84 protein-coding genes, 3 tRNA genes and 1 pseudogene (2 of these 88 running past the window's edge) are annotated in these 115,343 nt (G+C 45.3%); 60 read left to right on the top strand and 28 right to left on the bottom strand.

Annotated elements, in window-relative coordinates; genetic code table 11:
* The 4 genes from BEL05_RS01240 to BEL05_RS01225 all read right to left on the bottom strand — a co-directional run.
* Positions 1–2,917, bottom strand: the 5' portion of a protein-coding gene (locus BEL05_RS01240; protein WP_069670021.1) for an efflux RND transporter permease subunit. 131 nt of this gene lie to the left of the window's left edge; only the first 2,917 of its 3,048 coding nucleotides appear in the window; its start codon is at positions 2,915–2,917; the stop codon falls past the left edge of the window.
* The gene (locus BEL05_RS01235; protein ID WP_069670020.1) at positions 2,914–6,174 is read right to left on the bottom strand and encodes an efflux RND transporter permease subunit; all 3,261 of its coding nucleotides are present in this window, start codon (positions 6,172–6,174) and stop codon (positions 2,914–2,916) included. The genes BEL05_RS01240 and BEL05_RS01235 overlap by 4 nt, the downstream gene beginning before the upstream one ends.
* Before the next feature lie 14 nt (positions 6,175–6,188).
* Complete coding sequence (locus tag BEL05_RS01230) at positions 6,189–7,253, bottom strand: efflux RND transporter periplasmic adaptor subunit (RefSeq protein ID WP_028764879.1); 1,065 nt, start codon at positions 7,251–7,253, stop codon at positions 6,189–6,191.
* 363 nt (positions 7,254–7,616) lie between these two features.
* Positions 7,617–8,903: a citrate synthase gene (locus BEL05_RS01225; protein ID WP_028764880.1), complete on the bottom strand. Its 1,287-nt coding sequence runs from the start codon at positions 8,901–8,903 to the stop codon at positions 7,617–7,619.
* Between the two features lie 413 nt (positions 8,904–9,316).
* Here BEL05_RS01225 and sdhC point away from each other — a divergent pair, with 413 nt between their 5' ends.
* The 9 genes from sdhC (at position 9,317) to BEL05_RS01180 (ending at position 20,352) form a co-directional block, all read left to right on the top strand.
* The gene (gene sdhC / locus BEL05_RS01220) at positions 9,317–9,712 is read left to right on the top strand and encodes a succinate dehydrogenase cytochrome b556 subunit (protein WP_028764881.1); all 396 of its coding nucleotides are present in this window, start codon (positions 9,317–9,319) and stop codon (positions 9,710–9,712) included.
* Positions 9,706–10,053 carry a succinate dehydrogenase, hydrophobic membrane anchor protein gene (gene sdhD / locus BEL05_RS01215; RefSeq protein ID WP_028764882.1) on the top strand — a complete coding sequence of 116 codons (348 nt, stop codon included), beginning with the start codon at positions 9,706–9,708 and terminating at the stop codon, positions 10,051–10,053. The genes sdhC and sdhD overlap by 7 nt, the downstream gene beginning before the upstream one ends.
* Positions 10,054–11,820 carry a succinate dehydrogenase flavoprotein subunit gene (gene sdhA / locus BEL05_RS01210; RefSeq protein WP_028764883.1) on the top strand — a complete coding sequence of 589 codons (1,767 nt, stop codon included), beginning with the start codon at positions 10,054–10,056 and terminating at the stop codon, positions 11,818–11,820.
* Between the two features lie 10 nt (positions 11,821–11,830).
* Complete coding sequence (locus tag BEL05_RS01205) at positions 11,831–12,538, top strand: succinate dehydrogenase iron-sulfur subunit (RefSeq protein ID WP_028764884.1); 708 nt, start codon at positions 11,831–11,833, stop codon at positions 12,536–12,538.
* A gap of 214 nt (positions 12,539–12,752) precedes the next feature.
* Positions 12,753–15,575, top strand: a complete 2,823-nt coding sequence (gene sucA, locus BEL05_RS01200) for a 2-oxoglutarate dehydrogenase E1 component (protein WP_069670019.1) — start codon at positions 12,753–12,755, stop codon at positions 15,573–15,575.
* A 32-nt stretch (positions 15,576–15,607) separates the two neighbouring features.
* Entirely contained in the window at positions 15,608–16,798 is a 1,191-nt protein-coding gene (gene odhB / locus BEL05_RS01195; protein WP_028764886.1) for a 2-oxoglutarate dehydrogenase complex dihydrolipoyllysine-residue succinyltransferase, read from the top strand.
* Between the two features lie 101 nt (positions 16,799–16,899).
* A complete protein-coding gene (sucC, locus tag BEL05_RS01190) occupies positions 16,900–18,066 on the top strand; it encodes an ADP-forming succinate--CoA ligase subunit beta (protein ID WP_028764887.1) in 1,167 nt (388 codons plus the stop codon).
* A complete protein-coding gene (gene sucD / locus BEL05_RS01185; RefSeq protein WP_028764888.1) occupies positions 18,066–18,938 on the top strand; it encodes a succinate--CoA ligase subunit alpha in 873 nt (290 codons plus the stop codon). The genes sucC and sucD overlap by 1 nt, the downstream gene beginning before the upstream one ends.
* A 259-nt stretch (positions 18,939–19,197) precedes the next feature.
* Positions 19,198–20,352, top strand: a complete 1,155-nt coding sequence (locus BEL05_RS01180) for an OmpP1/FadL family transporter (protein ID WP_069670018.1) — start codon at positions 19,198–19,200, stop codon at positions 20,350–20,352.
* Positions 20,353–20,404: 52 nt separating this feature from the next.
* Here BEL05_RS01180 and BEL05_RS01175 read toward each other — a convergent pair whose 3' ends face one another.
* Together BEL05_RS01175 and fur are read right to left on the bottom strand one after the other, a co-directional pair.
* Positions 20,405–22,054, bottom strand: coding sequence for an FMN-binding glutamate synthase family protein (locus BEL05_RS01175; RefSeq protein ID WP_069670017.1), 1,650 nt, complete (start codon positions 22,052–22,054; stop codon positions 20,405–20,407).
* Between the two features lie 408 nt (positions 22,055–22,462).
* Positions 22,463–22,894 carry a ferric iron uptake transcriptional regulator gene (fur, locus tag BEL05_RS01170; RefSeq protein WP_028764891.1) on the bottom strand — a complete coding sequence of 144 codons (432 nt, stop codon included), beginning with the start codon at positions 22,892–22,894 and terminating at the stop codon, positions 22,463–22,465.
* 323 nt (positions 22,895–23,217) lie between these two features.
* Between fur and cobB the strand changes: the two genes are divergently transcribed.
* From cobB to BEL05_RS01150, 4 genes are read left to right on the top strand one after another with little or no spacing between them, the layout of a single operon-like run.
* The gene (gene cobB / locus BEL05_RS01165; protein WP_028764892.1) at positions 23,218–23,961 is read left to right on the top strand and encodes a Sir2 family NAD+-dependent deacetylase; all 744 of its coding nucleotides are present in this window, start codon (positions 23,218–23,220) and stop codon (positions 23,959–23,961) included.
* 10 nt (positions 23,962–23,971) lie between these two features.
* Complete coding sequence (locus tag BEL05_RS01160) at positions 23,972–24,436, top strand: ATP-binding protein (protein WP_069670016.1); 465 nt, start codon at positions 23,972–23,974, stop codon at positions 24,434–24,436.
* Between the two features lie 17 nt (positions 24,437–24,453).
* Entirely contained in the window at positions 24,454–24,747 is a 294-nt protein-coding gene (locus BEL05_RS01155; RefSeq protein ID WP_069670015.1) for an antibiotic biosynthesis monooxygenase family protein, read from the top strand.
* Positions 24,748–24,792: 45 nt separating this feature from the next.
* Positions 24,793–25,464, top strand: coding sequence for a Type 1 glutamine amidotransferase-like domain-containing protein (locus BEL05_RS01150; RefSeq protein ID WP_069670014.1), 672 nt, complete (start codon positions 24,793–24,795; stop codon positions 25,462–25,464).
* A gap of 55 nt (positions 25,465–25,519) precedes the next feature.
* Here BEL05_RS01150 and BEL05_RS01145 read toward each other — a convergent pair whose 3' ends face one another.
* Positions 25,520–26,521 (bottom strand): hypothetical protein, encoded by a 1,002-nt coding sequence (locus BEL05_RS01145; protein ID WP_069670013.1) that lies wholly within the window; start codon positions 26,519–26,521, stop codon positions 25,520–25,522.
* 202 nt (positions 26,522–26,723) lie between these two features.
* Positions 26,724–27,968, bottom strand: a complete 1,245-nt coding sequence (locus tag BEL05_RS01140) for an alpha/beta hydrolase (protein WP_069670044.1) — start codon at positions 27,966–27,968, stop codon at positions 26,724–26,726.
* Positions 27,969–28,379: 411 nt separating this feature from the next.
* On the opposite strand from BEL05_RS01140, the gene BEL05_RS01135 reads away from it, so the two are divergent.
* The 10 genes from BEL05_RS01135 to BEL05_RS01090 all read left to right on the top strand — a co-directional run bounded on the left by BEL05_RS01135 (position 28,380) and on the right by BEL05_RS01090 (position 40,668).
* The gene (locus tag BEL05_RS01135; protein ID WP_028764897.1) at positions 28,380–29,570 is read left to right on the top strand and encodes a thiolase family protein; all 1,191 of its coding nucleotides are present in this window, start codon (positions 28,380–28,382) and stop codon (positions 29,568–29,570) included.
* 160 nt (positions 29,571–29,730) lie between these two features.
* On the top strand, positions 29,731–31,236 hold the full coding sequence (locus BEL05_RS01130; RefSeq protein ID WP_028764898.1) for a CoA-acylating methylmalonate-semialdehyde dehydrogenase: 1,506 nt from the start codon (positions 29,731–29,733) through the stop codon (positions 31,234–31,236).
* 168 nt (positions 31,237–31,404) lie between these two features.
* The gene (locus BEL05_RS01125) at positions 31,405–32,562 is read left to right on the top strand and encodes an acyl-CoA dehydrogenase family protein (protein WP_028764899.1); all 1,158 of its coding nucleotides are present in this window, start codon (positions 31,405–31,407) and stop codon (positions 32,560–32,562) included.
* A 21-nt stretch (positions 32,563–32,583) separates the two neighbouring features.
* The gene (locus BEL05_RS01120) at positions 32,584–33,357 is read left to right on the top strand and encodes an enoyl-CoA hydratase (protein ID WP_028764900.1); all 774 of its coding nucleotides are present in this window, start codon (positions 32,584–32,586) and stop codon (positions 33,355–33,357) included.
* The gene (locus BEL05_RS01115; protein WP_069670012.1) at positions 33,357–34,490 is read left to right on the top strand and encodes an enoyl-CoA hydratase/isomerase family protein; all 1,134 of its coding nucleotides are present in this window, start codon (positions 33,357–33,359) and stop codon (positions 34,488–34,490) included. The genes BEL05_RS01120 and BEL05_RS01115 overlap by 1 nt, the downstream gene beginning before the upstream one ends.
* Before the next feature lie 36 nt (positions 34,491–34,526).
* Positions 34,527–35,441 (top strand): 3-hydroxyisobutyrate dehydrogenase, encoded by a 915-nt coding sequence (gene mmsB, locus BEL05_RS01110; RefSeq protein WP_500690797.1) that lies wholly within the window; start codon positions 34,527–34,529, stop codon positions 35,439–35,441.
* Between the two features lie 4 nt (positions 35,442–35,445).
* Positions 35,446–36,204 carry an SDR family oxidoreductase gene (locus tag BEL05_RS01105; RefSeq protein WP_028764903.1) on the top strand — a complete coding sequence of 253 codons (759 nt, stop codon included), beginning with the start codon at positions 35,446–35,448 and terminating at the stop codon, positions 36,202–36,204.
* A 136-nt stretch (positions 36,205–36,340) separates the two neighbouring features.
* A complete protein-coding gene (locus tag BEL05_RS01100) occupies positions 36,341–36,571 on the top strand; it encodes a hypothetical protein (protein WP_037429135.1) in 231 nt (76 codons plus the stop codon).
* Positions 36,572–36,790: 219 nt separating this feature from the next.
* Positions 36,791–38,800: a S9 family peptidase gene (locus BEL05_RS01095; protein WP_245686914.1), complete on the top strand. Its 2,010-nt coding sequence runs from the start codon at positions 36,791–36,793 to the stop codon at positions 38,798–38,800.
* A gap of 272 nt (positions 38,801–39,072) precedes the next feature.
* The gene (locus tag BEL05_RS01090) at positions 39,073–40,668 is read left to right on the top strand and encodes an ABC-F family ATPase (protein WP_028764905.1); all 1,596 of its coding nucleotides are present in this window, start codon (positions 39,073–39,075) and stop codon (positions 40,666–40,668) included.
* 108 nt (positions 40,669–40,776) lie between these two features.
* On the opposite strand, the gene BEL05_RS01085 is transcribed toward BEL05_RS01090, so the two are convergent.
* Together BEL05_RS01085 and BEL05_RS01080 are read right to left on the bottom strand one after the other, a co-directional pair.
* Entirely contained in the window at positions 40,777–42,138 is a 1,362-nt protein-coding gene (locus BEL05_RS01085) for a leucyl aminopeptidase family protein (protein ID WP_069670010.1), read from the bottom strand.
* A gap of 73 nt (positions 42,139–42,211) precedes the next feature.
* Positions 42,212–42,631, bottom strand: a complete 420-nt coding sequence (locus tag BEL05_RS01080) for a hypothetical protein (protein ID WP_028764907.1) — start codon at positions 42,629–42,631, stop codon at positions 42,212–42,214.
* A 234-nt stretch (positions 42,632–42,865) separates the two neighbouring features.
* Here BEL05_RS01080 and BEL05_RS01075 point away from each other — a divergent pair, with 234 nt between their 5' ends.
* Positions 42,866–43,303 carry a hypothetical protein gene (locus BEL05_RS01075; RefSeq protein WP_028764908.1) on the top strand — a complete coding sequence of 146 codons (438 nt, stop codon included), beginning with the start codon at positions 42,866–42,868 and terminating at the stop codon, positions 43,301–43,303.
* Positions 43,304–43,410: 107 nt separating this feature from the next.
* On the opposite strand, the gene ilvN is transcribed toward BEL05_RS01075, so the two are convergent.
* The 3 genes from ilvN to BEL05_RS01060 all read right to left on the bottom strand — a co-directional run bounded on the left by ilvN (position 43,411) and on the right by BEL05_RS01060 (position 47,254).
* Entirely contained in the window at positions 43,411–43,905 is a 495-nt protein-coding gene (ilvN, locus tag BEL05_RS01070) for an acetolactate synthase small subunit (protein WP_028764909.1), read from the bottom strand.
* Positions 43,905–45,626 (bottom strand): acetolactate synthase 3 large subunit, encoded by a 1,722-nt coding sequence (locus BEL05_RS01065; protein ID WP_028764910.1) that lies wholly within the window; start codon positions 45,624–45,626, stop codon positions 43,905–43,907. The genes ilvN and BEL05_RS01065 overlap by 1 nt, the downstream gene beginning before the upstream one ends.
* Positions 45,627–46,042: 416 nt before the next feature.
* Positions 46,043–47,254, bottom strand: coding sequence for a multidrug effflux MFS transporter (locus tag BEL05_RS01060; RefSeq protein ID WP_037429136.1), 1,212 nt, complete (start codon positions 47,252–47,254; stop codon positions 46,043–46,045).
* 406 nt (positions 47,255–47,660) lie between these two features.
* On the opposite strand from BEL05_RS01060, the pseudogene BEL05_RS01055 reads away from it, so the two are divergent.
* Together BEL05_RS01055 and BEL05_RS01050 are read left to right on the top strand one after the other, a co-directional pair.
* Positions 47,661–49,521: pseudogene (locus tag BEL05_RS01055) on the top strand (choice-of-anchor I family protein).
* 393 nt (positions 49,522–49,914) lie between these two features.
* Complete coding sequence (locus tag BEL05_RS01050; RefSeq protein ID WP_028764912.1) at positions 49,915–50,616, top strand: aspartate/glutamate racemase family protein; 702 nt, start codon at positions 49,915–49,917, stop codon at positions 50,614–50,616.
* A gap of 115 nt (positions 50,617–50,731) precedes the next feature.
* On the opposite strand, the gene BEL05_RS01045 is transcribed toward BEL05_RS01050, so the two are convergent.
* On the bottom strand, positions 50,732–52,096 hold the full coding sequence (locus BEL05_RS01045) for an aminotransferase-like domain-containing protein (protein ID WP_028764913.1): 1,365 nt from the start codon (positions 52,094–52,096) through the stop codon (positions 50,732–50,734).
* 114 nt (positions 52,097–52,210) lie between these two features.
* Between BEL05_RS01045 and BEL05_RS01040 the strand changes: the two genes are divergently transcribed.
* Positions 52,211–52,822 carry a LysE family translocator gene (locus BEL05_RS01040; RefSeq protein WP_069670009.1) on the top strand — a complete coding sequence of 204 codons (612 nt, stop codon included), beginning with the start codon at positions 52,211–52,213 and terminating at the stop codon, positions 52,820–52,822.
* Positions 52,823–52,876: 54 nt separating this feature from the next.
* Here BEL05_RS01040 and BEL05_RS01035 read toward each other — a convergent pair whose 3' ends face one another.
* Positions 52,877–53,578 (bottom strand): glutathione S-transferase, encoded by a 702-nt coding sequence (locus BEL05_RS01035; RefSeq protein WP_069670008.1) that lies wholly within the window; start codon positions 53,576–53,578, stop codon positions 52,877–52,879.
* A gap of 221 nt (positions 53,579–53,799) precedes the next feature.
* Between BEL05_RS01035 and trhO the strand changes: the two genes are divergently transcribed.
* The gene (gene trhO, locus BEL05_RS01030) at positions 53,800–54,786 is read left to right on the top strand and encodes an oxygen-dependent tRNA uridine(34) hydroxylase TrhO (RefSeq protein WP_069670007.1); all 987 of its coding nucleotides are present in this window, start codon (positions 53,800–53,802) and stop codon (positions 54,784–54,786) included.
* Positions 54,787–55,185: 399 nt separating this feature from the next.
* Positions 55,186–56,109, top strand: coding sequence for a 23S rRNA pseudouridine(2604) synthase RluF (gene rluF / locus BEL05_RS01025; protein WP_028764917.1), 924 nt, complete (start codon positions 55,186–55,188; stop codon positions 56,107–56,109).
* Between the two features lie 70 nt (positions 56,110–56,179).
* Here the strand turns inward: rluF and BEL05_RS01020 are convergent, their stop codons facing one another.
* Together BEL05_RS01020 and BEL05_RS01015 are read right to left on the bottom strand one after the other, a co-directional pair.
* Positions 56,180–56,977 carry a slipin family protein gene (locus tag BEL05_RS01020; RefSeq protein ID WP_069670006.1) on the bottom strand — a complete coding sequence of 266 codons (798 nt, stop codon included), beginning with the start codon at positions 56,975–56,977 and terminating at the stop codon, positions 56,180–56,182.
* Positions 56,958–58,352 (bottom strand): NfeD family protein, encoded by a 1,395-nt coding sequence (locus BEL05_RS01015; RefSeq protein WP_069670005.1) that lies wholly within the window; start codon positions 58,350–58,352, stop codon positions 56,958–56,960. The genes BEL05_RS01020 and BEL05_RS01015 overlap by 20 nt, the downstream gene beginning before the upstream one ends.
* A gap of 195 nt (positions 58,353–58,547) precedes the next feature.
* Here BEL05_RS01015 and yegD point away from each other — a divergent pair, with 195 nt between their 5' ends.
* From yegD to BEL05_RS01000, 3 genes are all read left to right on the top strand, one after another.
* Positions 58,548–59,912 (top strand): molecular chaperone, encoded by a 1,365-nt coding sequence (yegD, locus tag BEL05_RS01010; RefSeq protein ID WP_069670004.1) that lies wholly within the window; start codon positions 58,548–58,550, stop codon positions 59,910–59,912.
* Positions 59,913–59,929: 17 nt separating this feature from the next.
* Entirely contained in the window at positions 59,930–60,406 is a 477-nt protein-coding gene (locus BEL05_RS01005) for a CreA family protein (protein ID WP_069670003.1), read from the top strand.
* A 132-nt stretch (positions 60,407–60,538) separates the two neighbouring features.
* A complete protein-coding gene (locus tag BEL05_RS01000) occupies positions 60,539–61,648 on the top strand; it encodes a PilT/PilU family type 4a pilus ATPase (protein WP_028764922.1) in 1,110 nt (369 codons plus the stop codon).
* A 44-nt stretch (positions 61,649–61,692) separates the two neighbouring features.
* Here the strand turns inward: BEL05_RS01000 and BEL05_RS00995 are convergent, their stop codons facing one another.
* The 3 genes from BEL05_RS00995 to pdsR all read right to left on the bottom strand — a co-directional run bounded on the left by BEL05_RS00995 (position 61,693) and on the right by pdsR (position 65,847).
* Complete coding sequence (locus BEL05_RS00995) at positions 61,693–62,871, bottom strand: cystathionine beta-lyase (RefSeq protein WP_028764923.1); 1,179 nt, start codon at positions 62,869–62,871, stop codon at positions 61,693–61,695.
* 105 nt (positions 62,872–62,976) lie between these two features.
* Positions 62,977–65,151: a proteobacterial dedicated sortase system histidine kinase gene (gene pdsS, locus BEL05_RS00990; RefSeq protein WP_028764924.1), complete on the bottom strand. Its 2,175-nt coding sequence runs from the start codon at positions 65,149–65,151 to the stop codon at positions 62,977–62,979.
* Between the two features lie 3 nt (positions 65,152–65,154).
* Positions 65,155–65,847, bottom strand: a complete 693-nt coding sequence (pdsR, locus tag BEL05_RS00985; RefSeq protein ID WP_028764925.1) for a proteobacterial dedicated sortase system response regulator — start codon at positions 65,845–65,847, stop codon at positions 65,155–65,157.
* Positions 65,848–66,072: 225 nt separating this feature from the next.
* Between pdsR and pdsO the strand changes: the two genes are divergently transcribed.
* Genes pdsO through BEL05_RS00970 form a run of 3 tightly spaced genes read left to right on the top strand, consistent with a single transcriptional unit; the run spans position 66,073 to position 69,775 of the window.
* The gene (pdsO, locus tag BEL05_RS00980) at positions 66,073–66,819 is read left to right on the top strand and encodes a sortase-associated OmpA-like protein PdsO (protein WP_069670002.1); all 747 of its coding nucleotides are present in this window, start codon (positions 66,073–66,075) and stop codon (positions 66,817–66,819) included.
* 26 nt (positions 66,820–66,845) lie between these two features.
* Complete coding sequence (locus BEL05_RS00975) at positions 66,846–69,119, top strand: marine proteobacterial sortase target protein (RefSeq protein WP_069670001.1); 2,274 nt, start codon at positions 66,846–66,848, stop codon at positions 69,117–69,119.
* Complete coding sequence (locus tag BEL05_RS00970) at positions 69,119–69,775, top strand: class GN sortase (protein WP_069670000.1); 657 nt, start codon at positions 69,119–69,121, stop codon at positions 69,773–69,775. The genes BEL05_RS00975 and BEL05_RS00970 overlap by 1 nt, the downstream gene beginning before the upstream one ends.
* Here the strand turns inward: BEL05_RS00970 and BEL05_RS00965 are convergent.
* From BEL05_RS00965 to BEL05_RS00950, 4 genes are all read right to left on the bottom strand, one after another.
* Entirely contained in the window at positions 69,746–70,765 is a 1,020-nt protein-coding gene (locus BEL05_RS00965; RefSeq protein ID WP_028764928.1) for a GGDEF domain-containing protein, read from the bottom strand. The genes BEL05_RS00970 and BEL05_RS00965 overlap by 30 nt on opposite strands.
* A 118-nt stretch (positions 70,766–70,883) precedes the next feature.
* Positions 70,884–73,508 (bottom strand): MlaD family protein, encoded by a 2,625-nt coding sequence (locus BEL05_RS00960; RefSeq protein ID WP_069669999.1) that lies wholly within the window; start codon positions 73,506–73,508, stop codon positions 70,884–70,886.
* On the bottom strand, positions 73,495–74,127 hold the full coding sequence (locus BEL05_RS00955; protein WP_069669998.1) for a paraquat-inducible protein A: 633 nt from the start codon (positions 74,125–74,127) through the stop codon (positions 73,495–73,497). The genes BEL05_RS00960 and BEL05_RS00955 overlap by 14 nt, the downstream gene beginning before the upstream one ends.
* A complete protein-coding gene (locus BEL05_RS00950) occupies positions 74,117–74,746 on the bottom strand; it encodes a paraquat-inducible protein A (RefSeq protein ID WP_028764931.1) in 630 nt (209 codons plus the stop codon). The genes BEL05_RS00955 and BEL05_RS00950 overlap by 11 nt, the downstream gene beginning before the upstream one ends.
* A gap of 292 nt (positions 74,747–75,038) precedes the next feature.
* Between BEL05_RS00950 and BEL05_RS00945 the strand changes: the two genes are divergently transcribed.
* From BEL05_RS00945 to BEL05_RS00885, 13 genes are all read left to right on the top strand, one after another.
* On the top strand, positions 75,039–75,254 hold the full coding sequence (locus tag BEL05_RS00945; protein ID WP_439332360.1) for a YebG family protein: 216 nt from the start codon (positions 75,039–75,041) through the stop codon (positions 75,252–75,254).
* 38 nt (positions 75,255–75,292) lie between these two features.
* Complete coding sequence (locus BEL05_RS00940; protein WP_069669996.1) at positions 75,293–75,751, top strand: free L-methionine (R)-S-oxide reductase MsrC; 459 nt, start codon at positions 75,293–75,295, stop codon at positions 75,749–75,751.
* Positions 75,752–76,033: 282 nt separating this feature from the next.
* Positions 76,034–76,678 carry an RNA chaperone ProQ gene (proQ, locus tag BEL05_RS00935; protein ID WP_028764934.1) on the top strand — a complete coding sequence of 215 codons (645 nt, stop codon included), beginning with the start codon at positions 76,034–76,036 and terminating at the stop codon, positions 76,676–76,678.
* Positions 76,679–76,708: 30 nt separating this feature from the next.
* A complete protein-coding gene (gene prc / locus BEL05_RS00930) occupies positions 76,709–78,754 on the top strand; it encodes a carboxy terminal-processing peptidase (RefSeq protein WP_028764935.1) in 2,046 nt (681 codons plus the stop codon).
* Positions 78,755–78,828: 74 nt separating this feature from the next.
* Positions 78,829–81,390 (top strand): aminopeptidase N, encoded by a 2,562-nt coding sequence (gene pepN, locus BEL05_RS00925; RefSeq protein WP_069669995.1) that lies wholly within the window; start codon positions 78,829–78,831, stop codon positions 81,388–81,390.
* 61 nt (positions 81,391–81,451) lie between these two features.
* Positions 81,452–81,667 (top strand): DUF2835 domain-containing protein, encoded by a 216-nt coding sequence (locus BEL05_RS00920; protein WP_028764937.1) that lies wholly within the window; start codon positions 81,452–81,454, stop codon positions 81,665–81,667.
* Positions 81,668–81,990: 323 nt separating this feature from the next.
* On the top strand, positions 81,991–84,039 hold the full coding sequence (locus BEL05_RS00915; RefSeq protein WP_069669994.1) for a DUF1302 domain-containing protein: 2,049 nt from the start codon (positions 81,991–81,993) through the stop codon (positions 84,037–84,039).
* Positions 84,040–84,057: 18 nt separating this feature from the next.
* Entirely contained in the window at positions 84,058–85,422 is a 1,365-nt protein-coding gene (locus tag BEL05_RS00910) for a DUF1329 domain-containing protein (RefSeq protein ID WP_069669993.1), read from the top strand.
* A gap of 52 nt (positions 85,423–85,474) precedes the next feature.
* The gene (locus tag BEL05_RS00905; RefSeq protein WP_028764940.1) at positions 85,475–86,485 is read left to right on the top strand and encodes a WD40/YVTN/BNR-like repeat-containing protein; all 1,011 of its coding nucleotides are present in this window, start codon (positions 85,475–85,477) and stop codon (positions 86,483–86,485) included.
* A gap of 13 nt (positions 86,486–86,498) precedes the next feature.
* A complete protein-coding gene (locus BEL05_RS00900) occupies positions 86,499–88,802 on the top strand; it encodes an efflux RND transporter permease subunit (RefSeq protein ID WP_069669992.1) in 2,304 nt (767 codons plus the stop codon).
* A 259-nt stretch (positions 88,803–89,061) separates the two neighbouring features.
* Positions 89,062–93,906, top strand: a complete 4,845-nt coding sequence (locus BEL05_RS00895; protein WP_069669991.1) for an NAD-glutamate dehydrogenase — start codon at positions 89,062–89,064, stop codon at positions 93,904–93,906.
* Positions 93,907–93,967: 61 nt separating this feature from the next.
* Positions 93,968–94,987, top strand: coding sequence for a quinone-dependent dihydroorotate dehydrogenase (gene pyrD, locus BEL05_RS00890; protein WP_069669990.1), 1,020 nt, complete (start codon positions 93,968–93,970; stop codon positions 94,985–94,987).
* A 165-nt stretch (positions 94,988–95,152) separates the two neighbouring features.
* On the top strand, positions 95,153–95,689 hold the full coding sequence (locus BEL05_RS00885; protein WP_028764944.1) for a cell division protein ZapC: 537 nt from the start codon (positions 95,153–95,155) through the stop codon (positions 95,687–95,689).
* Positions 95,690–96,487: 798 nt separating this feature from the next.
* Here BEL05_RS00885 and BEL05_RS00880 read toward each other — a convergent pair.
* Both BEL05_RS00880 and BEL05_RS00875 read right to left on the bottom strand, forming a co-directional pair.
* Positions 96,488–96,564 (bottom strand) — tRNA-Met (locus tag BEL05_RS00880).
* A 58-nt stretch (positions 96,565–96,622) separates the two neighbouring features.
* Positions 96,623–96,699 (bottom strand) — tRNA-Met (locus BEL05_RS00875).
* Between the two features lie 276 nt (positions 96,700–96,975).
* Here BEL05_RS00875 and rlmKL point away from each other — a divergent pair.
* From rlmKL to rmf, 5 genes are all read left to right on the top strand, one after another.
* On the top strand, positions 96,976–99,111 hold the full coding sequence (gene rlmKL, locus BEL05_RS00870; RefSeq protein WP_028764945.1) for a bifunctional 23S rRNA (guanine(2069)-N(7))-methyltransferase RlmK/23S rRNA (guanine(2445)-N(2))-methyltransferase RlmL: 2,136 nt from the start codon (positions 96,976–96,978) through the stop codon (positions 99,109–99,111).
* Complete coding sequence (locus BEL05_RS00865; RefSeq protein ID WP_028764946.1) at positions 99,104–99,340, top strand: glutaredoxin family protein; 237 nt, start codon at positions 99,104–99,106, stop codon at positions 99,338–99,340. Before rlmKL ends, BEL05_RS00865 begins: the two co-directional genes overlap by 8 nt.
* A gap of 1 nt (position 99,341) precedes the next feature.
* Positions 99,342–101,252: an ABC transporter ATP-binding protein gene (locus BEL05_RS00860; protein WP_028764947.1), complete on the top strand. Its 1,911-nt coding sequence runs from the start codon at positions 99,342–99,344 to the stop codon at positions 101,250–101,252.
* 26 nt (positions 101,253–101,278) lie between these two features.
* Positions 101,279–103,132, top strand: a complete 1,854-nt coding sequence (locus BEL05_RS00855) for a DUF3466 family protein (RefSeq protein WP_069669989.1) — start codon at positions 101,279–101,281, stop codon at positions 103,130–103,132.
* Between the two features lie 185 nt (positions 103,133–103,317).
* Complete coding sequence (gene rmf / locus BEL05_RS00850) at positions 103,318–103,494, top strand: ribosome modulation factor (protein WP_028764949.1); 177 nt, start codon at positions 103,318–103,320, stop codon at positions 103,492–103,494.
* A 75-nt stretch (positions 103,495–103,569) separates the two neighbouring features.
* On the opposite strand, the gene fabA is transcribed toward rmf, so the two are convergent.
* Together fabA and BEL05_RS00840 are read right to left on the bottom strand one after the other, a co-directional pair.
* Entirely contained in the window at positions 103,570–104,085 is a 516-nt protein-coding gene (gene fabA, locus BEL05_RS00845) for a bifunctional 3-hydroxydecanoyl-ACP dehydratase/trans-2-decenoyl-ACP isomerase (protein WP_028764950.1), read from the bottom strand.
* A 68-nt stretch (positions 104,086–104,153) separates the two neighbouring features.
* Complete coding sequence (locus tag BEL05_RS00840) at positions 104,154–105,869, bottom strand: S16 family serine protease (RefSeq protein WP_069669988.1); 1,716 nt, start codon at positions 105,867–105,869, stop codon at positions 104,154–104,156.
* 211 nt (positions 105,870–106,080) lie between these two features.
* On the opposite strand from BEL05_RS00840, the gene BEL05_RS00835 reads away from it, so the two are divergent.
* The 7 genes from BEL05_RS00835 to ushA all read left to right on the top strand — a co-directional run.
* Positions 106,081–106,171 (top strand) — tRNA-Ser (locus BEL05_RS00835).
* Positions 106,172–106,548: 377 nt separating this feature from the next.
* The gene (locus BEL05_RS00830; protein WP_028764952.1) at positions 106,549–107,205 is read left to right on the top strand and encodes a GntR family transcriptional regulator; all 657 of its coding nucleotides are present in this window, start codon (positions 106,549–106,551) and stop codon (positions 107,203–107,205) included.
* Between the two features lie 24 nt (positions 107,206–107,229).
* Positions 107,230–108,108, top strand: coding sequence for a methylisocitrate lyase (gene prpB / locus BEL05_RS00825; protein WP_069669987.1), 879 nt, complete (start codon positions 107,230–107,232; stop codon positions 108,106–108,108).
* A gap of 73 nt (positions 108,109–108,181) precedes the next feature.
* Entirely contained in the window at positions 108,182–109,306 is a 1,125-nt protein-coding gene (gene prpC, locus BEL05_RS00820) for a bifunctional 2-methylcitrate synthase/citrate synthase (protein WP_069669986.1), read from the top strand.
* Positions 109,307–109,382: 76 nt separating this feature from the next.
* A complete protein-coding gene (gene acnD / locus BEL05_RS00815) occupies positions 109,383–111,986 on the top strand; it encodes a Fe/S-dependent 2-methylisocitrate dehydratase AcnD (RefSeq protein WP_037429147.1) in 2,604 nt (867 codons plus the stop codon).
* A 64-nt stretch (positions 111,987–112,050) separates the two neighbouring features.
* A complete protein-coding gene (gene prpF / locus BEL05_RS00810; protein WP_069669985.1) occupies positions 112,051–113,220 on the top strand; it encodes a 2-methylaconitate cis-trans isomerase PrpF in 1,170 nt (389 codons plus the stop codon).
* Positions 113,221–113,773: 553 nt separating this feature from the next.
* Positions 113,774–115,343 carry the 5' portion of a bifunctional UDP-sugar hydrolase/5'-nucleotidase UshA gene (gene ushA, locus BEL05_RS00805; RefSeq protein WP_069670042.1) on the top strand. It continues 131 nt past the right edge of the window, so 1,570 of the gene's 1,701 nt are visible here — the first part of the coding sequence; its start codon is at positions 113,774–113,776; the stop codon falls past the right edge of the window.

The following is a 115,343-nucleotide window of genomic DNA, read 5'->3' as shown; positions in this document are numbered from 1 at the left end:
AGCTCAAGCCGCCAATAATAGCGATAGCCATCGGTGAGTATGGTGGGCCACCGCCACCAATTTGGGTATCGCCCATTGCCAATGGAATAAGCCCCAGTACCGTTGTGCCCACTGTCATTAGCACCGGGCGTAGACGGGTGACACAGACGTCATGAATCGTCTTTGATAGTTCATCGAGTTCAGGGGTCTTCTGATTAATCTGATCGACTAATACAATCCCGTTGTTCACCACAATACCCATCAAAATAAGAATCCCTATCATCGCCATAATTGACATAGAAGTACCTGTCAGTAACAGCGCCCAAAACACTCCTGTGATAGAAAACAGGATGGAAGTGATAATGGCTGTTGGTAGTAACAGCGACTCAAATAATGCTGCCATAACAATATAGATCATAGCGATAGCCAAAATCATGTTAGTCGCCATAATGGCTTGGTCTTCATCCTGACGCTGAAACCCACCACGCAGTGAATAGTTATACCCAGGCGGGAAGTCGACCGCTTGCATCACCTTATTAATCGCCTTTTGCGCTTCTTCAGTGGTCAGCTCGTCTAAGTTAGCACCAATTGAGAGTGCTGTTTGGCGATCATAGTGACGAATTGTGTCAAATCTTGGTTGTATCTTTATTTCCGCTAAACTTTGCAGGGTGTAGACCCGGTTGTCGATACGCAAAATCGGTAGTTGTTTTAATTTCTCTAACGATTCTCGCCACTGATTTTCGAACGCTAGTTCAATACGCAGTTCGCCATTTGGATCGTGACGGAAAGAGCGCAGTGGGGCACCGCGTAGTGCCATCGATACGCTTGACGCCAGCTCGGTTAAACTTAAATCTAACCTTGCCGCCATTAAGCGGTCGAGCTGAATAATAACTTCTTGCTGAGTACTATTTAATTCAGAACGCACATCCGTTAATCCCTTTATCCCAGCAAGAAGCGGCACAACTTGTTCACTGAGGCCGATGAGTTCTGAGGTTGAACGACCCGTTAAGGTTACGCGAATACCATTATTTTCATTGCCCCATCCGAACTGTGGTTTAGCAATTGAAAACTTAGGGAATCCCTCTCTGATTTTGCGTTTGAGTGCTTTCATATCAACATCGGTATCCTCTTTTAGGATTAATGTTGATTGGCCGCGGTCTGCAGAGAAGTAACTATAGACGGAGTCAATGTAAAACTCCTCCTTATTCGCATAGAGGTAATTTTCCATGCGATTAATCATCGCTTCGGTTACATCTAGGCTGTGGCGACCCTCTACTTGATAGTTAATATAGAGGCGGTTGTTGCCTTCACCGTCAGATTGATCTTGATTGACCATGCTTAATGGCAGTGCCGTTGAGGCCAGCATGACAACTGCAATGACGCCTGAAATTTTAGGGTGAAGTAAAATCCAGTTAAGGCTGCGCTCATAAAGGTGCTGCAGTTTGCTCTCTTTGGGGTTCTGTTCAACCTTAAAATCTAGTTTGGACAGCATTAGCGGTATCAATGTTTTAGCCACAAGTAGTGACGCAGCAAGCGAGATACAGATAGCGATTGCCACATGTTCAAGGAAGATGGTTAGCTCTACTTTTACACCAAAAATATTGGGTAAAAATACAATAGCAGTCGTTAATGTCCCCGCCAGTACTGCTAAGGCGACTTTATTGACCCCTGTAAGCACAGCTTGATTTGTTGAGGTGTCGCCTTGATGTTGTTTCTCTTGCAGTACGCTTTCACTTACCACTACCGCATTATCGATGAGCATACCTACGGCCAGTAGCAAACCCATCATAGAGAGAATGTTAAGGCTGTAGCCAAGAAAGTACATACCAGCTAGTGTCATACATAATGAAATCGGTACAGATGAGACCACGACCAAGGTCATTTTCAAATTACGTAAAAATAGGTAAAGTACGGCAAAAGAGAGCAGGGCGCCGATCAACCCAGCTGTCAGTAGGTCTGATAAGGAAGATTTTACCCCAAAGGCTTGATCTTCCATGATAAACAGTTTTATCCCTTGAAATTGCTGATCTTGTTTAGCCGCCTCAATGACTTTAAGGACTCGGTCGGATACTTCCACTAAGTTGGCACCAGACTCTTTAAATACGTCCAAGCCCACCGCATAATTTTGATCAAGATGACGGCCATCCAAGCGCTCTGGTAGTGAAAAGTTGACTGTTGCCAAGTCGCCTAACCGGATACCAGGTGCTAAGACTAGCGCGCGGATCTGCGCTAGATCTAAGAACTCACCCTTAGGTGAAACCTGATACACCTTAGCGTTGGTGCGCAGTGTACCTGCACTAACGATAAAGTTTTCTTGTTGCAGACGCGCTTGCAGAGCCTGTGTACTGATCCCACTGGCGGATAGTTTGTCAGCATTTATTCGTATCTCAATCTGCTTTTGCTCTACACCGTACAGGGTTACTTGTGACACGCCCTCTACACGCTCAAGTGGTCGCTTAAGTTGTTTGTCGAGCAGATCAAATGCGCCAGACAGCTCCCTGTCACTGGAGATGCGTATGGTCAACACTGGCATATCAGCCGTTGAGAACTGCCTGATAAACACTCGTTCCACATCTTTTGGCAATAGATGACGTACTGCATCTATTTTTTCTCTTGCTTCGAGACTCTTAGTGGCGACGTTTTCGCCCCATTTCATCCTGAGTTCGATCTCGGCACCATTTTGCGAAGAACGCGATCTTAATTCCTCAATACCGCCCATGGTCGCCAATGATTCTTCGAGCACATTAGTGATATCACGTTCAACCTCCGCTGGAGTTGAGCCTTTATAGGGCACCTCAATCAGTACTTGTGGCATCTCGATGCCCGGAAACATCTCCAGTGGCAGTAAACGACTCGATGCCAAGCCAAACAGCAAGATGGCGACGAAAAACATCGAAGTGGTGACAGGACGTTTAATCGCTAAGCGGGTGATATTCATAGCGCGTCCCCTGTTGCAGCATTGGTCGTTGTTGAGCCCGTCTTCGCTTGAAAATCTTTACGATCAAATAGCGAATAAAGCGCTGGAATAACCACCAGTGTTAGTAGTGTCGCCAGGGATAAGCCAAATATCACTGTGATGGCCATTGGTGCCCTGACTTCGCTGCCATCGCCCAGTCCAAGTGCCATCGGCGCAAGACCGAGTGCCGTTGTCATGGTCGTCATAATTATGGGGCGTAGTCGTGATTTGGCAGCATCTTCAATCGCTTGTGCTTTCTCAATGCCTTGCTGGCGTAGCTGGTTAATACGATCGACCAAGACAATTGCGTTATTGACCACAATACCCGCCAGCATAATGAGTCCGATAAACACCACCACACTTAAATGAGTTTGGGTAACGTAGAGACCTAAAATACTGCCACCGACCGCCATCGGAACGGCAATCAAAATCAGCAACGGGTGGATAAGCGATTCAAATTGACTCGCCATGACCAAGTACACTAAGAAAACGGCTAAGACCAACGCAATTTGCAGTGATTGGAATGAATGTTCCATCTCCTCATTTTGACCACCGAAACGCACTTGAATCGCGCTAGGTAATGTCTGCTGATCAATAATGGCTCGTGCTGCCAATACCGCTTCATTAAGGTCACCGTGGGCAAGGTTTGCTGACACAATCGCTACACGTTGCTGACTAATTCGGTTAATGGCAGACGGTCCTAAGTTAAGAGAAACTTGAGCCACTGCACTCAATGGAATTGGCTGATTACTATTGGGGTTAATAATCATTGAATCGATATCGCTGATCTGATCGCGCTCTTCGATTTCACTACGAACCAAGATATCAATCTTTCTGTCTCTAACCGTATATTGGCTAGCGACTGTGCCACCGATACGCTGTGCGATACGGTTAGCAACAGTCGGTGCATCCATGCCCAATGCGGCTAAACGAGCGTGGTCAAAACGAATACTCAGCTCTGGTTGTCCGTCTCTGAGACTTGTGTTGAGGTCAGCGAAACGATCTGAATCTGATAGTGCATCGACTAAACCGTCAGCCGTTTGCTTTAACTGGGTCAAATCATAACCAATCACTTCGATTTCAAGTGGGGTTTTGAAGCTAAATAGTTCAGGGTGCTGAATTTTAGCTTCTAACTCGGGTATACGCATCGCTGTGGTTCGCAGCACTTGGGTCACCGCATCAAATGCTTGATGATCGGCTAATACCACTTGTAGTCGGCCCCAGTTTTCGCCGCCGCGAGATGTATCTGAAGTCATTAGCCCGCCACTACCCGCTTGGCTATAGGCATGTTTAACATCGCTACGATCTTTAATAGATAGCGCAAGCTTCTGTAACACCCTGTCGGTTTCGCTGACTTCGGTCCCTGGTGGCAATAATACTTCAACGTAAAATTCACCTTGATTCATGGGAGGGATCAGCTCCATACCAAGACGTGGGATCAGGCTCATGGTGCCTGCGGTCACTATGAGTGCAATACTGAGCGTGACCCAAGTGAATCGAAGCGCTTGCTTAAGTAACTTATGGTAGATTTTTTCTAGTTGATTATAAAACCAGTTAAATATACGACTGATCGGGCGCATAACCACACCACCAAGCCAAGATAGTGCACGGCCAAGCATTAAACCTATTGTCATGAGAAATGACGGAAGGTAACTAAACAAGAGTACGAACGGGAAAGAGAAAACCGTTGCACTATAGTGCTTTAACTTGGCCATTTTAGTGTCCAGTACTGGCTTTTCACTTTTTCCCACAATGTGAGGTAGGGCTTTAAAGCCTTCGCGAGAGGCAAGCATTGGGATAGTTGTCAGCGCGACAAGCAGTGAAGCCAGTAGGGCAAAGGTCACCGTTAATGCTTGGTCAGAGAACAGTGCACCAGCAACGCCGTCGACAAAAACTAGCGGCACAAACACGGCTAGCGTCGTTAAAGTCGATGCAAAAATAGCGCCCGCAACCTCTTTGGTACCAGTCACCGCCGCATCGAGTTTATTCATGCCAAGCTTTTTACAGCGATCGATGTTTTCAAGCACCACAATGGCATTATCGACCAATAGGCCCACCGCCAGTGCTATTCCGCCTAGTGACATGATATTTAAGCTGATATTGGCAAAATACATCATGTTAAAGGTGGCGATGACCGAAAATGGGATAGAGATAGAGATGATCAGCGTAGGTACGATGTCACGTAAGAAAAGGTAGATCACTAACATAGAGAGTAAACTACCGAGCAAGGCGGCAGAGGTGACCTCACTGACGGCGCTCTCAATAAACTCAGATTGATCGTAAATGACTTGCAGTTCCGCTTTTTCATTGAGTTTGTTTAGCTTTTCAAGCTCGGCGGCCACTTTTCTGGCTACGGCCACGGTATTGGCGTCGCCCTCTTTATAAATGGCTAATTCAATCGATTCTGCCGACCCGATGCGGGTGACATCGTTACGTTCTTTATGACTATCGACAATCTCAGCCACTTCAAATAGACGCACCAACGTTTGATTATCGCGGTAGACGATGATCTGGCCTAGCTCTTCTAACGAGTTGAATTGGTTGAGTGTTCTAACTAAATACTCTTTCTCACCTTGAACTACTTTACCCGCTGATAAGTTGATGTTTTCAGCTGCAATACGTGCTCTGATCTTGTCGGCATTAAGGTTAAGTTGAGTCAGTTTTTGTTGATTCAGTTGAATATGGACTTCTTGTTCCAGACCACCGGAAAGACGCACGGCAGCCACACCGGTTAGGGATTCTAGCTGGCGCTTGAGATCTTCTTCTGCAAACGTTCGCATCTGTTTGAGTTGTGCAGGTGTCGCATCGGGCACAGACAGCGCCATGCGAATGATTGGATCCAAGTTAGGGTTAAAGCGCAGCAATAATGGCTTTTTTACGTCGAGGGGGAGCTCAATGGTGTCGAGTTTTTCTCGCACATCTAAGCTCGCCATATCCATATCTGTGCCCCATTCGAACTCTAGGACAACATCGGACATACCCGAACGAGAGATTGAACTGATTTTCCTTAGGCCTTTTACGATACCGGCCGCTTCTTCGATAGGCTTTGATACTAACTGTTCTACTTCAACAGGGGCTGCGCCCTCATATTGTGTACGAATAGTAATGGTTGGATAACTAAGATCTGGCAAAAGCTTTACGGCAAGGCGGGAGAATCCCACCATACCAAATAGCATGACAGCCAGCATAAACATCCATACTGTTACGGGACGTTTGACTGAGGTGTTAATTATAGACATATGAAAATTCCCGTTTACTGTTGTGCGCTAGCAACATCAAGTTCACTGATCACTTCTACTAAAGATTGATCTTTTAGGTTTTGATGACCGCGGATAACTATCTGCTCACCAGGTGTGATACCTGATACAACCTCTACAGTGTCAGCTTCGCGATAACCTAAGGTCACAGCTCGACGGGATGCATTTTCGCCATCAATCACATATAGCGCGTACTCATTGTCTTGATTGATAACAGCGTTGTACGGCACAGTGATGACATCGCTGTGAGTGTCATATCTAAGCTCAACTCGAGTAAACATGCCGGCTTTTAATGTCGCATTCTTGTTAGGAACTGATAGAGTGACTTTGAATGTACCACTTTGAGCATCAACGATTGGACTGATGCGCAGCACCTTTGCATGCACCGTATCTTGGGTATGTTTATTGGCAAAAAGTTGGGCTTCTTGACCTAGACGTAGGCTGTGTAGCTGTGCTTCAGGAAGGTGAACGATGCCATATAACTCGTCTTGATTAACAATATAGAAAAGTTCATCAAACTCTTTGGCCATATTACCCGCTTTAACGAAGCGCTTAGCGACGATTCCATCAATAGGTGAGCGAACCATGCTCTCCTCTACTTGCAGGGCGGCAAGATCGCGTTTCGCCATTGCTGCTTGGAGGTTGTATTCGAGTTTGGCCATGGAATCGGCGCTGATGAACTCTTTATTACCCATTTTCTTTAAACGGTTGAGTTCTTGTTCAATGATCTCTACCTCTGCCTGCGAGCGTGCTAAATCATAGCGTTGGCGTTTAGCATCTAAAACGGCGAGTAGTTGGCCCTTGGTCACACGATCCCCTTCTTCCACACTCAAAGATTCGATAAGCCCCGAAATACGGGTGACGACATTGGCTTCTAATGGAGCTTCAAGTGTGGCGGTTGTACTATAAAAAGAGGAGACATCGCCTTGAATGACGGTTGTGGTTTCAACTGGGATGGCGTACTTCTCTTCCTCTTTCGCTTGTTCTTCATTTCCACAGGCACTGAGGACGGCAACAAAAAGTAACGGAAGGGCGATTTTAAATTTTGATAGAGATTCCATGTGAGCATACCTATTTTATTTATCCAATTGAAACATAGTAAGCATTTACCATGCCAATATGCTATTTCCTTTAATTACAGTTGCTTATGTTTTTTGTTCGTTGAGTGAGAAACAAAAGCCGCAGTTTTGTAGTGATTTTATTTAACACTTGGTTAAATTTGCTAACACTAGTAATAGGGATAATGCAGCAGGGTGCAAATTGGATTTGCTACAAAATGTGACTCAGTAGGATGGTGAGCAGGTTTTGCTCAATTGAGGAGGGTGAAATCCTGATTGGTATTACTGGATGGCTTCGTTAATGCCTCGTTCTACAGACAATAAAAAAGGCACTTAAAAAGTGCCTTTTTTTAGCCAACTGTGATTTTAGCGTTTGTCTATTTCGACAAAGCTACGCTCTTCAGCACCAGTATATAACTGGCGAGGGCGGCTAATCTTATGACCAGGTTGGTCTAACATCTCTTTCCAATGAGCAATCCAACCGACTGTGCGTGCCAGTGCAAATAGCACGGTAAACATACTCGTTGGAATACCGATGGCCTTCATGATGATACCTGAGTAGAAATCTACATTTGGATAGAGTTTCTTAGATACAAAATATTCATCTTCAAGGGCGATGCGCTCAAGTTCCATTGCAACATCCAGTAACGGATCGTTGACCTTAAGCTCTGCTAAAACTTCATGACACGTTTCACGCATGACTTTAGCGCGAGGGTCGAAGTTTTTGTAAACGCGATGACCAAAGCCCATTAGACGGAAAGGATCATCTTTATCCTTAGCGCGTGCAATAAATTCTGGGATGCGGTCTACAGTACCAATCTCTTCTAGCATGTTTAGACACGCTTCATTTGCTCCACCATGTGCAGGGCCCCAAAGAGAGGCGATACCTGCAGCGATACAAGCAAATGGGTTAGCCCCTGATGAACCTGCAAGACGCACGGTAGAGGTTGAAGCGTTCTGCTCGTGATCCGCATGAAGGATAAAGATACGATCCATCGCACGTTCGACGATTGGATTCACTTTATACTCTTCACAAGGCACGGCAAACATCATGCTTAAGAAGTTACCGGCATAGCTTAAATCGTTACGTGGGTAAACAAATGGCTGTCCAATTGAATACTTGTAACACATCGCTGCAATGGTTGGCATTTTAGACACTAAACGGAACGCTGCTATTTCGCGGTGGCGCTCGTCATTGACGTCTAAAGAGTCTTGATAGAATGCAGATAGAGCACCTGTCACACCACATAGCATTGCCATTGGGTGTGCATCACGGCGGAAACCACGGAAAAACGATGCGAGTTGCTCGTTAACCATAGTGTGTGTTTTAACCGTGTGAACAAACTTTTCATACTGGGCCTTGTTAGGTAACTCACCGTAAAGGAGCAAATAACAAAGATCTAAATAATCAGAATCGACGGCAAGTTCGTCGATCGCGTAACCACGGTGTAAAAGTATACCTTGGGCGCCATCAATATAGGTGATAGCTGATTCGCAGGATGCTGTTGCTAAAAATCCTGGGTCAAATGTGAAATGACCTTTGCTACCTAGTTTGCTGATGTCGATAACATCAAATCCTGCCGTTCCTTTTTTGATAGGCAGATCAATCGAATCGTTCCCTGGTAGTTCCAATTTGGCTATATTATCAGCCATACCCCGTTCTCCTTACTTCATTCTTATGTGAGTGCGGCTTGTCAAACGCCAATACTTTACAGTGAATGTAGATCACATTTCAATTTAAATAACCGTTTAAATTCGTTAGACCATGGTCTTAATAGCGGTTAAGTGCCCGTCAATACAGCAACTTGGCAGATTTTTTTACCAAAAAAACAAAATTTGCATAATGTGATGTTTGTATTTGACATTTGCGCAGCGTATACTTGCTTCGGCTCGAAAGAGCTACAAACAAACCAACTCATAAACCATTTATTTACATGCTTAATTAGTGATTTTTGAATTAGTTAACTGTTTGTTTAAACTTTTCTTTTGTAACGAGATTAGGAGGTAAGTTTGCTTGCTGTACAAATTTCGTTCGAAAGAGGTTCAAATAACAAAAATAATGCTCAATGGAGCAGAGTGAGCAGAACGTGAAAAAGCAAAGACCTGTCCATCTAGATCTGCAGACCATTCGCTTTCCTGCAACAGCGATTGCGTCAATCCTTCACCGTGTATCCGGTGTCATCATGCTGTTTGCCGTCGGCATTCTTATCTGGTTGTTGAGTGAATCACTCGCATCTGCTGAGAGTTTCGCGGGCATCCAATCTCTTTTTGATAACTTTATCGTTAAGTTTGTCGTCTGGGGAATTCTTACCGCGCTTGGTTACCATTTAGTAGTTGGCTTACGTCATCTCGTTATGGATACAGGCCGCTGGGAAGAGTTAGACTCAGGTAACGCTTCAGCGAAAGTCGCTTTTGTAATTGCAGCGGCATTATCAATCATTGCGGGGATTTGGGTATGGTAACAAATGCAGCAAGTCTTGGACGCAGTGGCGTTCATGATTTTATTCTTATTCGTGCTAGTGCCGTAATTCTTACTTGTTACACCATTTTCTTAGTAGGATTCATTGCCGCTAGTTCTCCTCTCACTTATGACGTTTGGCATGGCTTATTTAGCACCTTGCCAATGAAAGTGTTTACGTTGCTAGCCCTAGTGGCAATATTGGTCCACGCATGGATCGGTATCTGGCAAGTGCTTACTGATTACGTGAAATGCGTCAGTTTGCGCGGCGTACTCCAATTCGTCTTCGTCGTGGCTGCCTTCAGTTATATGGCCGCTGGCATTGTTATTGTGTGGGGTGTTTAAGTGAGTATTCCAGTACGTGAGTTTGATGCGGTCGTTATTGGCGCCGGTGGCGCAGGTATGCGAGCTGCACTACAGATTTCTAAAGAAGGTAAGAGCTGCGCGCTCTTATCTAAAGTATTTCCTACTCGTTCTCATACCGTATCGGCACAGGGTGGTATTACCGTTGCACTAGGTAACGCCCATGAAGATCATTGGGAACAGCACATGTACGATACCGTTAAAGGTTCTGATTTCATCGGTGACCAAGACGCTATCGAATTTATGTGCCAAACCGGTCCAGAAGCGATTATTGAACTTGAGCATATGGGTCTCCCATTCTCTCGCTTTGAAAACGGTAAGATTTACCAACGTCCTTTTGGTGGCCAGTCAAAGAATTTTGGTGGCGAACAAGCGGCGCGTACAGCTGCTGCGGCTGACCGTACCGGTCATGCGCTACTGCATTGTCTTTATCAGCAAAACGTTAAGCACAAGACGGAAGTCTTTTCTGAATGGTATGCACTTGATTTAGTTAAGAACGAAGACGGCGCAATTGTCGGTTGTACTGCAATCGAAATTGAAACTGGCGAAATCGTTTATTTCAAAGCCAAGGCAACGATTCTGGCGACCGGTGGTGCAGGGCGTATTTATGCTTCGACCACTAACGCTCATATCAATACTGGTGACGGTGTCGGTATGGCAATGCGTGCTGGCGTGCAGATGCAAGACATGGAAATGTGGCAGTTCCACCCAACAGGTATTGCTGGCGCCGGTGTTTTGGTGACTGAAGGCTGTCGTGGTGAAGGTGGATACCTACTCAATAAAGATGGCGAGCGCTTCATGGAGCGTTATGCGCCAAACGCGAAAGATTTAGCATCACGTGACGTGGTTGCACGTTCAATGATGACTGAAATTCGTGAAGGTCGCGGTTTAGATGGTCCATTAGGTCCACACTGCCTGCTAAAACTTGACCACTTAGGTAAAGAAACCTTAGAAGCGCGTCTTCCTGGCGTTTGTGAATTGTCTCGTACCTTCGCTCATATCGATCCGGCAGATGGTCCAATTCCAGTGCTGCCTACTTGTCACTACATGATGGGCGGTTTGCCAGCAAAAGTGAGCGGTCAGGTTATTCGTAAGAATGAAGATGGCAGCGAGCAAGATGTTGTTGGTCTGTTTGCGGTCGGTGAAATTGCTTGTGTATCTGTTCACGGTGCTAACCGCCTCGGTGGTAACTCTCTACTTGATTTGGTGGTATTTGGTCGTGCAGCGGGTCAACACTTAGGTAAAGCGCTTGACGCAACAGCCGATCCTAAAGATGCCTCTGACGCGGATATCGCTAAGTCACTTGAACGCCTTAACCGTTGGGAAAGCAATAAAGACGGTGAAGACCCAGCTAAAATCCGTAAAGATCTGCAGCTATGTATGCAGCTTAACTTCTCGGTATTCCGTAGCGGCGACGCGATGGCTGAAGGCCTGGCTGAACTTAAGTCAATTCGTGAGCGTCTAGCGAATGCTAAGTTGTCTGACAACTCAAGTGAATTCAATACCCAGCGTATCGAATGTCTTGAATTGGATAACTTAATGGCGACCGCGATTGCGACGGCTTATGCAGCAAATTTCCGTACTGAGAGTCGTGGTGCACATTCACGTGAAGATTTCCTCGACCGTGATGACGAGAACTGGTTATGTCACAGTGTTTTTGACCCAGTCACTGAACAGATGACTAAGCGTGATGTCAACATGGAGCCTAAGCTTCGTGCCGCCTTCCCGCCGATTAAGCGTACCTACTAAGGAATTTGAGATGAATTTGAAGATTGCTATTTATCGCTATAATCCTGATGTAGACACTAAGCCTTACATGAAGGATTATACGTTGGAAGTTGCTGAAGGTACCGATATGATGGTGCTGGACGTATTGATGCTGCTAAAAGAGCAAGATCCAACGTTGGCTTTCCGCCGTTCATGCCGTGAAGGTGTGTGTGGTAGTGATGGCGTCAACATGAATGGTAAAAACGGTTTGGCGTGTATCACCCCAATTTCGACCTTTAAAGGTAAGAAAATGGAGATCCGCCCGCTACCTGGCATGCCTGTTGTGCGCGACTTGATTGTAGATTTAACGCAATTCTACAAGCAGTACGAAAAAATTAAGCCTTTCTTGATTAATGATGAAAAAACGCCAGCGCGTGAGCATCTGCAATCACCAGAAGAGCGTGCACACTTAGATGGACTCTATGAGTGTATTATGTGTGCTTGTTGTTCAACGGCTTGCCCATCATTTTGGTGGAACCCTGATAAGTTCGTTGGTCCAAGTGGTTTATTACATGCTTATCGATTCCTTATCGATAGCCGTGATACCGCAACGGAAGAGCGTTTATCTGAGCTAGATGATGCCTATAGCGTATTTCGCTGTCACGGTATCATGAACTGTGTGGATGTATGTCCTAAGGGACTTAACCCAACTAAAGCGATTGGACACATTAAGTCTATGTTGCTGAAGAGAGCAGTTTAAATGCAACAAAATGAGCTGATTTTAATAATTATATAGCTCAGTGAGAGTCACTTCTTCTGTAAGAGAAGTGGCTCTTTTGTGTAATGGAACTACAATGTGCCGTGAAATCTGGACTCTAGGGGCGGCAGATATTTTGCAATTGCAGTGCGTTTAACTGGGATTGCATTTTTAAGACTTTGGCTAAACACGTGTATAAAGTTTGAAAGGAATAGAAATGCACCAAGGCATCATGAAAGCCTGGCTCGACTCGTCTCACCTAAGTGGTGCGAATTCGACCTATGTAGAAGAGATGTATGAAGCCTATCAAGAGGACCCTCAGTCAGTTTCTGATGACTGGCGAGCGGTGTTTGATAACCTCCCACATGCCAACGGTGCAACAGCAGATGTGCCCGAAGCTGCCCACTCTAAAGTACGTGAATATTTTCGTAGTTTAGCGTTAGAAGGCCGTCATAAGAGTGCAACTCGAATGACCGACCCTGACGTAGATGCTAAGCAAGTTAAAGTTCTTCAGATGATTAACGCCCACCGTTTCCGTGGTCACCAGAATGCTAATCTGGATCCCCTCGGTTTATGGAAGCGTGAAGCTGTCTCTGAATTGGACCCTGCCTTCCACGGCTTAACTAGCGAAGATATGGAGCGTGAATTCAATACGGGTTCCTTTGCGCACGGTGGTGACACCATGCAGCTAAGAGATCTCGTAAAAGCACTTAAGGCCACTTATTGTGGTTCAATTGGTGCCGAATACATGCATATTACCGATACCGAAGAGAAACGTTGGATTCAGCAACGTTTGGAGCCATCCTTAGGTAGAGCCAATTACGATAAATCCGCTAAAACCCGTATTTTAGAAGGCCTTAACGCCGCAGAAGGTATGGAAAAATACCTCGGTGCTAAGTTCCCTGGCGCGAAGCGTTTCTCACTGGAAGGTGGTGATGCGTTAGTCCCTATGATGCGTGAAATTATCTATCGCGGTGGCGAAGCCGGGACTAAAGAGATTGTTGTGGGCATGGCTCACCGTGGTCGTCTTAACCTACTGGTCAACGTATTAGGTAAAAAACCATCAGAGTTATTTGATGAGTTTGCTGGTAAGCACAGCGACGTATTAAATGGTTCTGGTGACGTAAAGTATCATCAAGGTTTCTCCTCTGATTTTGAAACGCCAGGCGGCAATGTTCATCTAGCGCTTGCGTTTAATCCATCTCACCTTGAAATTGTAAACCCTGTGGTCATGGGCTCTGTTCGCGCTCGCCTTGACCGTCGTGGTTGTGATACTGGCTTGCAAGTGATGCCAATTACCATTCATGGTGATAGTGCAATTGCGGGTCAAGGTATTGTGCAAGAGACATTTAACATGTCTCAAACCCGAGCCTTTAAAGTTGGCGGTAGTATCCGAATCGTGGTTAACAACCAGGTTGGTTTTACGACCAACTTGACCGAAGATACTCGTTCAACTGAATACTGTACCGATATTGCTAAAATGGTACAGGCACCCATCTTCCACGTTAATGCTGATGACCCAGAAGCCGTCGCTTTTGTGGCGCAGGTGGCTGTTGATTACCGTAACGCCTTTAAGCGTGATGTAGTCATTGATCTCGTTTGTTATCGCCGCCACGGCCATAACGAAGCTGATGAGCCAAGTGCAACACAGCCATTAATGTATGCAAAAATCAAGAAACACCCAACGCCGCGTAAGATCTATGCTGACCGTCTAATTGAAGAAAGCACCCTTGGTGCTGATGAAGTGACCTCGATGATCAATGATTATCGTGATGCACTCGATCAAGGAGATTGTGTCGTGAAAGAGTGGCGTCCAATGACACTGCATTCTGTAGACTGGACGCCTTATATCAATCGCGAATGGGATGAAGATTATCCGGCGGCAATGTCGCTTGAGCGTTTAGAAAACCTTGCGCAAAAGATCAGTTATGTGCCAGAAAATCATAAGTTGCAGTCTCGTGTTGCTAAGATCTACAAAGATCGTGTGTCAATGGCTAATGGCGAGAAACTGCTCGACTGGGGCTTTGCTGAAACCTTAGCTTATGCATCGATTCTTGAAGATAAGAAACGCGTGCGTATTACTGGGCAAGATTCTGGTCGTGGTACTTTCTTTCATCGTCATGCCGTGCTGCATAATCAAAATGATGCGACCGCTTATTTGCCTTTACGTCAGGTAACGGACGATCAAGGCCCTATCGATATCTCTGACTCAGTGCTATCTGAAGCGTCGGTCTTGGCATTTGAATACGGTTACGCGACAGCTGAACCCGGTGGTTTGACTATCTGGGAAGCGCAGTTTGGTGATTTTGCTAACTGTGCTCAGGTGGTTATTGATCAGTTCTTATCGTCAGGTGAGCAGAAGTGGGGCAGATTGTGTGGCCTGACCATGCTGTTACCTCATGGTTACGAGGGCCAAGGTCCTGAGCATTCAAGTGCGCGTCTAGAACGTTTCTTGCAACTGTGTGCAAACCACAATATGCAAGTTTGTGTGCCATCGACGCCAGCTCAGGTCTACCACATGTTGCGCCGTCAGGTCGTTAGACCAATGCGTCGCCCATTAGTCGTTATGTCACCTAAGTCTCTGTTGCGTCATCCATTAGCCGTATCTAGCTTGGAAGAACTTGCCTCTGGCACCTTCCAAAACGTGATTGCTGAAATTGATGAGCAAGACACGAGTAAGGTTGATCGCGTTGTGTTCTGTAGCGGTAAGGTCTACTTCGAACTGCTTGAAAAACGTCGTAAAGAGAACGTTACTAATGTTGCCCTAGTTCGTGTTGAGCAACTTTATCCGTTCCCGCATGAAGATATGGACAAGATCCTTGCCCAGTATCAGCACGTTAAAGATTTTGTTTGGTGTCAGGAAGAGCCACAAAACCAGGGAGCTTGGTATTGTAGCCAGCACCACTTCTGGTCGGCAATCCCTGCAGGTGCACAGCTAACCTACGCCGGTCGTGAAGCATCTGCTGCACCGGCTTGTGGTTATCCAGGACTGCATGCCCAACAGCAAGAATCTTTAATTAATAGCGCATTAAAACTGTAGTAATAGACAATTTATAAAAAGGATAGTGATCCATGAGTATCGAAATCAAGGTACCCGTACTGCCAGAATCTGTTGCTGATGCAACTATTGCCACTTGGCATGTTAAGGCTGGCGAACAAGTTTCTCGCGATCAGAACCTAGTTGATATCGAAACAGATAAAGTTGTTCTCGAAGTGGTTGCGCCAGAAGATGGTTCAATCGTAGAGTTTCTTGCTGAAGAAGGTGACACCGTTCTGGGTGAAGCTGTGATCGCTAAATTTGTAGCGGGTGCGGTTGCTGGCCAGGAAGTGTCTAAAGCTGAAGCTGAAGCTGCGGCGCCTCAAGATGCGGCTAGCGATGAGTCTAATGATGCGCTAAGTCCATCTGTACGTCGTTTGATTGCTGAACATAATGTTGATGCATCAAAGCTTAAAGGTACTGGTGTTGGCGGACGTATCACGAAAGAAGATGTTGAAGCGTTCGTTAAATCAGCGCCTGCAGCGAAGCCCGCTGCAGCCCCTGCGGTCGTAGCGCCACTAGGTGAGCGTAGTCAAAAGCGTGTACCAATGACGCGTCTACGTAAGACTATTGCTAATCGTCTACTTGAAGCGAAGAACTCAACAGCTATGTTGACCACCTTCAACGAAGTGAACATGAAGCCAATCATGGACATTCGTAAGCAATATCAAGAAGTGTTTGAAAAGCGTCACGGCATTCGCCTAGGTTTCATGTCTTTCTACGTGAAGGCGGTGACTGAAGCCCTTAAGCGTTTCCCTGAAGTGAATGCATCAATCGATGGCGATGATATTGTTTATCACAACTATTTTGATGTGAGTATCGCAGTATCTACCCCTCGTGGTCTAGTTACTCCAGTACTGCGTGATACTGACACAATGAGCCTAGCTGATATTGAGCGTAATGTACGTGAACTCGCTATTAAAGGCCGCGATGGTAAGTTGACCGTTGATGATATGACGGGTGGTAACTTCACCGTGACTAACGGTGGCGTGTTTGGCTCACTCATGTCTACGCCAATCCTTAACTTGCCACAGAGCGCGATTTTAGGCATGCATGCCATCAAAGATCGCCCAATGGCAGTTAATGGTCAGGTAGAAATTCTGCCTATGATGTACCTAGCACTGTCTTATGACCACCGTATTATCGATGGTCGTGAGTCTGTTGGCTTCTTGGTTGCCATTAAGGACTTCCTCGAAGACCCAACTCGTCTACTACTCGACCTGTAAGACGACGTTGATTCAATGCCTATCACTTTGATAGGCATTACCCTCGCTACTGGCTCTGATGAGCTGGTTGGATTTGATAAGAAGTATACGGATAGATCATCATGAATTTGCATGAGTATCAGGCAAAATCCCTATTTGCCGAATATGGTTTACCAGTGTCAGAAGGTTTTGCATGTGACACCCCTCAAGAAGCGGTAGAAGCAGCAGGCCATATTGGCGGAAATATGTGGGTTGTTAAGTGTCAAGTACACGCAGGCGGCCGTGGTAAAGCAGGTGGCGTTAAAGTTACCGGCGATAAAGAAGAGATCAGAGCATTCGCTGAAAATTGGTTAGGTAAGAACTTAGTGACTTACCAAACTGATGAGAAAGGTCAGCCAGTTGCTAAAATTTTAGTAGAAAGCTGCACTGATATCGCTAACGAACTTTATCTTGGTGCCGTTGTAGACCGTGCGACGCGTCGTGTTGTGTTCATGGCATCAACTGAAGGTGGTGTTGAGATTGAGACTGTGGCTGAAGAAACGCCGGAGTTGATTCACAAAGCAATTATCGACCCTTTGACTGGTCCTCAACCATACCAAGCTCGTGATCTTGGCTTCAAGTTGGGTCTAAACCCAACTCAAATGAAGCAGTTCACTAAAGTGTTCATGGGTCTTGCTAAGATGTTTAACGACCATGATTTCGCACTGCTAGAGATCAACCCACTTGTTATCACGACCGAAGGCAATATTCACTGTCTAGACGGTAAGATCGGTATCGATGGCAATGCGTTGTTCCGTCAACCAAAAATCCGTGATATGCACGATCCATCACAAGATGATGCTCGTGAAGCACATGCGGCTAAATTTGAGCTTAACTACGTTGCTCTAGATGGTAACGTGGGTTGTATGGTTAACGGTGCAGGCCTAGCAATGGGTACCATGGACATCGTAAACCTGCACGGCGGCAAGCCAGCTAACTTCCTAGACGTAGGCGGTGGAGCAACTAAAGAGCGCGTAGCTGAAGCATTTAAGATCATTCTTTCTGACGACAATGTTAAAGCTGTTCTTGTGAACATCTTTGGTGGCATCGTACGTTGTGACATGATCGCTGAAGGCATCATTGGCGCTGTCAAAGAAGTGGGTGTTGAAGTGCCAGTTGTTGTACGTCTTGAAGGTACTAACGCAGATCTCGGTCGCGAAGTATTGGCTAACTCTGGTCTTGACATTATTGCAGCGGAGTCACTTACTGATGCTGCGGTTAAAGTTGTTGCTGCTGCGGAGGGCAAATAATGTCTGTATTAATCAATAAAGATACCAAAGTTATCTGTCAAGGTTTCACTGGTGGTCAAGGTACTTTCCATTCAGAACAAGCTATTGCTTATGGCACAAAAATGGTTGGTGGTGTATCTCCTGGAAAAGGTGGTCAAGTTCACTTAGGTCTTCCAGTATTTAATACTGTAAAAGATGCCGTGGCTGAAACTGGCGCAACAGCGACAGTTATCTATGTACCAGCACCTTTTTGTAAAGATGCCATTCTTGAAGCTATCGACGGTGGCATTGAGCTAATCGTATGTATTACTGAAGGTATTCCTACTCTGGATATGCTTGAAGTTAAAGTTAAGCTTGAAGAAACAGGCGTTCGCATGATCGGTCCTAACTGCCCAGGTGTTATCACCCCGGGTGAATGTAAGATTGGTATCATGCCTGGTCACATCCACAAGCCTGGTAAAGTAGGTATTGTTTCTCGCTCTGGTACTTTGACGTACGAAGCGGTTAAGCAAACTACCGATGAAGGTTTCGGCCAATCAACATGTGTTGGTATCGGTGGCGACCCAATTCCTGGTACTAACTTCATCGACGTATTGGAAATGTTCCAAAACGATCCACAAACTGAAGCAATCGTTATGATTGGTGAGATCGGTGGTACTGCTGAAGAAGAAGCGGCTGAGTTCATCAAAGCTAACGTGACTAAGCCTGTTGTATCTTACATTGCTGGTGTGACTGCACCAGAAGGTAAGCGCATGGGTCACGCTGGTGCGATCATTGCTGGCGGTAAAGGTACTGCAGAAGATAAGTTTGCCGCACTAGAAGCAGCAGGCGTAACGACAGTTCGTTCACTTGCAGATATTGGCAGTGCACTACGTACTAAGACGGGTTGGTAATTTTTCCAACAAGTTAAAAAGGCGCCTTAGGGCGCCTTTTTTATTGGATTAAAAACGGCATCTTTGCCAAGTCACAATTTTGTTTATCGTCTTTACTCAATTTTTCGCTAACATCATTTACTGGGTTAATAACTTTGCTAATCTTGATATCAATCTCGTATATCACTTATAAATATTATTCATTATCGCTCACAGGCAGTGAGGAGGATAATCCGTTACCGAGTTGTGATGATTTCTACACTTCAGCTAAGGGACATCGATGAATTACGCTACAAAAAAGCTTTTGCTTTCAATCACTATTGTATTGGGTTCCAGTACCATGGTTGCAAATGTTTCTGCTGCTGGCTTAAGCTTATCTCAGCTGGCAACTGCTGAAAGTATTGGGACAGCAGGTGTTGCGAATGTCACCAACAACCGTGATGCATCGGCAGTGATGGCCAATCCAGCTGGGCTAAGTCGCATTAGCAATAGTAGTATCATGATCGGTGTTCAATACTTAGATGTTGAGTCTGATTTTACAGGCAATAGTGCAGGGCGACCGCATGAGGAAACCACTGGTGAAGCGGGACAATTTACCCCAAACCTCTCCTATGGTAAACGCCTTGATGATCGTTGGGTTGTCGGCATGGGCTTACATGCGCCTGGTGGACTGGGACTTAGCTACGATAATGGTGTGGCCGGAGGCCCATTAAATATCATCAATGACAATAACATTGCCATTGTTAACTTAACGACATCGTTAGCCTACCAAGTTAATGACAGCTGGTCATTGGGGGCGTCTATGATAGCCCAGTATGCGGAAGTTGCGATTGATCTGTTTCAAGACACTGATAAGGCGAACAGTCTGGTTGGTGAGAACTGGGCACCATCTTTTGCGTTAGGGGCTATGTATCACTTGTCGCAGAATACTCATTTTGGGGTGACCTATAACTATGGGGCTAAACATAATTTAGACTTAAGGAGTCAAGTTCTCTCGCCCCAGGCGATTGATGTTAACTGGCCACAGTCTGTTGACGTCGGGGTGGCGCATCAATTGAACGCTGCCGTGACGCTAATGGTGAGTGGTCACTGGCAGCAATGGAGCGAGTATGATGAGCGATACAGTGATACCTGGGGTGGTGGTGTGGCACTAAGTTACCAGTTAACGACGTGGACCTTGCAAGCGGGAGTGAGCATGGATAGCAGTCCCTTAACTGCTGAAAATCGTGATGTATTGCTACCGCTTGATAAGCAATGGCGAGCTGGTATCGGTGCTGTCAAGAGATTGAAAACAGGCAATGAGCTTGGCTTTGCCTACCAGTATAACTCCTTAGGAGATGGCGAGATAACAGGGAATGCACTGAACCCGATACAGCCGTCTGGCTATTACAGCAATAATCGGGTTCATTTTGTTGGGCTCTCATTAAGCTTTTAGCTCACTATCGCAAAAGGCTCTCGGTAGCCTAGTGCAATAAGCGCGTAAATACCTAGCATTCGTGTGGGGGCTTAAATTCCGCAGGAGTCAGGACATAGGTGTCCTCACAATAAAACTGCACCGCGCTGCACTGCTGCCACCAGGTTGTCCATGCTGAGTCTTGAGTGTGACCTGTTAGCAGGGCATTATGTGCGAGTGGTGCAACTAAACTACCGCTGGAGATCAACAAGCCATAGGGAGAGCGTCGTTTAAGCATATTGGGGGTAAGCTGGTTAGGGTTATCTAGCCCCATGCTACCCACCAGTTCATAGAAGCTTTTCAAGGTATTTTGTTGGAAATTTTTTACTCGCTCGCTTTTGCTTTCAACATCGATAGCGTGAGAACGAGCAGGGTCTTGGGTGGCGATACCTGTTGGGCACTGGTTGGTGTTGCAATGACGAGATTGAATGCAGCCCATGGCTAACATCATAGTTCGCGCCGCATTAACAACGTCGGCGCCCATGGCAACTTTAGCAAGCAAATCAAAGCTTGATGCTGTTTTTCCTGATGCGATTAGTTTAATTTTATCCCTAAGGCCCACGCCGACTAATGCGTTATGAACAAAATAGACACCTTCTAAACAGACCATACCTAAACGGTTACTGAACTCAACAGGGGCTGCACCTGTGCCACCTTCTGCACCATCAATGGTAATAAAATCGGGAAGAATATTAGTTTCAAGCATGGCTTTGCAGATAGCTAGAAATTCAGCCGGATTACCAATACACAATTTAAAGCCAACCGGTTTTCCGCCGCTCAATTCTCGCAGGGTTTTAACAAATTGCAGTAGGGCAATTGGCGTTGTGCATTCTGGATTGACAGCGGGTGAGACACAATCTTTATCCATAGGGATATGTCGTATCATCGCAATTTCATGGGTGATTTTTGCTTTGGGGAGTACCCCTCCATGACCCGGTTTTGCCCCTTGACTGAGTTTAATTTCAATCATCTTAATCTGTGGCTTAGCGGCCATTTTTTCGAAGGTGACAGGGTTAAACCGGCCATCGTCGGTACGGCAACCAAATAGTCCTGAGCCTATTTGCCAGACAATATCTCCCCCATGCTTTAAGTGATAGGGACTTGCGCCACCCTCGCCAGTGTTATGGTAACAGCCCGCATGTTTTGCACCGAGGTTGAGTGCTTCTATTGCATTGGCGCTTAGTGAGCCAAAACTCATCGCCGATATATTGAGGTAGGCCGCATCGTAGGGTTGAATGCAGTCGGGTCCCCCTATGGTGATGCGTTTGACGTCATCACTTAGGTGCTTAGGCGATAGCGAGTGCCACAAGCTGAGGTAGTTCTCTTCGAGGAGGTCACGTTGGGTGCCGAAGGCGATAGTATCACGTACATTTTTAGCGCGTTGATAGACCAAAGAGCGCTGCTCTCGATTAAAGGGCTTCTCTTCGGTGTCATTAGCGATAAAATATTGTTGAATTTCAACCCGATAAGACTCTAAAAAGTAGCGTAAGTAGGCAACCACTGGGTAGAGTTTGTTGAGTGTGTGTGGGCTGATATACAGATCGTAACTGCCTATTGCTGTATAGCCTAGCGTGAAGGCTAGCAAAAGTGTGCTAGCGACAGAGCTTTGGTTTACATATAGGGACAGCGCGATGATGTTGCCTAATGTGGCAATCAACCAAAATACTCGTTGCATTATGGTCATAGTACCTCCGTGTAAAAACTGCTATTTATTGTCTGGTGACATAACGTGATTATATTTGGATTAAATAATAAGTCTCTTATTAAAGGGTATTTATTTAAATTGTTTACTAAGGTTGCAACAAGCGCATACGCAAGTGAGTGATCAGGCATTAAGGTGTGAGTCGCTTACTTATCGATGCCGGTATTAATTATTGATACGATATATTGCTTAATTGATGGGGCTGGCTGGGAATACGGAGGACTAACTTTCAATAATCCTTTTATTTGTTTTTCATTTATCCTGTCAATGATGCGCAAAATACTCCTTAATCATTGCACACGGATAAGTAACAAAAAACCAGCGCTATGCTGGCTTTTTCGTGATGATATGCAACCCTTTGGTATTGTGCCGTAGGTTAGCTATTCAGTGTTAGGCCTCGCCGTGGTCGCACTCATCGTTAGTGCAAACACCATAAAGGTATAAACTGTGGTTAGTCAGTTTGATGTTGTGCTTCATTGCGATTTCATCTTGACGACGCTCGATGACATCGTCTGAAAACTCAATGACTTTACCACAAGATAAACAGACTAAGTGATCATGATGATGTTGTGATGATAGTTCAAAAACGGCTTTGCCACTTTCAAAATGATGACGGGATACAATGCCGGCATCGTCAAATTGGTTCAATACTCGATAAACGGTTGCTAATCCGATCTCTTCACCTAGATCGAGCAATTTTTTATATAGTTCTTCCGCGCTGATATGCTGGTTTTCGGGTCCCTGCATGAGTTCGAGGATCTTGACGCGTGGTAAGGTGACCTTTAATCCCGCTTTCTTTAGCGCTTGATTTCCATCTGTCATTATTAATCTCTTGATTGCAGAACCATTAGCAAAGCCAATACAGGTTCGGTAGTTGATATTGCAAACCATTATAGGGGGTGAATTTGAAAACTTAAACCTTTGATCTTGCATATTGTTCGCTTAGGCAATTTTTTGCGCTAAATTGGACCAACCTGTGCGATAAATACTGCAATTTAAGCATACTTTTTGTAGTGTTATTTATACTAACGCCCAATAGTTTGCTGCGAAAAATTATGGCAGGGTTTGGTAAATATAAGAATCCCTAACTTCTCAATTGTAAGCTGGTTTTAGGGACATAATAATGACAATAAAAGGGACCGCAGATGTATCGACAAATCGTAGTGTTAACCGGGGCTGGTATTTCGGCTGAGTCGGGGCTTCGTACGTTTAGAGATCAAGATGGCTTGTGGGAAGAACATAAGATAGAGGATGTGGCAACGCCTGAAGGTTACCAACGGGACCCTGAAATGGTAGAGCGCTTCTATAATGAACGTTGGCAGCAGCTACACGATGGTAATGTCGAGCCCAATGCGGCTCATTTGGCGTTAGCACGGTTAGAGAATGAATTTGATGGTCAGCTTTTAGTGGTGACACAGAATATTGATGATCTACATGAGCGCGCGGGCTCTCGGCGTTTATTACATATGCATGGCGAGTTGACAAAGGGTCGTTGTCCTCGTTCACAGCAAACTTTTTTGCTCACCGATCATTTTAGCGTGCACCATACCTGTACTTGCTGTATTCCAGCACAACGCTTGAGACCCCATGTGGTCTGGTTTGGTGAAATGCCAATTGGTTTAGATCGTATTCAACATGCCTTAGATACCTGTGACTTGTTTATTGCTATTGGTACCTCTGGCACTGTGTATCCTGCAGCCGGCTTTGTCGATACCGCTAATCATCATGGAGCACAAACGGTGGAAGTGAATCTGATTGAAGCCGATCGTCATAGTCAATTCCAGTATCACCTCCAAGGCAAAGCTAGTGAAATAGTCCCGCAACTTGTTGAGCAGATCTTGCAAGGACAGATCATCAGTGATCAGGTGAACTTAGCGGCGCAAGGATAGAATAATTACTATGAGTGAAGGGGATAAAAGCGGTAAATTGGCCATCATTATGCGGGGCTTACCTGGGAGTGGTAAGAGCCATTGGGTTGAGCAGTTTATTTTGACACAAACGCCTAATGATGCAATTGCACTGCGCCAGCGAGGGATTTTTTCAACCGATGCGTTGTTTATTGAGGATGGCGAGTACCGTTTCAATGTCCGTAAGCTATCTCAATACCATCAACAAAACTTGACTTTTTTTATCCAAGCATTAAGCCGCAATGAGCCCATTGTTATTTGTGATAACACCAATATGGCGCATTGGGAATTTATGGCCTATGAGGCTGCGGCAAAAGCACTAGGCTACCAAGTTAGAATTGTGTTGATAGGGAATCCCACTGATAGTGCTCATCAGGAGTTGTGTGCCCGTCGCAATCGTCATGGGGTACCAATTGCACAAATTAGGTCGATGGCGGCACAGTTTCAAGCTTTTTAAGCAAGGAGCAGGCAAGTATGTACGCAGTCATATTTAGGGCCAAAGTGGCTAATCAAGATGAAGCCTACTCGGCGATGGCGGTTAAGATGCGCCAGTTGGCCTTTGAGCAATACAGGTGTATCGATTTTGTCGCTGTGACAGAAGGGGATGAGGAGATTGCTATCTCATATTGGCATAGTGAAGCGGATATCTTGGCTTGGAAGCAAGACTGTCAACATCAGGTGGCGCAGCACTCTGGCCAGCATAAATGGTATCAAAGTTATCAAGTGCAAATCGTTGAAGTAAAGCGAAGCTATAGTAGCGCAGTATAAGCCCCATGATTTAAAAGATTCTGTTGAGTTTAAATAAGGATGTTAATGAAATTTGTATTACTGAGTGCCCCCAAGAGTGATGCGGCCATTTCTGCCATCAGGCATTTGCTGGGTAACATCGCTGGCGCGATTCGCATTGGCTATTTAGCCTCTTCCCATGAGCCTGACCGTCGCTATTACCGGCAGATGCAAATTTATTATCAGCAGTTCGGTGCAGATCTCTGTTGCTACGTAGACTTAGAGCAAGATTTTTGCCTGCAAACTTTTGAGCAAATATGTCAGTGCGATGTGATTCACCTGGCTGGAGGGGACACCTATCGCTTTCTTAAAGGTATTCAAGACCGAGACGTTGCGCATCAGTTATGTGCATTCTCTAAGGCCGGAGGTGGTTTTATCGATTTAAGCGCTGGGGCGATGTTGCTATGCCCTAGTATTGAGTCAGCCACATTGTGTGGCGATCAAAATGACGTTGAACTCTCCGACATGGCTGGCTTGCAGCTCATTCCCTATCAGTTTATTCCCCATACCGATAAGACAGATAACGGTGTCAATGCGGCACTTACGGCAGCAGAGCACCTGAGTAGTCAAACGCTAGCAAAGTTTCCTGCAATTTTATGTGCTGATGATGATGCGGTTATCTTTGAACAGGGGAGTTTGTTAGGGTTTGGTTCACCATTGCTATTTGATGGTTTACAGCTTTTATCGATCAATCAATGAGACCATTGCAGATGGCTTATATTGATTAATATAAGCCATCTGCCTGGCGGTTCACTTATCGAATGAAAGAGTTTTTACCGAAGAATTTATCTGATTCATACTCTGTCACAATCGCTGATAATGGGCGATTTTGATCGTTGGCTAAGAGTTTATGGCTCAGAGCACTGAGTTTTATCAGCACGTCTTTACACTCAATTCGGGCAGACTGCACCTCTGAAGATGCCATATAGAGAATTTGTGCATACAATTCGCTCGGTTTTTCGATAATGTTACCGCTGAAATTGACATAAGTCGCAAACATCAATTTCATATTTTCATCGTATTGATTAGCTGTAACAAGCCGAACAAATTCTTCTTTATCTTCATTCGGTGCAAAAGAGCGCACCCAGTTGCAGTAATCTGCGTCTAAAATAAGCGCAAATGCTTTTCGTCTATAGTCTTCATTTTCGATTAAGGCGTTAATAAACCCCTCTTCTTGGCAATTTTCTTGTAGCTCTTTAGCCATTAAATGTACGGAATTGAACTCATTTAATAACCCAATCCAACCCGAGCCTAATTTATTGTGGAGTTGTGAGATCTCTTCGATATCTTTGAGAAATGCCTCTAAAAATTCTCGTCCATCCGAGAGTGAGTCGAGCACTGGTATTAGTGAGTAGCGGCGCTTTTGGATACTTTCATAAAAAATATCAACCCACTCTCTAAACTCTTCTAGACGAGCGATGTTTTCTTGGAGAAACTCATCACTGGCTTCGATGCGTGAAGACAATCTTGAAAAGTCTAGACCGCTGTCTGTGGACTTCACCCGTCTATCGACTGGAGTTTCAAACTTGGTTCCCGCGAGTACCAATTTGCTAAATGAGGATTCGAATTCAGATAATATCTCTTGAACTTTGTCTAAAGAGGTTGCACGGGCCCGCTCGTTAATCCCTATCTGCTGCTCTTTTTGCGCGCGTCTTCTGCTTTCCCATCCCCAAGAAACTAATGCGCCGATAATGGTTGCACTGGTCGCAATATCAAACCCTAATTGTACTTTTTCCGTGAGCAAACTCTCTATCACAATATCATCCTTATATTCGGTTAAATGACTGCAAACAGCAGTAAAGACTTCCCTTATTAACATATTAAAAACATGATTATCAAATGAATTTTGAGTTATTGTGACTGAGATGGATGAAAGATTTTAGTGCCATGTAAAGATTTTACTGGCATGTAAAGACTTAGGCGTTATGTCGGTCATAACGCCTCATAAGCTATGGGCGCTATTTTAGCTCCCAGACATCCCAAGAGCGCAACTGATACTGCTGGGCTAACGATAGAGCGAGTTGTTGATGGTGATCAGCTTTAGCGGTTTGTTGTAGTGCCCCATAGTAGACACTCAGTTCGTGTTGCCAGTCAGGGGAATTGATGCCTTCTGCGGCCACGCTATCGAGTAACTGCTTTGCACGCTGATGTTCGCCTTTAATGTTCATCCCCTTAGCGATGTGTACGGTAACAATCGTTAATGAGCGTGGGAACTTCTTAGCGATCTGGGCTAATACCTGATCAATTTTGTCAGTTTGTTTGGACCAAAATAGGTATTTAGCGAATTGGTAGGCTTGTAACCACTCAAATTCAAATCCGCCCCATTGTGACTGGCTGGTTTCAAAATAGCTCAACACCTGCTCCACATCGCCCATGGCCAACATCTCTCCACCATCGGCGCCATAATCTGGGCTAAGAAAGGTGAGCGCATCATAAAGTGCGGGCAATGCAGTTGTGAAGTGATTTTCCTCAGGGTAAGACTTAAACTGCCACAACAGGCTCTCTGGGGCGTGGTGCTCTAACCACTGCACCACCGTATCTACGCCCATCTCCTGTTCATTAGCAACACTGATAAAAAGCGGATGTTTAAGACCTTGTTGCTCAGCGGCACCATCTAGTTTTTTGGTAATGTTCTGGTTATCGAACCAAGCACTGGGGCTCATGGCCACAAAAGCATTAAAGGGGGTATCAGCTTGGGTCATGCTAAAAAGCGTGAAAAGACCTCCTAGCGAGTACCCTGACAGTGCTCGTTTATTGTTAGTGCGGTATTGTTTATCGATAAGTGGCACTAATTCATTCGTAATATAGCGATGAAAGGTAACAGCACCGCCAAATGCCTCGTCAGATTTATCTGCCCATGTGGTGGCATACAGATAGTCAGTAGGGCCTTGATTCGCGATACCGACAACAATCATGGGGGCAATCTTGCCCATCCTTGTAAGATGGTGCACGGTTGCCGAAACGTGCTGAAACTGAAAGTCGCCATCGACGACATACAGGGTGGGATATTGCCTATTTGAAGCAAAGTAACGCTCGGGCAGCGCGACTTGGTAACGACGCTGCTCAGCCATGACTTTTGACTGGTGGTGATAGGCATAGCCTTCCACAATTGCGACGCCATTATCTTGGGCTGATAGTGGTGATGAGATGATAGAAAGTAATAGTGTAAACAATAAAATTAATAGCTTTGTAAGGGCATTCATTGCTTTAAAGCTCCGTGTTCGCAGCGTGTTATTTAGCCTAGCAGCATTGAATAAACCTGAGTTACTGGCGAGTGAATTGTCGGTAATACTCGGTGAATATTTAGTGAAGTTTTTTATTATCAGTTGTTTGCAATCAAAAGTATACGACATGCCATGACTCATAACGCCCTCCAACATCCATTCTCCGTGTCGTCTAATTAACCCGTTTTGTATTGATGGTTAATCCATGTATCACTGAGACTGTAAATACAGACTGACAAAACCTTAGACTAAAGTTATGCAGATTTGACCACTAATCACTTGCTTTACGTTCGCGTAAACGTCACAGTGAATATTATTTGAAGACGATCACAGTTCACATCTTTATCTCGATGTGAGCCAGACGCATGAGTACCTTAATTGGAGCGGAAAATGAGTACAGAGCAATCAAACCAAGATATCGTTATTGTGGCAGCAAAGCGCACTCCTATGGGCGGCTTTCAAGGTTCACTGTCAACGGTGACATCGCCTAGCCTTGCCGCCACCGCAATAAAAGGCTTAGTGGATGCGACAGGGATTGAAGGGAGTAAAATTGACGAAGTGTTGATGGGCTGTGTATTGCCTGCAGGGCTTGGACAAGCTCCTGCTCGTCAAGCGACATTGGGCGCTGACTTACCCTTGTCGGTGGGCGCAACGACGGTAAATAAAGTGTGTGGCTCAGGCATGAAAACCGTCATGCTTGCGCATGATCTGATTAAAGCGGGAAGCGCTAATATTGTTATCGCCGGCGGTATGGAGAGCATGAGCCAAGCGCCATACCTATTAGATAAAGCCCGCGGCGGCATGCGTATGGGCCATGGCAAGGTGTTGGATCATATGTTTCTTGATGGTCTGGAAGACGCCTATACCGGTGGTGCGATGGGCACCTTTGCACAGCAAACGGCCGATGAGTTTAAGCTAAGCCGCGAAGCGATGGACCAGTTTGCACTTAACTCATTACAAAAGGCCAATGCAGCGATTGAAAGCGGTGCATTTAAAGCTGAGATAGTACCAGTGACCGTATCAAGCCGACGTGGCGATATGGTTGTTGATACTGATGAGCAGCCAGGTAATGCTCGTCCTGACAAGATCCCCACATTGCGACCAGCATTTGCCAAAGATGGCACTATCACCGCAGCCAACTCGAGTTCCATCTCTGATGGTGCAGCGGCACTAATGTTGATGACGCGTGAGCAGGCAAACGCCAATGGGTTAGCGATTATGGCGACGATTAAAGGCCATGCTACTCATGCTCAAGAGCCGTCCATGTTTACTACCGCACCCGTTGGCGCCATGAGTAAGCTGCTTGAAAAAGTAAGCTGGGATAAAACTGATGTTGACCTGTTTGAGATAAATGAAGCTTTTGCCATGGTGACTATGCTGGCTATCTCTGAACTAGGTTTGGATGCCGCTAAAGTCAATATTAATGGTGGTGCCTGTGCGTTAGGTCACCCCATCGGATGTTCAGGTGCTCGCGTATTGGTGACACTTATTCATGCACTTAAGGCCAAAGGTCTTAAGCGAGGCGTGGCGTCATTGTGCATCGGCGGTGGTGAAGCGACGGCGATGGCCATTGAACTCTAATGGATATGAAGGGCTAGCACTTAAGCGGTTAGCCCGCACGGTTTATTCTCTATTAACACGATAATCCTTTTAATTATGTGAGTTTTTTGCTGTCACTTACATAGAACAACTGCTTGAGCGTTTAATAACGCTTGGCGATAAAAGATCTTAGGAAAGCGATATGACAACTCAAGTGAAACATTACATCGATGGTCAATTTACCTTAGGTGAAGGCCAACAACAGATCTCTGTGACAAATCCAGCTAATAACGAGGTTATCGCGACCATTAACGCGGCGACCGTCAATGAAGTTGAGTTTGCCATAGCCAGTGCTAAAAAGGCATTTACCACCTGGAAAGAGGTCCCTGTATCAGAGCGTGCTCGGGTAATGTTTCGCTATCAGCACTTGCTTAAAGCTCATCATGATGAAATCGCAACTATTCTAGCCCAAGAGACGGGTAAAACCTTTGAGGATGCAAAGGGTGATGTATGGCGCGGTATCGAAGTGGCCGAGCATGCCTGTAATATTGCAAGCCTTATTATGGGAGAGACGGTCGAGAATGTGGCTCGTAGCATAGACACTTATAGTTATACCCAGCCGCTGGGTGTCTGTGCGGGGATCACACCATTTAATTTTCCAGCCATGATTCCACTTTGGATGTTCCCATTGGCCATCGCCTGCGGTAATACCTTTGTACTTAAGCCTTCGGAGCAAGATCCTATGACGCCTCAGCGTCTAGTGGAGTTGTTTGAAGAAGCTGGTGCGCCTAAAGGTGTTTTACAATTAATACATGGCGATAAGACGGCGGTTGACGTGCTGCTTACCCATGAAGATATCAAGGCGATCTCATTTGTTGGTTCTGTCGGAGTGGGTCAATATATCTATAAAACCGGTACCGACAATCTTAAGCGTGTGCAAGCTTTTGCTGGTGCGAAAAACCACTGTGTGGTGATGCCAGATGCCAATAAGCAGCAAGTGATCAATAACCTTGTGGGTGCCTCTGTAGGGGCTGCTGGTCAACGCTGCATGGCGTTGTCTGTGGCGGTATTCGTTGGCGAAGCTAAGAAATGGATCCCAGAGCTACGTGATGCTATCGCTAAAGTCAGACCGGGTGTTTGGGATGATAAAGAGGCGGCCTATGGCCCTGTTATCAGCCCTGCGGCAAAAGAGCGCGTGTTAAAGCTGATTGCGCAAGGTAAAGAAGAGGGGGCAGAGTGTCTGCTTGATGGTAGCGACTTTACCGTTGAAGGCTTCGAGAAAGGCAACTGGGTTGGCCCGACTATGTTCACCAATGTGACGACAGAGATGAGTATCTACAAAGAGGAGATCTTTGGGCCTGTACTGTGCTGCATGGAAAGCGAGACATTAGAAGAGGCGATTGAGATTGTAAACGCTAGTCCTTACGGCAACGGCACATCTATTTTCACCGCCAGTGGCGCGGCTGCGCGTAAATATCAACACAATATCGAAGTGGGTCAAGTTGGCATCAACGTTCCTATTCCTGTGCCACTTCCTTTCTTCTCATTTACGGGCTGGAAGGGTAGCTTCTATGGTGATCAACATGCCTACGGCAAGCAAGCGGTGCGTTTCTATACTGAAACCAAAACCATCACCGCACGCTGGTTTGAGTCTGATATCAGCGAAGCTGAACATCATGCGCCAAATATGACCATAGCACTGAAGTAAATAACTAAGGCCTAGGAAGCTAACTCTTCTTAGGCCTTTCATGGTGACAATTGCTTTGTCGCCAAAACACGTTAAATACATTAATCAACAAGTAACGCACCGCCACAAATAAAGCCATTGTGATAACGCAATATGGCGCAGAACTAAAGGTGCACAAGGAGCGATCAGATGGATTTCAATCTGAATGAAGACCAGCGTCAGTTTGCTGAACTAGCGACACAATTTTCCCAAGAAGAACTTGCACCCTATGCCGCTAAGTGGGATGAAGAGCATCACTTTCCAAAAGATGTGATTCAAAAAGCGGGCGAACTCGGATTCTGTTCATTGTACTCGCCCGAATCAGAGGGCGGCATGGGACTTTCTCGCCTCGATGCATCGATTATTTTCGAACAGTTGGCGATGGGCTGCACGGCAACCACTGCCATGTTAACGATTCACAATATGGCGACTTGGATGATCACCAGTTTTGGTTCTCAAACGCTGCGTGATGAGTGGTCACCGTCATTGACCACGGGGGAAAAGCTTGCTTCATACTGTTTAACCGAAGCGGGTGCGGGTAGCGACGCGGCGTCATTGAAAACTAAAGCGGTCCGTGATGGCGATGAGTATGTGATCTCAGGTGCCAAGATGTTTATCTCTGGTGCTGGCTCGACCGAAATGCTCGTGGTGATGTGCCGCACGGGCGAAGAGGGACCTAAAGGGATCTCAGCGATTGCGGTACCTGCTGATGCTGCTGGGATCACCTATGGTAAAGCGGAAGATAAAATGGGCTGGAATGCGCAGCCAACTAGAGAGATCACCTTTGACAATGTGCGTGTTCCTATCACTCACTTACTCGGTGAAGAGGGCCAAGGTTTTACCTTTGCGATGAAGGGACTCGATGGTGGTCGTATTAATATTGCTACCTGTTCAGTGGGAACAGCCCAGGCAGCTCTGGAGCGCGCTACGCAATACATGAACGAGCGCAAGCAATTTGGTAAGCCCATTGCCGCGTTTCAAGCATTGCAGTTTAAACTAGCCGACATGGCAACAGAGCTTGTCGCAGCAAGGCAGATGGTACGTTTAGCCGCATTTAAACTCGACAGTGGCGATCCTGAAGCGACAGCTTATTGCGCCATGGCTAAACGGTTTGCGACCGATATCGGATTTGCCGTTTGTGATGGGGCCTTGCAGCTTCATGGCGGTTACGGTTACATCCGTGAGTATCCGCTGGAGCGCCATTTCCGTGATGTGCGTGTGCATCAGATATTAGAGGGAACTAACGAGATCATGCGTCTTATCATTGCTCGTCGTTTACTCGACGAAAATGCTAGCCAAATCCTGTAATTGTCGCCAAGGAATATAGATATGACTGCCATTATTGAAAGAATTGTTGGCCATACGGCCGTATTAACGATGAATAACCCGCCAGCAAATACCTGGACGGCTGACAGTTTGCAACTGCTTAAACAAAAAGTGACTGAGCTCAATGCCAATAAATCTATCTACGCGTTGGTGTTAACTGGAGAAGGTGAAAAGTTCTTTAGTGCTGGTGCCGATCTGAAACTGTTTGCCGATGGTGATAAAGGTAACGCGGCCACTATGGCTAAACATTTTGGTGAAGCATTTGAAGCCTTAAGTGGGTTTCGTGGAGTGTCGATTGCGGCAATAAATGGCTATGCCATGGGAGGCGGCTTAGAGGTCGCCTTGGCCTGTGATATTCGTATTGCCGAGGAACAAGCGGTGATGGCACTGCCTGAAGCAACCGTTGGCCTACTCCCCTGTGCTGGTGGGACACAGAATCTGACTGCATTGGTCGGCGAAGGTTGGGCAAAACGTATGATATTGTGTGGTGAACGTGTCGATGCTACCAAAGCACTGTCATTGAGATTGGTAGAAGAGGTTGTCGCCAAAGGCAGCGCGTTAGACAGCGCGATGGCGCTTGCTGACAAGGTTGCTAATCAAAGTCCAAGTAGCGTGACCGTTTGTAAACAGCTTATTCAGGCTGGACGAGCTATGCCTCGCAGCCAAGCCCTACCTGTTGAGCGTGAGCTATTTGTGGGGTTGTTTGATACGGACGATCAAGCAGAGGGCGTTAATGCGTTTTTGGATAAGCGCAAGGCAAATTGGACTAACAGCTAATGAACAGTGAACAAACTAATAGCGTTATCTTTCAAACGCTAGGCACCTTATCGGGCAAACAGGTTGGGGTCGCAACGCTTAACATGGAAAAAGCGCTTAATGCGTTAAACATGGAGATGATCCAGGCATTGACTAAGCAGCTAACCAGCTGGGCGCAAGATGATGCCATTGCCATGGTGGTATTGGATGGCGCTGGCGAAAAAGCATTTTGTGCTGGTGGCGATGTACGAGCCTTGTTTCATGCCTCAAAAGCGCACTCTGGTGAGATCAGTGACATTGCTACAGCATTTTTTGCGCAAGAATATCAACTTGACTATCTGCTGCATACTTTCGATAAACCCGTATTAGTGTGGGGGGATGGCATTGTGATGGGCGGCGGTCTCGGACTCATGGCTGGGGCAAGTCATCGTGTGGTCACTGAGCGTTCGCGTATTGCCATGCCTGAAGTCACCATAGGTCTCTATCCTGATGTGGGTGGTAGCTATTTCCTAAATCGCATGCCCGGCCACCTAGGTCGTTTTCTTGGCATGACCGCTTACAACATGAGTGGCGCCGATGCGCATTTTGTCGGCCTTGGTAATCACTATTTAAATAGTCATGATAAAGAGCCGTTATTTGATGCCCTTGCTAGTGTCGACTGGGAAGGGGATATTGGTGCGAACCACAGCAAACTCAACGCACTGTTAGAAGCGATGACTGGCCGCTGCGCTGTCCCGCTTGCAGAGAGTACACTTGCGGTCAATCAATCACAGATTGATGAGTTGATGAGTGGCGACTTATCTCAAGTGCTAGCAAGGGCGAGTGGCGAGAAAACCATAGAACCTTGGCTCGATAGGGCATTAAAAACCTTGTTGGCAGGTAGCCCGTTAAGTCTATGTCTAATTGATCAGCAATCACGTTTAGGCACTGATATGAGTCTTGAACAGGTGTTTCAGTTTGAGTTAGCGCTTAGCTGTAATTGCTGTGCCAGTGGCGACTTTGTCGAAGGGGTTCGTGCATTACTGATTGATAAAGATCGCCAACCTAAGTGGCAATATGCCACGGTCGAGGAGGTCCCTGCGCTTGCGATTGAAAAGCTGATGGCCTCACCATGGTCGAGTGATGAACATCCGTTGAATCAGCTAGGCTGTTAGTGGTTTAAGTCATAGTTTTTTAAAGGGGCAACCCTGATAAAGGAGCAAAAGATGAGTACTGTTGCATTTATTGGATTAGGAAACATGGGCGGCCCTATGGCTGTTAATCTCGTGAAGGCGGGCTTTACCGTTAAAGCGTTCGACCTATCGGCTCAGGCGTTACATGACGTCAGTGAGCAAGGGGCTATTCCTGCGCCAAGTGCGTGTGCGGCAGCAGCGTCCGCGGATGTGGTGATCACTATGTTACCAGCGGGGAAACATGTTCGGGGCTTATATCTGGGTGACGAGAGCAATAAAGGCATTATTGATGTCGTCGCGGATGGTACGCTATTAATTGATTGCTCGACCATTGATGCGCACAGTGCCCGCGTTGTTGCCGCACAGGCCCAAACCAAGGGGCTGGAATTTATCGATGCGCCTGTATCGGGCGGCACCGCAGGCGCTGCTGGTGGTACTCTCACGTTTATTTGCGGTGGTAGTGACCACGCTTTTGAGCAAGCCCAAGGTGTTCTTAATGCGATGGGGGCGAATATTTTTCATGCGGGTGGCGCGGGCGCTGGTCAGGTGGCAAAAATCTGCAACAATATGTTGTTGTCTGTCTTGATGGTGGGTACCAGTGAATCTATTCAGATGGGTATAGATCATGGCCTTGATCCAAAAGTGCTTTCTGAGATCATGAAAGTCAGTAGTGGTGGTAATTGGACGCTAGATAAATATAATCCTTGTCCAGACGTGATGGAAAAGGTGCCATCATCCAACGATTATCAGGGAGGTTTCATGGTCGACTTGATGGTTAAAGATTTAGGCTTGTCCCAAGAAGCGGCATTATTGTCTAATTCGAGCACCCCAATGGGGGCATTGGCCCGCAGTTTATATGTGAATCATGCTCGCCAGGGTAATGGTAAGCGAGATTTCTCCAGTATTTTTGAGCAGTTTAATAAGAAAGGGTAGATTGATGGATTTAAAAGATAAGGTAGTTGTCATCACGGGTGGCGCAGGCGGACTTGGTTTTGCAATGGCGCAAGAACTGGCTGCTGCTGGTGCGAAATTGGCGCTTATCGATGTCGATCAAGAGAAACTTGAACGTGCTTGTGCTGATATCGGCGCGGCAACGGAAGTGCAAGGTTACGCTTTCGATATTACTGACGAAGAAGATGTGGTGGCAGGTTTTGGCTATATCTTGGAAGATTTTGGTCAGGTTAACGTATTGATTAACAACGCTGGTATTTTACTCGATGGCATGTTGGTTAAAGCCAAAGAGGGAAAGGTTATCGACCGCATGTCATTCGCGCAGTTCCAAGCGGTGATCAATGTTAATCTCACCGGCTCGTTTTTGTGTGGACGAGAAGCCGCCGCAGCTATGATTGAGTCTGAGCAGCAAGGCGTGATCATTAATATTTCCAGTTTGGCTAAGGCGGGCAATATAGGTCAAACCAACTACGCCGCGTCTAAAGCGGGCGTTGCAGCGATGTCAGTTGGTTGGGCAAAGGAGCTTGCGCGGTACAATATTCGTAGTGCGGCGGTTGCCCCTGGTGTGATCGAAACCGAAATGACGGCGGCAATGAAACCTGAAGCGCTTGAGCGTCTAGAGAAGATGGTTCCTGTTGGGCGTTTAGGCCAAGCGGGTGAAATCGCCTCGACCGTAAAATTCATTATCGAAAATGATTATGTTAACGGTAGAGTCTTTGAAATTGATGGCGGCATTCGCATTTAAAAGCGCTGACAATAGTGGTCACGCTTAAACACAAAAACGGGCATTAGCCCGTTTTTTATTGAATGATTTAAATGCGCAGTTAAATGGGTAATAATGAAAACCACTCAGATTGACCAAGAATCAAAGGAGCAAAGGTATGTGGATAGAGAGATTGACTAAGCGTCTGATGCTACTGATTGGCATTGTTGGAGTATTGGTCATCTACGTTGGATTTTTCTACCTACTATTTCAACAGCAAGGTAGCGCCACTTTACCTTGGTATATTTTGATCTCACCATGGTTATGTATCTATTTCGGTTTAAACCCGCAGCAACAAGTTAATACTCGGCTTTGGCTGAAGCAGAAGTTGCCATTTAAGCGTAAGTAGGCCTGTTTAGTGGAATGTGCGGTTATATAACCTTTCTATATGTTTAAGTTTATGTAAAATAAGTTAAATTTATCCCTTTGTGGCTGAATGTCCTAGCCATACAATAGTCACAGGCCCATAAGTGCAAGTGGCGTAAGTATTGAGGTGGCTGTGCAAGGCGTACTAAGTATTCGCTCCTATCTAACTCTCACTCTGTTTGCCCTATTTGCAGGGAGCTTTATTCTTGCTTGCGGCCCAAAAAACACCGATGAAAAACAGGCTGTTGACCAACGTAGCGGCCGAATGATTGAGGATTATGGCAGTTGGATATCGACTATCTCTGCTGAGGATGTCTATGGTCCCTCTGATCGGATAGGTGTTTTGCAAAGTGTTGATGAAGCGCTGTATTTCTCACTTTCAGACAGTGAGAATGAGGGGAAAGTAGGTATTAAACGACTGGCTCTGAAAGGTGAGCTAACAGAAGCCGTGAGCGCCCAGTTTGACGTTAAAACCCGGGTTCATGAATATGGCGGCGCGCCGTTACTGGGTATTGGCAATAGTTTATTTGCGGTTAAGCGAGATGATCAACGCCTGTATCGATTCGCACCGAATCAAGAGCCTGTTGCCTTAACACCGAATGGCACTCGTCATGCGGATTGTGTCTCATACCCTAAAGGGTCGCGGCTCGTCTGCGTGCGTGAAGATCATCGACAACCAGGTACGCCAACTTCTAGTCTTGTTTCACTTAACCTTAACTTTAAAAATGAAGGGCAAACCTTATTCAGTGGACAAGATTTTTACGCTTCGCCGCGCGTTTCCCCCGATAACAGCCAGCTTGCATGGATTAGCTGGCAACATCCAAATATGCCCTGGGACATCACTCAGTTGTGGGTGGCGGACTTAACACCCGCAGGGGACGTTGGTGAACCTAAACAGTTGCTTGCAGGGCACTCTGGCTCCATCACCCAACCTTTATATAGCCCTAGCGGTGAGCTTTACTTTATTGCTGATTTCGATAATTGGTGGAACATCTACCGTATAACAGCAGAGGGAACCCTTGAGAAAGTACTGCAAGAGTCGGCCGAGTTTGCGGTGCCTGATTGGATGATGGGTAATCATAATTATGCATTTGAATCTGAAGATACCATTATCGCGAGCTACAAAAGCAAAGGTAAGACAGAACTAGTCAGAATTGATTTAGACAGTGGCTTAGTCAGCACGATTGCTGCGGAATTTGCCGATGTGAGGCAAGTAATTAAAGGTTCTGATGGTGTCTATTTTGTCGGCAATAAAGCCACCCCAGAAAAGGGGATCTATCGCGTTAAGGGGCGCGGTGTAGAACTTGTTTATGCACCACAGTTACCAGTGGTTGACCCCAATTATATTGCACGTGCACAAACCATCAGTTTTACTTCTGCCAAGTGTGATACACCTGTGCACGGGTATTATTACGGCCCACGTAACCCTAACTATCTCTCGCCGTCAGATCAGCGCCCACCGCTGTTGCTGATGATGCATGGTGGGCCAACTGCCAGTGCCAGTTTGAGTTTTCGCCGCGACATTCAGTTTTGGACCAGCCGCGGGTTTGCGGTGTTAGATCTTAACTATCGCGGTAGCTCGGGTTTTGGCCGTGATTATCGTCGCAGCCTCTATGGATTATGGGGTCAAGCCGATGTTGAAGATGCTGTGCAGGCGGCGAATTATCTGGTTGAACGTGGATGGGTCGATGGCAAAAAACTGGCAATACGTGGCAGCAGTGCAGGGGGCTTCACCGTGTTATCGGCACTGGCTTTTTACGACACCTTTAGTGCCGGCGTGGTTTATTCTGGTATTAGTGACTTAGATTCTTTAGATAAGTTAACCCACAAATTTGAACAAGGTTATTTAGATCAATTGGTTGGCGATTTAAAACCGGGTTCAAGCGTGTATCGCGATCGTTCGCCACTCTATCACCTCGAGCAACTGACCGAGCCTTTGCTGCTCATACGCGGGTTGGACGACCCTATCGTGCCACCCGATCAATCACTGTCCATCTTTTATACGCTAAAGAGCCGCGGCGTGCCAAGCGCACTGCTTAGCTATGAGGATGAAGGGCACGGATTGCAAAAACCGGCCAATCAGATTGCGGCGCTAGAAGCTGAACTGTCGTTTTATGGCCAAGTTTTTGGTTTTAAGCCCGCAGGTAATATTCAAACGCTCACCTTAGACAATAGCGAACACTTACCTGTCATGGATCCCCAAGTCCGTTAATTTATTAGACTGTCGTGTTATGGCAAACTTTGTAGGGAAAGCTAACCACATCCCCAGTGCTATAAATTAGTGCATAAATTAGAGCCACTAGTGTTACCCGCTGCAGTTAAAGTTGCTAATTGGGGGCTAAATCGCTATAGTAGCGCGCTTTAATTTGTCCATTTTAGCGCGCTTTTTAATCAGCCAGGCACAGACGGTGTTTATACTGTTTGTTTGCGGCGTAGGATTTAAGGGAGCAGGCGCTACGCTTAACTAATTTTCGGAATCTCACTTTGATCACTACAGCTAATATCACCATGCAGTTTGGCTCTAAGCCACTGTTTGAAAACATCTCAGTCAAATTTGGCGGCGGTAACCGTTACGGTCTTATCGGTGCTAATGGTTGTGGTAAATCAACCTTTATGAAAATCTTAGGCGGCGAACTTGAGCCAACCTCTGGCAATGTCTCTTTAGACGTTAATGAGCGCTTAGGTAAGCTAAGCCAGAACCAGTTTGGTTATGAAGAGTTTAACGTGGTTGACACCGTTATCATGGGGCATGCCGACCTATGGAAAGTAAAGCAAGAGCGTGACCGTATCTACTCTTTACCTGAAATGACCGAAGAAGATGGTATTAAAGTCGCTGATCTTGAAATGGAGTTTGCCGAGATGGACGGTTATACCGCCGAATCTCGTGCTGGTGAGTTACTACTTGGTGTTGGTATTCCGTTAGAGCAACATTTTGGCTTGATGAGTGAAATAGCACCAGGGTTTAAACTACGTGTACTATTGGCTCAGGCGTTATTTAGCGATCCAGATGTGTTACTCCTCGACGAACCGACCAACAACTTGGATATCGACACTATTCGTTGGTTACAAGAGATGCTTAATCAGCGCAATAGCACCATGATCATCATCTCGCATGATAGATACTTCCTGAACTCAGTGTGTACTCATATGGCTGACTTGGATTACGGTGAATTACGTGTTTATCCTGGTAACTATGATGAATATATGATGGCGGCAAACCAAGCTCGTGAACGTTTGTTATCTGACAACGCTAAGAAAAAAGCCCAGATCTCTGAGCTTCAAGGTTTCGTTGCTCGATTCTCGGCCAACGCATCTAAAGCTAAGCAAGCGACCTCTCGTGCTAAACAGATCGACAAGATCAAATTGGAAGAAGTCAAAGCCTCTAGCCGTGTGAATCCATTTATTCGCTTTGAACAGGAGAAGAAACTGTTCCGTAACGCGCTAGTGGTTGAAAATCTGACTAAAGGTTTTGATCAAAATCCTTTATTCAAAGACGTCAACCTGATTGCTGAAGTGGGCGAACGAATTGCGGTATTGGGTGAGAACGGTGTGGGTAAGACCACCATGTTACGTACTCTTATCCATGACATCCCCCAAGATAGCGGTACCATTCAATGGTCTGAAAACGCGGCAATCGGTTACTATGCGCAGGATCATGAGTCTGATTTTGAAAATGACATGACCTTGTTTGAGTGGATGAGTCAATGGCGTAAGCCTGAAGATGATGATCAGAGTGTCCGTGGTTACTTAGGTCGTATGCTATTTGGTTCTGATGATATCAAGAAGTCTGTTCGCGTCCTGTCTGGTGGTGAGAAGGGCCGCATGTTGTTTGGTAAGCTGATTATGCAAAAGCCAAATATCTTGGTGATGGATGAGCCAACCAACCACTTAGATATGGAATCGATTGAATCACTGAACAATGCACTAGAGATGTATGAAGGTACATTAGTCTTTGTCAGTCATGACCGCGCATTTGTATCATCATTGGCGACCCGTATTATTGAAGTGACCGCGAATGGGGTCAATGACTTCAAGGGGACTTATGATGAGTTCCTACGCAGCAAGGGTGTTGATGCCTAATCGCGTTTGCTGATAATAAAAAAGCCCAAGGAAGTTAAACTTCCTTGGGCTTTTTTATGAACGCCGATTAACGCTAAAGATTAGCGAGAGTCGGCGTGTTAATTACCGCTATTTATCGAAACGTTGCTGTAGGTATTCAAATACCGCGCGAATACCAAAGGCTTCCCCACCCACAGGACGCCCTGGGAGTTTACGATTGTTCCAAGCCATAACATCAAAATGGCTCCAGCTGATTTTCTTATCAACAAAGGCCTCAAGGTAAAGCGCTGCGGTGATTGCACCGCCAAATGGTGTCTTACCACAGTTGGCGAGATCGGCAATATCACTGCCTGTTAGCTCCATATAGGGTTTATGCAATGGCATGCGCCATACCGGATCTTCTACTTTTAGGCCCGCTGCAGTGAATCCAAGCGCGACGTCATCATCATTACTGAAAAATCCTGGTAGCTCGGTGCCTAAGGCGATACGCATTGCGCCCGTTAAGGTAGCGAAATCGATAAGGAGCTCAGGATTGTCATCACTGGCTTCAGCTAACGCGTCACATAAGACTAAACGTCCTTCAGCATCTGTGTTATCAATTTCAACGGTTAAACCTTTACGAGTGGTGATCACATCACCAGGACGAAATGCATTTGCCGATACCGCATTTTCAACGGCAGGCACCAAGACTCGCAGGCGAACTGGCAGGTTGCTGGCCATGATCTGGTGTGCCAGACCGATAACATGGGCAGCTCCTCCCATATCTTTTTTCATTAAACGCATGCCTGCGCCTGGTTTAAGGTCTAGCCCGCCAGAATCGAAACATACACCTTTACCGACTAAGGTCACTTTCGGTGCGTTTTCATCACCCCAGGTTAAGTCGATAAGACGGGGTAAATTTTCGCTGGCACGGCCAACCATATGGATAGTGGGGTAGTTCTGTGCGATCAGCTCGTCCCCAACAATCTGTGTGACTTGACCACCAAACTCATCGGCTAAGGCTTCCATCTGCTCACCAAGGTGCTGTGGCATCATGTCGGCCGCGGGGGTGTTAACCAGATCACGTACCATGGCGACAGAGCGGACCAACTTAGCGGTTTGCTCGACGATTTGTGGGTTATTGATCACCAATTGTGGATACTGTTTGTCATTGGCTTTGTAGCGATCAAATTTATAGGCACCAAGAGCCCAGCTAAATGCAGCAACTTTCATCTGCGTTTCATTGGCATCAAGGCGGTATTGGTTGGCAGGCAGTTCATTAACGATATCGCCACATACCCAATATGAATCGACCTCTGGGGTGACGTAGATCACCTGTGCAATGCTGCCGTCTGGGCCAGGGATAACACTGAGGCCTTTGCCTGAAAATTTAGTGTTAGTTAACCAAGTTTGCTGAGCGCTAGGTTGTTGTTCAAGCCATGCTGTGAATTCATCGGCAGCAATAATTGAAAGGGGGATTCCTTCAGTACCAGATAGGAGGTGTTGAGTCATGGGGCTTCATCTTATTTTAGGTCAAAAATTACCTAAGACTAGCACGCGGAAGCCACAGGGTAAAAGCCGAGCGTTATTTACTGCTGGCTTTTTCTACACTGCGTTTTTGTTGTTGAGCTAGTCTGCCTAAATGCGCTTTTCTTTCTGATAAATTATTGAAAGAACTTGGCAATACTTCAACGCCTACAACCTTGCCCAATTTAACCACAATCGGAATAGTGATTGGCGCAAATGGCAATACGGCAAACATGCCTAAACCAAGGCCTTTGATTAAGTCGGCTAATTGCTGATTGGCGAGTTTAAGCTCATCTTTATTGGCTTGCTTACGGGTATAACGTTTATAGGTTACCAACATATCTTTGGTTTCCTGCTTTTCTTGAGACAGGGCATCTTTGAGCACTAACATGTCTCGTTTTAAACGCAGCCCAAAGCGCTTACGGCTGATGCGTAAGACTCTTACCGGTGCTTTGTGAAACTTACGATAAACTCTCATGGCGCGATTGTCTCACATGGTAAGCTTTTGGCATATCTTTTAATCTGGCTATCTCAATGATGGCCACAAGATGTTAAAATGGTAGACATTATGAGGGCCATATTGGATTCATTTAGCTAATAATGTTGTGCTGGTATAATCTCTTGGCATAATAAGTATCGCTCTTAATCCAATGTATCTTTGATTAAAAACCATAATACCAATCAGTAAATGACATAAATGGAATTGTTTAACATGAAAAAAATTTTCATTCTTGCTTTATCTTCTCTTGCACTTATTTCATCAATTGCATCAGCTCGAGATGATGTTGGTAGCTATTCGATTGCTGATGCATTGAGCACTGAAACAGCAAAAACGAAGTTGGGTAACGACGTTCAATTTTATTTTGGTGAGCAAGCATATGGTGAAACCGTTAACAAATTTGGTGAGCTTAAGACTAACAAAAAAACCAATGCGTTTAATAAGTCTGATCAAGAAGCCTGCCAATGGGTATTTCTGTCGGCAATGATTGCACTTAAAAAGAGTGCGAAAAAGCAAGGTGGTAATGCTGTCGTTAACATTAAATCAAATTATAAAAATAACTTAACCTCAAGCGAAGAGACCTTTCAATGTGGTGCAGGGGCAATGATTGCGGGTGTGGCATTAACGGGTGAAGTGGTGACATTGAAGTAATATCACTCTGATATTGATAGTTCTAGTCGCTCTGACTAAGCTATCAATCTTAGCCAGATAAAAACGCCAGCATTCACTGCTGGCGTTTTGCATTAAGCACTATGTGTTTACGCTCGCATTGCTTTCTCACCGCGGCAAAGACCGACAACACCCGACCGAGAGACTTCAATCACTTTAGTGATCTCACCAATAGCGCTGATGAAGGCATCGAGTTTATCTGAGGTGCCCGCCATCTGAATGGTGTATAGCTCAGCGGTAACGTCGACAATTTGACCGCGGAAAATATCGGCAGTGCGTTTCACTTCTTCTCGTCCCGCACCTTTTGCCTTTACTTTTACTAAGGCTAGCTCACGCTCAATGTGGCTGGCTTCAGTAATGTTGGAGACTTTTAGGATATCAATCAGCTTGTGTAGCTGTTTTTCAATCTGTTCCAACACAGCTTCATCTGCTTCGAGGGTGATGTTAAGTCGAGAGAGGGTGGCATCATCTGTTGGTGCAACAGTCAGCGTCTCAATATTGTAGCCGCGTTGTGAGAACAGGCCGACGACACGTGACAAAGCACCCGGTTGGTTTTCAAGTAATACAGAAATAATACGGCGCATTAGCTTTTCTCCGTTTTGCTTAACCACATCTCGTTCATTGCTCCGCCACGGATCAGCATGGGGTAGACGTGCTCAGTTTCATCGACACTGATATCGACAAAGACCAACTTATCTTTCATAGCCAACGCTTTTTCAAGGCCAGCCTCAAGTTCAGCTGGATCGCTAATTGTCATGCCAACATGACCATAGGCTTCTGCAATTTTTGCAAAATTAGGTACAGAGTCCATATAAGAGTGAGAGTGACGGCCTGAATAGATCATATCCTGCCACTGTTTCACCATGCCTAAAAAGCGGTTGTTGAGGTTAATGATTTTCACCGGTGTATCGTATTGCAACGCAGTTGATAGCTCTTGAATATTCATCTGAATCGAGCCGTCACCCGTCACGCAGATCACGGTTTCATCGGGTTTGGCCATTTTGACACCCATGGCGGCAGGTAAACCAAAGCCCATGGTGCCTAGGCCACCCGAGTTAATCCAACGACGAGGTTTATTAAACGGGTAATAGAGTGCGGCAAACATCTGATGCTGACCAACATCAGAGGCCACATAAGCATCACCATTGGTGAGTTTATGCAGGGTTTCAATGACCTGTTGTGGCTTAATGCGGTCAGTGGTTTTGTCATAGCTTAAGCTATTGCGGCTACGCCACTGATTGATCTCGCTCCACCAATAGTCGATGGCACCTTCATCATTTTTGAGATGTTCATCTTCATCGAGCAATGCCAACATATTGTCTAGAATATTGTCGGCAGAGCCAACGATGGGGATGTCGACTCTTACGGTTTTTGAAATAGAGGAAGGGTCGATATCAATATGTAAAATGGTTGCATTAGGGCAATATTTTTCAACGTTATTGGTGGTTCGATCGTCGAAACGTACCCCAATACCAAAAATTAAATCTGAGTTGTGCATGGCCATATTGGCTTCATAGCAACCGTGCATGCCTAACATACCGATACTATTCGCGTGGGTGCCGGGAAATGCACCAAGCCCCATCAGCGTGCTGACAACGGGGATCCCCAGCTTTTCAGATAGGGTTAAAATTTGTTGGTCGCAGCCAGAGATCACGGCACCGCCGCCGACATAAAGTACAGGTTTTTTAGCACTGAGTAGCGCTTGCAAGCCGCGGCGTATTTGGCCACGATGACCTGTGGTCGTTGGATTATATGAACGCATATTGATTGCTTCAGGATATTGGTATTCATGCAATATCTCAGGGTTTAAACAATCCTTTGGAATATCCACCACGACAGGACCTGGGCGGCCAGTTGCAGCAATATAAAATGCTTTTTTGATAATGCCCGGAATATCTTTGGCGTCGGTGACCAAGAAGCTGTGTTTCACCACTGGGCGTGAGATACCAATCATGTCACACTCTTGGAATGCGTCATTGCCGATAAGATTACTTGGTACTTGACCAGATAACACCACAAGGGGAATGGAGTCCATGTAAGCGGTGGCAATCCCTGTGATGGCATTGGTTGCGCCTGGGCCTGATGTGACCAGTACCACACCAACTTCGCCCGTGGCACGCGCGTAGCCATCAGCCATATGCACAGCGGCTTGTTCGTGTCTAACTAGGATATGTTCGATGCCAGATTTCTGGTGCAGTGCATCATAGATGTCGAGCACTGAGCCACCAGGGTAGCCGAATATGTGTTTAACGCCTTCGTCGATTAAAGAACGGACGATCATGCTGGCGCCGGATAACTTCTCCATTGGTGATCCCTCATAAGTTACCGCTACGGTATGCAGTATCTTGCTACAGCGACGGTAATCGCTTGAATAATTAAGTTTGAAGGGTAATTCAAACTCGCTAACCACCCTGAAATTTGCTTTTCGCCTGTAGGCTTGGGGTGACTGTTATCTAATGAACAGAATTTCATCATATAAAAAAGAGTTGTTAATACAAGCATTTTCTTTAAAAAAATTTATAAGATGAATAAAAATCATCATTTTAAAAACGAAACCTTGTAAGGTTTGGCCTGATTTTCTTTGATTTGCGTGGATATTAGCCGAGTGGGAGCACCCAGCCACTTGCTAGTAATGCGCTGAAAGTAAGAGACTTAAAATTAAGTCGTGGAGGACAGGTGACGTAATAAACATCAAGGTCACCTGTTTTTGGGCTATAAGCACTAATTTTGTGCTTGATGGGCGAAAAACTGAAATAGACCGACCAAGCACACCGCGCCTAACATTAACGCCGAAAAGGGCACGGCAGTTCCTGTGTAAAACAGCGCCAGTAGTGGTCCAGCTAATGCTCCGCAGCCAAAGCGTAATGTGCCTATTACCGCTGTTGCAGTGCCGGTTTCTTGTTGAAACTTCATCAACACAATCGCATCAGCATTGACTGACATTATCCCTAAGAAGCCCATAAATGGGATGAGCATGGCAACCGTGTAGTGAAAACTTAATTCTAATAGGTTAACGCTGAGTAGCGCGAGTCCAGCAAGAGTGGCTAGAATCGTGGCTGCTTTGAGCATTCGACGCGAGCCATATTTGACCACAATACGGCTGTTGATAATGTTCGCTGCCATTAACGCGCCCACATTTGTGCTAAATAAAATCGCAAACAGGGATTTATCTAAACCAAACACTTCCATATACACAAAAGGCGAAGCAGTTAAGTAGCAGAAAAAAGCAAATGAGGTCATAACGCCACTGGCAATATGCAGTTTGACGCCTGGCTTAGTAAAGACCACGGCATAGGCACCAAAAAAAGACTTCTGGCTGCGACTGCCTTGGTCTCTATCACTGGGCATTTTCAGCTTTAATACCACTAAGCTAAGTAAAAAAAGTGCATAGAATGCCAAGATAAAGAATATAAGATGCCATTCGCCAAACTCTAAAATTAGGCTACCAACACTGGGGGCCAGTAGGGGGGCTAGCATCATGATCAAGCTAACATAGGACATCCCTTTGGCGGTATTATCCCCGTAGATCTCTTTGATATACCCAGGTACAACAACGGTTGCAGCTGCCCCAATGAAGGCTTGCAAAAACCGCAAGCTAAGGAACACTTCAACATTCTTCACAAACGCAAGTGCTAGACTAACGAGCATAAAACCACTCAGGCCAATGATAACCAGAGGCCGACGACCAATGCGATCGGCAATGGGGCCGAACGTCAACATGCCCAGAGCGTACCCAGCAAGATAGAGGCTTAAAGATTGCTGCACTGTGGTGATACTTGAATCAAAACTGCTAGCAAGTGTCGCCATAGCGGGTAGATACATATCAATCGCAAGGGGAGTGATGGCCACAATTGCCGCTAGCATAGGAATCAATAGCGTCAAATTTAATACGCTTGCTGTATTGGTTTGGTTCGGGATCGACGTTGACTTCACTCATACCTCTTGTGATGAATTGATGACGAAAATATGCTGATAACAAGGGGAAGAGAGTTGTTACCTGAAATGAAGCTTAATTGTAAGGGATCTATAGCCAAAGTGGCCAATGATTTATCCATAAAGCCCCATCGATTGTTGAGCTGATTTGTAACAAATATTTGCTTAAGCTTTATACTGCTGCGCTTGTTGGTTTTCGATGAGCGATTTGTTGATTCTCAGTGAATAGCTTGCTGTTTTGTGCCGCGATTAGTGTAAAAATTCGGGAACAATACCGATAAATTTGTCTTCAAAACGTCATCTCAATGTCACTTAGCTGTCGTCATCTCCACTTAGATTACCTCTATTTATCGCGTCATTTTGGCGTGAATTTGGGCATAACTTTATTAAAAGTGGGAATTTTATAATGAGAATGACAGTAATCGCATCGTTTATTGCCGGATTAACGTTAACGGCCTGCAGCGGTGATGACGGTAAAAATGGGGTGGATGGGCAAAATGGTGTGGCCAGTTTAGTGAAGGTTACCGCACTAAAAATAGGTGACCCACAATGTGCGCTGGGTGGCCAGATGATTCAAACAGGCTTAGACAGCAATATCAGCGGAGTGCTTGACGAATCAGAGATTGATACTGCTCAGACTCAGTACCTTTGCACATCAAGCGGTATCGGATTGCATGCTAACCTAGTTGGGCGCTTCGAGTCGGGAGATTTTGGTCAAAGTGCTGCAGAAATTGTTGATTTTCATGCCGCGTCTAAACAGATTTTTGTGGTCAATGCTAACAGCGGCATGGTTGATATCCTCGATGCATCAAATTTGGCTACGTCACCGATAGTAGATGCTGACCGCCTACAATTGAATAACGTGGCTAAGCTTCGCTCATTAGATGTGGCTAAGGATGTCAATCAAACGCTGCTTGGCGGCGTTAATAGCTTAGCCATTTATGACAACTTGCTAGCTGTGGCGGTAGAACGCGCCGATACCCTAGGTAATAGTAAGCAAGGCAACGGAGTGATTGCTTTCTATCTGCTTAATGATACTGGCACCGCCGTTTATCAACATGCGGTAGAGGTTGGAGCACTGCCTGATAATGTGGTATTCACTCATGATGGAAAGCGAGTGATTGTTGCCAATGAGGGTGAGCCAAATGATGACTATAGTGTCGATCCACAGGGTTCTATCGCTGTGATTGCTGTTGATGATGGCGTTGTCGCTAAAACAGCTAGCTTCATCGACTTTAGCGCATTTAATGTTGGTGCTAGCCGCGCTGAAGCCTTGAGTCCACTGATTAAAATCAACGGCCCTGGGGCGACAGTTGCACAAGATATAGAGCCTGAATATATTGCGGTTTCAAGTGATAACAAGCAAGCCTTTGTGAGTTTGCAAGAGAACAACGCGATTGCGGTAATAAATTTAGATAGTTTAACAATCGATAGCATTTTTTCCATTAGGGCTCAAAGACTTTGGTCAAGCTCATAACGCTATCGATGCCAGTGATAAGGACGATAGGGTTAACCTCCAAACCTATGATGGTGTTTATGGCATGTATCAGCCAGATACTATCGCCAGTTACTCTTGGCATGGAGCCGAGTTTGTGGTGACGGCTAATGAAGGGGATTCACGTGACTATAAGGGGTTTTCAGAAGAGGCCCGGGCAGAAGATCTAGTCTTAGATCCCAACCATCCACAATTTGCAGCGGTGAAAGATAAGACCCAGTTGGCACGACTCAAGGTCACCACCTCAATGGGCGATGAGGACGGTGATGGTGATCATGACAAAATCCTTGCTTATGGTGGACGTTCATTCTCAATTTGGGATCAAAATGGTCAACAGGTGTTTGACAGCGGTAGCGATTTTGCGCGGATCACCTCGGCTGTCTTAGCTGATAACTTTAATAACAGTAATGAACAAAACAAGGGCGACAGTCGCAGCGATGATAAAGGGGCTGAACCAGAGGCTCTAGCGATAGGACGGATAGGTGATAAGTATTACGCTTTCATTGGCTTAGAGCGCACTTCTGGCTTTATGATTTACGATGTCACTAATCCATTTGCTGTGCAGTTTGTGGACTATGTTATCAATCGCAATTTTGAGGTTGATTTTGACATTGATGGCAATGATATAAGCGGTACGCCGGAGCTGGCGGGTGACTTAGGCCCTGAGGGAATGAAATTTGTCAGTGCGGCAAGTAGCCCAACAGGGCAGCCGTTACTGATTATCGGCAATGAAGTCAGTGGAACGACAAGTGTCTATCAATTGGCCTTATAAGCCGCCAATACGCTAAAAATAGCCTTAGTTGTTTTAGGCGTTATATTAAACTGAATAACAAGGGAGTGCGATTGGCACTCCCTTGTTATTTTATGCCTGTGCGCGGCTTGCAAACCCTAGATAATTGCCTGAAGATGTCCGCATACTCATTATCTACTCGCTGTCGTTTAACGCCTCGATGCGGCACCCATTTAATATTGAGCAATTTAGGCAAGCTTATGAAATATATTGGATATTAAGCCAAAAAACTGTTGCCAATGTGCATCATGGGATGGTCATGATTCAATTATGGTCTTTCTGGAAGTTTTGGCGAGGTGTTAGGGGACTGCCGCGCTAAAGTTGTCAGGTTGCATTGGTATGCGTTTGGTCAATAACAGAAATTAAGGGATTTTCATGAAAACAATTGGCCTGTTAGGCGGCATGAGCTGGGAGTCGACAGCAACCTACTACCAAAAAATCAATCAAGGGATAAAACGCGAATGTGGTGGATTAACCTCGGCTCAAATTGTGCTAAACAGTGTCAACTTTGCTGAAATTGAAGCTATGCAACATCAGGGCGATTGGGGCGGTACCGCTAAGATATTGAGTGAGGCGGCGCTTTCTGTGGAACGCGGGGGCGCAGATTTTATATTGATCTGTACCAACACTATGCACAAAGTATTTGATGAAATTGCCCATGCGGTGTCTATTCCTTTGGTGCACATTGTCGATGCGACGGCTGAGGTGTTACAGCTGCAAGGGATCAAACGTATCGGTCTTTTAGGTACCCGTTTCACCATGGAGCAAGCATTCTATAAAGGCCGGCTAGCAAACCATTTTGGTATCGAAACGTTAGTCCCGACGCCCTCTGAGCAAACAGTCATTCATGATGTTATCTATCAAGAGCTTTGTTGCGGCATTATCAGTGAAACGTCTAAAGCCAGGTATCTTGAGGTGATAACCGCATTGAAGGAGCAAGGAGCTGAAGCGATAATTTTAGGCTGTACAGAAATAGCGCTCTTGGTCGACCAAACAGATACCGACGTACCACTTTATGACACTGCGGCGCTGCATTGTGAGCGTGCAGTGCGCTTGGCACTGATAGACAGCGTGTGAACGAGTGATCCGCGCTTCGCTTTGGCAAAGCTCATGGGATTATGCTTGGCGCTAAATGTTTAGCGCCTAATGCCGTAGCCTTTATTTATTGCCTCTGTGAACCTTATAAGTTAGATCAGACCACTGAGTATGTACTGTGCTGCAAGTTAGTGATGCAGTGTTTTATCTCCTGCAGTATCTGCTCAAAAACCGTGTCGTTAACAACACCGCCTATGCTGATGCGGACATAGTTATCGTGATTATCGAAATCATCGCCATTGCGCACTAAAATTCCCTTAGCGGCCAACGCTGTCACTAGGTGGTGTGCTTTGATTGGCGTAGGCATCTGTATCCAGCCATTTAAGCCTCGCCATCGATGTTTAAGCCTTAAGTCATTAAATACGGCTTTACATCTCTGCTGCCGAGCGCGGATCAGCGTATCTCGTTCGCCACTGAGTTTGCCACTGGTGATGACTCTGGCAGCAATCTCAACATTTAAGGGCGACACCATCCAGCATTGGCTATGCAGCGCTAATTTCACGTTCGCCATAATCGAGGTGGGCAGTAACATAAACCCTTGTCTTAATCCGCCACCAAAGCGTTTCGATAGACTCGACAGGTAGACAACTTGTCGACTGGCAGCTTCAGAGCGTTGTTGTGCTTGCTGCCACAAAGGTAAGTGCCACTCTTCAGGGAGGCAGTAATTGACATCATCTTCGATGATATAAAATTGGTGTTCTACCGCTAAGTCCAGCAGGGCGATACGCTGTGCCATGCTGTATTGAATGCAGGTTGGGTTTTGATTATTGAGTGTTAGATAGATAGCTTTTGGTTGATGCTGTTTAACCAATGTTGTCAGCGCTTCCAGATCTACCCCTTCACTGGTCAATGGTATACCAAAGTGGTTGATATTAAGTTGGGTTGCAGCAACCTTTATCCCTGGATAGCAGTGTGCTTCGTGCAGTAATACCTCTCCAGGTTGGAGTAAACTATTTAACAGCGTGAATATGCCTTGCTGCGCACCATGGGTAAACAGAATTTGCTCAGGGTGATGGCTAATCCCTTGATAGGTTAACCATCGGTGAAACACTCGTTGATGATGATTGAGCGGGTTAGCGTGATAGCCCATTAACTCAGTGAGTTTGGCTGGTTCTTTGGCTAAATCAGCGAGGATATCACTTAAAGTACTGGTTTGATCGCCAAGCGGTGGCTGACAGGTGGCCAAGTTGACCTGTTGGGATGTATCGGCCGTCAGATGGGACTTTACATAGGTACCATCCCCCACTTTTGCTTCAACATAACCTCTTTGCTCCGCCAGTGCATAAGCACGGGTCACCGTGCCGACCGTCACTCCTAATACATCGGCTAGGCGTCGTTGAGGAGGGAGTTTTTGCTGTAGGCCAATTTCACCGGATTGAATGGCGGCTTCGATTGCACTCGTAAGTTGTTGATATTTTGGTCCGTTAAAGTCGGCTAAGTTTGGCGTCCAAATTGTACCCATTACAATAAATCCATTGAACCAAATAATTATCAAGCTAATATGAGCTGGAATCGACTTTGTGTCAATAATTGTATGCGTACGATTTTGCTGGGTAGTGTGGAGGCATGACTAATTATGATAGATGAATCATTAATGGCTTTAATGACGTCGGCAGCACTGTTTTGTGCCACCATGACAATGACGCCAGGACCAAACAATGTGTTACTGGCCACATCAGGTGCTAATTATGGTGTCAAAAAAACTGTGCCTCATGTGGTAGGGATCCGTATTGGTTCAAGTAGTTTACACCTAGCTATGCTGTTGGGACTTGGTGCGCTGTTTCAGCAGTGGCCACAGTTCCACACTGGACTTAAATATCTGTCGCTTATCTATCTGCTTTATCTAGCCCTGAAAATTGCTCGCTTGCCTACAAGTGATGAGATCCGTGCTCAAGATGCTAAGCCGATGACTTTATCAGAGGCGGCGCTATTTCAGTGGATAAACCCTAAGTCTTGGATGGCCACTGTTACCCTATGTAGTGCGTTTACACTTGCCGGTGATGCTTATTGGTTGAGCGCTGTTGCAGGGATGATGGTGTTTAATATGGTCGGATTTCCAGCCTCATTTACGTGGGTATTTCTAGGTGCTGGCATTCGTCATAAGCTTAGTTCACCGAAAAGACGGGCGCGATTTAACTATTTGATGAGTGGTCTACTCCTAGTGTGTATACCTATGATGATTCACTAGCCATAGCGCGCCATTTGCAGTGTTAAAAAGGGACAATATAAAAAATTGTCCCCTTCATGGGCACTCATTAATCGCTATATTGGGACCAAAGGTGTGGCTTTTACCGCTTTCCAGCCATGTAGGATATTTGTCCATGATAGCAATAAATAAAGGGCTCTCTATATGCTGCCTCAGCCATCGCTGTGTTAGTGGAAACGGGGCGGAGTTCCACCAGGTTAAATCGACATGAGCAAATTGGCGAATGAACGGGAATATGGCATAGTCCGCGATGCTGTGACGGTCGTTAATCAGGGAGAGATGTTTAGTCTGGTCTGTCAGCGCACCACTATGTGCCAATTGGCGCTCTAGGACTTGGATGAATTGCTCACCTTGAGCGCGATAATAGCTTTCGTCATGTTCAGGGTGGCGATCCGCGTACTTATACTTATCTAACCAAGGTTTAAATTCAGTATCATTTTGCGCGATCAATGCCATGGCTTGTTGTTGTAGTGTTGGTGTTTGACTTAACTGCAGATCGTGGGGGTCGTTGCATGCCAATGCCCATTGCATGATTGCCAAACTTTCATCAATGACCTGACCACTTTCAAGCAGTAACACAGGGACGGTCCCCTTAGGGCTAGCTTCTAGCATCGCGTCGGGCTTATGTTTAAGCACTATCTCTCTTAACGCAACGGTTTGCTGAGCAAGCAATATTCCCAGTCTGGCGCGCATAGCGTAGGGACAACGTCTAAATGAGTACAGTATGGGGTGGGGCATCAACTTCTCCTTTTTGGCCGCTATTTTTAACTGCTTTGGCCGTGATGGCAAACCATAATCACCACTTTCTATTCTGTCTGGCTATATACCCTTACTTTTTGTCCCTGTTTGTTTGACTGTGATTTAGGTAAAATCGCCGCCAATTTTGTGCTGCAAGTCACTTTTTGTTGCACACCACCATGCACTGGGGATTAAGCCTCAGCCAGCAGTTAGAGGTTAATATGTCCCAAGTCGTCGTTTGTGCGTTATATAAGTTTGTTGCGTTACCCCACTTTGAACAGATCCAGCAGCCGTTATTGGTGCAGATGGAATCCTTATCGATTAAAGGTACCTTGTTGCTTGCCAGTGAAGGGATTAATGGCACCGTTGCGGGCGGCCAAAGTGCAATCGACTCACTACTTGCGTGGTTGGATGGCCAGCCTGGGCTGGACAATATCGTCTATAAGTTATCGTTTGATGATGAGATGCCGTTCTATCGGACTAAGGTTAAGCTCAAAAAAGAGATTGTGACCATGGGTGTTGAGGGTATCGACCCTCGTAAAGTTGTGGGCACCTATGTGAAACCGCAAGATTGGAATGCACTGATTTCTGATCCCGACGTGTTACTGATTGATACGCGTAATGATTATGAGGTGAGTATTGGCACCTTTAAACATGCGGTTGATCCTAAGACGCAAACGTTTCGTGAATTTCCTGCCTATGTCAAAGATAACCTAGATCCAAATCAGCACAAAAAAGTGGCGATGTTCTGTACTGGTGGCATTCGTTGTGAAAAGTCGACCGCTTACCTAAAAGAGCAAGGGTTTGATGAGGTTTACCACTTGGAAGGTGGCGTGCTTAAATACCTTGAAGAGGTAAAACCAGAAGAAAGCTTATGGGAAGGCGAGTGTTTTGTATTCGATAATCGAGTATCGGTAAATCATCACCTTGAGAAAGGCGAGTACGATCAATGTAATGCTTGTCGCTTACCGATCACCGAAGCGGATAAAGCCAGTGAGCATTATGTCAAAGGCGTGAGCTGTCCACACTGTATCGATAAGGTTTCTGATAAACAGCGAGCACGTTTTGAAGAGCGTGAACGTCAAGTTCAGTTGGCTAAATCTCGTGGCGAATCTCATATCGGCAGCGATGTGAATAGCGTAATTGAACAAAGACGCATGCAAAAAGCACAGTTAAAACAAAGTCAAAATACCAAGACTGAAAAATAAGCCGAGTAAAAGAGGTAAAAACGCCATAGAAGGCTATACTCATATTACTGCTAGCAGTTTGTTGCATCGGGCGACAACTCATTTTTACGGCAGGGTTAGCAGAGTGTGGTTAGCTGTTTTGGTGTTAGTTTTTTGGTTTGTCAGCAAGACTTCTGTTAACGGTTTTAAAGTAAGCAACAAAAGCGGGTATTGCATTAAGCAATGCTCGCTTTTTACTTTTATGGCCATTGTCCTGCGCAGTAAAGTGGGTATATTTCAACAAGCAACTATGTTCTAATTACGCCTTTAATTCGCGCAGACATTACCGCTCGATTATTCACCTTTTAAGCCGTTGTATTAAAGAAGCTAAAACGTCTTTAAAATAATGGCTTGATAACAGTAAAAAGGCCAGTAACACCTATGTTCAATCAATCGTCAACCCGTTTAAATAAATATATCAGTGAAAGTGGCATCTGCTCGCGAAGAGAAGCTGACCGATATGTTGAGCAGGGCAATGTGTTCATTAATGGTAAACGTGCAACCATAGGTGATCAGGTCTCTGCTGGTGACATTGTTAAGGTGAACGGGCAATTGATTGAACCAAAAGATGCAGAAGATTTTATTTTTATCGCCTTAAACAAACCCGTGGGTATTGTTAGTACCACTGAAGGCACCGAACGAGACAATATTGTGGATTTTGTTAACCACAGCTCACGAATCTTCCCCATTGGTCGCTTGGATAAAGACTCACAAGGTTTGATTTTTCTGACTAATAATGGTGATTTAGTCAATAAAATTTTGCGTGCTGGTAATAAGCATGAAAAAGAGTACATAGTGACGGTGAACAAACCCATTACTGATGACTTTATTGCTGGGATGAGTGGCGGTGTGCCTATCCTTGGTGTAGTGACGAAAAAGTGCAAGGTCACTAAGGTATCGCCACTGAGTTTTAAGATCACCCTGATCCAGGGGTTAAACCGCCAGATCCGCCGTATGTGTGAACATTTCAACTTTGAAGTGACTAAGTTAGATCGTGTGCGAATAATGAATGTCAGTTTAAAAGGTTTACCTGTGGGTGAGTGGCGCGATCTCACCGACGATGAGTTAATGGTTTTATTGAAAGCCTCTGAAGGGTCTTCCTCTGAGGCCAACCCTAAAACCAAAAGTAGTAAAAATAGTAAGCCTCGCAGCGGTGGTCATAGTAGTAAGAGTGGCAGCAAGCCCGCTGGTAATAAAAACAGTAAGCATGTCAAGAAAAGTGCGCCCAGACGAGGCGGCTCTAAACCGGCATCGCGCACCGGTGGCAAGCCATCGAGACCGGCAAAAAGTGGTCATAGACGTTAAGCATTCACACATTAAGATAACTCATTAAAAAGCGCCGAGAAGGCGCTTTTTTGTGTCAAACACTCGTGGTTTATGGTTTTTTCGCTGGAGTGGATTGAGGGTTTTGCTCCTTATCTAAAACACCACTAAGCAGATCCATGGGTAATGGGAACAAAATGGTCGAATTTTTTTCAGAGGCTATTTCAGTCAATGTTTGTAGGTAGCGAAGCAAAATGGCGTTGGGCTCTTTAGCGAGGGTTTCTGCCGCCTCCACCAGTTTTGCCGAGGCTTCCATCTCACCGGATGCATGGATAACCTTAGCACGTCTTGTCCGCTCAGCTTCGGCTTGCCTGGCGATAGCCCTAACCATGGTTTCATTGAGATCGACATGTTTAATCTCTACATTGGAAACTTTTATTCCCCAACTGTCGGTGCGGCTATCGAGGATAGCGCGAATATCGGTATTGAGCATTTCGCGGTTGGCCAACATCTCATCGAGCTCATGCTGCCCGAGTACCGATCGCAATGTGGTTTGAGCCAGTTGTGAAGTCGCTTGCAGGTAATCCTCGACGTTAATGATGGCTTTTTGAGCATCAATAACCCGAAAGTAGATCACAGCGTTAACTCGTACCGATACGTTATCACGGCTAATAACATCTTGAGTGGGCACATCCATCACTACGGTGCGCAAATCGACACGAACCATTTGCTGCACAAGCGGAATGACTATCACTAATCCAGGACCTTTGACCTTATAGAATCGTCCCAGCATAAAGACCACACCGCGCTCATATTCTCTTAAAATTTTAAAGGTACTAAATAGCACCACCAAGATGAAAAACATCAAGGCAGCAAAAAATAGATTGGTGTTATAGGCTAGGGTTTCCATGAGTATCTTCCTCGTTAGGCATGACTAACAGTGGTTCGATTTTGAGGGTCAGGTGATCGCGTTCAATCACTCTAACCTGTTGGTTCGTTTCAGTAGGCGTGTCGCTAATGGCCGCCCACTCTTCGCCTGCAAGGTGCACTATGCCTTGTTGTTCAAAGCCTTCAACTACTGTTGCTACAGCACCTATGATTGCTGCATCACCGCTAACTACAGGCCGACGTCTATTGCTCCAAAGCGTGGATAGTACCCACAGCGAAAAGAGCGTCGAGGTAAGAGTTACTGCTGCGATGAGTGGTAAAGAGATGGCAAACTGCTGCTGAGTATCGAGTAAAAAAAGTGAGCCGATTGAAAAGGCAACGACGCCACCGAGACCAAATAGGCCAAAGCTGGGAACCATTGATTCTGCGATAAGTAACACAATACCTAGCAGTAGCAAGCCCAATCCAGCATAGTTAAGCGGCAACATCTGAAACGCATACATGGCAATAATTAGGGCTATCCCGCCAGTAATCCCTGCCAGCCCAATGCCTGGGCTGTAAAATTCAAGTATTAGGCCGTAGATGCCAATAAGCATCAAGATATAGGCAATATTTGGGTTGGTGATTGTTGCGATTAGTTGATTCCGCCAATCACTTGGATGTTCGACCAAAATGGCATTGCTGAGATTGAGTTTTTGGGTGTTTCGTTCGAGGGTGAGTGGCCAGCCATTGAGCTTGTCGATAAGTTGATCTTCATTATCGGCGACAAGATCTATCACCTGTTGTTCTAATGCCTCCGCAGCGGTGAGCGTAGCAGCCTCTTTTACGGCAAGTTCTGCCCAGGATTGATTTCGGCCTCTAAGTTGCGCTATCGATCGAATATAGGCGATGGCATCGTTGAGCACTTTTCGCTCCATGGCGCTGCTATCGTCATTGCTGTCCTCTTTTGAGCTCGATGACGGGCTGCCCATCTGTACCGGCGTAGCGGCTCCTAAGGTTGTAGCGGGTGCCATGGCTGCAATATGGCAAGCGTAAAGAATATACGTCCCTGCGCTCATGGCTCTTGCACCAGTGGGGGCGACAAAGCAGGCAATGGGTATTTGTGAGGCCAAGATTGTTTGGTTGATGTCTCTTAAGCTACTGACGAGGCCACCAGGGGTGTCGAGCACTATAAGGATTAAGGTGGGCTGCTCAGTTTGACTCAGATTATTGGCATGGACAATTTCATTTACCAAATATTCACTCACTGCGGGGCCGATAGCGCCTTCGAACCTAAGCACTGTAATGGTTTGATGACTTGTTGCTTCTGAAGATTGGGGACTCACTTGGCCGTAACAGAATAGGGCTAGACCGAGCAAGCCAAGAGTAAATAATAAGCGTGTAAACATGGAAAACATAAGGGCTCCTCAGACATCGCTTATGGTTAAGTTTAGTTGATATTGCACCCATTAGAGGTTTTATAGCTGACTTGCTTGCATGGCTGTGGTAATTATCGGCAAGTAATGTAAACGCTGACCTATTTGCGTCGCTTTAGTTGTCTTTTAATGTCAGTGTGCTATTTTTCACGGCTTTTTATTGGGTGGAGCCGAGAAATGTTTGTTGGATTTGATTATGGCAGTGCCAATTGTGCCGTGGGGATCATGGAGCAAGGGCAGGTACGTTTGTTACCTTTGTCTAAAGATTCAAATTATTTGGTTTCAACCTTATATGCTTTAGATCGCGATCTCATTTGTGAAGCGGTGTTGCAGCAGCTAAGCCAAGATAAAAAAGCCCAGTATAGCAAGCTCCGTGCAGCGCAGTTAAGCCGTGCTCGTCATGCAAGGAGAGAACTAGACCTAGATCCCGATGAGCAAGCCGTGTTTGTTGGTGAGCAAGCGGTGCAGGCGTATTTAGATATGCCAGAAGAGGGCTTTTATGTGCGCTCGCCAAAGTCATTTCTGGGGGCGACAGGCTTGCGAGTCGATCAGGTCGCGCTGTTTGAAGATATTGTCACTATGATGATGTTGCACATCAAACAGTTAGCCGACGGATTACTCAATGGGGCGCAAATTACCCATGCGGTCATTGGCCGCCCGGTGAATTTTCAGGGCATTGGTGGTGAAGAGAGTAATCGTCAAGCAGAAGATATTTTGCGTTTAGCAGCGTCTCGCGCGGGTTTTGAAGATGTCGCTTTTTTGTTTGAGCCTTTGGCGGCCGGCATGGACTTTGAAGCGAGTCTAAACAGTGATAAAACCGTTTTAGTGGTGGACGTGGGCGGCGGTACTACAGATTGTTCTGTGGTGAACATGGGTCCAGCACATATAGATAAAGTCGATCGAAGTGAGGACTTTTTGGGGCACAGTGGTCAACGTATTGGCGGTAACGATCTGGATATCGCGTTGTCGATGAAGGCGTTTATGCATCACTTGGGTTTAGGCTCTATGATGGTTAACGGCTTACCTGTTCCGAGTAAACCTTTTTGGAATGCGGTGGCGGTCAATGACATTAGCGCTCAACGAGAATTTGCCACTTTAAGCAGCAGTAATATGATTAAAGAGCTGATTAAGGATGCAGAGCGTGCCGATCTATTAAATCGATTGTTGAAAGTGCAACGTGATCAGCTCGGTTACCGTATTGTGCGCAGTGCAGAGTCGGCTAAAATTGCGCTGTCAGAGCAAGGTGAGATATCCATGGCGCTTGATTATATCTGTCCTGCACTTCATGCTGAGGTGAGCACGCAGATGTTTATCGACGCCATTGCTCAGCCTGTTGCCCAGATACAGGCCTTGATGGCTCAAGCCATTGATGAAGCAGGCCAACTGCCTGACATTATTTATGTTACTGGCGGTACGGCAAAAAGTCCTGCGATTTATAATAAGATTGCTGCCATTTACCCAGAAATTGAAATCGTGGTGGGTGATCATTTTGGTAGTGTGACCGCTGGTCTAACTCGTTGGTCTCAGAGAGTTTTTAATTGATTTTCAAGGAGAGAAAAATGAAGTACGCTAAGTTAGGCTTATTCATCGGATTAATGATCAGCCTGTTTGGATGTGGTGATGATGTTGGCAAAGTTAGTCTTGGCATGTTTACCACTAAAGATGTGATCATCGATGCCCGTGATGACCCAAAAATACCAGGGGTAACTTGTCATATTAGTCGTATTGAGGCCAATCTTGATTTTGCTGATCCATCGGATATGGGCATTGCTTGTCGTCAAACTGGACCGATAGATAAGGCTGATATTGCGCGTATAGATAGAAGTAAAAATGGTGAAGTGGTGTTTAAGGAGTCATTGAGTATTCTGTTTAAGGCGCTGAAGGTTCGCCGTATTTATGATGCAGAGAATCAAACGCTTATCTATTTATCTTACTCAACTAAAGAGACCAACGGTAGCCATAAACATGCCATCTCTACAGTGCCCCTGTACGGAACGAATGCGTGGCAATCAGCCGAGGTGGTGACAACACCTTAGTGGCACTTTACGCCCTTGTTGCCTTTAATCAATTGGTTAACTTATCGCTTAGCGTTTGAGGTTCAACTATATTTGGTGTAGACGCGCCGTCAATGTGCGGCGTTACTGCACTGGGTCATAGGGGAGCAACGGATGCATATCTCATCTTATCTTTTACTGATGGTCGAACAAGGCGCATCGGATCTGTTTTTTACCCCTGATTCTCCAGTGTTAATAAAAGTTGAAGGCATCTCATCTCCGTTAAATGAAGCGCAAGCATTAAGCGCTGCCCAGGTTAAGTCATTTGCATACTCCTTAATGAAAGACCATCAGTTGCACACCTTCGAGCAACAGTGGGATATTAGTATCGGGGTCACCATAGAGAATGTCGGGCGTTTTCGCGTCAGTATATTTCGTCAACGTAATCAAGTCGCTATGGTGATAAGGCTGGTGCGCAGTGAGCCGCCGCAACTCGACAGTCTTAATCTACCTGAATATTTAAAGCAGCTGGTGATGCTGCAGCGAGGGTTAATTTTAGTCGCAGGTGCCACAGGCTCGGGTAAGTCCAGCACATTGGCTGCGATGATCGATCACCGTAATTCACAACAACATGGACATATTCTCACTATTGAAGATCCGATAGAGTTTATTCATACCTATAAAAAATCTGTGGTTAACCAAAGGGAGGTCGGGGAAGATACTAAAAGCTTCGATAGTGCGTTAAAAAGTGCCATGCGAGAAGCGCCTGATGTGATCCTTATCGGTGAGATTAGAGATGAATCAACCATGCGCAATGCAATTAACTACGCGGAAACGGGGCATCTCTGTTTAGCGACCATCCATGCCAGCAACAGCATAGAAACCTTAGATAGAGTGATTAATCTTTTTCCTGAGCGGCAACATAAGCAGCTACTCATCGATCTGTCCCACAACCTTAGAGCGATTGTATGTCAGCGGTTGATCCCTGGGCTTGAAGGTAAACGCTGGCCTGCGGTGGAAATTTTACGAGATACACCATTTATAAAAGAGCTGATTAAACAGGCTAAAGTAGACGAAATTCGTGATGCGTTGGAACGTAATTTAGAAAAAGAGATCACCACATTCGATAATGCGGTTTTGGCCCTTTACCAAGCCAGACGGATTACGAAAGAGCATGCCATCGCTTATGGGGATTCGCAACACAATGTCGAGGTGCAAATTAGGCTACTTGACAGCAAAGCGGTGAGTGAAGGGCGCTATGATGATGTGGATGTTGATAAATAAACTGCCATGGAGTGACGGCGCCAATTAACTTGGCGCCGTGGTAACTATTTAGCGATAACTTGATTAAACCGTTCAAACCCTGCGCTGAGATCGGCAATTAAATCCTCGGGGTTTTCAAGACCAATATGCAAACGGATTAACGGTTTGCTGCTATCCCACTGAGTTGCTGTACGCAGCTTGTCGATACCAAATACCCCAAGAATTAGGCTCTCATACCCGCCCCAAGAAAACCCCATTTTAAAATGCGCCATGTTTTCGACAAATGCGGTTACCGCTTTGAGGTTGCCCTCTTTGAGTACAAATGAGAACAGCCCATTGGCTGCGCTGAAGTCGCGTTTGAAAAACTCGTGCCCAGGGCAAGATTCAAAGGCGGGGTGACGCAGATGGTCAACTTCTGGACGAGTGGCTAACCAGTTGGCCACCTTTAAGGCGTTTTGTTCATGTTGTGCCATGCGCACGCCCAGCGTGCGCAGACCACGGCTGGCAAGATAGACATCGTCTGGAGACGTACATTGCCCCATGAGGTAACTATGCTCGCGCAGTTGTTCCCAGTGTTCTGCGTTGGCAGTGGCTGTGCCCATCATGACGTCAGAGTGGCCAACAATATATTTGGTGGCCGCTTGGATGGAGATATCTACCCCCATCTCAAATGGACGAGAATTGATTGGAGATGCCCATGTGTTGTCGAGCATCACAACGATGCCATGCTGGTGGGCGATTTTACTTAAGGTTGGTACATCCTGAACTTCCATGGTGATAGAGCCGGGTGACTCTAAAAACAACACTTTAGTATTTGGGCGAATGAGTTCTGCGATCCCTTCACCAATCATAGGGTCGTAGTAGGTGGTTTCTATACCAAAACCTTTTAGTAATTTATTGCATAGGTCGCGGGTTGGCTCATAGGCACTATCGACCATAAGTAGATGATCGCCAGATTGAAGAAAAGAGAGCAGGGCACCTGAAATTGCCGCGGAGCCCGATGGATAAAGTGCCGTGCCTTCACCACCTTCGAGTTGGGCGATAGCGGCTTGAAACGCAAAATGGGTAGGTGTTCCACGGCGGCCATAAAACATCTCGCCATTGGCACGATTCTGGATAGCAAAACGCATCTCTTCCATGGTATCGAATACCACAGTCGATGCACGAAATACAGGGGGATTTATTACCCCTTTGCTCCACTTTTTATCGCGACCAACACTAACAATTTGAGTCTCTTTTTTCATTGTGACGATTCCATGGCTAATCTATATCTAATTTAGCCATCTTAACATCTAAATGGCTAAATGAAAGTGAGTAATTGTCACCCCGTTAAACGCGATCAGGATAACTTATGCAGCACTTAATGGCAGGGTGATTCCAATCGTGACGCCGGTCGCCTGATTATCTTGGACAATATTACTGGCAGTAATTTCCCCGTGATGAAAATCGGTGATCAGGCGGGCGATATATAGCCCAAGGCCTAAGTGGGGCTTGTCTTGCACCTGCTGAGGCCTGACCGAGACCATAGACTCAAATATCTGTTCACTCATATTCTCAGGCAGGGCGGGACCCGTATTACTCACGCTAAGCTGTGCTGTGCGGCCCTTGGCCTGTAAGTTCACCACAATTGGACTGTTTTCTTGGCTAAACTCAATCGCGTTGGCAATCAACTTATCCATTAATTGTGCGATATATTCAGGTACCCCCGACATGACTAGGGGCGCTTCGGTGATCACTAACTCAAACTGTTGCTTGGTGTAGGTCATCTGATAGCCTTGCATACAGCCAGAAATGACCTTAGTTAACGGGAAGCTATCTCTGTCTGCATGCGTTAACGCCTCTTCCAGTCGAGTGGCTTCACTCATGTTGTTGAGGATCATATTGAGGCGGCTAACCCCTTCTTGGGCTCTATCGACATATTTTTGATGTTGGGCTGGCAGAGATTGAGCATTAAGGTGCTCCAGCGACGACCTTACCACGGCTACAGGCGTACGAAGCTCATGAGATAGCCTAGATGACATATTTTCCAAGTAGTGGGTGTATTGTCCTAACCGACTGACAATGTTGGCAAAACTTCGGGATAGATCGCCAATCTCATCACGCACTTTTGAGCCATGAATGCCTTGTTTAATTCGGCCCTGACTGTCGATGGCTTGTTCTGCTTCATCACGCAGTTTGCGGATACGGCTTGAGATACTCGAGGCGAAGAAAAATAGTGCTAAGGTGCCCATACTCATCACGGTCAAGATCACGTTAAACAGTTTTTCTAATGCCTTATTGCGCAAGGTTCTGATGCCATGAGTCGTCTCTTCGGCAATGACGACACCCATGACAGTGTCATCAATCCAGATTGGGCTGGCTGCGGCAAGTACAACGGCCTTACCGTCAGGGGTCAAACGCCATGTTGACCCCAGTTTCCCATCTAAGGCTTTGCGAATGTGACTGCCCTCTAACACGGTCGAATCTTTCAGTGAATCGACGAAGTTTTTTGGTGGCGTGGTCAATATTCGATAATAGAGAGGGTGCAAGTATTGCTGTTTAAAGTTCTCCCAGTAGCTGTTGTTTACCGTCTCTTTTGCAGCTTGTGCCCAGACATTAGTGGAGGTGTGAATATCCCCTGATTTCGCTAACACTCGACCATGTTTGTCGACCACCCAAATACGTGAGCTATTATGACTCATCCCTTTGACTATGCTTTCAATCTCGGGAGAAGGCACTAATACCGTGCCTAAATTATCGACGGTATCGGTAGCCGATGTGCCCACAATAGCCTCGATTTTGCGAGTCTTTTTATCGTTAACATCGACAATCGCAAAGCCTAACTTGCTGCCCACCATCTCTAGGGGGATTCGCAACTCAATATTGTAACCTCGGTCTGTTTTTAGCCATTTACCCTGAATTTTGACCTCAGGGACAACTGGAATTTTTAAACTGGGATCTTCTGGTAGCTCAAACGCACTGATCCAACCATCTTGCGTTGTGGCCACAATGTAGCGCCTGAACTTACCATCGGGCGCTAGGGTGGCGATGGCCAAGTGATCGTTACTGTCGATGCTAAGGCTGTTTTTACCTCGGTAGACCACATTAGCGTCAGTGACTTCAAAATAGCCGTAGAGGTAACCAGCATATTTGCCCACCATATGGGTAAAGTTGATGTTAAGTGGCGCATTCTCATCGGCCTTAAAGATTTGATGTGCCAAGCCGTAATTGATGCTTTTGTGGCGGTAAGGTGCCCAATCGTTAAGTTTGCCGTCGAGTTGAATAGGACTTGCTAGGGGATAGGCGTATAGATCACGGCCTTGCTCCACCTGTGATAGAAAGCTGGCTTGTTTGTCGAACAGTTTTGGCCGCTCATGCAGGGCGGTCGCCAAGGCTTGTGTGGTGCCCTCTAAGGTTTTTTCTTGGCCGTGACGCAGATACTTTTCCATCTCCCATACATATTGATATCCCAGCCATGGCAAGCACAACAGAAATAGCGAGAGTATGGCAACTTTTGGACGTAGGCCTATTGGAGGGTGGTACATACTTTAGCCCTGATTATCCCAACGGTAGCCCATGCCATAGACGGTGTCGATACAATCGAATTCACAGTCTTGGGCAATAAACTTTTTACGGATCCGTTTTACATGTGAGGTTATGGTGCTGTCATCGACATAGATTTTAGCGTCCTGCATCAACGCTTGGCGACTGCGAACATGGCCTGGACGCTTAGCTAAGGCGTGTACCATCCAAAACTCAGTGACGGTTAACTCAATGGGTTGTAGCTTCCAATAGACCTGGATGCGGTTAGCGTCGATAGTCAGATCACCATGTTCAATCAGATCATCTTGTTGATCGCTAGCTCCTTGTAGTTCGGAGCGGCGAAACAGTGCGGCCAAGCGCGCGATTAAGTGGGGGAAGCTAACGTCTTTACTGAGGTAGTCATCGGCGCCAAGGCGTAGACCACAAACCGTATCAAAGTCGCTGTCTCTGGCAGTAAGAAAGATAATTGGCAGGCTACTGGACATGGCCCGTAGCGATTGACATAGGGTAAAACCGCCATCTATCTCATGTTCTAAGCCAATATCTATGATGGCCAGATCTGGCAAACGGTTATTGAAGGCCTGCATCGCACTAGGGCGGTTGGCATACGCTTGTACACTATAGCCTTGCTGCTGTAATACCTCTTTGTAATTTTCGCGGATAGCGGCTTCATCTTCAACGATGGCGATACGTTTCATGCCTATCTCATTCACTGCTTAACTGACTAATTGATTGAGACTATACAGCAATTATTGCTGGAAAAAAGAGCCTCAAGGTAATTGCCTTTTTGTTGCCACAATTGATACCCAAACTGCCTTTTTTGTTCCCTGTCTGCGCCACTTCATTGGGTTTAAATAACCTCATTGAAACGAACCTCAGGGTTCTTAACTAAAACAGTTATTTGTCATATCGAGGAAAACAACATGAAAAAGCAGATTATTGCAGCCCTTATTACTAGCACTCTTCTTAGTAGTTCAATGGCCTATAGCGCAACAGATGTTGCAGTAACGTCAACTGAACGTTCAGATCAAGAAGCACTCATTGGTGTGGGCTCCGGCATTGTGCTGGGTGCCGTGGTTGCCGGTCCCGTTGGTGCCATTATTGGTGCGTTTACTGGTGGCATTATAGGTAAATCGGTTGCTGATGACAGTGAGATTAAAGCGCAGCAGGCAGACATTGCTCAAAAGGAAAATCAAATCGCGCAGCTCAATAGTGAGCAGCAACGCTTACAAAGTGTCAGTGAGCAATATGCCAACGCAAAAGTGGAACTTGAGCGCCTTAAACAACGTCAAGGAGTACGTATCGAAGAGCTTGCACTGGGTCTTAATGTACAATTTAAAACAGGCTCATCGGAAATTGAGCCCCATTTTATTAGTCAGTTAAATGAGATTGCTGATGTGATGTCTATGTCTCCTGAGCTGACTTTAGACCTAACCGGATATGCAGACAGACGAGGTGAATCTACCTATAACCAAGCCTTGTCGGAGCAACGCGTTGCCGAGGTACGCAGTTATTTAGTTAAGCAGGGCGTTGACGCCTCGCGTCTTGCTGCAAAGGCTTATGGCGCAACGGCACCCGTTAAAGATGAGCAGAGCTTTGAGAATGATTTTTTCGACCGTCGAGTGATGATCCAACTTTTGCCTAGTGAAACGGCTATCGCAGCAAACTAATAATGATGGATGGGCGGAGTGTTTATATGGATATCAAGTGGATTAACCGCTTTAACATAACCAACCTTTGCCCCCCAAGGGGGGCTTTTTTTGACAATATTAGAGGGCTCAGCCATTTGTTGCTGGTGGCAGCAAGCATGCTATTAACCGCACCGGTTTGGGCTACGCCAGATGATGAGCCTTTGGGGATGGGCTATTTAAGCTATACACCAGTAGACGGTAGTCCGTTGAAATCGTCCCAAATAGGCTTGCCTATCAATACCGATGTTGAGATGCAGATCTCAGGCTGGTTAAATCGGGTTGACGTGAAACAAGTATTCGTCAATCACAGTGATCAGTGGCTCAATGGCACCTATCAGTTTCCGTTGCCGCAGGATGCTGCGGTCGATGCGATGACATTGACTATCGGCACACGCGTGATAGTGGGAGAGGTGAAAACCAAAGGCGCGGCTAAGAAGCAGTTTGAACAAGCCAAAGCTGTGGGGAAAAAGGCGAGTCTACTCACCCAGCAGCGGCCTAATATCTTTACCTCACAAGTGGCCAATTTAGCACCTGGTGAGCGAGTTGTGGTTGAAATCAGTTATCAGCAAATTGTGCGTTATCGCCAAGGGGAGTTTAGTTTGCGCTTTCCCATGGCAATCACCCCTAGATATTCGCCGCTCAGCGCCAAGGTGTCTGCCGTGACGTTACCACAAAGTGCGATAAGTGATGGCTTGGAGATGGGCGTATTGTCTCAACACTTAGCCGATAGTCACGACAACCTTAATCATGACAATCAAGATGGGGGCTCGCAAAGCAGCGGCAAGGTCAATATTAAGGTTAATTTGGATGCTGGCATGCCACTTTTAGCTGTTACTACTCCATATCATCAGATGTCGCGTAGTGAACAGCACGATTCTTCAGTTGGTTTGCGTTTAACTAAGGTGGTTAACCGCGAACGTGACTTTGTGCTGCGCTGGCAGCCTGCACTTAATGATGAACCCACAGCGCTTGCATTTAGCCAATCTGGAAAGACTCATTATCCCGAATCAACCCATGAACTATCAGCATCTCTACTAGCGGGTCGCAGTGATACGGCCAAAGCAACGAATGAGGCGATCAGTGATTACGGTTTGGTGATGTTGATGCCGCCACAGGATGAGTCGCGTCATAAGATGGCCAGAGAGTTAATTTTAGTCATCGACACGTCAGGCTCCATGAACGGGGAATCAATATTACAAGCTAAAAGTGCACTCCGGCATGCCTTGGCGGGTTTAAGTCACGTAGATAGTTTTAATATAATCGCCTTTGATTCCAGTGTTAGTGTGCTGTCGCCAACACCGTTAGCAGCGACGGCTGTTAACCTGGGCTTGGCCCATCAATTTGTGAATGCACTTACCGCTGACGGTGGTACAGAGATGGCACCAGCTTTAGCGACTGCACTCGCATCAAAAAATGACACTGAAGAGCGTGGCAATAGCGCTTTAAGGCAGGTGGTGTTTATCACTGACGGTGCAGTGACCAATGAACAAGGCTTGTTTAATCTGATTGCTCAGCATATTGGTCGCAGTCGACTATTCACCATTGGTATCGGTGCTGCGCCAAATGGTTACTTTATGGAGCGTGCGGCCCAAGTCGGTCGTGGCACCTATACCTACATTGGCAACTTATCAGAAGTAGGTAACGAGATCGGGCTATTACTTGAAAAGATTGAAAACCCTGTGATCAGCAATGTTGAAATAGCGCTCAGTGATGGCTCAATCCCTGACTATTGGCCAGTGAATATTGGCGATCTGTATGCTAATGAACCCATTTTAGTTGCGGTAAGGTTGCGAGCAAAACAGCATCAATTTCGCAGTGATGAGCTGCTTGTGTCGGGTGAACTTGATGGGCAATTTTGGCAGCGCCGTGTAGCGATAACACGAACTAGTCAAGCGGCTGGCATGGATCTCGTTTGGGCACGAAAGAAAATCGCAGCGCTATTGCTGAGCCAAAACAGTAGCAATCACGAATTGGTTAAACGGCAAGTGACGCAAGTTGCTTTGGCTTACCATTTAGTGAGTCCCTATACCAGCTTGGTCGCGGTGGATAAGACGCCGAGCCGGCCATCGAGTGAAACGGTGAGTAACGCCAGCGCTAGTGCGATGTTACCCGTGGCGACGCAGGCTAAATGGCCTAAAACTGGTTCGGGTAGTCGTTTATATTTGGCCATTGGTGGGTTAATGATGTTGTTACTTTTAGTGTATTGGTTGAGTTATACCTCGTGCGTAAGACGTTATCTCATTAATCATTTTAAATTGAGTATGGAAGTGACCCGCTGATGGCAACTGGGTTAAGTGTTGTGCGACGACGTTACGTCATCGTGGGCGTGGTTATCGCATCGTTACTGATGATTAAAGGAGGATATATGCAGGCCAAAGCGCATTTTGCTCAGTATCTGATCGAACAAGCCTGGCAGCGAACATTGGTCGATAATCTGGCCCATAAGCCCTGGAGTTGGGCGGATACATTTCCTGTCGCTAAGCTAAGTTTTGTCCATCAATCTGCTGCCCAACAAGGGGGGGAACTCTTTGTTTTGGCGGGCGCTTCGGGGCGCAACCTAGCATTTGGCCCTGCGGCAATCTTAGGGAATAGTGAGGTGAATCGTTGGGGCAATACAATTATTGCGGGCCATAGAGACACCCATTTTGCCCGCCTAAAAGGGGTTACCGTTGGCCAACTAATCAAGTTACAAGATAGCGGCGGGGCTGAGCGCCTTTATCGAGTAAGCAACACGCATATTGTTGAAGAGCACGATACACAGCTGCTGTTTGCTGCCGATGGGTTGCAACTAACGCTTATTACCTGCTACCCCTTTGAGGAGCTGTCAGAGCGAAGCAAGCTGCGATTTGTGGTGATAGCGTTACCAATCGACTCCGCTTCATTGCCCGCGGAGTCATTGGTAAAACTAGATAGGCATGACTCTATTTCGGCCTAGGCGTTTAGCTTCATAGAGGAATGCGTCAGATCGCTCAATCAACGTCACCGCGCTATCGCCAGTTTGCCATTCGCTAACACCAAAAGAGGCGGTAATATTATCGATACGTTGGTCTTTACGGCGATCTTTTAGGGTGACTTTTTCAAGTGAACGACGCATCGCATCGGCCAGGTGGCGAGCTTTGCGTTTGTGGCTGTTGGGGATAAGAATGGCAAACTCTTCCCCCCCATAACGATAGATTTTTGTGCCGTCTCTGCAAGATTCGTTGAGACGCTTTGCCACCGCTTTCAGTACGCTATCGCCCAACTGGTGGCCATAGGTGTCGTTAAACTTCTTAAAATGATCAATATCAATAAGAATGAGACAGCATCCTTCGGGCGCTTGGGCGAGCATACCATCTATATCCTGATCAAATGCTCGGCGGTTGAATACCCCTGTTAATGCATCGTGATAAACATCTTTTTCAGATCGCTTTAGCTCAGCGCGTAGTGTTTCTATTTCATCTTGTGCTTTTTGTAATTGCCCTGTGAAATATTCAGTACTGAGACGAATTTCATCTGATTCTTTAACTAAGTTACGTACTAAGCCCAAGACTTTTTCAAGACTGACACCTTCCTCTTCGATCTTGTTGAGTTTATTGAAGTTGTTATCGACTCGTTTCTGAAACCGAGTCGCGTCGTGATTGGTGTCTTTAAGTGACTGCGCTAACTCTACCGTCATCGCTTCGAGGTTTTGGCGCATGTCGATAACATCGACTTCTACCGGATCGCTAATATGGTCCCGATAGAGCAGGTGGGCGTTCACGGGAGGGCAAGTGCTGTACTGGGCGACGATACCATCCATTTTCTCATTCAATTGTGGGTCTTGTTCTCCCACATAGGCGTACCACAATGCGTAGTTGGTTGGTGTCGTTGGGATTTGATGTTTGAGCATCAAAGGTACCGCTTTTTTGAGATTAATGGCGGCTTGGCGCATTAAATCTTTTGACATATCGCTCATTTCCTTGCCTAGCGTTAAAGTGAGCGAAAAGGCGCAGTGTTGTGCTGCCTATTCGCTAGCTGACACGACTACTTATAAGAATAGCTATGTCGTGTCGCCTTAACCAAATTTAGTTGGATTTAGTTTGGGCCGGGGCCCAGGTTAGCCAAGCGGGTTCTGGTTTATAATGCAGTACAAACGCGTTGTTGCGAGATAGTTGATTCTCGGTAGATGAAACCTGCTCTGTCGCAACACCTATACCGCCAGCTAAAATGGTTTCTAAGGAACCTGTATCTATTTGAGCGCCAGAAAATAGCCCAATATCAACTTTTATGCCCGAGAGGTCCCAGAATTGGCTCGATGTATTGATTAGATGTTGATACTTGTCTGAGATATGAGCAGCCATGATCACTCCGGTTCCATCGTCAGCTAATCGATAGTGCTTAACCTCGCCAATTTTTAACCCTCTAAATATGATTGGGGTACCAACTTTGACAGAACCAAGGCTGTTATCCTTTAAAGTGACGACCAGATCATCGCCAGGGAGGGCTGCAGGCGCTTGCATCAATCCACTAAAGTGATTGACGCTCTCAGCGCTTTGCCCTGGTAAGACTGATACGTATGGACCGGTGAGCAGTGTTTCTGCCGCGGTGATGCCAGATAGTGAAATTTGCGCATCAACTAAGAAATATTGGGCATCCGTAGCCACAAATTTGTCAGCATAGTTACCATAAAGGTAAGCGTTGACATCAACACTGCTGAGATCGGCATTGAGTGAAACCGACTCAACTTGACCAACTTGATGGCCTAAATAACGAATAGGCGCGTTGGCACTTAGTTTGGTGGTTGCTGAAAAGGTGAGTCTTATGGGGACAGCTGTTGCTAAGGCTAATGCCTCTGATCCATATAAGTGATGTTGGTTACCCATTTGACCATTTTCTAATAAACCTAGGGAAACACTGCCTTTTATGGCACCGTCTAGTGGTGCGACGTCAACTTTTACACCGCTTAAACTGGCATCTATCGACATGGCGCTGTTACGCCAAAATACCGTATTTTCTCTAATAAGTTGCTTAAACTCTTTCTCAATCGCCAAGGTGATGGCGAAATCTTCACTGTTAGATTGCCAAGTGACCTTTTTAACTTCGCCAATACGCATTTTTTTGAAATAGATAGGTGATTTGGCCGCTAAGCCTGCGCCATCTGCACTTGCCAGTGTGATGTTAAGTTGTTCAATACTATTGAAATACTGCTTAGCTTTGTCCGCTGATGCAAACAGGTGTAGTGGCTTGGTCAAAGGGCTTTGTTTATTACTGTTTCCTTGAACAAGGCTAATAGCACCTATGGTTAGGGTATCTAGATCGCGGGTGTTAACCGACACCCCATCAAGAGACGCTTCAATGGCAAGCGCCGATTCAGGAGTGAAATAGCTGCCTTGTGTCACCAATGCTTGATATTCAGACCAGATCTCAATTTGATAATTAACGCCGCTAAAGTCATGGTTGAAATTAACCTGCGTTACTTGACCAATTGGTAGCTGCTTAAAACGAACTTGTGCACCCGTTTTGACACCAGGGTTTTCTTCTGCGGTCAATGTCAGTACCAGCGGTTCAATATCAAGCTTTGGTGGTTGTTCTTGTAAGGTATATTGGGCTAGTGGCTCACCAGTGCCGGGGCTAAAACTCAACACGCTGCCTGTTAGTAAGCGAGCTGCATGCTTGATACCTGATAAAGAGATATCGGCGCCGCTAGGCCAAAATTGAGAATTAGCGCCGATTAAATGGGCGTATTCGCTATCGATAGTGGCGTGAAACTGGACACCATTTTCAACTAAAACGCTTTTATCTACTCGGCCAATTACTAATCCGCGAAAAACGATAGTGGCACCCGTTTGAATGGTGTCGGCATCTTTTGCTAGTAGAGTAAATTGAGTTCCACCGAGTGCAGTATCCTCATTATCATAAAGAGTAAACTGCTGATTAGTGATGGCTCTATCATCTTCACTATTAGATGAAAAGCTGACTCCGCCAGCAAGAATGGCCGATAAACTTTCGCTTTTTACTGATATGCCAGATAAAGAAGCATCGACTGACAGTCCAGAAACATTCCAAAAATGAGAACTCGTTTTAACTAGATGCGCGTACTGTTTCTGTACGTAGGCATTGAAGACAATTCGCTCATCATCGACCAGTTGGTAGCTGACAATTTTACCCACTGGGATCTGTCGATAAAATATTTGTGAACCGACATCGAGTGACCCAAGACTTGGACTGGTCAAGGTTATCATCAAACCGTCTGCGCCAGGGGCTACGGGCGGGGCTTGGGTTTCTGCAATAAATTCGCTGTTGTAATCGCCGTCTCCCGGTTGGATAGCAATGTAATTACCTGAAAACAGTGCATCGAGTCCTTCGACACCAGTGATCGATGCTTTGGGAGTCACTAGCCAAAATTTGGTTTCGTCTCTGAGAAAAGGGGTGGAGCGATAATCCATCAGTAGATCGACATAGACACCTTGAAGGTCATCGTCGATGCTAATATCCACCACCTTACCCACAGTTAACCCTTGATAGCGTACTAAGGTTTTGCCGACATCTATCCCCGTTGCACTGGGAAAGTGAATTTGCACTTCGACGCCTGACTCCCTAATGCTCTTAATGCCTAACCATGCACCCAGCGCTAGGGCGATGATGGGTAATAGCCAAATAGGAGAAAAAAGCTTTTTCTTTACGACTTTAGGTGTTTCAATTTCTGTCATCTTTCGATTCCAATCGGTCCCAGAGTAAACGCGTGTCTAATACTTTTGCTGCCAGTTGTGTCAACAAAATCACCAACGCAAAGGCTGTTGCCGCAGGAGCTGGTTTTGCATCGAGTAACTGCCCCATGTTGACCAGCGCAGCGGTGATGGAGATAACAAATAGATCTAACATAGACCATCTGCCTATCCATTCAATAATGTGGAAGCCTGCCATCAGTTTTTTCTTAGAGATTGGTAGCTCGTAACTAATCGCCGTTAAGTAGATCCCAAGGCCAACGATTTTTAACATAGGCACAAGGATACTGGCAGTAAATAAAATAATCGCAATAGGCAATAGATCTAACTGAATGAGATGATTAATACCGCTGAATATTGTGTCTCTGCGTACCTGTCCCTGACTGGTCATGATAGTGATAGGGTAAAGGTTTGCTGGGAACAATAAAATGGCAGCGGTAATTAATAATGCCCAACTTTTTTGTAGACTGGTGACATCCCGTGCAGCAATACGCTGGCCACAACGGTTGCAGCACTCATCAGTGCTAGGGCAAAGGTTTTGGCAAGTCTGGCAACAGGTTAAGCCCAATGATTGACCTTGAACAGCGGCTTTTTTACTGTTCATCGAGCACGCTCCACATATGTTCGATATCATATTCGCGTTGTAAAAATATCACCATGACAAATAGCACTGAGAAGCAAAACGTACCTATACCGAAATACAGATCTGTGTAATCTGATAATTGAAACACGGAAACGAAGATGCTGATCATATAAATTTCGAGCATTGTCAGTTGTGACAATAACCCATGGTACCTTAGTAGGCGCTTGTAGATATCTCTAAAAAAAGGATTGTTAAGTTGATATTTAACAATCAAAATTTGCGCCAGGACCGACGCTATTAGCAAGCCCGGTGCAATGACCGCTGCGGTGAGTACAGCTATCCCGACAATCCAATAGCCTTGATCCGCAACAGACATCGCGCCTTCAATTATCGTTGTTGTACGCACACTGCCAAGAAAATGCAGCTCCAATACCGGATAAAAGTTGGCTGGAAAGTAGAGAAACAGAGCGGTTAAACACAGCGCAAGCATGCCATTGATAGAGCAGTAAGGGGTATCATAAAGATTGGTATGGCATCGCGGGCATAGTGCCCTCACGCCAGTTGGTAGCGCTCGTTTTCTCACTGCCAAATCGCAAGCACGGCAAAGTACGATACTCTTGTCTAACTCATCTTTATCCATAATGATTATGGCTTTTTTCCTATCGTTAGGTTGTTTGAATCAGAGGCTTTATTGATATAGGCCATCTTAAATGCGCTTACAACCTATTACTATAGGTAGTTACACCACTTAATGTTACTTATAGTATTGATTGAACTTGATTAACGTATAGCAAAAGATTCTATCAGATTATTTTGAACACTTGCATAAGAACTTATGTTTGTGAGATTCTACAACTGTATAAATAAACAGTGTGAGGGCAGGCATGGCAGTTATAACAAAATTTGTCGTAGTCAGAGAAGGGGTTGAGAAGATGACATTCACATCTAAGAAGGAGGCTGATGCCTACGATAAGATGCTCGATATCGCGGACAATCTGCTACCTTTTTTTGAGTCATCGAATTTAGGGCTAGACGAAGCGACAACAGAAAAAATGTGTTTTTATATGGCCGAAAATAAGGACCAACTGATGTCACTGTTAAAAGGTGGCGCAGCGGCTAAACCTTTGCCAGCGAAAAAAAACGGCTAAAAAAGCTGAAGCTAAAGAATAATTGTTAGGAAAATTGTATGACATCTCCATGTTACACCACGCTTGCTCGTCAGGTTGAGGCGTTATTTAACGGCGAAGATAATCTTATTGCGGCGATGGCGAACTTTTCTGCGCTTATTAATGAACACTTAGATGACATTAATTGGGCGGGGTTTTACCTAACCGAGGGTGAACAACTCATTCTTGGTCCTTTCCAAGGTAAAGTTGCCTGTACACGCATACCTATGGGAAAAGGCGTATGCGGCACGGCTGCCCAAATGGATAAAACGTTACGTGTCGCCGATGTGCATCAATTTGCAGGGCATATCGCCTGTGATTCGGCTAGCAACTCAGAAATTGTGATACCAATTCATCGTGACGGAGCGGTTATCGGTGTATTAGATATTGATAGCCCATCGTTATCAAGATTCGATGAAGCGGATCAAATCGGTCTTGAGTTAAGCGTAAAAAGCTTCGAAAAGGCTTTATTTGATTAAACTACCACCAATTTTGCGTAATTGGTGGTCGCAATCGTCTCTGGCACGCTTATAATAGGCTGTTCGACGAACATAAAAATGCCTAGTTACATTTCATTAGTTGAAATGAATACTTGGCGTTTGTTAAATGTAATTGATAAGGTATGTTGGATTGTGCAGTGAAGACATCGATTTACCCAATTTTTTGGGCGTGTTTTTGACTGAGTCTAACAAATATGAACGACGCACCCGCTACGACAACTGTAGTGTGGTGATAGTCCCTTTTAAACTGTGGAAGTAATGATGGAATCAACAGAAAAGTTGACCGACACCAACGCAATTCTTGCGTATTTATATGAAACATTTCCTTTATGCTTTATCGCTGAAGGTGAAACTAAACCTCTAAAAATTGGATTGTTTCAGGACTTGGCTGAAAGGTTAGCTGATGATTCTAAAGTCAGTAAAACTCAATTGAGAATTGCCTTGCGTCGCTATACCAGTAGCTGGCGTTACCTTAAAGGTGTCAAAGTTGGGGCACAGCGTGTCGATCTTGATGGTGTTGAGTGTGGTGAATTAGAGCAAGAGCACATCGATCATGCTCAAGCTACACTTAAAGAGAGTCAAGAAAAAGCAAAGGCAAAGCGTGTGGCGAAAGCAGCAGCGGCTAAATCTGAAGGTACAGCACCTAAATCAGAAAAGAAGCCATTTAAGAAGCCTGCGCCAAAACGTACAAAACCGACAGCGCCAAAAGCACCAAAAGCGGCCGTTGTTGAAAAAGAATTTATCCCTGCAGTGTTGACTGAGTTGAAACCAAATCAGCGTGTGAATGTCAAACTAGGTAAATCACCTGTTGCAGGTGTTGTATTGGACATCAAAAAAGAAGATGTTCAAGTACAGTTAGATTCAGGATTGACCGTTAAAGTACGGGTTGAACATATCCTGCTATAACTGTTCTATAGTCAAAGGAGTAACTTGTTGATGCGAAAACTCACTCTGGCAGCTTCAATTGCCAGCCTATTTGTAGGATTTTCAGCTTGGGCGTTGGCGCCTACAATTCCATCCAGCGAGTTGCCCTCACTGACTCAGGAACCGCAACATAAAGTAGCTAGCAAGCGAGTGACAGGTCTGTTCACTCGTGCGCACTACCATCGTTTTGATCTTGATGATGCCTTCTCTGAGCAAGTCTTTGACCGTTACTTGAAGCAATTAGATTATCGCCGTAATGTACTGTTGCAAAGCGATATTGATGGCTTTAAAGGTTATTCAACCCAATTTGACGATATGTTAAAAAGCGGTGACTTGAGCGCAGCCTATAAGATGTTTGATCTGGTTCAGCAGCGTCGTTACGACAGATTTGCTTATGCTCTGTCCTTGCTCGATAAAGAGATAGACTTCAATGCGCCTGGTGATAGCTATCAATATGATCGCGAAAAAGCCCAATGGCCCAAAGATGAAGCCGAACTCAATGAGCTTTGGCGTCAACGAGTCAAATATGATGCATTGAACCTTAAGCTGACAGGCAAGACTTGGGATGAAATTGTTGAAGTGCTTGAGAAGCGCTACAACAATGCTATCAAACGTCTTAGCCAGACCAAGAGTGAAGATGTATTCCAAGGGGTGATGAACGCCTTTTCTCGCACAGTTGAACCGCACACGAGTTACTTATCTCCACGTAATGCTGAACGTTTCCAAATGGAAATGAACCTGAGCCTAGAGGGTATCGGGGCCGTTTTGCAGATGGATGAAGATTACACGGTAATTAAAAGCTTGGTCGCAGGAGGCCCTGCTGCCAGTAGCGAAAAACTTGCCCCAGAAGACCGCATTGTTGGTGTGGGTCAAGAGGGCAAAGAGGTTGTTGATGTCATTGGTTGGCGTTTAGATGATGTTGTCGAACTGATTAAAGGGCCAAAAGGCAGCAAGGTGGTGTTGCAGATTTTGCCTAAGAAAGGCGGTTCGTCGGCAAAACCTGTGGACGTCACGATTGTCCGAGACAAGATACGTTTAGAAGACCGTGCTGCAACATCAGAAGTGATTGAACCAACAGCTGGTGATTATGCTGGCCGTAAGGTTGGCGTGATTAAAATCCCTGGTTTCTATATGAACCTTTCTCAAGATGTTTCCAAAGAGTTAGTTAAACTCAAAGAGGCAAAAGTTGAAGGCGTGGTTATCGATCTTCGTGGCAATGGTGGTGGTGCGTTAACTGAAGCAACGCTGCTAACAGGCCTATTTATCGAACAGGGTCCAGTGGTTCAAATTCGTGATGCAAATGGCAAGGTTTCGCAAAATCGAGATAATGATGGCCGAGTTACTTATGCTGGCCCATTGACTGTGATGGTGGATCGCTATAGTGCCTCGGCATCTGAGATTTTTGCTGCAGCATTGCAAGATTATGATCGTGCATTGATTGTTGGTGAGTCAACCTTTGGTAAAGGTACAGTTCAACAACATAAGAGCTTAGGTCGTATCTACGATATGTATGATAAGCCAATTGGGCACGTGCAATATACGATTGCTAAATTCTACCGTATTAATGGTGGCAGCACCCAACTTAAAGGTGTCACGCCAGATATTCCATTCCCTAGTGCCTTAGAGCCGGGCGAGTATGGTGAAGCGGAAGAAGATAATGCGTTGCCGTGGGATAAAGTTCCTGTTGCGCAATACGGCACATTGGGTGATATCAATTCTAATTTGATCAGTCATCTAGATAGCCAGCATCAAAAACGTATTAAGAAAGATGTTGAGTTTGGTTACATCTATCAAGATATTGCCGAGTTTAAAAAGAGCCACAATGAAACCAGTGTCTCTTTAGTCGAAAAAGAACGTATTGCTGAGCGTGAAACTAACGACAGTAAACAGTTAGCGAGACTTAATGAGCGTCGTGCTGCTGAAGGGCTAGCAGTCTACGCAACACTTGATGATGCCGATGAGGATGTGACGGCACCGGATGCGTTTTTAGATGAAACTGTCTACATCACCTTAGATATGGTGGATTTGGATAAGCTAGCTAAAAATCAATCGCAGTAAAAAGAAAACTGTTATAAAAAACGCGCTATTGGCGCGTTTTTTTTACAAAAAATTATGAATCAAGGAGAACTGTGATGACACAGGCTCAGGCAAAATATTTAAAGGACTATAAAAGTCCTGACTACACAATTACCCATGTAGATCTTCATTTTTCTTTAAATGGCAAAGAAACCTTGGTCACAGCGAAAAGCCAAGTGAAGCGCCTTAATGAATCTGCGACAACCTTGATACTCGATGGCGACGACTTACAAATCACCCAATTGTTGTTGGATGGTGAGCCAGTATCTTACACCACAGAAAAGGGGCAGCTGATAATTAATGATCTGCCTGCCACGTTTGAATTGACGATTGTCACTCTGTTAGACCCTGAGGCGAACCTTGCGCTAGAAGGGTTATATATGTCAGATGGCGCATACTGCACTCAGTGTGAAGCTGAAGGTTTTAGACGCATTACATATTTTCTCGATAGACCGGATGTTTTGGCCATCTACACGGTACAAGTTGAAGCTGATAAGCAGGCATTTCCATATTTGTTAAGTAATGGCAATCGAGTTGCTTCGGGCCCACTAGACGGGGGACGCCATTTTGTACGTTGGTTTGACCCGTTTCCAAAGCCTGCGTATCTGTTTGCACTTGTTGCTGGCGATTTTGACCTGCTTGAAGATAAGTATAGAACTCGCAGTGGTCGGGATGTTGCATTGCAAGTTTTTGTCGATAAAGGCAATTTAAATAAAGCCCACCATGCCATTGCATCACTTAAAAAATCGATGAAGTGGGATGAAGAACGATTTAATTTAGAATACGACCTTGATATTTACATGATTGTTGCCGTTGATTTTTTCAATATGGGCGCGATGGAAAATAAAGGGTTAAATGTATTTAATACTAAGTATGTACTCGCCGATACGGCCTCTGCAACCGATGATGATTATCATGGCATTGAATCTGTGGTGGGGCACGAGTACTTCCATAACTGGACCGGAAACCGTGTTACTTGCCGCGACTGGTTTCAGTTAAGTCTTAAAGAGGGCTTAACTGTATTTAGAGATCAAGAATTTAGTTCAGATGTGGGTTCGCGGGCGGTTAATCGTATTCATGCGGTTAAGGTTATGAAAAATCAGCAGTTTGCTGAGGATGCTGGCCCGATGGCTCATGCAATTAGACCAGAATCTGTCATCGAGATGAATAACTTTTATACCGTTACCGTTTACAACAAGGGCGCAGAAGTTATTCGCATGATGCATACTTTATTAGGTGAAACGGGTTTCCAAGCTGGTATGAAGTGTTACTTTGAACGCCATGATGGTCAAGCCGTCACTTGCGACGACTTTGTTGCGGCAATGGAAGATGCGAGTGGTGTCGATCTGACTCAATTTAGGCTTTGGTATCGCCAATCAGGCACGCCAGAAGTGACTGTGACAGAGGAGCACGATGTTGAATCAAGCGAGTATCGTTTACATATAACTCAAAAGACCCAACCCACTGGCGAACAGACTGAAAAATTGCCGTTGCATATACCGTTTGATCTTGAGTTACTCAGTAGTCAAGGCGACTCATTACTTAATCGAGTTCTCAATGTCACGCAAGAGAGGCAAACTTTTGTCTTTGAAAACATGCCAACAAAGCCTGTGCCATCATTGTTGCAAAACTTTTCAGCACCAGTCAGGTTATCGTTTAATTACAGTGTCGAGCAGTTGATACTATTGATACGTTTTGCTTCCAGTGATGTGGCGAAATGGGACGCATCAGTAGCGCTATTTAGCCAAGCCGTTTGGCAAAATGTCGACAACCTCCATACTAACCGAGCAATGCACATCGACACTCGCCTTATTGATGCAATCAAAGGGCTCTTGTTAGAGGAAGGGTTAGATAAAGCACTATTAGCAGAGATCCTCCAGTTTCCTAACGTTGCGACCTTGAGTGAGCAAGTTACTCAGGTTGCACTTGATGAGTTGATACTCGCTCGTAGCTTCGTAGTAGAAGAGATTGCTACGGGGTGTGAGGATGAGATGTTAGCGCGCTATCGTGAGTTGAGAGGCATAGATGAAGCAGCGAGCCGGGCGCTTAAAAATGCTTGCTTGCAATTGCTACTGAAAATATCCGATGAGCACCAAATCCTTGCTAAATCTCAATATGATGATGCGCAAAATATGACTGACAGTTTAGGTGCCCTATCGGCGCTAAATGGTGAGCAGAGTGAACTACGCGAGCAGTTGCTGCATGATTTCCAGCTTCGTTGGGCGGACACGCCATTGGTCATGGATAAATGGTTAACCTTACAAGCAACTTGTCCTGGTGAAGATAGAATAGCCGCGATAAAGAGTCTAACCGGGCATTCAGCGTTTAGTTTTTCAAATCCAAATCGAGTGCGCTCTCTGATTGGTGCATTCGCTGCTGCGAACACTGAGGTTTTTCATCAACAAGATGGAGAAGGTTACGCGCTGTTAACCGATGTAATTATTAAATTGAATAAATTGAATCCACAGGTTGCGGCACGAATTATTACACCGCTGATCCAATTTAAGAAGTTTGATAGTGCAAGGCAGACAAAAATGAAAGATTCATTGGCGCAGATATTGGCACTTCCCGATCTATCTAAAGATCTTTATGAGAAAGTTGCCAAGGCGTTAGGCTAAATATTGAATGACGAGACATGGATGTTTCGTCGTTTAAGTTTCCAATAATGTTAATAATATTATGACCTTCTTTTTTTCAATACAGATTAGTTATCGTGATTTTTTGAGCTACTACCAAGGTTATGTTGATAAAGTAGAAGTAAAAGAAATGGGCGGTAAAACCCTCTGGATACATGCTAGACACTTTAGACCATTTTTAACACCGTCTGGCTTAGTGGGTCATTTTAAATTGGTGTTAGATGAAAGTGGTAACTTTCAATCATTAACGCGCCAATAATTATTAGAGCTAATACTTCAAACGTTTGATTATATTTTTTGTCTTAAGCAATAATCCCTTTTAATGCTTTAATTGACTGTTTATTAGTACTTTTTTTTTGGGTAATCGTACCAGTTAAGTGTTTGTTGATTATAATTTAAATCATACGTTTGAAAAACAGTCACTAAAAGCGCTTAAGTATACAAATCTCAAGGTAATTTTCTCTTTTTTCATCTTGCTCATCCCCTGCAAATACTGTAACAATGGTGTTACCTGTACGCTAACAAGATGTTGGCCTCCATTCCTATAACAAAGAATCCAGCAGGTTACGGAGAAGAGCTAAAATGAAAAACGTTAAAACTGGCTTTAATAAGTCAACGCTTGCTTTGGGGATCGTCGCAGCGTTGAGTATTGCAGCGATACCTACAGCGCAAGCGGTGTCGTTTGATTGGGGAGAAGTTCAAGGTTCGTTCGATTCAACTTGGAGTGCTGGCGCGAGTTGGCGTGTTGAAGAACGTAATTGGAATGATCACATTGGTAAGGTTAACCATCCGCGTTTTGATTGGTCTAACTATTCTGCATTTAACAACACCAAATATACCTCTGCTGAGATTTGGGCTCAGTCGGGGTCTTATTCAAGTAACGGCGATTTAAGTAACATGCTCTATTCACAAGGCGATGTTACTTCTATGGTGTTTAAAGGCTTACACGAGCTGTCGCTAAAATATAAAAACTTCGGTGTGTTCGCCCGTGGTATGTATTTCTATGATCAGAAAGCCAATAACGGCAGCTATGGTTTTAGCGATCCGCTTACTGGTAAAGAGTATGATCCTTGCGCCGATTCAGAAGCTTCAAAAGTACAATGTAAAGACGTTCGTCTGCTCGATGCATTTATTTATGGCGACTTTGATTTTAACGATGGTGCAAATCCATTAACGGTTCGTGTGGGTAATCAAGTTGTTTCATGGGGTGAGAGTACGCTTATTCCTCATGGCATTGGTGTGATTAACCCGGTCGACTTGAATATTCTTAATGCGCCAGGTGCCGAGCTAAAAGAAGCCTTTAGACCTCAAGGTATGATCTGGGCATCGTTAGGGGTTACTGATTCTTTATCGATTGAAGCGTTTTACCAATATGATTGGGAACCTGTTTGGGTACCCACTCCAGGGTCTTATTTCTCTACCAATGATTTTGCTGGTTACGGTGGCTATGGCCAAAATGCTCAGCTTGGGTTTAATGCTAACCCTGACATGAATCTTGATTTCTTAGTGTCTGAATATAATAACCTTGCTGCGATGGTTGCATCGGGTCAGTACGATGCGGCGACACTAGCTTCGCTAGCCTTAGCCTACCCAACCAAAGCCACGCTTATCGAAGATCAAGCCAGCGCCAGCGATTCTGGTCAATATGGTATTAAGCTTGGGTATTATGCTCCAGAGTTGGGTGAAACTGAGTTTGGCTTGTACTACATGAATTACCATAGCCGTCGTCCTCTCATTAGTGGTACCACTGCTAATTTTACGGCTGCAGCGATTGGGCGAGATTTAGCTCAACTTGGCATGATTGGCGCGACAGGAGGTACGGTTGACCGTGAAACACTACTTGGTTTAGAGACGTTCTCCAAGGCACAAATTGTTTACCCTGAAGATATTCAGCTTTATGGTTTTAGTTTTAACACCTTGGTCGGAGACACTTCTGTAGCCGGTGAAATTGCCCATCGCCAAGATGAGCCATTACAGATAGATGATGTAGAACTCTTGTTCGCGGCAATGCCACAGCAGCTTGCTAATGCAGGGCTACGTCCAGATCTTGATGGGATTTCACAGGTGCAGAATTATGGCCCTGGCGAATACGCTGAAGGCTTTATTCGTCTTGACACCACTCAGGCTCAGGTGACATTCACCCATCTGTTTGGCCCAACGTTAGGCATGAGCAATTTAACCATGCTTGCTGAAGTGGGCGGTGTGTGGATTCATGATATGCCTGGTTTTGATGAATTACGCCTCAATGGCCCTGGTACTGCGCGTTCTGGTGGTAATCCAGATATGCCTGGTATTATCGAAGCGGTACACAATGGCCCAGAAACTAACCCATTCCCAACCGATTTTGCGTGGGGATACCGTTTAGTGGCTAAAGCCGACTATAACAACCTTTTTGCTGGTGTGAACATGTCACCACGTATTATCTTCTCTCATGATGTCGACGGTATTACGCCAGATCCAATGTTCCTATTTACCGAAGGTAAGAAGTCGGTCGCAGTGGGCATTAACTTTGATTATCAGAGCCGTTGGGGTGCGGATATCTCATATAACTCTTTCTTTGGCGGTGTAGGCACCACGAATCAGATGTCTGATCGTGATTATGTGTCGTTTAACATCAAATATTCAATCTAATTCACAAGGACAATAATAATGAATAAATTAGGGATATTGTCGGCAGCTGTGATTGTTGCACTGAGCGCGCCTGCAGCTTATGCAAAAGTTTCAGACGCTGAAGCTGCAAAATTGGGTTCGCAACTGACGCCACTTGGCGGAGAAAAAGCGGCCAATGCTGATGGGTCAATTCCAGCATGGGATGGTGGGATCACTTCAGCCCCTGCTGGGTATTCAAAAGGGATGCACCATCCCGATCCGTTTGCGGCAGATAAGATTGAGTTTACTATTACTAACGCTAATAAAGATCAATATAAAGATCATTTAACCGATGGTCAGCGCAAGCTTTTTGAACTTTACCCAGATACGTTTAAGATGAATGTTTATCAAACTCGTCGCACCGCTTCTGTGCCTCAGTTTGTGTCTGATGCAACGAAAGCTAACGCATCACGTGCTGAACTGATTGCTGACGGTAATGGTATTTCGGGGGCATCAATTGGTATTCCGTTTCCTATTCCTCAAAACGGGTTAGAGGCTATCTGGAACCACGTATTACGCTTCCGTGGTATTGATGTTGAGACATCTCGTAGCCAAGCAGCACCGACTGCGAGTGGCGGTTACACCTTGGTCGAAACGGCTGAAGAGATCCGTTTTGAGTATTCACGCCCAGAGATGACGCTTGATAAGCTAAAAGAGACCAACACGCTGTTCTATTTCAAGCAAGTTGTTACACAGCCAGCGCGTTTAGCGGGAACGGCATTGTTGGTTAAAGAAACCATGGACCAAGAAGCGTTACCACGTCAGGCTTGGACTTACAACACCGGACAACGCCGTGTGCGCAAAGCGCCAAATGTCGCATTCGATACCCCAGGTACCGTGTCAGATGGTTTGCGTACTACCGATGATTTCGATATGTTCAATGGCTCTCCTGTGCGTTACAACTGGGAGTTAGTGGGTAAGCAAGAGATCTACATTCCTTATAACGATTACAAGTTGCATTCTGACAAGCTCAAATATGACCAAATTCTGCAACCTGGCCATATTAACCCAGAGCACGTTCGTTGGGAAAAACACCGTGTGTGGGTGGTTAAAGCGCAGCTAAAAGAGGGCATGCGTCATATCTATAAGAGCCGTACTTTCTATATTGATGAAGATTCGTGGCAAGTTTCTTTGACGGATATCTATGATAACCGTGATGAGCTATACCGTGTTGCGGTTGCCCATGGGATTAACTACTATGAAGTGCCAACTCATTGGACAACATTAGAAGTTATCCATGACCTGCAGTCTCGTCGTTACCTTGCAATGGGGCTAGATAATGAAGGTCGCATGTACAATTTTGACGCTAGCTTAAGTGAAGCAAACTTCACCCCTGCAGCGTTGAGACGTGCAGGTATTCGCTAAATCATCAGGAGAGGGGCCTTAGGCCCCTCATTTTTACGAAAAGGAAGTTTGTATGTCGTTTAGCATGCTTCGGTTAGTCTGTTTATCTTTTCTCCTTGTCTTCAACGTCTCCTCTGTTAATGCAGGTTCAGACAATGTTTCATCTTTACAGCCTTTAGCTAACCAATCATTAGTATTGGATATGGTTAAAGCGGGTCAAACCTCGATAGCCGTTGGGGAGCGAGGGCATCTATTTGTTTATCAAGATGGCTGGCAACAACAAGCATCTCCCACTTCAGCCCATTTAACTAAGGCAACATTATTTAATGAATCGCTTGGCTGGGCGGTTGGTCATGATGCTACGATTCTACATACCAAAGATGCCGGGTTAACGTGGCAGCTGCAGATGAGCTCGCCAGAAATTGAAAAACCCTTTATGGACCTACTGCTGTTTAACGAAAAGCAGGGGATAGCGATTGGCGCATACGGCTTGTTTTATCGCACAGAAGATGGTGGCGTCACGTGGGAAAGCGAATTTCACAGTGAATTATTATTTGAAGAAGATAAAGCCTATTTAGAGGAGTTAAGGGCGGAAGATGAAGCACTCTATTTGAGTGAAAGCAGTACCCTGTTGCCACACTTTAATCGAGTGGTACAACTTGATGATAAGCGATTATTGATGGTTGGTGAACTCGGGTTGGCTGCGGTATCACAAGATTTTGGTCGAACATGGCAGCGTTTGGAATTTCCTTATGAAGGCTCACTGTTCAATATTCTTGTTAGCCACCATGGTATTTATGTCATGGGGTTAAGGGGTCATCTGTTTAAAAGTGTCGGTGGATTTGATGATTGGCAAGAGGTAGAGATGCCTGTGCAGTCAACGCTAAATGGCGGCATTGTGCTGAATAAGGATGTGTTGAGATTAGTGGGTAATGCTGGGGTCGTGGTTGATATTAAGCAAGATGATTCAGTGAAAATGGTTACGCAACGTCAAGGTGAAAATTTGGTCACTATCCTTGTTACCTCAGATGGAAAACAATGGGTTGCAGGTACAAAAGGTTTCATAGAATTAGAACAAGAATAATAGGGACCCGGACATGTTAGATAAAATCGTTAATGGACTAGAATCATTTCTCTTTAGGCAACGTGCGTTTGTCATTTTTGCCTTTGTGTTAGTTACGCTATTTTTGGGGTTTCAAGCCAGTAATCTAAAGATGGATGCGGCATTTGTTAAAAACATCCCACTTAATCATAGCTATATGCAGACATACCTTAAGCATCAGAAGCAGTTTGGTGGTGCTAACAGCATCATGGTGGCTGTCGAGGACACCAGTGGTAATATCTTTAATGCCAACTTCTTTGATACGTTAAAGCAGGTTCATGATCAGCTGTTCTTTATTCCTGGTGTTGATCGTGCCCAGGTTAAATCACTTTATTCCCCTTCAACGCGTTTTACCGAGGTGGTTGAAGATGGTTTTGCCGGGGGACCCGTTATCCCAGCCAACTTTTCCACAACCCCTGAAGGGTTAGAGACCGTTCGGAGTAATATTGAGAAGGCGGGGATTGTTGGCCGACTTATTGCCGAGGATTATTCTGCGGCCATGGTCACTGCGCAGTTGATGGATTTTGACCCGCAAACAGGTGAACCGTTAGATACCTTAGCGTTTGCAGCGCAGCTTGAGCAAGAGTTGCGTGGCCAGTACGAAAATGAGCAGATTAAGGTTCATATCATAGGTTTTGCCAAAATGGCAGGCGATGTCGCTGAGGGCGCCAAAGGCGTGGTGATGTTCTTCTTGATCGCTATCTTAGTGACGGCTGTCATGGTCTATCTATTTTCCAAATCGATAAAACTGACACTGTTCCCGTTAGCGTGCAGTTTGGTTGCCGTGGTGTGGCAGTTAGGTTTGCTGACGGTAGTGGGGTTTGGTTTAGACCCTATGTCTATTCTAATTCCATTCTTGGTCTTTGCGATTGGCGTTAGTCATAGTGTACAGATGATTAATGCGGTGAGGCGACGCGTCGGTGAAGGCGAAACGACAAAAGCCGCTGCCGCCTTAGCCTTTAGAAGCCTACTTGTCCCAGGCGGCATAGCGTTACTGTCTGATACCGTCGGCTTCATGACCTTACTGGCTATTGATATCGGGATTATTCGAGAACTGGCTATCTCAGCGTCATTAGGTGTGGCGGTGATCATTTTAACTAATTTGATTCTGCTGCCGCTGCTTATCAGCTATACCAATGTCAAAGCACTGCCTGCGAACGCTAACAATAACATTGATAAAATTTGGTTAAAGCTCTCCTATTTTGCAACGCCTAAATATGCAGCTGTTGTGCTTGTTGCCACCATTGCGCTTTATTCTGTTGGCCTGCAACAGGCCAATAAAATGAAAATTGGTGATCTGCAAGGGGGCGCGCCAGCACTGCATTTTGATAGTCGCTACAACCAAGATACCTTTTACATCACCGAAAACTTTTCTATTACTACCGATGTGATGACTATCATCGTTGAAGCCTTTCCAGAGGCCTGTACCTATCATGATGTGCTGACTCAAATTGGTGAGTTTGAGTGGCAAGTTGCTAACACGCATGGGGTGGAGTCTACGGCTAGTTTGGCATCTATCGCTAAACGCGTTAATGCAGGCTTCAATGAAGGGAATCCTAAGTGGCAAGTACTCCCAAGAACAACTGCTAGTTTAGTGCAGGCTGTTGGGCAGATACCGACAACCTCAGGCTTACTTAACGGTGATTGCTCTGTAATGCCGGTCTACCTGTTTTTGACCGATCATAAAGCGGAAACAATTGAGCTGGTTATCGATAAAGTGAAAACCTTATCGGCACAGATGAATAACGATAAGTTGACCTTTAAACTGGCATCAGGTCCTGTTGGCGTGATGGCGGCCACTAATGAAGCGGTAGCCGAAGCACAATTGCCGATGATGCTATATGTCTATGGTGCGGTGTTTGTATTGTGCTTAATCAGCTTCCGCTCACTAAGAGCGACTGTGGCGGTGATTCTACCACTGTACGTCGTATCGACACTGGCTCAAGCCTTGATGACCCAACTGGATATTGGCCTTGCTGTAAGTACTTTACCCGTTATCGCTTTAGGGGTTGGTATTGGTGTGGATTACGGTATCTACATTCTGTCGACCATGGCGGTAAAACTGCGTGACGGTATGCCTGTGCAGCAAGCGTATCATCAAGCCTTAGTTGAACGTGGCAGTGCAGTTATTTTTACCGGGTTAACATTAGCAATTGGGGTAAGTACGTGGTTCTTCTCGGCACTTAAATTCCAAATGGACATGGGGATCTTGCTGACCTTTATGTTTTTGGTAAATATGTTAGGGGCCATAATTATTTTACCCGCCATTGGCGCGGTATTTTGGCGAAACCCAAGGTAGTTAAACAAAAGGGAGAGCTTAGGCTCTCCCTTTTTTTGCATAGTTACGCTAACTTTACGATTGTTTTTTCATCCAGGGTCACAAAAACGCGTCATATCGTGCGTTTAGGAGGATCTACCACTAAAATATTTCTCGAAAAGTGGCACATTTAGTAATAAACTTCGCGCTATGACCTAGGTCACACTATTTGGCCCGTCATATGATCAAGCATCCATAAAAATACAAAAACGCTGCCATAGACCCTAAAGGAAACAGCAACATGGCCTTGAAAGATGCAATGCCTTCAGTACTACTTGAAAATGTAGTCAACCTAATTCATTCAAAAGTTCCCAATACACAAGCAAAGCAAGTTGAACAGTTCGCGACTAGCATATATGCCCACATGTCTAAAGATGACCTGCATGAACGCAACGATAGTGACCTATACGGTGCAGTCTTAAGTCTTTGGAACGCAGCCAATAAAACGCCTGTTGGCGATACACATATTCGTGTTTTTAATCCAAGCCAGTCTAAGCATGGCTGGAAGTCATCACACTCTATTATTGAAGTTATTCACCCTGATATGCCGTTCTTGGTCGATTCAGTGGGTATGGCGCTAAATCGTATGGGGATAACCACCCACATGATGTTACATACGCCTCTGACGGTTAGGCGCACAGATGGCAGCATTTCTCATGTTAGCTATGGTGAAGAAACGGATAAGGGAACAGAGAAGGTTGCTGTGTTCCTTATTGAGATCGATCGCTTAAGTAGCGATGCCGATATAAAGAGTTTAGGCAAAGAGATTGAATCTGTTTTAGGTGATGTTGACGCGTCAGTAAGTGACTGGCAAATCATGTCTAATAAATTGACCTCTACCATCAAAGATTTGGCCAAACGTCCTTATCCAGGTGAACAGAGCGACTTGGACGAAGCAGTTAACTTCCTTAGCTATTTAAATAATCATCACTTTACGCTATTGGGTTATCGTCGCTATGACCTCAATAAAGTTGAGGGTGATTTGGAGTTGGTGCCCGATAACGCCACAAGTCTAGGTTTGATGAACGTACCTGGTAAGCCTAAGTCTGATAAAGGCTTATTGTTATCAACGCTATCAGATACCGCCCGCAAAGAAGCGCTAGATAATAGCTTGCTTATTTTGACTAAGAGCAGTGAGAAAAGTCGCGTTCATCGTCCTGCATACGTCGATTACATTGGTATTAAGCGCTTTGATAAGAAAGGTAATGTCATTGGTGAAGATCGTTTCATCGGCTTATACGCGTCAAATCTTTACAATCGCAGCCCTCGTGAAATCCCGCTATTAGCAGAAAAAATTCAGCGTGTACTGGACGCATCAGGATTGACGCCACGTTCTCACGACTATAAAGCCTTAATGCACATTTTAGAGACACTGCCTCGTGATGAGATCATTCAGGCGCGTGAGTCTGAACTTGCCAGCATGGCTCGTGGCGTACTAGAGATGCAAGATCGTGACAAACTTAAATTGTTTGTTCGCAAAGATGGATTTGGTCGTTTCTTATCTTGTTTAGTTTACGTATCGAAAGATCGTTACAATACCAAGTTACGTGAAGATACACAGCGCATTTTGGCGCAACACTTTAATACCAAAGAAGACGTAGAGTTTACTACCTACTTCTCAGAGTCGACCCTAGCGCGTACTCATTACATTGTTAAAGTTGATAATAATAATACGGATGTGGATGTGGCTGCTATCGAAAATAATCTTATTGAAGCTGCGCGCTCATGGGAAGATAAACTTAATAGTGCATTGATCACAGCTCAAGGTGAAGAGTCGGGTAATCGTTTGGTTAAGCGTTATGTCAACGCTTTCCCACGCAGTTATAAAGAAGACGTGCTGCCCAGTTCGACTGTTGTTGATGTTGAGCATCTAGAAGCGCTTGATGATGACCATAAACTGGGGATGTTGTTTTATCAGCCGCAAGAAACTGCGCTTAACGACAATAAGGTTCGTTTGAAGCTGTTCCATAAAGATGAACCGATTCATCTTTCAGACGTACTCCCTATGCTTGAAAACTTCGGGCTTAGAGTCATTAACGAGCGCCCTTATGAAGTGAAAACTGCAGATGGCGCTACGTTCTGGATCCTCGACTTCTTGATGACAGTGCAGGGCGCTGCAGTCGATAACTTGGCAGATAGCCAAGATCGCTTTCAAACCGCGCTTTCACAGGTGTGGAACAAGCAGTTAGAAGACGATGGCTTTAACCGTTTAGTTCTTGCTACTGGTTTAACGGGGCGTGAAGTCTCAGTATTACGTGCTTATGCTAAGTATATGCGCCAAATTGATGCAACATTTAGCCAAGCCTACATCGAAGAGACATTCAGCAGCTATCCACAAATCGCTGACCTACTGGTTAAAATGTTTATTCGCAAGTTCAATCCTAAGCTCAAAACTCGCACCCTAGCGAAGTTTGTGGAACAGATTGATCTGCGTCTTGAAGATGTATCGAGTCTCGATGATGATCGTATTATTCGTCGATATTTAGATTTGATTAACGCAACGCTGCGTACCAACTTCTATCAGACCCTGCCAAAAGGCAACAATAAGCCTTATGTGTCGTTCAAGTTCTCTCCAGAAGAGATCCCTGAAATGCCACGTCCACTGCCCAAGTTTGAGATTTTCGTCTATTCACCTCGCGTGGAAGGTGTCCATCTTCGTGGTGGTAAAGTCGCTCGTGGTGGCTTGCGATGGTCTGACCGCCGTGAAGATTTCCGTACCGAAGTTCTCGGTTTGGTAAAAGCACAACAAGTTAAGAATACCGTTATTGTCCCAGTTGGCGCTAAAGGTGGCTTTGTTTGTAAGCAACTACCGACTGAAGGTGGACGTGATGCATTCTTTACCGAAGGGCAAGAGTGCTACCGTTTATTTATCCGTGGTTTACTCGACATCTCAGATAACATCATTGAAGGTGAAGTGGTTCCGCCAGTTAATGTTGTTCGCCATGATGAAGATGATCCATATTTAGTTGTTGCCGCCGACAAAGGTACTGCAACCTTCTCTGACATCGCTAATGCGATTTCAGAGGAGTATGGCTTCTGGTTAGGTGATGCGTTTGCGTCAGGTGGTAGCTTTGGTTATGACCACAAGAAGATGGGTATTACTGCACGCGGTGCATGGGAGTCGGTGAAACGTCACTTCCGTGAAATTGGTATCGACTGCCAAACGACCGATTTTACCTGTCTTGCGGTAGGTGATATGGCTGGTGACGTTTTTGGTAACGGTATGTTGTTGTCTGAACATACACGGTTAGTTACTGCCTTTAACCATATGCACATCTTTATCGACCCAACGCCTGATCCAGCTTCAAGTTATAAAGAACGCGCACGTTTATTCGAATTGCCTCGTTCTAGCTGGGAAGACTACAACCAAGAACTGATATCTAAGGGTGGCGGTATATTCCTGCGTTCAGCGAAGTCAATCACTTTGACTCCTGAAATGAAGAAGATGCTTGATACGAAGAAAGCATCTATGACGCCTAATGAGTTGCTCAAAGAGTTACTCAAGATGAAGGTTGATCTGATGTGGAATGGTGGCATTGGCACCTACATCAAAGCAAGCAGCGAAACCCATGCAGAGGTTGGCGATCGTGCCAATGACGCATTACGTGTAAACGGTAACGAAGTCAACGCACGCATTATTGGTGAAGGGGGTAACTTAGGTTGTACCCAACTTGGTCGTATTGAATACGCTGCCAATGGCGGACGTATGAACACTGACTTTGTTGACAACGTTGGTGGTGTTGATTGCTCTGATAACGAAGTTAACATTAAGATCTTACTGAATGCCATGGTTGCCGAAGGTGAGATGACAGTTAAGCAGCGCAACCGTTTGTTGGTTGATATGACTGACGAAGTCAGCCGAATTGTACTGCAAGATTGTAAAGACCAAACTCGAACTATTTCCGTTACACAAGTTCGTGGTGCTGAACAGCTTAAAGAGCAGATCCGCTTTATTCATTATCTTGAAAAAGAAGATAAGCTAGATCGAGCGTTAGAGTTCTTACCGACTGACGATGAGTTGGCCGAGCGCCTAGCCAATGGCAAAGCGTTAACGCGCCCAGAGCTGTCTGTTTTAGTCGCCTATGCGAAGATGGTGCTAAAAGAGCAGTTATTAACCCCTGAAATTACTGATGATAGTTTCTTAAGCCAGTTGTTAATTGAATACTTCCCACGTCAACTGCAAGAAAAATACAGTGACCGTATGGTTAACCATCCGCTGCGTGCAGAGATCATCGCTACATCTTTGGCCAATGAGTTGGTTAATGATATGGGACTTAATTTTGTCCAGCGTATGCAAGATGAGACAGGTGCCTCAGTAGCGGAAGCTGCCATTTGTTATACTATGGCTCGTGAAGTGTTTGGTTTAGCTGACTTAACTAAATCTATTACTGCGCTAAACGGTATTGTACCAGCGGTAGTTCAAGGTGAAATGTTACATCAGCTGCGCAGAAATCTACGTCGTGCTTGTCGTTGGTTCCTACGCCATCGTAATCGTAACCAAGGTATTGAACAGACTGTTGCCTTCTACAGCCCTGTATTTGAAGAACTTAGAGAGAACGTTCATCAATATATGGTCGAAGACGAAGTGCAAGGTATATGTGCTGAAATCAAGGCATTAGTGAAAGAAGGTGTTCCAGAGAAAGTGGCGACTGACGTGGTCAACATGAGCACCTTGTTCTCGGCACTAGATATTTCACAAATTGCTCAAGTTGAAGGAAAACCTGTGGCGTTGGTTGCAGAGGCCTACTATAAGCTAGGTGCTCGTATAGACCTGCATTGGTTCCTCGAGCAGATTAGTGCTCAACCTGTGGCGAACCATTGGCAAGCCCTTGCACGAGCAGCATTTAGAGAAGAGCTTGATTGGCAACAGCGTTCATTGAGTTCTGCGGTGTTACGTACCTGCACCGACAGTTGTGATGCTGAAACCATTATTGCTCAGTGGATCGAATCCAATCAGGGCTTATTGGAGAGATGGTTCCACATGCTTGCAGACTTTAAGACCTCGCAAACCCATGAGTTTGCTAAGTTCTCAGTCGCATTACGTGAGCTGAATTTATTGATCCTTCATTGTGAAGGTCAATCATAAAAATTTATTATAATAATAAGCCCTGGCAATAGCCGGGGCTTTTTTCGGTCTAGGAGAATGCATGTTTTATAAAATCGCACAAAAAGTCATGTTTCAGATGGATCCAGAGAAAGCACATCATCTGGCCATAAACAGTCTGAAATCAACCTCTAATTCGCCGCTTGATTGTTTCTATGCACAAAAACTAGAACATGCACCGGTTGAGTTTATGGGGCTTACTTTTCCAAATCCAGTGGGTTTAGCGGCCGGTATGGATAAAGATGGTGAGTGTATAGATGCTTTTCATGCGATGGGATTTGGTCATATAGAAGTTGGTACTGTGACCCCAAGACCTCAACCTGGTAATGAGCAACCACGATTATTTAGATTAAAGCCCGCCAAAGCGATTATTAATCGTATGGGGTTCAATAATAAAGGTGTGGACAATTTAGTGGCTAATTTGAAAGCGGCTAAATCAGGTGCCATGGTTGGTGTGAATATTGGTAAGAATAAAGATACACCAGTAGAGCAAGGTAAAGACGATTATCTTATCTGTATGGAAAAAGTGTATGAGTATTCCGCATATATTGCGGTAAATATCTCATCACCAAATACACCTGGTTTACGTAGTTTACAGTATGGCGATCTGTTAGATGATCTATTGGGATCACTAAAAGCTAAACAAAAAGATCTGGCTCAGAAGCACGGTAAGTATGTTCCGATCGCACTGAAAATTGCGCCAGACCTCAGTTTTGAAGAAGTTGAGAAAATTGCAGATTCTCTTATTCGCAATGAATTCGATGGGGCGATAGCCACGAACACCACCTTGACTCGTGACGGGGTGAGTGGTCTAGTGAATTCAAATGAAGCGGGCGGATTAAGTGGTAAGCCTTTGAATTCATTGTCAACAAAAGTAATTAAGCAGTTGGCTGATTGCTTGAAAGGGCAAATCCCAATCATTGGCGTCGGTGGTATTAATAGTGCTAATGATGCATTTGATAAATTAGATGCAGGCGCAAGCATGGTACAAATCTACTCTGGTTTTATTTATCAGGGCCCGCAACTGATAAAAGAAATTGTTGACGCTTATCGTATTAGATAAATCTGGATCTAAATTCGATCCTATATTGAGATCGCGCGATCGTTTTTGGATCGCGTTTGATCAACATAACGTATTGTTATCTATATCATATTTGTGATAAAAATTTTGTAATTGTGTGAATTATCATCTATTATCGAGCTGTATTTACAGTAATAGGTACACGTTATGTTATTGATGCCACAAAGGGATTGGCAATGGATATATAACGACGCGTATGGAGTATTAAGCGTTTCGTTAGGTTCGGATATGGAATTCCTGACTCCCTATAAAACAAAGGCTTTGATTCCGGATGCTTTGGCGACGATGGAATTTAGTGTCGAGCACGCTAAATTTTATATCGATTTTATTGAACGCCTCGGTAAATCTATTACTGTTTCAGATGCGCTGAAAGTTCAATTAAGCCTCAACGCAACGGCTGCCCACTTTATGCTTAAACCGCAAATGCCTAAGTCGTGGTACTTTGATAGCAGTGCGGTGTGCGTATATAGCGAACTGGCAAAGGTGTTTCAGTTACGTTGTCAAAGTGTCGATGCACAAGTGATGGTCGTCGAAAGCAACATACAATCCTCATTGGTCATGCTATTGTCGCCAGAGCTAGCGCTCACAGATAGTAAAAGCCTGCGCCAATTTGATTGCATCAAAGTAATGAATGACAGATTGCAACCACTCAAAATCTCTCGCCATAAAAGTGCAGCAGCTTAATCAAAAAAGAAGAGGGCACACCTCTTCTTTTAACGTAAAGACAAAATAATAGGTCACTGAGCCCCACTATTTAAATCCTCCTAATCGCCCCTATGACTGATTATTTCATCCGCGACTTTCCGTGTATTCCCCACAGCTGCTTATTTAGCTAGAACATGATTGGCTAAATATTGGGTATCTGCAATCTTTTAATAAGCCAATAATGTCAAAAGCTGATAGTTATCCATTGAACACTAATGGCAGGGGAGCATATTGATAGCGTTTAACAACATCTTTTCAATTTGTTCATGGCGGAAGTGGAGATATTGTTGACAGCAATTTCGCTTGATTGTTTAACAATAAGAGAGGGTGCCTAAGTCCTTAAGGATCTATTCATAATTATTATGATTAAAAGAATTGGTTGCGGGAGCCAGATTACCTATTTGAGAGCCGGGCGACGACCTTCGCTGATTCTGTAAAACGTTGAGCCCAGCGAGCGAACAGGCAGATTTGAGATTGCCTGACAGATTAAAATCAAAAGCGGATTAGTTTGTGCAAGGCTGAATGAAAAATGAATATTTAATAGGGGAATTGCTTGAATTCTTTTGATTAAAAGAATTGGTTGCGGGAGCCAGATTACTTATTTGAGAGCCAGGCGACGACCTTCGCTGATTCTGTAAAACGTTGAGCCCAGCGAGCGAACAGGCAGATTTGAGATTGCCTGACAGATTAAAATCAAAAGCGATTAGTTTGCGCAAGTCTGAATCGAAAATGAATATTTAATAGGGGAATTGCTTGAATTCTTTTGATTAAAAGAATTGGTTGCGGGAGCCGGATTTGAACCGACGACCTTCGGGTTATGAGCCCGACGAGCTACCATACTGCTCCATCCCGCGTCCGTATTACTAACGTAAAAAACGCTGTAGTTGTTTTAATTCTATCTACTAAAAGAATTGGTTGCGGGAGCCGGATTTGAACCGACGACCTTCGGGTTATGAGCCCGACGAGCTACCATACTGCTCCATCCCGCGTCCGTTGTTTAAAGCGCTTATGTTCTCATTAGTGGCACATGGTGCTACTGCTGAGGAATCATCACTGCTTCAAAGCGGGGCGAACTATATCGACAAGGATGCGCGAATGCAAGCAGGAATAACCTATTGTCGCCTAAGCGTTCATTAAAACAGCGAAATGCTGAGTGTTCATACGTATAAGGGGAATTATCATCGACAGTGTGCATAACTTTTTATCTTTTAATGTTTGGACAAGGTATAATGGCGAATTGATTTTTACAGTGTGTCTATCTATCCATGTTGAATTTTTTTGCTGCGGCCCCTAGAGGCTATGAATACGCATTATCGCTTGAATTAGCTGAACTTGGTGCAAGTGAAGTGAAAGAGAGCGTTGCGGGTGTCTATTTTTCAGCTTCACTCGAGCTTGCTTATCGCATTACCCTTTGGTCACGTGTAGCGAGCCGTATCATACTTGTTATCTATAAAGGCCCCTGCGAAACCCCTGAGCAGCTGTATAACGCTGCTTACTGCATCGATTGGCAAACGCACTTTTCAAATAAAAGCAGCTTCAACATCGACTTTCATGGTGTTGGTGGTTTTATTAAAAATTCACAATTTGGCGCGCTGAAAGTAAAAGATGCGGTAGTTGACCGTTTTAGAGATGATGGTTTGAATCGACCCGATGTTGCTCGTGTTGATGCTGATTTCAAAATTGATGCCCATTATCGCCGCGGCCAAATAACCTTAGGGATAAATTTCTCTGGTCCTGCGTTACATCAACGTGGTTATCGCGCGACAACGGGTGAAGCACCGCTAAAAGAGAACTTAGCCGCAAACATGCTGGTCAGAAGTGGCTGGACGCAATCAAAGCAAGATCTGCTTGACCCATTTTGTGGTAGCGGCACCATCTTAATTGAAGCGGCAATGGTCGCCTGTGATATCGCACCTGCTTTATATCGACAACGATTTGGTTTTCAAAAATGGCTGCGTCATCAAGACAAAGTGTGGGACGAGCTTCTGGAAGAGGCCAAAGCAAGAGCATCATTAGGTGTGAATCGCTGCGAAGTAAAATTCTTTGGTTCAGACATTGACTCACGCCTTGTGGCATTGGCAAAGCGTAATGCGCAAAACGCCGGTGTTGCCGAGTTGATTGAGTTCTCCGTTTCTAACGCGCTAGATGTTAAGCCTCCTGTGACCAGTGGTTATTTAATCACTAACCCACCTTATGGTGAGCGTCTCGGTACAGTGACCTCATTGCTGCAGCTTTATTACCAACTGGGTGATCGGTTTAAGAGTGAATTTGGCGGTTGGCAAATTGCCGTGCTTAACAGCGATATCGAGCTGTTATCTGCATTGAAGCTCAAAGCGGATAAGCAGATGAAGATGTATAACGGCGCATTAGAGTGTGCGTTCAACTTGTATACACTGCATGCCCAAAGCACACGACGTATTGATCCCAGTAAAGTGCTTCAGCAAGGCGGAGAAGTCAGTGAAGTTGCCACGTCATTTGCCAATCGTGTCAAAAAGAATTTTAAACAACTTAGCAAGTGGGCTAAAAGAGAGGGCATAGATAGCTATCGTCTTTACGATGCTGACATCCCTGAATACAACGTTGCTGTAGATATTTATGTTGATTATGTGGTTATCCAAGAGTACTCAGCGCCAAAGGATATACCAGAAGCCGTCACCAAACGTCGCTTAACTGATATTTTGTTGGTGTTGCCAAATGCTATTGGTGTGGATCCAGACAAGATTATCCTTAAGACGCGTGAGCGCCAAAAAGGGACCAATCAATATCAAAAACTCGATGCGAAAAAGCTAGAACTGCACACCTTAGAGTACGGTGCTAAATTCATTCTGAATTTGAAAGACTATCTCGACACTGGACTGTTCTTAGATCATCGTTTGACCCGAAAGTTGGTTGGTGAAATGTCAAAAGGTCGCGATGTACTGAACCTTTTTGCCTATACAGGCACAGCATCGGTACATGCTGCGCTAGGTGGCGCTAAGTCTGTAACCACTGTCGATATGTCAAATACCTATCTTAACTGGGCGCAGGAGAACTTTGCTTTGAACGGTTTGTCTGGTCGTCAGTATCAGTTTGTACAAAGTGATTGTTTACAATGGATAGCCAATAGCCAAGATAAGTACGATCTGATATTTATCGATCCGCCGACCTTCTCTAATTCTAAGCGCATGGAAGATTCGTTTGATGTGCAACGTGATCACGTGAGTTTGTTGACCGGATTGGTGAAATTGCTGGCTGATAAGGGCGAGCTGGTTTTTTCCAATAATAAGCGCAAATTTAAAATGGATATAGACGCACTGTCTGCGCTGGGACTGTCAGTTGAAAATATTGATAATAAGACGCTACCGTTAGACTACAAACGTAATCCCCAAATCCATAATACTTGGTTGATTAAGCATGCCTAATGAGGCGGCTTTTACCCTGTTTCACACAGATATGTGCCATCTGTGTGAACAAGCCCAAGAATTAATTGCATCATTAGGCATCATGTACAACACACAAGATATTTGTGAATCAGACGTTTTAGCTGAGCGATATGGGACCCGAATCCCAGTATTGATGCGCCAGCGTGATCATGCCGAACTAAATTGGCCGTTTGATATTGCACAGTTAACGCAGTTTATAGGAGCATAATTTGAGTCTCGTTCGTATTAACAATGGTTCATTGGCCTACGGTTATACGCCGTTATTACAAAAGGCAGATTTTACCATTGAGCCAGGAGAGCGTGTTTGTATTGTTGGCCGTAATGGCGCTGGTAAATCGAGCTTAATGAAAGTGCTTTGTGGTGAGGTATTACTTGATGAAGGTGAGTTTAATATCGCCAGTGACATCAAAGTTAGTCGCTTACAACAAGATCCACCGAAAGCAGAGAAAGGCACTGTATACGCCTATATTTCCGCAGGTCTGCAAGAGGTGGGAGAAAAGCTAGAGCGCTATCACCAGCTTTCACATGATGTAGGGACCGCTGCGCCAGATGAAATGGAACGCATGCTTAAGCAGATGGAGCGTCTTCAGTCAGATATTGACCACCTTAATGGCTGGCAACTTGATACACGTATTAATCAGACCTGTGAATTGTTGGCGTTGGATGCCGATGCTAACTTGACCAGTTTGTCCGGTGGATGGCAGCGTAAAGTTGCGTTAGCCCGGGCGCTCGTTAGTGAACCTGATCTATTACTCCTCGATGAGCCAACTAACCATTTGGACATCGACACCATTGAATGGCTAGAAGAGTTTTTGCTGAGTTATCGCGGTGCTATCGTATTTATCAGTCACGATAGGGGCTTTATTCAGCGTATGGCAACGCGTATTGTCGACCTTGACCGTGGTGTCGTGACTTCATGGCCTGGTAGCTACCAAACTTACTTAGATGGTAAAGCCGAGTGGTTGCGCGTCGAAGCCGAGAAAAACGCCCAGTTTGATAAGAAGCTCGCCGATGAAGAGGTGTGGATACGCCAAGGGGTTAAAGCTCGTCGCACCCGTAACGAAGGGCGCGTGCGTGCTCTTAAAGCCTTGCGTGCAGAGCGTATGGAGCGCATCAATCGCCAAGGCGGTGCAAAAATGGCCGTAGCAGACACCGAGCGCTCAGGTAAACTTGTTTTCGATATTGAAAATCTCAATTTTAATTTACCAGAGAAAAACCTAGTTAAAAATTTCAGCACATCAGTGATGCGTGGGGACAGAATCGCCTTAGTGGGCCCTAACGGTTGCGGCAAGTCGACGTTGATAAAATTGCTAATTGGACAACTCGAAGCGCAGTCGGGTGAAATAAAGGTAGGGACTAAGCTTGAAGTGGCTTATTTCGACCAATATCGTGAAGCGCTCGATCCTGAGAAGACCGTTGAAGATAACGTAGGTGAAGGCAAGAAAACAGTAACCATCAATGGTCAAGACCGCCACATCTTGAGTTATCTACAAGATTTTCTCTTTTCGCCAATGCGTGCACGTACCCCAGTTAAAGCACTATCGGGCGGCGAGAAAAACCGTTTGTTATTGGCGCGGTTATTATTGCGCCCTGCAAACCTCATCATTCTTGATGAACCAACAAACGATCTTGATATTGAGACCTTAGAGTTGTTAGAGTCACTGCTGACTGATTATCAAGGTACTTTGTTGTTGGTAAGTCATGACCGTGCCTTTATCGATAATACGGTAACCAGCTCTTGGTGGTTTACCGGTAACGGTGGCTGGAGTGAGTATGTTGGTGGTTATCAAGATGCCGTTTCTCAAGGAGCCAAATTTTATTCTGAGGAACCAGTTGCCACAAATGCTGTCCAACCTCAAGTTGCAGCGCCTGTTGCGCCGACAGTGGCCAAAGTAGAGAAGAAACTGTCGTATAAGTTGCAGCGCGAACTTGAAGCCTTACCTGCAAAAATGGAGCAATTTGAGGCCGATATTGAAACGTTACAACAGGTGATTAGTGAACCAGATTTTTATGCTCAAGAGCAAGATATTGTGAGCAGCCGTTTAAGCGAACTTGCTGAACTAGAACAGCAATTAGAAGTTTGTTTTGAGCGTTGGGAAGAGCTAGAAGCCCTCAAGTAAGCGAAATAATAATAGGAATTTAGTTAATGAAGTTGAAGTTTGAGAAAGCCTTGTCGTTAGTGGCTGTAGGAGTTATAGGCGCATTACAAACCGCTTATGCAGCACCTGTTTATGAGATCCAGAATATTGAAGACTATGATCTTAATGGCACCATTGAAGCCACGCGAAATGGTTACGGCATGTTCGTCAATCAGGACGAGAAAATGGTCGGGATCTCAAAGGGTAAAAAGAAGCTTGAGGTTAATGATGAAGATGGCGGTGTCATCGATATTGAGGATGGCATACCACCTGAAGAGCTAGTGAGTTATTCGATCAACAAGCCGATTTTGGCAAACAACTTTACTTTTATCGCTGACGGAAATGGCGCTGATGGCAGTTGGTTGCCGACATTTGAGTCTGTATTTGGCACCACTCCACCCAAAGATACCGATGAAGATGTGCCAGAGACGATCAACTCTATCAATGCTTATTACTATGGTATTAATAACGGTGGTAATAAAGTGGGGGCTTATACGGCTCCTGAGCAAAAAACAGAGTTTACTGGTGAGAGAAATTCAACGAACCAAGACCAAGAGTATTGGTATTATCGTGAGTTTGAAGAGCGTGGCTTTATTAAGACTGCCGCTGGTGCAGAGCTGCCGCTTGTGCCGCCTTATACGGTATACACCAAAGACGATACTAATGTCACGGTAGGTGGTGTTTCGGTCGCCGCCGCGATCAATGATAATAACCTTGTGACAGGTTATGCGACAACCGACATTGCATCATCCAGTGCATCGCGTATCGACAGCTGTATTACTGCGACGACTTATCCATTAGATGTTTGTGTTCAGATTGACCAATATCCAGACACAAATGGCTATAAGCGTATTTTGTATCAAACGCGTGCATTCTTGTGGCAGTTTGATGGTACCGATGTCACACCAACTGAGCTACCTTTAGGACTGACGTCTACATCTGATACTGTGTTTACCGCGCAAGGGTTAGGGCTGAATAGTCAAGGCACAGTGGCAGGGCGTTCACATGTTTATCGTAATAACGATAAAGATAAACTTGCCTTTGACGCCGCCTATTGGACCAAAGCCGATGATGGTAGCTACCAGTATAATTGGGTTAAGATGAGTAACGATCAGTTGTCTTCTATCGCCTACGATATAAACGACAACGGTATTTTGGTCGGTAGTTACCGACAGTATTTAGAAGGCTATCCACGTGATAAGTTCTTCTATTTAGACACTAACGCTGAAAATCCAGAATACGTCACCCCTAATGACTTTTATGAGACTATTTCTGATCTGGGTTCTCGACCAAGAGATATTAACAATAAAAATCAAGTGGTTGGCTACATAGAAACCACCCATGAAAAAGAAAAGCCACGGGTGAAATCGGGTTTCTTATTTGATAAAACGACCGACGAGTTTAATGACTTAAATGATCTTTTAGTTTGCGAATCTAAGGGCTATGAGCAAGACTCAAGTGGTAATTGGATGCGTCATAGAGTCAAAGTCACTGACGGCACTGGCGAAGAATTAACATACAGTAGTGAGATCCGTATTGTTGAGGCAAACAGCATCAATGAAGAGGGCACAATTGTCGGTACAGCGTTTATTCGTAAGCCTTCTTATCAGTTTGATACAGACGGTAAGCTGATCATTGGTGAAAATGGTTTACCTCTGTTTGAATTAAATGCAAATGGAGAGCCTGTAACGTCGTACATTCCACGTATGGTGGTGCTAAAACCTTCAACATCGGGTGCGGCATGTACAGTTAAAGATGATGACAACTCAGGTAATGAAGATTACGTTCGCAAAGGTGCTGCCAGCTTTGCTTGGTTATTTGCACTGCCACTGATCTGGTTTAGACGTCGATTTTCGCGTTAATGCTAGTTAGAACTTATTGAACTAAAAATCGAGGTAAATGCCTCGATTTTTTTTAAATAATGAACTCATAAGGTTAAAAAATAACCGTCAATAATCACGATTTTTTGATTGATCTCGAGCAAAAAACGTTCTATTTCTATGAGTGAGGCTTCGGCTTCTAGGATTGAGAAACAGAGGATGCTTGCATGAAAAGACAAAAAAGAGATCGTTTAGATAGAGCTTTTTCAAAAGGATTTCAGGCTGGGATTGGTGGCCGCTCTAAGGAGAATTGTCCTTATTCAACGTTAGACTCTAAGTCACAGTGGTTGGGGGGGTGGCGAGAAGGTATTGATGGTCGTCTCAGCGGACTGTTTAATAAGTAATGCGAAGTTTGCCCTCATAAATGAGGGCATTTTTATGTAGGGCACAAAGTTAATGCGCGTTAAGCTATGGAGAAATTAGAAGCTTGAAGTGTCAGTGAAAATACCCACTTTCAAATCTTTTGCTGAATAGATTTCACGTCCATCAACTTCCATTACCGCATCAGCAATGCCCATAACAAGTTTTCGGTAGACTTTACGCTTAATAGTCAGCTTGTAAGTGACTTTTTTTGCATCGGGTAAGACTTGGCCTGTAAATTTCACTTCGCCAACACCTAGCGCACGTCCTTTGCCCTCAGCACCTTCCCAACCTAAGAAGAACCCAACAAGCTGCCACATGGCATCTAAACCTAAGCAACCAGGCATAACAGGGTCAGTTTCAAAGTGACAGGCGAAAAACCACAATGACGGATCGATATCTAGCTCAGCAACAATTTCACCTTTACCAAACTCACCGCCATCTTCATTAATTTTAATAATACGATCGATCATCAACATGTTGTCGATAGGCAGGCGAGGTGAGTTTGCGCCAAATAGGCTACCGTGGCCACAAGCCACTAAATCTTCTTTACTGAAACTGTTTGCTTTATTCATTATCCACTTCAACTCTAGCAATTTGAGCTGCCAAGATTAGCGAACACGTGTACGCTAAACAACTCCGATCAGCTAGAAAGTTTCAATTTATCGAGCCACTTGGCAAAAATGGAGCGATCGTCATCAGGGTAACCCGCCAGTCCTTCTAATCGAGCTTGCACGAGCCCATACAGGGTTTCATCGGGGAATTGACCATCTTCGTCAGCAATGCCTGCAGGGTGCTTCATGAGGATAGTCACAGCTTCATCAATATGCTCGACTTGATAGAGATGAAACTGTTTTTGGCTGATAGCATTGAGAACTTCACGTTTAAGATTCAGCTGTTGCACGTTGGATTTGGGTAATATCACTCCCTGAGAACCCGTGAGTCCCCGTCGTTGACATAGGTCGAAGAACCCTTCAATTTTTTCGTTCACGCCACCAATAGCTTGAACTTGGCCAAATTGATCAATAGCGCCAGTGGCAGCAATCCCCTGATCTATGGGTTGTTCTGCAATCGCTGACATTAGCGCGCAATACTCAGCCAGCGAGGCGCTATCACCATCAATCTCTTGATAAGACTGTTCAAAAACAATGTTGGCATTGAGGTGCAGTGGTGCATCTTTACCAAAAATACGGTACAAGCATGATGATAAGATCATTAAGCCTTTTGCATGGATGTTACCGCCTAGTTCTGACTTTCTTTCGATATCGGCAACTTCACCGTCACCATAGTGAACCGATGCGGTAATGCGAGCAGGTTCACCATAACAATACTCTGCTGCATCGAGTACGGTTAACCCGTTGATTTGGCCTATCATGGTGCCTTGAGTTGGCAGGTTGATAAAATTATCGTCGAAACTCTGTGCTGAAAGTTTTTGCGAGGCATTATGACGATGAGTTTGCTGTGTTAATGCATATTGAATGGCGGAATCATCGATGATGTCGGTGTCATTATAGGCGCAGGCTTGCTGTAATAGCTGAACCATGGGATCGGTCATTAATGACAGATGCTTTTGGTGGTCGGCTAAGCGTGAACTGAAAGCAAATATGGGGGCTAAAGCTGATTGGACTAAGGTGATATGACTCTCTTTTGCCAATGCAACTAACCACTCTAGGTAGTCATGCTCGGTATGCTCAGGCAGTGCTATCTCATCAACAAGTTCACCTAACAGAGGAAATGCTGAACTAAATGACCGCTCTTCTACGTAGGACACGCTATATAGTGCACTGCTACCCACCAAGACAATTTTGCAATTCAGTGGGATAGGTGGCAGTTTTGGGTGCACGGTATATTGTCCCGTGTTGGAAATACCGAGGATTAGTTCCCATAAAGGCTCTCGTTTCCAGAGCGATTCGGCGCAGATGAACAGATAGTGTGCGTTAGCTAATGCGCCCCCATGATAGGTCTCTTTACCATCAGATGATAGGTGACCAATAAGATCTCGGCGTTTAATATTGCCACTTAAGTATTGGTAGGTCGCGTTAGTTTCACTAATGCAGGCATCACTCGATTCACCTTGCCATAGTAACTGCTGTTTCTCAGCGTCAACTATTTGGTTTAGAAAAAGCTTTGCTGGTGCAGGCTGGCTTGCCACCAGTGCGGCAATGAGTGGTTGCCTGTCAATACTGCGTTGATCGGCCAAGTACATGTGCTGTCCTTGGGTTTTCGTTAGCAATGTAAAAGCATCTAAGGTTCTTGCTTGTCCTAACAGTCTCGCATTGGGGTCATAAGCGATATCTGCAATAAGGGGGATGGTAAAATCAGGAGACAGTGATGCGTTAGGAATTGAATTGGCGTTCATATGAGGGAGCTTTATTTAAACATCGTCAGATGTTAACACAAATTTACTGTCTCTCTATGTTGTTTATGCTTCACCTGGAACTGTTAGGCTTGATTCGACGTCATCGATCCCGGTTTTAGATAACGTTTAGTTTGAATTATGTGCAGTTGAGGTGTTTTTTACTTTTAAGGGTTTACAAGTCTCCTCGATGCTTATAATATTCGCCGCGTTCGGAGAGATGGCAGAGTGGTCGAATGCACCGGTCTTGAAAACCGGCACGGGTTTATAGCCCGTCTAGGGTTCAAATCCCTATCTCTCCGCCACATTAAGACAAAGGGCTTCCAGTAATGGAAGCCCTTTTTCGTTTTAAGCTTCGACGTGAGCGACGTATCTCACCTTGAGAATGGAGGTTGTTTGCACCTTGGGTTCCTCTTTGATAAATGCCTGTCCAATCAGCTTCACATTAAAAGGGCTACCAGCAGAGTTATCTTTGCTTTGCATTCTCACTCTGAATGAATCCCCGCTTAAGCTCATTTCCCCATCATAATAATTGTCATATCAGTGCAGTTAGCACGCTTGTTAATACTTTAGTCTACTTATTAACATTTTTGTCGACAATATAGCCGTTTAAAGTTGAATTATTGCCTATATCACTCTATATTGTCGACAACGTAAATAATTAGCTAGGTTTAACCATCTGATGACAAGCCCCGTTAAACAGCCCGTTACCGCAGCAGATAAGACCTTTTATCAACTCAGGTTAGATATCGTCGAAGGCGAAATTACGGCTGGCTCTAAGCTAAGTGAAACTGAATTGTCGACAAAGTATGGCGTCAGCCGCGCCGTGATCCGTGAAGCGATAAATCGGTTAGAGTCGTGTCATATTGTTGAGCGTAAAGCCAATGTTGGTGCAAGAGTCGTGGCGTTAACCGCTGACGGGCTTTTAGCGTTATACCAAGTACGAGAATCCCTAGAGGGTATGGCTGCACGATTAGCGGCAAAAAATATGACTGACGGTGAGATTAACGAACTGGAAGCCTTACTTAACAGCCACTTTAAAGATGTAAAACAGGGGGAGTCATACTATCAAGAGGCGGGTGATGTGGATTTTCATTATCGCATCATACTTGGCAGTAAAAATAAGCACCTTATCGCGATGCTATTTGATGGCATTTATCATTTAGTCCGCATGTACCGAGTGCAGCTGGGTATGGCTGGTCCACGGGTAACAACCGCTTTTGATGAACACAAGCATATCGTACAGGCGATAGCTAATCGAGATGAAGAGTTGGCAGAGATGTTAATGCGTCGCCATATCATGTATTCAAAAAATAATATTCATAGCAAGCTTTCATAAATCAAACATTAAGAGGAATCGAGCATGAGCGCAGGTAAAAAGTTTCGTCAAGCGTTAGCCGACAATAAGCCACTGCAGATTGTAGGCACGATTAACGCCTACTCAGCCATGATGGCTAAACAGATAGGCCATAAGGCTATTTACCTATCCGGTGGTGGGGTGGCCAATGCTTCCTATGGATTACCTGATCTAGGGATGACCTCACTTAATGATGTGATTGTTGATGTGCAGCGAATTACCGCCGCTTGTGATCTGCCGCTTTTGGTGGATATCGACACGGGATGGGGTGGGGCATTTAATATTGCCAAAACTATCCGCGACATGGAAAAAGCGGGCGCAGCGGCAGTGCATATGGAAGACCAAGTTGCGCAAAAACGCTGTGGTCACCGTCCTAATAAAGAGATTGTGTCAACAGAAGAGATGGTGGATCGTATTAAGGCTGCGGTTGATGCTCGCACCGATCCCGATTTCTTTATCATGGCACGCACCGATGCATTTGCTCAAGAAGGATTAGAAGCGGCTATCACAAGAGCCAAAGCTTATATTGCGGCAGGTGCCGACGGTATTTTTGCCGAAGCGGTACAAACTGAGGCGCATTATCGCGCTTTTGCCGAAGCACTGGATGTCCCGATTTTGGCTAACATTACCGAGTTTGGGCAGACTGAGCTGTGGAATAAACAGCAGCTAGGAGACTGGGGAGCAGACATGGTGTTATACCCTCTGAGTGCCTTCAGGGCGATGAATAAAGCGGCTGAGAATGTCTATAACGCCATTCTCAACGATGGTGATCAAAAAGCCGTTGTCGACACCATGCAAACGCGTATGGATCTTTATGATTATCTTGGTTACCACGATTACGAGCAGAAGCTAGATAGCCTATTTGCTGAAGGTAAGAACAAGTAATACAACAGCAACAATGTAAACCCTACAACTTTAGCCTTGTGCTAGGGCCAGATAAAAATAATAGGAATAAGTTATGGTTGATAAGAAATTAAGTGGCGCAGGCCTTCGTGGTCAAAGCGCAGGTGAAACAGCCTTGTGTACCGTGGGAAAATCAGGTTCTGGTTTAACCTATTGTGGTTACGATGTTTCTGACTTGGCAGATAATGCTACTTTCGAAGAGGTGGCCTATTTACTCTTTAATGGTGAGTTGCCAACCGCTGCGCAGCTTGATAGTTATAAGAGTGAGTTAATGGTGCTGCGTGATCTGCCGCCAGCACTTAAAAAGGTGCTACAACTTATTCCTGCTGATGCTCACCCAATGGATGTGATGCGCACGGGGTGCTCATTTTTGGGTAATTTAGAGCCTGAAAATGATTTCTCTACGCAACATCAAGCGGCCAATCGCCTGCTAGCGGCATTCCCTGCCATCATGTGCTATTGGTATAAATTTAGCCATGATGGGGTTGAAATCGATTGTGTCACCGATGAGGATTCAATTGGTGGTCATTTCTTAAAACTACTTAATGGCACTAGCCCATCGGCGCAACATCGCCGTGTGATGGATGTGTCGTTAATTCTCTATGCTGAGCATGAATTTAACGCTTCAACCTTCACTGCCCGTGTTTGTGCTTCGACTTTATCTGACATGTATTCGTGCATTACAGGTGCTATCGGTTCACTGCGTGGCCCCTTACATGGTGGTGCTAATGAAGCCGCAATGGAGATGATTCAGAAGTTTAGTTCACCTGCCGATGCCAAAGAGCAGATGGCAGGCATGTTAGCGCGTAAAGAGAAGATCATGGGCTTTGGCCATGCTATCTATCGCGAGTCAGATCCGCGTAATGTCATTATCAAAGCTTGGTCGGAAAAATTGGCTCATGAGTTTGGCGATACCTCTCTTTATGATATTTCAGTGGCATGTGAAGAGTATATGTGGGACACCAAAAAGCTGTTTTGCAATGCCGATTTCTTCCACGCTTCGGCTTATCACTTTATGGGCATCCCCACCAAATTGTTTACACCAATTTTTGTCTGTTCACGCCTTACAGGTTGGGCGGCTCACGTGATGGAGCAACGTGCCAATAACCGTATTATTCGTCCTAGTGCGGATTATGTTGGTGCTGAGCCGCGTAAAGTTGTGCCGATCTCGGAGCGTTAGTCAGCCAGAGCAAGCGGCCTATGTTGTAGCGCTTGCTCCTTCTCTATGCACCAATTTGCCATGAAAATTATATTCAATGGATGATGTTATGAATACTACCCATCGTAAACCGCTTCCGGGAACCCAACTCGACTATTTCGATACGCGCAGCGCTGTTGATGCCATTACAGCAGGTGCCTACGACAAACTTCCCTATACCTCGCGAGTATTGGCAGAAAACTTGGTTCGCCGCTGCGATCCAGAAACACTCGACGCTTCATTAACCCAGCTTATTGACCGCAAGCGTGATCTAGACTTTCCGTGGTATCCCGCCCGCGTGGTGTGTCATGACATTCTCGGTCAAACTGCACTGGTTGATTTGGCAGGACTTAGGGATGCCATTGCTGAAAAAGGTGGTGACCCATCGGAGGTTAATCCTGTCGTTCCAACCCAATTAATTGTTGATCACTCCTTGGCGGTAGAGCATGCAGGTTTCGAAAAAGACGCCTTTGCCAAAAACCGAGCGATTGAAGATCGTCGTAACGAAGACAGATTCCACTTTATCAACTGGACTAAGAAAGCGTTTAAAAATGTTGATGTTATCCAACCGGGTAACGGCATTATGCATCAAATTAATTTGGAGAAGATGTCGCCGGTTGTGCAAACAGTTAACGGTGTAGCCTTTCCTGATACCTTAGTGGGTACTGACAGCCATACCCCTCATGTTGATGCACTTGGGGTGATCGCCATAGGTGTTGGTGGGCTCGAAGCAGAGAATGTTATGTTAGGTAGAGCCTCTTATATGCGTCTACCGGATATCATTGGTGTCGAGTTAACGGGGAAGCGACAGCTTGGTATTACTGCAACTGACATCGTTTTGGCCCTCACCGAGTTTTTGCGTGGTCAGAAAGTCGTCTCATCTTACTTGGAGTTCTTTGGCGATGGCGCAGCGGAGTTAACCTTAGGCGACCGGGCGACCATTTCCAATATGACGCCAGAGTTTGGTGCGTCGGCTGGCATGTTCTATATCGATCAGCAAACCATTGACTACTTGACTATCACTGGTCGTGACAGTGAGCAAGTTAAGTTAGTAGAGACCTATGCCAAACAGACTGGCCTGTGGGCTGATAGCCTTAAAAATGCTCAATATGAGCGTGTGCTAAAATTTGACCTGTCGACGGTTGTACGCAACATCGCGGGTCCGTCAAACCCCCATCGCCGTGTCGCCACCTCAGACCTTGCTGCACAGGGCATTAGTGGTGTGGTGGAAAATGAAGCGGACTTAATGCCTGATGGTGCCGTTATCATTGCCGCTATTACAAGTTGTACTAACACCAGTAACCCACGTAACGTGATTGCAGCGGCGCTATTGGCCAAGAAAGCGAATGAGCTGGGGTTAACCCGTAAACCTTGGGTGAAAACCTCATTTGCCCCAGGCTCTAAAGTGGCACAACTTTACCTGGAAGATGCCAAACTCTTAGGTGAGCTTGAACAGTTAGGTTTTGGTATTGTTGGTTTTGCTTGCACCACCTGCAACGGCATGAGCGGTGCGTTGGACCCTGCGATACAGCAAGAGGTGATAGAGCGCGATCTCTATGCGACGGCTGTTTTATCAGGCAACCGAAATTTTGACGGTCGTATTCACCCATATGCGAAACAAGCCTTCTTGGCATCACCACCATTGGTTGTGGCCTATGCCATTGCTGGCACGATACGCTTTGATATTGAAAAAGATGTATTGGGTACCGATGCGTCGGGCACGCCGATACGCCTTAAAGATATTTGGCCGAGCGATGAAGAGATTGATGCGATTGTTAAAGCGAGCGTTAAACCTGAGCAGTTTAGAGAGGTCTATACGCCGATGTTTGACCTCAAAGTCGATTACGGTGAGCAGATTAGTCCACTCTATGATTGGCGCCCACAGAGCACCTATATTCGTCGCCCACCCTATTGGGAAGGTGCTTTGGCGGGGGAACGCTCACTTAAAGGAATGCGACCACTAGCGGTACTTGGCGACAATATCACGACTGATCACCTCTCACCTTCTAATGCTATTTTGGCAAGTAGCGCAGCGGGTGAATACCTGAGCAAAATGGGCTTACCTGAGGTTGATTTTAACTCTTATGCGACCCATAGGGGAGATCACCTGACGGCGCAACGTGCAACGTTTGCTAATCCTAAGTTACTCAATGAGATGGTGCAGAATAATGGCGAAATAAAGCAGGGCTCTTTTGCTCGTATTGAGCCAGAAGGCCAAGTTACGCGTATGTGGGAAGCGATTGAAACCTATATGGATCGCAAGCAGCCACTGATCATTGTCGCGGGTGCTGATTATGGCCAAGGTTCCTCAAGAGACTGGGCCGCTAAAGGGGTTCGCCTTGCGGGCGTTGAAGCGATTATTGCCGAGGGATTTGAGCGTATTCATCGCACCAACCTCGTTGGTATGGGGGTATTGCCGTTAGAGTTTGTTAACGGTGAGAACCGCCATACCTATGGTATTACTGGCAGTGAGACCTTCGATGTTGTGGGTGAACCCACACCTAGAGCTTTGCTCAAGGTGGTGATGAATCGTGCCAATGGTGAACGTGTTACGATCCCGGTAACGTGTCGTCTTGACACTGCCGATGAAGTACTCGTCTATCAAGCGGGTGGTGTACTGCAGCGCTTTGCACAAGATTTTTTAGAAGCAAAAAAGGCTTGATAGCACTGTGCTGGCTGTTACGCCATGAGAGCCAGCACATAAAGCCCATAAAAAGGAAAGTGAGATGACTCAGCTAAAGATTCCTGCAACGTATATGCGCGGCGGCACCAGTAAGGGGGTGTTTTTTGCGCTCAATGATCTGCCTGCTGATGCGCAAACACCGGGCGAAGTAAGAGATGCCTTGCTACTGCGCGTCATAGGTAGCCCAGATCCCTATGGTAAACACACCGATGGAATGGGCGGTGCCACCTCCAGTACCAGTAAAACGGTGATTTTATCTAAAAGTGAAAAAGCCGATCATGACGTTGATTACCTATTTGGTCAGGTGGCTATCGACAAGCCCTTTATTGATTGGAGTGGGAATTGCGGCAACTTGACGGCTGCGGTGGGCGCTTTTGGTATCAGTAATGGCTTAGTAGATAAAAGCCGCTTACCAACAAATGGAATTGCCCAAGTACGCATTTGGCAAGTAAATATTCAAAAAACTATTATTGCTCACGTGCCAATGGTTGATGGCGCGGTGCGAGAAACTGGCGACTTTGAACTGGACGGTGTCACTTTTCCAGCGGCTGAAGTACAGGTCGATTTTGTTGACCCTGCCGATGGAGAAGGCGATATGTTCCCCACAGGTAACTTAGTTGACACATTAGATGTCCCCGGGATTGGTCATCTATCTGTCACTATGATCAATGCGGGCATCCCCACCATTTTTCTCAATGCCGATGAAATCGGTTATCAAGGCACAGAGCTACAAGAAGCCATTAACGGTGATGAGAAGGCGTTAGCCATGTTCGAAACCATTCGTGCTCATGGTGCCTTGAAAATGGGGCTTATCGACGATATTGAACAAGCACAAATGCGACAGCATACGCCAAAGGTCGCATTTGTGGCGGGTCCGCAGGCCTACATATCGTCTAGCGGTAAAGCAATTGCCCAGACCAATATCGACCTGTTAGTGCGTGCGCTGTCAATGGGCAAACTACATCATGCCATGATGGGCACAGCCGCTGTAGCGATAGGCACTGCCGCAGCGATTCCGGGCACGCTTGTTAATTTGGCTGCGGGTGGGGGTGAGCGCGAAAGTGTGATCTTTGGTCATCCGTCTGGCACTTTAAAAGTGGGTGCTCAAGCGCATCAGTATAATGGGCGTTGGCAAGTAAACAAAGTGAGTATGAGTCGCAGTGCACGCGTGTTAATGGAAGGCTGGGTTAGGGTTCCTAATGCAATAAGTTAACTTGTGTTGTGGCAAAAAAGGATGCGTTAATGCATCCTTTTTTTATGCCTAGATTCGACAAGTGATGATATTTCTCAACAGCGGTCCTATAGCCAGCATTGCGCCTATTTCATTAACAATCCTATCACTTCAGTGGCCAGAATTGGCGGGGTTATGTCGCTTAGGTGCAATATTCAAAAATTATGGATTAGTAAAAGTTAACTTAATGTGATCGCTGGCAAGCTATTAGATGATTTGGCGGTTATGTTTGTTTTGTATTGTGGAAAATCGAGTCGGCGTCATTGTGTTGCTCTAAGCGTTTAGAAGTATTGCTTTAGTTCTTTATTGTCTTTATGTCGCCACAATGCGTCAAAGGGTTTGGTATGTTGCTTGTTCTGTATCATGAACAAAAAGTGAAATAAAAGACTTATAAAATAAACATTTAGCTCACGTTTATTCATAAAAATGCCACAAATATGGGTATTATTTGCTATTATGTTTGTCAGCGAGATTATATCGTTCGCTATCAAAGAATATGATGGTTAATAAAAAAGATAATCTAGGGGTTGATGTAATGACAAATAAAATACTTAAAGGACTAGTCGCTACTGCAGTATTGGCAGCACTTGCTGGTTGTAATAGCAGCGATGATGATAAAGCGCCGACAACATGTGCCGAAGCTGGCGATGCGTGTACGACCTTTACTGTTCTTCACACTAACGATAACCATGGCCGCTTTTTTGAAAATAAATATGGCGAATATGGTATGGCGGCTCGTAAGACGTTGATTGATCAAATCCGCGCTGAAGTTGAATCAAACGGTGGCGAAACGTTACTACTTTCCGGCGGTGATATTAACACTGGTGTACCAGAGTCAGATCTACAGGATGCACGTCCAGACTTCGTTGGTATGAACCTGATTGGTTACGATGCAATGGCTGTTGGTAACCATGAGTTTGATAACCCGCTATCAGTTGTAGATATGCAACGTGATCTTGCTGAGTTTCCAATGTTAGCCGCTAACATTTATGACAAAGAAACGGGTGAGCGCTATTTCGATGCTTATAAAGTATTCGACGTCAATGGTGTGCGTATTGCTGTAGTCGGTCTAACGACTGAAGATACGGCTAAAATCGCTAACCCAGAGTTTATTGGTGGCCTTGAATTTACCGATCCTAAAGAAGAGCTTAAGAAAGTTATTAAGCAGATTAAAGATGCGAATGAAGCTGATTTGATTTTTGCAACGACTCACATGGGTCACTATGCAGACGGTGTTAATGGTAACAATGCCCCTGGTGATGTTGCATTGGCTCGCGCTATGGCTGAAGGTGAGTTAGCTGCCGTTATCGGTGGTCACTCTCAAAACCCTGTTTGTATGGAAGGCAATGTCTACGACCCTGAATTTACACCTGGTGGAGAGTGTAAGCCCGATGTGCAAAACGGCACATTCATTATGCAGGCTCATGAATGGGGCAAGTATGTCGGTCAAGCTAACTTTGAATATTTCAATGGTGAGCTACACCTAGCAAGCTACAAGCTGATCCCAGTAAACTTGAAAGAGAAGAACGAAGCAGGTGATCGCGTTCATATTGGTGAGCCTATTACGCCAGACGCGACTGTGCTTGAAGTGATGCAGCAGTATCAGGACAAAGGTCAAGAAGAGCTATTAGAAGTTATCGGTTCTACCGATGATAAACTTGAAGGCGACCGTGGTGTTGTTCGTAATCAACAGACTAACTTAGGTCGTTTACTCGCTGAAGCTCAGCGCACGAAAGTGGCAGCAGACTTTGCGGTAATGAATTCGGGCGGTGTGCGTGATTCAATTCAACCTGGCGAAATTACCTATAAAGATGTTCTGACTGTGCAGCCATTTGGTAACTCTATCACCCTAAGCACATTGACAGGTGCTGAAGTAACCGATTATCTAAATGTGGTTGCAACGGTTGATGTAGGCGAGACAGGTTCTGGTGCATATCCACAGCTAGTTGGCATTAAGATGGACGTTGATTGTGAAGCTAAGACTGTAGCTATCAGCGACATCAATGGCAAAGGTTATGCCGCTGATGCGACATATACGTTCACGGTTCCTAGCTATAATGCTGCTGGTGGTGACGGTTACCCCGTACTGACGCCTGTGATGACTG

The sequence above is a fragment of the Shewanella colwelliana genome, assembly GCF_001735525.1.
Classification (GTDB): domain Bacteria; phylum Pseudomonadota; class Gammaproteobacteria; order Enterobacterales; family Shewanellaceae; genus Shewanella; species Shewanella colwelliana.
This window is presented reverse-complemented; position numbering and strand designations above follow the sequence as displayed.

Coding starts and splice junctions, on each gene's coding strand:
- BEL05_RS01180 (WP_069670018.1), top strand. CDS start 19,198: ATGAATTACGCTACAAAAAAGCTTTTGCTTTCAATCACTATTGTATTG.
- pdsR (WP_028764925.1), bottom strand. CDS start 65,847: ATGAAACGTATCGCCATCGTTGAAGATGAAGCCGCTATCCGCGAAAAT.
- BEL05_RS00915 (WP_069669994.1), top strand. CDS start 81,991: ATGAAAAACGTTAAAACTGGCTTTAATAAGTCAACGCTTGCTTTGGGG.
- BEL05_RS01045 (WP_028764913.1), bottom strand. CDS start 52,096: ATGGGTACAATTTGGACGCCAAACTTAGCCGACTTTAACGGACCAAAA.
- cobB (WP_028764892.1), top strand. CDS start 23,218: ATGTATCGACAAATCGTAGTGTTAACCGGGGCTGGTATTTCGGCTGAG.
- fur (WP_028764891.1), bottom strand. CDS start 22,894: ATGACAGATGGAAATCAAGCGCTAAAGAAAGCGGGATTAAAGGTCACC.
- BEL05_RS01175 (WP_069670017.1), bottom strand. CDS start 22,054: ATGACCATAATGCAACGAGTATTTTGGTTGATTGCCACATTAGGCAAC.
- BEL05_RS01100 (WP_037429135.1), top strand. CDS start 36,341: ATGTGGATAGAGAGATTGACTAAGCGTCTGATGCTACTGATTGGCATT.
- BEL05_RS00945 (WP_439332360.1), top strand. CDS start 75,039: ATGACATTCACATCTAAGAAGGAGGCTGATGCCTACGATAAGATGCTC.
- sdhC (WP_028764881.1), top strand. CDS start 9,317: ATGGAGCAGAGTGAGCAGAACGTGAAAAAGCAAAGACCTGTCCATCTA.
- BEL05_RS01235 (WP_069670020.1), bottom strand. CDS start 6,174: ATGTCTATAATTAACACCTCAGTCAAACGTCCCGTAACAGTATGGATG.
- acnD (WP_037429147.1), top strand. CDS start 109,383: ATGGATGATGTTATGAATACTACCCATCGTAAACCGCTTCCGGGAACC.
- BEL05_RS00955 (WP_069669998.1), bottom strand. CDS start 74,127: ATGAACAGTAAAAAAGCCGCTGTTCAAGGTCAATCATTGGGCTTAACC.
- BEL05_RS01150 (WP_069670014.1), top strand. CDS start 24,793: ATGAAATTTGTATTACTGAGTGCCCCCAAGAGTGATGCGGCCATTTCT.
- rlmKL (WP_028764945.1), top strand. CDS start 96,976: ATGTTGAATTTTTTTGCTGCGGCCCCTAGAGGCTATGAATACGCATTA.
- prpC (WP_069669986.1), top strand. CDS start 108,182: ATGGTTGATAAGAAATTAAGTGGCGCAGGCCTTCGTGGTCAAAGCGCA.
- trhO (WP_069670007.1), top strand. CDS start 53,800: ATGTCCCAAGTCGTCGTTTGTGCGTTATATAAGTTTGTTGCGTTACCC.
- BEL05_RS00995 (WP_028764923.1), bottom strand. CDS start 62,871: ATGAAAAAAGAGACTCAAATTGTTAGTGTTGGTCGCGATAAAAAGTGG.
- prc (WP_028764935.1), top strand. CDS start 76,709: ATGCGAAAACTCACTCTGGCAGCTTCAATTGCCAGCCTATTTGTAGGA.
- BEL05_RS01135 (WP_028764897.1), top strand. CDS start 28,380: ATGAGTACAGAGCAATCAAACCAAGATATCGTTATTGTGGCAGCAAAG.
- BEL05_RS01205 (WP_028764884.1), top strand. CDS start 11,831: ATGAATTTGAAGATTGCTATTTATCGCTATAATCCTGATGTAGACACT.
- BEL05_RS00895 (WP_069669991.1), top strand. CDS start 89,062: ATGGCCTTGAAAGATGCAATGCCTTCAGTACTACTTGAAAATGTAGTC.
- odhB (WP_028764886.1), top strand. CDS start 15,608: ATGAGTATCGAAATCAAGGTACCCGTACTGCCAGAATCTGTTGCTGAT.
- BEL05_RS01155 (WP_069670015.1), top strand. CDS start 24,454: ATGTACGCAGTCATATTTAGGGCCAAAGTGGCTAATCAAGATGAAGCC.
- BEL05_RS00905 (WP_028764940.1), top strand. CDS start 85,475: ATGTCGTTTAGCATGCTTCGGTTAGTCTGTTTATCTTTTCTCCTTGTC.
- BEL05_RS01230 (WP_028764879.1), bottom strand. CDS start 7,253: ATGGAATCTCTATCAAAATTTAAAATCGCCCTTCCGTTACTTTTTGTT.
- BEL05_RS01225 (WP_028764880.1), bottom strand. CDS start 8,903: ATGGCTGATAATATAGCCAAATTGGAACTACCAGGGAACGATTCGATT.
- BEL05_RS01035 (WP_069670008.1), bottom strand. CDS start 53,578: ATGCCCCACCCCATACTGTACTCATTTAGACGTTGTCCCTACGCTATG.
- prpB (WP_069669987.1), top strand. CDS start 107,230: ATGAGCGCAGGTAAAAAGTTTCGTCAAGCGTTAGCCGACAATAAGCCA.
- yegD (WP_069670004.1), top strand. CDS start 58,548: ATGTTTGTTGGATTTGATTATGGCAGTGCCAATTGTGCCGTGGGGATC.
- BEL05_RS01075 (WP_028764908.1), top strand. CDS start 42,866: ATGAAAAAAATTTTCATTCTTGCTTTATCTTCTCTTGCACTTATTTCA.
- pdsS (WP_028764924.1), bottom strand. CDS start 65,151: ATGTACCACCCTCCAATAGGCCTACGTCCAAAAGTTGCCATACTCTCG.
- sucC (WP_028764887.1), top strand. CDS start 16,900: ATGAATTTGCATGAGTATCAGGCAAAATCCCTATTTGCCGAATATGGT.
- fabA (WP_028764950.1), bottom strand. CDS start 104,085: ATGAATAAAGCAAACAGTTTCAGTAAAGAAGATTTAGTGGCTTGTGGC.
- sucD (WP_028764888.1), top strand. CDS start 18,066: ATGTCTGTATTAATCAATAAAGATACCAAAGTTATCTGTCAAGGTTTC.
- BEL05_RS00970 (WP_069670000.1), top strand. CDS start 69,119: ATGGCAACTGGGTTAAGTGTTGTGCGACGACGTTACGTCATCGTGGGC.
- BEL05_RS00950 (WP_028764931.1), bottom strand. CDS start 74,746: ATGGATAAAGATGAGTTAGACAAGAGTATCGTACTTTGCCGTGCTTGC.
- rluF (WP_028764917.1), top strand. CDS start 55,186: ATGTTCAATCAATCGTCAACCCGTTTAAATAAATATATCAGTGAAAGT.
- BEL05_RS00940 (WP_069669996.1), top strand. CDS start 75,293: ATGACATCTCCATGTTACACCACGCTTGCTCGTCAGGTTGAGGCGTTA.
- BEL05_RS00975 (WP_069670001.1), top strand. CDS start 66,846: ATGGATATCAAGTGGATTAACCGCTTTAACATAACCAACCTTTGCCCC.
- sdhD (WP_028764882.1), top strand. CDS start 9,706: ATGGTAACAAATGCAGCAAGTCTTGGACGCAGTGGCGTTCATGATTTT.
- BEL05_RS00855 (WP_069669989.1), top strand. CDS start 101,279: ATGAAGTTGAAGTTTGAGAAAGCCTTGTCGTTAGTGGCTGTAGGAGTT.
- BEL05_RS01140 (WP_069670044.1), bottom strand. CDS start 27,968: ATGAATGCCCTTACAAAGCTATTAATTTTATTGTTTACACTATTACTT.
- BEL05_RS01050 (WP_028764912.1), top strand. CDS start 49,915: ATGAAAACAATTGGCCTGTTAGGCGGCATGAGCTGGGAGTCGACAGCA.
- BEL05_RS00965 (WP_028764928.1), bottom strand. CDS start 70,765: ATGTCAAAAGATTTAATGCGCCAAGCCGCCATTAATCTCAAAAAAGCG.
- pyrD (WP_069669990.1), top strand. CDS start 93,968: ATGTTTTATAAAATCGCACAAAAAGTCATGTTTCAGATGGATCCAGAG.
- BEL05_RS00885 (WP_028764944.1), top strand. CDS start 95,153: ATGTTATTGATGCCACAAAGGGATTGGCAATGGATATATAACGACGCG.
- BEL05_RS00910 (WP_069669993.1), top strand. CDS start 84,058: ATGAATAAATTAGGGATATTGTCGGCAGCTGTGATTGTTGCACTGAGC.
- BEL05_RS00840 (WP_069669988.1), bottom strand. CDS start 105,869: ATGAACGCCAATTCAATTCCTAACGCATCACTGTCTCCTGATTTTACC.
- BEL05_RS01005 (WP_069670003.1), top strand. CDS start 59,930: ATGAAGTACGCTAAGTTAGGCTTATTCATCGGATTAATGATCAGCCTG.
- sucA (WP_069670019.1), top strand. CDS start 12,753: ATGCACCAAGGCATCATGAAAGCCTGGCTCGACTCGTCTCACCTAAGT.
- BEL05_RS00865 (WP_028764946.1), top strand. CDS start 99,104: ATGCCTAATGAGGCGGCTTTTACCCTGTTTCACACAGATATGTGCCAT.
- BEL05_RS00920 (WP_028764937.1), top strand. CDS start 81,452: ATGACCTTCTTTTTTTCAATACAGATTAGTTATCGTGATTTTTTGAGC.
- BEL05_RS01080 (WP_028764907.1), bottom strand. CDS start 42,631: ATGAGAGTTTATCGTAAGTTTCACAAAGCACCGGTAAGAGTCTTACGC.
- BEL05_RS01160 (WP_069670016.1), top strand. CDS start 23,972: ATGAGTGAAGGGGATAAAAGCGGTAAATTGGCCATCATTATGCGGGGC.
- BEL05_RS01105 (WP_028764903.1), top strand. CDS start 35,446: ATGGATTTAAAAGATAAGGTAGTTGTCATCACGGGTGGCGCAGGCGGA.
- pdsO (WP_069670002.1), top strand. CDS start 66,073: ATGAAAAAGCAGATTATTGCAGCCCTTATTACTAGCACTCTTCTTAGT.
- BEL05_RS01065 (WP_028764910.1), bottom strand. CDS start 45,626: ATGGAGAAGTTATCCGGCGCCAGCATGATCGTCCGTTCTTTAATCGAC.
- BEL05_RS01020 (WP_069670006.1), bottom strand. CDS start 56,977: ATGGAAACCCTAGCCTATAACACCAATCTATTTTTTGCTGCCTTGATG.
- pepN (WP_069669995.1), top strand. CDS start 78,829: ATGACACAGGCTCAGGCAAAATATTTAAAGGACTATAAAAGTCCTGAC.
- BEL05_RS01130 (WP_028764898.1), top strand. CDS start 29,731: ATGACAACTCAAGTGAAACATTACATCGATGGTCAATTTACCTTAGGT.
- BEL05_RS00900 (WP_069669992.1), top strand. CDS start 86,499: ATGTTAGATAAAATCGTTAATGGACTAGAATCATTTCTCTTTAGGCAA.
- proQ (WP_028764934.1), top strand. CDS start 76,034: ATGGAATCAACAGAAAAGTTGACCGACACCAACGCAATTCTTGCGTAT.
- BEL05_RS01040 (WP_069670009.1), top strand. CDS start 52,211: ATGATAGATGAATCATTAATGGCTTTAATGACGTCGGCAGCACTGTTT.
- BEL05_RS01085 (WP_069670010.1), bottom strand. CDS start 42,138: ATGACTCAACACCTCCTATCTGGTACTGAAGGAATCCCCCTTTCAATT.
- rmf (WP_028764949.1), top strand. CDS start 103,318: ATGAAAAGACAAAAAAGAGATCGTTTAGATAGAGCTTTTTCAAAAGGA.
- BEL05_RS01120 (WP_028764900.1), top strand. CDS start 32,584: ATGACTGCCATTATTGAAAGAATTGTTGGCCATACGGCCGTATTAACG.
- ilvN (WP_028764909.1), bottom strand. CDS start 43,905: ATGCGCCGTATTATTTCTGTATTACTTGAAAACCAACCGGGTGCTTTG.
- BEL05_RS01015 (WP_069670005.1), bottom strand. CDS start 58,352: ATGTTTTCCATGTTTACACGCTTATTATTTACTCTTGGCTTGCTCGGT.
- BEL05_RS01125 (WP_028764899.1), top strand. CDS start 31,405: ATGGATTTCAATCTGAATGAAGACCAGCGTCAGTTTGCTGAACTAGCG.
- BEL05_RS01115 (WP_069670012.1), top strand. CDS start 33,357: ATGAACAGTGAACAAACTAATAGCGTTATCTTTCAAACGCTAGGCACC.
- prpF (WP_069669985.1), top strand. CDS start 112,051: ATGACTCAGCTAAAGATTCCTGCAACGTATATGCGCGGCGGCACCAGT.
- BEL05_RS00830 (WP_028764952.1), top strand. CDS start 106,549: ATGACAAGCCCCGTTAAACAGCCCGTTACCGCAGCAGATAAGACCTTT.
- BEL05_RS01000 (WP_028764922.1), top strand. CDS start 60,539: ATGCATATCTCATCTTATCTTTTACTGATGGTCGAACAAGGCGCATCG.
- BEL05_RS00960 (WP_069669999.1), bottom strand. CDS start 73,508: ATGACAGAAATTGAAACACCTAAAGTCGTAAAGAAAAAGCTTTTTTCT.